General features: G+C 70.2%; 104 protein-coding genes (1 of these 104 cut by a window edge). 59 read left to right on the forward strand and 45 right to left on the reverse strand.

Going from position 1 to position 113,158, the window contains the following annotated elements; translation table 11 throughout:
- Positions 1-294 (forward strand): zinc ribbon domain-containing protein (locus ACFY1L_RS42985; protein ID WP_388837794.1); only part of this gene is annotated, 294 nt, incomplete at its 5' end.
- 13 nt (positions 295-307) lie between these two features.
- On the opposite strand, the gene ACFY1L_RS42990 is transcribed toward ACFY1L_RS42985, so the two are convergent.
- The 5 genes from ACFY1L_RS42990 to ACFY1L_RS43010 all read right to left on the reverse strand — a co-directional run bounded on the left by ACFY1L_RS42990 (position 308) and on the right by ACFY1L_RS43010 (position 4,762).
- Positions 308-1,060, reverse strand: a complete 753-nt coding sequence (locus ACFY1L_RS42990; RefSeq protein WP_388837796.1) for an amino acid ABC transporter ATP-binding protein — start codon at positions 1,058-1,060, stop codon at positions 308-310.
- Positions 1,057-1,974, reverse strand: a complete 918-nt coding sequence (locus ACFY1L_RS42995; protein WP_388837799.1) for an amino acid ABC transporter permease — start codon at positions 1,972-1,974, stop codon at positions 1,057-1,059. The genes ACFY1L_RS42990 and ACFY1L_RS42995 overlap by 4 nt, the downstream gene beginning before the upstream one ends.
- The gene (locus ACFY1L_RS43000) at positions 1,971-2,855 is read right to left on the reverse strand and encodes an ABC transporter substrate-binding protein (RefSeq protein WP_388837802.1); all 885 of its coding nucleotides are present in this window, start codon (positions 2,853-2,855) and stop codon (positions 1,971-1,973) included. Before ACFY1L_RS43000 ends, ACFY1L_RS42995 begins: the two co-directional genes overlap by 4 nt.
- A 508-nt stretch (positions 2,856-3,363) precedes the next feature.
- Positions 3,364-4,020, reverse strand: coding sequence for an MBL fold metallo-hydrolase (locus ACFY1L_RS43005; RefSeq protein ID WP_388837805.1), 657 nt, complete (start codon positions 4,018-4,020; stop codon positions 3,364-3,366).
- A gap of 55 nt (positions 4,021-4,075) precedes the next feature.
- A complete protein-coding gene (locus ACFY1L_RS43010) occupies positions 4,076-4,762 on the reverse strand; it encodes a maleylpyruvate isomerase family mycothiol-dependent enzyme (protein ID WP_388837808.1) in 687 nt (228 codons plus the stop codon).
- Between the two features lie 224 nt (positions 4,763-4,986).
- Here ACFY1L_RS43010 and uvrA point away from each other — a divergent pair, with 224 nt between their 5' ends.
- A complete protein-coding gene (gene uvrA / locus ACFY1L_RS43015; RefSeq protein WP_388837811.1) occupies positions 4,987-8,016 on the forward strand; it encodes an excinuclease ABC subunit UvrA in 3,030 nt (1,009 codons plus the stop codon).
- Positions 8,017-8,196: 180 nt separating this feature from the next.
- Here uvrA and ACFY1L_RS43020 read toward each other — a convergent pair whose 3' ends face one another.
- The 4 genes from ACFY1L_RS43020 to ACFY1L_RS43035 form a co-directional block, all read right to left on the reverse strand.
- On the reverse strand, positions 8,197-9,108 hold the full coding sequence (locus tag ACFY1L_RS43020) for a carbohydrate kinase (RefSeq protein ID WP_388837815.1): 912 nt from the start codon (positions 9,106-9,108) through the stop codon (positions 8,197-8,199).
- The gene (locus ACFY1L_RS43025; RefSeq protein ID WP_388837819.1) at positions 9,105-10,181 is read right to left on the reverse strand and encodes a LacI family DNA-binding transcriptional regulator; all 1,077 of its coding nucleotides are present in this window, start codon (positions 10,179-10,181) and stop codon (positions 9,105-9,107) included. The genes ACFY1L_RS43020 and ACFY1L_RS43025 overlap by 4 nt, the downstream gene beginning before the upstream one ends.
- A gap of 155 nt (positions 10,182-10,336) precedes the next feature.
- On the reverse strand, positions 10,337-11,293 hold the full coding sequence (locus ACFY1L_RS43030) for a hypothetical protein (protein ID WP_388837822.1): 957 nt from the start codon (positions 11,291-11,293) through the stop codon (positions 10,337-10,339).
- A 211-nt stretch (positions 11,294-11,504) separates the two neighbouring features.
- Entirely contained in the window at positions 11,505-11,876 is a 372-nt protein-coding gene (locus ACFY1L_RS43035; protein ID WP_388837825.1) for a response regulator, read from the reverse strand.
- A 214-nt stretch (positions 11,877-12,090) separates the two neighbouring features.
- On the opposite strand from ACFY1L_RS43035, the gene ACFY1L_RS43040 reads away from it, so the two are divergent.
- Genes ACFY1L_RS43040 through ACFY1L_RS43050 form a run of 3 tightly spaced genes read left to right on the forward strand, consistent with a single transcriptional unit; the run spans position 12,091 to position 16,397 of the window.
- Positions 12,091-13,467, forward strand: a complete 1,377-nt coding sequence (locus ACFY1L_RS43040; protein ID WP_388837828.1) for an ABC transporter substrate-binding protein — start codon at positions 12,091-12,093, stop codon at positions 13,465-13,467.
- Entirely contained in the window at positions 13,464-13,634 is a 171-nt protein-coding gene (locus ACFY1L_RS43045) for a hypothetical protein (RefSeq protein ID WP_388837831.1), read from the forward strand. Before ACFY1L_RS43040 ends, ACFY1L_RS43045 begins: the two co-directional genes overlap by 4 nt.
- Positions 13,635-13,643: 9 nt before the next feature.
- Entirely contained in the window at positions 13,644-16,397 is a 2,754-nt protein-coding gene (locus ACFY1L_RS43050; RefSeq protein ID WP_388837834.1) for a PAS domain S-box protein, read from the forward strand.
- A gap of 107 nt (positions 16,398-16,504) precedes the next feature.
- Here the strand turns inward: ACFY1L_RS43050 and ACFY1L_RS43055 are convergent, their stop codons facing one another.
- Positions 16,505-16,666, reverse strand: coding sequence for a hypothetical protein (locus ACFY1L_RS43055; protein ID WP_361277626.1), 162 nt, complete (start codon positions 16,664-16,666; stop codon positions 16,505-16,507).
- 213 nt (positions 16,667-16,879) lie between these two features.
- On the opposite strand from ACFY1L_RS43055, the gene ACFY1L_RS43060 reads away from it, so the two are divergent.
- The 13 genes from ACFY1L_RS43060 to pgi all read left to right on the forward strand — a co-directional run bounded on the left by ACFY1L_RS43060 (position 16,880) and on the right by pgi (position 33,170).
- A complete protein-coding gene (locus tag ACFY1L_RS43060; RefSeq protein ID WP_388837838.1) occupies positions 16,880-17,554 on the forward strand; it encodes a response regulator in 675 nt (224 codons plus the stop codon).
- A 53-nt stretch (positions 17,555-17,607) separates the two neighbouring features.
- On the forward strand, positions 17,608-19,668 hold the full coding sequence (gene uvrC / locus ACFY1L_RS43065) for an excinuclease ABC subunit UvrC (protein ID WP_388837841.1): 2,061 nt from the start codon (positions 17,608-17,610) through the stop codon (positions 19,666-19,668).
- Positions 19,665-20,633, forward strand: a complete 969-nt coding sequence (gene rapZ, locus ACFY1L_RS43070) for an RNase adapter RapZ (protein ID WP_388837844.1) — start codon at positions 19,665-19,667, stop codon at positions 20,631-20,633. Before uvrC ends, rapZ begins: the two co-directional genes overlap by 4 nt.
- Positions 20,630-21,697: a uridine diphosphate-N-acetylglucosamine-binding protein YvcK gene (gene yvcK / locus ACFY1L_RS43075; protein ID WP_388837846.1), complete on the forward strand. Its 1,068-nt coding sequence runs from the start codon at positions 20,630-20,632 to the stop codon at positions 21,695-21,697. Before rapZ ends, yvcK begins: the two co-directional genes overlap by 4 nt.
- On the forward strand, positions 21,688-22,677 hold the full coding sequence (gene whiA, locus ACFY1L_RS43080) for a DNA-binding protein WhiA (protein ID WP_031057649.1): 990 nt from the start codon (positions 21,688-21,690) through the stop codon (positions 22,675-22,677). The genes yvcK and whiA overlap by 10 nt, the downstream gene beginning before the upstream one ends.
- A gap of 166 nt (positions 22,678-22,843) precedes the next feature.
- Positions 22,844-25,798 (forward strand): M14 family zinc carboxypeptidase, encoded by a 2,955-nt coding sequence (locus ACFY1L_RS43085; protein ID WP_388837848.1) that lies wholly within the window; start codon positions 22,844-22,846, stop codon positions 25,796-25,798.
- 227 nt (positions 25,799-26,025) lie between these two features.
- The gene (gene gap / locus ACFY1L_RS43090; protein WP_361277620.1) at positions 26,026-27,033 is read left to right on the forward strand and encodes a type I glyceraldehyde-3-phosphate dehydrogenase; all 1,008 of its coding nucleotides are present in this window, start codon (positions 26,026-26,028) and stop codon (positions 27,031-27,033) included.
- A gap of 131 nt (positions 27,034-27,164) precedes the next feature.
- Positions 27,165-28,376 carry a phosphoglycerate kinase gene (locus ACFY1L_RS43095; RefSeq protein ID WP_388837852.1) on the forward strand — a complete coding sequence of 404 codons (1,212 nt, stop codon included), beginning with the start codon at positions 27,165-27,167 and terminating at the stop codon, positions 28,374-28,376.
- 6 nt (positions 28,377-28,382) lie between these two features.
- On the forward strand, positions 28,383-29,159 hold the full coding sequence (gene tpiA / locus ACFY1L_RS43100; RefSeq protein WP_388837855.1) for a triose-phosphate isomerase: 777 nt from the start codon (positions 28,383-28,385) through the stop codon (positions 29,157-29,159).
- Positions 29,160-29,260: 101 nt separating this feature from the next.
- Entirely contained in the window at positions 29,261-29,491 is a 231-nt protein-coding gene (secG, locus tag ACFY1L_RS43105; protein ID WP_356348840.1) for a preprotein translocase subunit SecG, read from the forward strand.
- Positions 29,492-29,702: 211 nt separating this feature from the next.
- Complete coding sequence (locus ACFY1L_RS43110) at positions 29,703-30,038, forward strand: RNA polymerase-binding protein RbpA (protein WP_003976875.1); 336 nt, start codon at positions 29,703-29,705, stop codon at positions 30,036-30,038.
- A 135-nt stretch (positions 30,039-30,173) separates the two neighbouring features.
- Positions 30,174-31,442: an MFS transporter gene (locus tag ACFY1L_RS43115; RefSeq protein WP_388837858.1), complete on the forward strand. Its 1,269-nt coding sequence runs from the start codon at positions 30,174-30,176 to the stop codon at positions 31,440-31,442.
- Between the two features lie 72 nt (positions 31,443-31,514).
- Positions 31,515-33,170 (forward strand): glucose-6-phosphate isomerase, encoded by a 1,656-nt coding sequence (gene pgi, locus ACFY1L_RS43120; RefSeq protein WP_388837861.1) that lies wholly within the window; start codon positions 31,515-31,517, stop codon positions 33,168-33,170.
- Positions 33,171-33,270: 100 nt separating this feature from the next.
- Here the strand turns inward: pgi and ACFY1L_RS43125 are convergent, their stop codons facing one another.
- From ACFY1L_RS43125 to ACFY1L_RS43135, 3 genes are read right to left on the reverse strand one after another with little or no spacing between them, the layout of a single operon-like run.
- On the reverse strand, positions 33,271-36,216 hold the full coding sequence (locus ACFY1L_RS43125) for an FtsX-like permease family protein (protein WP_388837864.1): 2,946 nt from the start codon (positions 36,214-36,216) through the stop codon (positions 33,271-33,273).
- Between the two features lie 36 nt (positions 36,217-36,252).
- Entirely contained in the window at positions 36,253-37,005 is a 753-nt protein-coding gene (locus ACFY1L_RS43130) for an ABC transporter ATP-binding protein (protein WP_388837867.1), read from the reverse strand.
- Positions 37,002-37,517 carry a PadR family transcriptional regulator gene (locus tag ACFY1L_RS43135; protein WP_388837870.1) on the reverse strand — a complete coding sequence of 172 codons (516 nt, stop codon included), beginning with the start codon at positions 37,515-37,517 and terminating at the stop codon, positions 37,002-37,004. Before ACFY1L_RS43135 ends, ACFY1L_RS43130 begins: the two co-directional genes overlap by 4 nt.
- Positions 37,518-37,641: 124 nt before the next feature.
- Here ACFY1L_RS43135 and ACFY1L_RS43140 point away from each other — a divergent pair, with 124 nt between their 5' ends.
- From ACFY1L_RS43140 to ACFY1L_RS43160, 5 genes are all read left to right on the forward strand, one after another.
- A complete protein-coding gene (locus tag ACFY1L_RS43140) occupies positions 37,642-38,913 on the forward strand; it encodes an ABC transporter substrate-binding protein (protein WP_388837873.1) in 1,272 nt (423 codons plus the stop codon).
- Between the two features lie 143 nt (positions 38,914-39,056).
- Positions 39,057-40,682, forward strand: coding sequence for a glycoside hydrolase family 13 protein (locus ACFY1L_RS43145; protein ID WP_388837876.1), 1,626 nt, complete (start codon positions 39,057-39,059; stop codon positions 40,680-40,682).
- Between the two features lie 59 nt (positions 40,683-40,741).
- Positions 40,742-42,070, forward strand: coding sequence for an ABC transporter substrate-binding protein (locus tag ACFY1L_RS43150; RefSeq protein ID WP_388837879.1), 1,329 nt, complete (start codon positions 40,742-40,744; stop codon positions 42,068-42,070).
- A gap of 6 nt (positions 42,071-42,076) precedes the next feature.
- Positions 42,077-43,438, forward strand: a complete 1,362-nt coding sequence (locus ACFY1L_RS43155) for an ABC transporter permease subunit (protein WP_388837882.1) — start codon at positions 42,077-42,079, stop codon at positions 43,436-43,438.
- Positions 43,435-44,274, forward strand: a complete 840-nt coding sequence (locus ACFY1L_RS43160) for a carbohydrate ABC transporter permease (RefSeq protein WP_388837885.1) — start codon at positions 43,435-43,437, stop codon at positions 44,272-44,274. Before ACFY1L_RS43155 ends, ACFY1L_RS43160 begins: the two co-directional genes overlap by 4 nt.
- Before the next feature lie 206 nt (positions 44,275-44,480).
- On the opposite strand, the gene pgl is transcribed toward ACFY1L_RS43160, so the two are convergent.
- Genes pgl through tkt form a run of 5 tightly spaced genes read right to left on the reverse strand, consistent with a single transcriptional unit; the run spans position 44,481 to position 51,123 of the window.
- Positions 44,481-45,263: a 6-phosphogluconolactonase gene (pgl, locus tag ACFY1L_RS43165; RefSeq protein ID WP_388837888.1), complete on the reverse strand. Its 783-nt coding sequence runs from the start codon at positions 45,261-45,263 to the stop codon at positions 44,481-44,483.
- Entirely contained in the window at positions 45,260-46,360 is a 1,101-nt protein-coding gene (opcA, locus tag ACFY1L_RS43170; RefSeq protein WP_388837891.1) for a glucose-6-phosphate dehydrogenase assembly protein OpcA, read from the reverse strand. The genes pgl and opcA overlap by 4 nt, the downstream gene beginning before the upstream one ends.
- On the reverse strand, positions 46,357-47,880 hold the full coding sequence (gene zwf, locus ACFY1L_RS43175) for a glucose-6-phosphate dehydrogenase (RefSeq protein WP_388837894.1): 1,524 nt from the start codon (positions 47,878-47,880) through the stop codon (positions 46,357-46,359). The genes opcA and zwf overlap by 4 nt, the downstream gene beginning before the upstream one ends.
- A 3-nt stretch (positions 47,881-47,883) precedes the next feature.
- Positions 47,884-49,002: a transaldolase gene (gene tal / locus ACFY1L_RS43180; RefSeq protein ID WP_388837896.1), complete on the reverse strand. Its 1,119-nt coding sequence runs from the start codon at positions 49,000-49,002 to the stop codon at positions 47,884-47,886.
- Positions 49,003-49,035: 33 nt separating this feature from the next.
- Positions 49,036-51,123: a transketolase gene (tkt, locus tag ACFY1L_RS43185; protein WP_388837899.1), complete on the reverse strand. Its 2,088-nt coding sequence runs from the start codon at positions 51,121-51,123 to the stop codon at positions 49,036-49,038.
- A gap of 344 nt (positions 51,124-51,467) precedes the next feature.
- Here tkt and ACFY1L_RS43190 point away from each other — a divergent pair, with 344 nt between their 5' ends.
- From ACFY1L_RS43190 to ACFY1L_RS43200, 3 genes are all read left to right on the forward strand, one after another.
- A complete protein-coding gene (locus ACFY1L_RS43190) occupies positions 51,468-52,421 on the forward strand; it encodes a heme o synthase (protein WP_388837902.1) in 954 nt (317 codons plus the stop codon).
- A gap of 94 nt (positions 52,422-52,515) precedes the next feature.
- Complete coding sequence (locus ACFY1L_RS43195) at positions 52,516-52,848, forward strand: hypothetical protein (RefSeq protein ID WP_388837905.1); 333 nt, start codon at positions 52,516-52,518, stop codon at positions 52,846-52,848.
- 101 nt (positions 52,849-52,949) lie between these two features.
- The gene (locus tag ACFY1L_RS43200; protein ID WP_388837908.1) at positions 52,950-54,056 is read left to right on the forward strand and encodes an amidohydrolase family protein; all 1,107 of its coding nucleotides are present in this window, start codon (positions 52,950-52,952) and stop codon (positions 54,054-54,056) included.
- 22 nt (positions 54,057-54,078) lie between these two features.
- Here ACFY1L_RS43200 and ACFY1L_RS43205 read toward each other — a convergent pair whose 3' ends face one another.
- Entirely contained in the window at positions 54,079-55,626 is a 1,548-nt protein-coding gene (locus tag ACFY1L_RS43205; RefSeq protein ID WP_388837911.1) for a hypothetical protein, read from the reverse strand.
- Between the two features lie 236 nt (positions 55,627-55,862).
- On the opposite strand from ACFY1L_RS43205, the gene ACFY1L_RS43210 reads away from it, so the two are divergent.
- Entirely contained in the window at positions 55,863-56,432 is a 570-nt protein-coding gene (locus ACFY1L_RS43210; protein WP_388837914.1) for a hypothetical protein, read from the forward strand.
- Between the two features lie 9 nt (positions 56,433-56,441).
- Positions 56,442-57,032, forward strand: coding sequence for a hypothetical protein (locus ACFY1L_RS43215; RefSeq protein ID WP_388837917.1), 591 nt, complete (start codon positions 56,442-56,444; stop codon positions 57,030-57,032).
- On the opposite strand, the gene ACFY1L_RS43220 is transcribed toward ACFY1L_RS43215, so the two are convergent.
- Both ACFY1L_RS43220 and ACFY1L_RS43225 read right to left on the reverse strand, forming a co-directional pair.
- Positions 57,009-58,022: a heme A synthase gene (locus tag ACFY1L_RS43220; RefSeq protein ID WP_388837920.1), complete on the reverse strand. Its 1,014-nt coding sequence runs from the start codon at positions 58,020-58,022 to the stop codon at positions 57,009-57,011. The genes ACFY1L_RS43215 and ACFY1L_RS43220 overlap by 24 nt on opposite strands.
- Before the next feature lie 102 nt (positions 58,023-58,124).
- On the reverse strand, positions 58,125-59,042 hold the full coding sequence (locus tag ACFY1L_RS43225) for a hypothetical protein (RefSeq protein ID WP_388837923.1): 918 nt from the start codon (positions 59,040-59,042) through the stop codon (positions 58,125-58,127).
- A gap of 147 nt (positions 59,043-59,189) precedes the next feature.
- Between ACFY1L_RS43225 and ACFY1L_RS43230 the strand changes: the two genes are divergently transcribed.
- Positions 59,190-62,540 (forward strand): BTAD domain-containing putative transcriptional regulator, encoded by a 3,351-nt coding sequence (locus tag ACFY1L_RS43230; RefSeq protein ID WP_388837926.1) that lies wholly within the window; start codon positions 59,190-59,192, stop codon positions 62,538-62,540.
- A 16-nt stretch (positions 62,541-62,556) separates the two neighbouring features.
- Here ACFY1L_RS43230 and ACFY1L_RS43235 read toward each other — a convergent pair whose 3' ends face one another.
- The 3 genes from ACFY1L_RS43235 to ACFY1L_RS43245 are packed head-to-tail and all read right to left on the reverse strand — an operon-like array spanning position 62,557 to position 65,104.
- The gene (locus ACFY1L_RS43235) at positions 62,557-63,273 is read right to left on the reverse strand and encodes an ABC transporter permease (RefSeq protein ID WP_388838464.1); all 717 of its coding nucleotides are present in this window, start codon (positions 63,271-63,273) and stop codon (positions 62,557-62,559) included.
- Positions 63,274-63,320: 47 nt separating this feature from the next.
- A complete protein-coding gene (locus ACFY1L_RS43240; protein WP_388837929.1) occupies positions 63,321-64,244 on the reverse strand; it encodes an ABC transporter ATP-binding protein in 924 nt (307 codons plus the stop codon).
- 11 nt (positions 64,245-64,255) lie between these two features.
- On the reverse strand, positions 64,256-65,104 hold the full coding sequence (locus ACFY1L_RS43245) for an aminoglycoside N(3)-acetyltransferase (RefSeq protein ID WP_388837932.1): 849 nt from the start codon (positions 65,102-65,104) through the stop codon (positions 64,256-64,258).
- A gap of 172 nt (positions 65,105-65,276) precedes the next feature.
- On the opposite strand from ACFY1L_RS43245, the gene ACFY1L_RS43250 reads away from it, so the two are divergent.
- The 8 genes from ACFY1L_RS43250 to ACFY1L_RS43285 all read left to right on the forward strand — a co-directional run bounded on the left by ACFY1L_RS43250 (position 65,277) and on the right by ACFY1L_RS43285 (position 71,853).
- A complete protein-coding gene (locus ACFY1L_RS43250) occupies positions 65,277-66,029 on the forward strand; it encodes a helix-turn-helix transcriptional regulator (RefSeq protein WP_388837935.1) in 753 nt (250 codons plus the stop codon).
- Positions 66,026-67,450, forward strand: a complete 1,425-nt coding sequence (gene sufB, locus ACFY1L_RS43255) for a Fe-S cluster assembly protein SufB (RefSeq protein WP_388837938.1) — start codon at positions 66,026-66,028, stop codon at positions 67,448-67,450. Before ACFY1L_RS43250 ends, sufB begins: the two co-directional genes overlap by 4 nt.
- Positions 67,451-67,511: 61 nt before the next feature.
- Positions 67,512-68,693, forward strand: a complete 1,182-nt coding sequence (sufD, locus tag ACFY1L_RS43260; protein WP_388837941.1) for a Fe-S cluster assembly protein SufD — start codon at positions 67,512-67,514, stop codon at positions 68,691-68,693.
- Positions 68,693-69,013 carry a non-heme iron oxygenase ferredoxin subunit gene (locus tag ACFY1L_RS43265; protein WP_388837943.1) on the forward strand — a complete coding sequence of 107 codons (321 nt, stop codon included), beginning with the start codon at positions 68,693-68,695 and terminating at the stop codon, positions 69,011-69,013. Before sufD ends, ACFY1L_RS43265 begins: the two co-directional genes overlap by 1 nt.
- 7 nt (positions 69,014-69,020) lie before the next feature.
- Entirely contained in the window at positions 69,021-69,785 is a 765-nt protein-coding gene (gene sufC / locus ACFY1L_RS43270) for a Fe-S cluster assembly ATPase SufC (RefSeq protein ID WP_388837946.1), read from the forward strand.
- Entirely contained in the window at positions 69,782-71,038 is a 1,257-nt protein-coding gene (locus ACFY1L_RS43275; RefSeq protein ID WP_388837949.1) for a cysteine desulfurase, read from the forward strand. Before sufC ends, ACFY1L_RS43275 begins: the two co-directional genes overlap by 4 nt.
- A gap of 18 nt (positions 71,039-71,056) precedes the next feature.
- Positions 71,057-71,524 carry a Fe-S cluster assembly sulfur transfer protein SufU gene (gene sufU / locus ACFY1L_RS43280; RefSeq protein WP_388837952.1) on the forward strand — a complete coding sequence of 156 codons (468 nt, stop codon included), beginning with the start codon at positions 71,057-71,059 and terminating at the stop codon, positions 71,522-71,524.
- Positions 71,521-71,853 carry a metal-sulfur cluster assembly factor gene (locus tag ACFY1L_RS43285; protein WP_388837955.1) on the forward strand — a complete coding sequence of 111 codons (333 nt, stop codon included), beginning with the start codon at positions 71,521-71,523 and terminating at the stop codon, positions 71,851-71,853. Before sufU ends, ACFY1L_RS43285 begins: the two co-directional genes overlap by 4 nt.
- Positions 71,854-71,918: 65 nt before the next feature.
- Here the strand turns inward: ACFY1L_RS43285 and ACFY1L_RS43290 are convergent, their stop codons facing one another.
- The 7 genes from ACFY1L_RS43290 to ACFY1L_RS43320 form a co-directional block, all read right to left on the reverse strand.
- Complete coding sequence (locus ACFY1L_RS43290) at positions 71,919-72,575, reverse strand: response regulator (RefSeq protein ID WP_388837958.1); 657 nt, start codon at positions 72,573-72,575, stop codon at positions 71,919-71,921.
- The gene (locus ACFY1L_RS43295) at positions 72,569-74,401 is read right to left on the reverse strand and encodes a sensor histidine kinase (RefSeq protein ID WP_388837961.1); all 1,833 of its coding nucleotides are present in this window, start codon (positions 74,399-74,401) and stop codon (positions 72,569-72,571) included. The genes ACFY1L_RS43290 and ACFY1L_RS43295 overlap by 7 nt, the downstream gene beginning before the upstream one ends.
- A 54-nt stretch (positions 74,402-74,455) precedes the next feature.
- A complete protein-coding gene (locus ACFY1L_RS43300) occupies positions 74,456-75,550 on the reverse strand; it encodes a TRAP transporter substrate-binding protein (protein WP_388837964.1) in 1,095 nt (364 codons plus the stop codon).
- Between the two features lie 4 nt (positions 75,551-75,554).
- Positions 75,555-76,130, reverse strand: coding sequence for a hypothetical protein (locus ACFY1L_RS43305; RefSeq protein ID WP_388837967.1), 576 nt, complete (start codon positions 76,128-76,130; stop codon positions 75,555-75,557).
- Between the two features lie 33 nt (positions 76,131-76,163).
- Positions 76,164-77,726: a GAF domain-containing sensor histidine kinase gene (locus ACFY1L_RS43310; RefSeq protein ID WP_388837970.1), complete on the reverse strand. Its 1,563-nt coding sequence runs from the start codon at positions 77,724-77,726 to the stop codon at positions 76,164-76,166.
- A 4-nt stretch (positions 77,727-77,730) separates the two neighbouring features.
- Complete coding sequence (locus ACFY1L_RS43315; RefSeq protein WP_388837973.1) at positions 77,731-78,102, reverse strand: response regulator transcription factor; 372 nt, start codon at positions 78,100-78,102, stop codon at positions 77,731-77,733.
- Between the two features lie 79 nt (positions 78,103-78,181).
- Positions 78,182-79,015, reverse strand: coding sequence for an AbfB domain-containing protein (locus ACFY1L_RS43320; protein WP_388837976.1), 834 nt, complete (start codon positions 79,013-79,015; stop codon positions 78,182-78,184).
- Positions 79,016-79,137: 122 nt separating this feature from the next.
- Here ACFY1L_RS43320 and ACFY1L_RS43325 point away from each other — a divergent pair, with 122 nt between their 5' ends.
- The 6 genes from ACFY1L_RS43325 (at position 79,138) to ACFY1L_RS43350 (ending at position 83,730) form a co-directional block, all read left to right on the forward strand.
- The gene (locus ACFY1L_RS43325) at positions 79,138-79,572 is read left to right on the forward strand and encodes a DMT family transporter (protein WP_388837979.1); all 435 of its coding nucleotides are present in this window, start codon (positions 79,138-79,140) and stop codon (positions 79,570-79,572) included.
- Positions 79,572-80,108 carry a TetR/AcrR family transcriptional regulator gene (locus ACFY1L_RS43330; RefSeq protein ID WP_388837982.1) on the forward strand — a complete coding sequence of 179 codons (537 nt, stop codon included), beginning with the start codon at positions 79,572-79,574 and terminating at the stop codon, positions 80,106-80,108. Before ACFY1L_RS43325 ends, ACFY1L_RS43330 begins: the two co-directional genes overlap by 1 nt.
- A 112-nt stretch (positions 80,109-80,220) precedes the next feature.
- Positions 80,221-80,826 carry an RNA polymerase sigma factor gene (locus ACFY1L_RS43335; protein WP_388837985.1) on the forward strand — a complete coding sequence of 202 codons (606 nt, stop codon included), beginning with the start codon at positions 80,221-80,223 and terminating at the stop codon, positions 80,824-80,826.
- Between the two features lie 2 nt (positions 80,827-80,828).
- Positions 80,829-81,830 (forward strand): CU044_5270 family protein, encoded by a 1,002-nt coding sequence (locus ACFY1L_RS43340; protein ID WP_388837988.1) that lies wholly within the window; start codon positions 80,829-80,831, stop codon positions 81,828-81,830.
- A 130-nt stretch (positions 81,831-81,960) separates the two neighbouring features.
- On the forward strand, positions 81,961-82,950 hold the full coding sequence (dapD, locus tag ACFY1L_RS43345) for a 2,3,4,5-tetrahydropyridine-2,6-dicarboxylate N-succinyltransferase (protein ID WP_388837991.1): 990 nt from the start codon (positions 81,961-81,963) through the stop codon (positions 82,948-82,950).
- 351 nt (positions 82,951-83,301) lie between these two features.
- Entirely contained in the window at positions 83,302-83,730 is a 429-nt protein-coding gene (locus tag ACFY1L_RS43350; protein WP_388837994.1) for a hypothetical protein, read from the forward strand.
- An 8-nt stretch (positions 83,731-83,738) separates the two neighbouring features.
- On the opposite strand, the gene ACFY1L_RS43355 is transcribed toward ACFY1L_RS43350, so the two are convergent.
- Complete coding sequence (locus tag ACFY1L_RS43355) at positions 83,739-84,242, reverse strand: hypothetical protein (RefSeq protein ID WP_388837997.1); 504 nt, start codon at positions 84,240-84,242, stop codon at positions 83,739-83,741.
- 142 nt (positions 84,243-84,384) lie between these two features.
- Between ACFY1L_RS43355 and ACFY1L_RS43360 the strand changes: the two genes are divergently transcribed.
- Together ACFY1L_RS43360 and ACFY1L_RS43365 are read left to right on the forward strand one after the other, a co-directional pair.
- Positions 84,385-84,939 carry a SigE family RNA polymerase sigma factor gene (locus ACFY1L_RS43360; protein WP_388838467.1) on the forward strand — a complete coding sequence of 185 codons (555 nt, stop codon included), beginning with the start codon at positions 84,385-84,387 and terminating at the stop codon, positions 84,937-84,939.
- On the forward strand, positions 84,936-86,174 hold the full coding sequence (locus ACFY1L_RS43365; protein WP_388838000.1) for a WD40 repeat domain-containing protein: 1,239 nt from the start codon (positions 84,936-84,938) through the stop codon (positions 86,172-86,174). Before ACFY1L_RS43360 ends, ACFY1L_RS43365 begins: the two co-directional genes overlap by 4 nt.
- Here the strand turns inward: ACFY1L_RS43365 and dapA are convergent, their stop codons facing one another.
- Positions 86,175-87,077, reverse strand: coding sequence for a 4-hydroxy-tetrahydrodipicolinate synthase (gene dapA, locus ACFY1L_RS43370; RefSeq protein ID WP_388838003.1), 903 nt, complete (start codon positions 87,075-87,077; stop codon positions 86,175-86,177).
- 172 nt (positions 87,078-87,249) lie between these two features.
- Between dapA and ACFY1L_RS43375 the strand changes: the two genes are divergently transcribed.
- From ACFY1L_RS43375 to ACFY1L_RS43405, 7 genes are all read left to right on the forward strand, one after another.
- Complete coding sequence (locus ACFY1L_RS43375) at positions 87,250-87,381, forward strand: hypothetical protein (RefSeq protein ID WP_388838006.1); 132 nt, start codon at positions 87,250-87,252, stop codon at positions 87,379-87,381.
- A complete protein-coding gene (locus tag ACFY1L_RS43380; protein WP_388838009.1) occupies positions 87,378-88,073 on the forward strand; it encodes a hypothetical protein in 696 nt (231 codons plus the stop codon). Before ACFY1L_RS43375 ends, ACFY1L_RS43380 begins: the two co-directional genes overlap by 4 nt.
- Positions 88,074-88,155: 82 nt before the next feature.
- Positions 88,156-88,575: a phage holin family protein gene (locus tag ACFY1L_RS43385; protein ID WP_388838011.1), complete on the forward strand. Its 420-nt coding sequence runs from the start codon at positions 88,156-88,158 to the stop codon at positions 88,573-88,575.
- The gene (locus ACFY1L_RS43390) at positions 88,572-89,102 is read left to right on the forward strand and encodes a DUF3618 domain-containing protein (protein WP_388838014.1); all 531 of its coding nucleotides are present in this window, start codon (positions 88,572-88,574) and stop codon (positions 89,100-89,102) included. Before ACFY1L_RS43385 ends, ACFY1L_RS43390 begins: the two co-directional genes overlap by 4 nt.
- A 163-nt stretch (positions 89,103-89,265) precedes the next feature.
- Entirely contained in the window at positions 89,266-89,955 is a 690-nt protein-coding gene (locus ACFY1L_RS43395; RefSeq protein WP_388838017.1) for an antibiotic biosynthesis monooxygenase, read from the forward strand.
- A gap of 68 nt (positions 89,956-90,023) precedes the next feature.
- The gene (locus tag ACFY1L_RS43400; RefSeq protein ID WP_388838020.1) at positions 90,024-90,641 is read left to right on the forward strand and encodes an ArsR/SmtB family transcription factor; all 618 of its coding nucleotides are present in this window, start codon (positions 90,024-90,026) and stop codon (positions 90,639-90,641) included.
- Between the two features lie 13 nt (positions 90,642-90,654).
- Positions 90,655-91,389: an SRPBCC domain-containing protein gene (locus ACFY1L_RS43405; protein WP_388838023.1), complete on the forward strand. Its 735-nt coding sequence runs from the start codon at positions 90,655-90,657 to the stop codon at positions 91,387-91,389.
- A 25-nt stretch (positions 91,390-91,414) separates the two neighbouring features.
- Here ACFY1L_RS43405 and ACFY1L_RS43410 read toward each other — a convergent pair whose 3' ends face one another.
- Positions 91,415-93,241, reverse strand: coding sequence for an endonuclease/exonuclease/phosphatase family protein (locus ACFY1L_RS43410; protein WP_388838026.1), 1,827 nt, complete (start codon positions 93,239-93,241; stop codon positions 91,415-91,417).
- 278 nt (positions 93,242-93,519) lie between these two features.
- On the opposite strand from ACFY1L_RS43410, the gene ACFY1L_RS43415 reads away from it, so the two are divergent.
- Positions 93,520-94,947 carry a hypothetical protein gene (locus ACFY1L_RS43415; protein ID WP_388838029.1) on the forward strand — a complete coding sequence of 476 codons (1,428 nt, stop codon included), beginning with the start codon at positions 93,520-93,522 and terminating at the stop codon, positions 94,945-94,947.
- A 63-nt stretch (positions 94,948-95,010) separates the two neighbouring features.
- Here the strand turns inward: ACFY1L_RS43415 and ACFY1L_RS43420 are convergent, their stop codons facing one another.
- The 3 genes from ACFY1L_RS43420 to ACFY1L_RS43430 form a co-directional block, all read right to left on the reverse strand.
- Positions 95,011-95,457 carry a hypothetical protein gene (locus ACFY1L_RS43420; RefSeq protein WP_388838032.1) on the reverse strand — a complete coding sequence of 149 codons (447 nt, stop codon included), beginning with the start codon at positions 95,455-95,457 and terminating at the stop codon, positions 95,011-95,013.
- Positions 95,458-95,495: 38 nt separating this feature from the next.
- On the reverse strand, positions 95,496-96,647 hold the full coding sequence (locus ACFY1L_RS43425) for a hypothetical protein (protein ID WP_388838035.1): 1,152 nt from the start codon (positions 96,645-96,647) through the stop codon (positions 95,496-95,498).
- 71 nt (positions 96,648-96,718) lie between these two features.
- The gene (locus ACFY1L_RS43430; RefSeq protein ID WP_388838038.1) at positions 96,719-96,958 is read right to left on the reverse strand and encodes a hypothetical protein; all 240 of its coding nucleotides are present in this window, start codon (positions 96,956-96,958) and stop codon (positions 96,719-96,721) included.
- A 312-nt stretch (positions 96,959-97,270) separates the two neighbouring features.
- Here ACFY1L_RS43430 and ACFY1L_RS43435 point away from each other — a divergent pair, with 312 nt between their 5' ends.
- The 4 genes from ACFY1L_RS43435 (at position 97,271) to ACFY1L_RS43450 (ending at position 102,560) form a co-directional block, all read left to right on the forward strand.
- Positions 97,271-98,716 (forward strand): alkaline phosphatase PhoX, encoded by a 1,446-nt coding sequence (locus ACFY1L_RS43435; RefSeq protein ID WP_388838041.1) that lies wholly within the window; start codon positions 97,271-97,273, stop codon positions 98,714-98,716.
- A 464-nt stretch (positions 98,717-99,180) separates the two neighbouring features.
- Complete coding sequence (locus tag ACFY1L_RS43440) at positions 99,181-100,770, forward strand: TROVE domain-containing protein (protein WP_388838044.1); 1,590 nt, start codon at positions 99,181-99,183, stop codon at positions 100,768-100,770.
- A gap of 96 nt (positions 100,771-100,866) precedes the next feature.
- Positions 100,867-101,520 (forward strand): GntR family transcriptional regulator, encoded by a 654-nt coding sequence (locus ACFY1L_RS43445; RefSeq protein ID WP_388838047.1) that lies wholly within the window; start codon positions 100,867-100,869, stop codon positions 101,518-101,520.
- A gap of 23 nt (positions 101,521-101,543) precedes the next feature.
- Positions 101,544-102,560, forward strand: a complete 1,017-nt coding sequence (locus ACFY1L_RS43450) for a 1-aminocyclopropane-1-carboxylate deaminase (RefSeq protein ID WP_388838050.1) — start codon at positions 101,544-101,546, stop codon at positions 102,558-102,560.
- On the opposite strand, the gene ACFY1L_RS43455 is transcribed toward ACFY1L_RS43450, so the two are convergent.
- Positions 102,557-104,014 carry an MFS transporter gene (locus tag ACFY1L_RS43455; protein ID WP_388838053.1) on the reverse strand — a complete coding sequence of 486 codons (1,458 nt, stop codon included), beginning with the start codon at positions 104,012-104,014 and terminating at the stop codon, positions 102,557-102,559. The two genes, ACFY1L_RS43450 and ACFY1L_RS43455, sit on opposite strands and share 4 nt — an antisense overlap.
- A 161-nt stretch (positions 104,015-104,175) precedes the next feature.
- On the opposite strand from ACFY1L_RS43455, the gene ACFY1L_RS43460 reads away from it, so the two are divergent.
- Positions 104,176-104,742 (forward strand): TetR/AcrR family transcriptional regulator, encoded by a 567-nt coding sequence (locus tag ACFY1L_RS43460; protein ID WP_388838056.1) that lies wholly within the window; start codon positions 104,176-104,178, stop codon positions 104,740-104,742.
- A gap of 8 nt (positions 104,743-104,750) precedes the next feature.
- On the opposite strand, the gene ACFY1L_RS43465 is transcribed toward ACFY1L_RS43460, so the two are convergent.
- The 7 genes from ACFY1L_RS43465 to ACFY1L_RS43495 all read right to left on the reverse strand — a co-directional run bounded on the left by ACFY1L_RS43465 (position 104,751) and on the right by ACFY1L_RS43495 (position 112,082).
- The gene (locus ACFY1L_RS43465; protein ID WP_388838470.1) at positions 104,751-105,968 is read right to left on the reverse strand and encodes a TerD family protein; all 1,218 of its coding nucleotides are present in this window, start codon (positions 105,966-105,968) and stop codon (positions 104,751-104,753) included.
- A 52-nt stretch (positions 105,969-106,020) separates the two neighbouring features.
- The gene (locus ACFY1L_RS43470; RefSeq protein ID WP_388838059.1) at positions 106,021-107,010 is read right to left on the reverse strand and encodes a zinc-dependent alcohol dehydrogenase family protein; all 990 of its coding nucleotides are present in this window, start codon (positions 107,008-107,010) and stop codon (positions 106,021-106,023) included.
- Positions 107,007-107,855, reverse strand: coding sequence for a carbohydrate ABC transporter permease (locus tag ACFY1L_RS43475; protein WP_388838062.1), 849 nt, complete (start codon positions 107,853-107,855; stop codon positions 107,007-107,009). The genes ACFY1L_RS43470 and ACFY1L_RS43475 overlap by 4 nt, the downstream gene beginning before the upstream one ends.
- Positions 107,852-108,790: a carbohydrate ABC transporter permease gene (locus ACFY1L_RS43480; RefSeq protein ID WP_388838065.1), complete on the reverse strand. Its 939-nt coding sequence runs from the start codon at positions 108,788-108,790 to the stop codon at positions 107,852-107,854. Before ACFY1L_RS43480 ends, ACFY1L_RS43475 begins: the two co-directional genes overlap by 4 nt.
- The gene (locus ACFY1L_RS43485; protein ID WP_388838068.1) at positions 108,787-110,160 is read right to left on the reverse strand and encodes an ABC transporter substrate-binding protein; all 1,374 of its coding nucleotides are present in this window, start codon (positions 110,158-110,160) and stop codon (positions 108,787-108,789) included. The genes ACFY1L_RS43480 and ACFY1L_RS43485 overlap by 4 nt, the downstream gene beginning before the upstream one ends.
- A gap of 76 nt (positions 110,161-110,236) precedes the next feature.
- Positions 110,237-111,016, reverse strand: a complete 780-nt coding sequence (locus ACFY1L_RS43490; RefSeq protein ID WP_388838071.1) for a DeoR/GlpR family DNA-binding transcription regulator — start codon at positions 111,014-111,016, stop codon at positions 110,237-110,239.
- Positions 111,017-111,272: 256 nt separating this feature from the next.
- Positions 111,273-112,082 (reverse strand): NAD-dependent epimerase/dehydratase family protein, encoded by an 810-nt coding sequence (locus ACFY1L_RS43495; protein ID WP_388838074.1) that lies wholly within the window; start codon positions 112,080-112,082, stop codon positions 111,273-111,275.
- Between the two features lie 228 nt (positions 112,083-112,310).
- Here ACFY1L_RS43495 and ACFY1L_RS43500 point away from each other — a divergent pair, with 228 nt between their 5' ends.
- Positions 112,311-113,158: the 5' portion of a 5-dehydro-4-deoxyglucarate dehydratase gene (locus ACFY1L_RS43500; protein ID WP_388838077.1), read on the forward strand. Its footprint extends 94 nt past the window's final position; 848 of the gene's 942 nt are visible here — the first part of the coding sequence; its start codon is at positions 112,311-112,313; its stop codon lies beyond the right edge, outside the window.

The following is a 113,158-nucleotide window of genomic DNA, read 5'->3' on the forward strand; positions in this document are numbered from 1 at the left end:
GACCGCGCTTTCCCGTCCTCTCAGGTCTGCTCGGCCTGTGGATTCCGGGACGGTCCCAAGCCCCTGCACGTCCGGGAGTGGACGTGCGGCGCATGCGGCACCGTGCAGGACCGCGACCACAACGCAGCCCGCAACGTCCTCTTCGAAGGACGCCGAATCGTCGCCGCCGGACGGGCGCAGACGCTAAACGCCTGTGGAGCGCCGGTAAGACGGGCACCCGTGCCCGCACAGCGCGGTGAAGCAGGAAGCCCCCGGAAGGGTCAGACGACCCAGGCCGGAATCCCTGGACTTTAGGCCAGGGAGCACGTCAAAGCCGTCCCGCCTCCACGATCCGTCGCAGGAAGCGCTGAGTGCGCTCCTGCTGCGGGTCGCCGAAGACCTGCTCCGCCGTGCCGCGCTCCAGGACCACGCCTCCGTCCAGAAAACAAACCTGGTCGGCGACATCCCTGGCGAAGCCCATCTCGTGCGTGGCCAGCACCATGGTCATGCCGTCGTCCTTGAGGTCGCGGACGACCGTGAGGACCTCGCCGACGAGCTCCGGGTCGAGCGCCGCGGTGACCTCGTCGAGCAGCAGCAGCCGGGGGCGTACGGCCAGAGCGCGCACGATCGCCACACGCTGCTGCTGACCGCCGCTCAGCCGGTCCGGGTACTCGCCCGCCTTCCCGCCGAGCCCGAGCCGCTCCAGGAGCTCCCTGGCACGGTCCTCGGCCTCCGCGCGGGCCACGCCGTGCACGCGCCGCGGGGCGAGGGTGATGTTGTCCAGGACGGTCATGTGCGGGAACAGGTTGTACGCCTGGAAGACCACGCCGATACGGCGCCGTACCGCGTCCTGGTCGGCGCGCGGATCGGTGATCTCCTCGCCGTCCAGCCAGATCGCGCCGTCGTCGATCTCCTCCAGGAGGTTCGCGCACCGCAGCAGCGTCGACTTGCCGGAACCGGACGCGCCGATCAGCGCGGTCACCGTGTGCGGCGCGACCTCCAGGTCGACGTCCCGCAGGACGACCGAGCCGCCGAAGGTCTTGCGTACGGACTCCATGCGCAGCACGGGCGCGTCGCTCATATCGATCCTCCCTGGGCCCGCCGGCGGTCCATCCGGGCCGTCACCCAGTCCGTGAAGCGGGTCATCGGGATGGTCAGCGCCACGAAGACCAGGCCCGCGACGATGTACGGCGTGTAGTTGAGGCTGCGGCCCACGATGATGTCCGCGGCCCGTACGGCGTCGATCGCGCCGCCGATCGACACGAGGCCGGTGTCCTTCTGCAGCGACACCAGGTCGTTGAGGAGAGGCGGCACCTGGCGTCGTACGGCCTGCGGCAGCACCACGTACCTGAGCGCCTGCCGGTTGGTGAGGCCGAGCGAGCGGGCCGCGGCACGCTGCGAGGGGTGGACGGACTCGATGCCGGCGCGGAACACCTCGGCCACGTACGCCGAGTACGTCAGCGTGAGCGCCGTACCGCCCAGGAGGACAGGGTCGACGGTGACGCCCTGCAGGCGCAGCGCCGGGACGCCGAGGACCACGATCATCAGGTTGATGATCAGCGGCAGTCCGCGGAAGAAGTCGGTGTACGCGGCGGCCAGCGCCCTGAGGGGGAAGAACACCGGGCCGCGCAAGGTGCGCGCGATGGCGATCAGCATGCCGAGGACCAGGACGGCGACGCCGCAGATCAGCAGCAGCCGTACGTTCAGCCACAGGCCTTCGAGGACCTTGGGGAACGCCTCGCGCGCGTACTGCCCGTTGAAGAACGTCTCCTTGGTGCGCGGCCAGCCCGGCGCGTTGACGACGATCAGGTAGAGGACGACGCCCGTGACGAGGGTCGAGAGCGCGGCGATCGCCGTCGCGCGACGGGCACGCGCGCGCTTGAAGGCCTCGCGCTCGATCCGCCGCTGCGACGGGACATAGCCGTCGCTCCCGCCGGTCATGTCCCCGTTGTCGTCCGCGCCGTCCTGGCCGGACTCCTCCTTGGTGACCGTCACTTGAGCACCGGGGCGTCGACGGCGTCGGAGAGCCACTGCTTCTCGATCTTCGCCAGGGTGCCGTCCTTGCGCAGAGCGTCCACGGCGTCCGTCACGCAGGAGGTGAGCGCGCTGCCCTTGTCGAGCACGAGCCCGAACTGCTCCGGTGTGCCGCCCTGGTTCTCGAACTGTCCGACGATCTTGGCGTCCGTCACCTCGGCCGCGGTGATGTAGAAGGCGGTCGGCAGGTCGACGACGATGGCGTCCACCTGGCCGTTCTTCAGCGCCGACTTGGCCTGGTCGTTCTTGGCGTAGACGGCGGCCTCCTGCTTCGGCTTCACCACGTCGTTGATGTAGTCGAGGCTGGTGGTGCCGACCTGGGCGCCCAGCTTGAGGTTCTTCAGGTCCGCGATGCCGGTCGCCTTCGCGGCCTTCGAGTCCTTCAGCGCGATGACGGCCTGGCGCACGTCGTAGTAGCCGGACGAGAAGTCCACGGCCTTCTTGCGCTCGGCGCTGATCGACACCTGGTTGATGTCGAAGTCGAAGGTCTTCACGCCGGGCGCGAAGGCCTTGTTGAACGGCACGCTCTGCCAGACGACGGCGCTCTTGTCGTAGCCGAGCTGCTTCGCCACGGCGTAGGCGACCGCCGACTCGAAGCCCTTGCCGTTGGCGGGCTTGTCGTCCTTGAACCACGGTTCGTACGCGGGCTCGTCGGTGGCGATGGTGAGCTTGCCGGAGGTCTTGGTGGCCAACTTGCCCTTGGAGCAGGTGGTGCCGGTCGACCCCGAGGCGTTGTCGCTCGCCTTCTCCTCGGGCTGCGGAGCGCAGCCGACCGCGGTGGCGAGCAGGGCTATGGTTGCCGCGGCGACGGCGCGGCGCAGTGCGCGAGGGGCGAGGTGCATGGCGGGAGATTGGCAGTCCCGCGTCCTGTTTGTCGAGGTCACGACCGCAATTGTCCGCATAGTGGGAACGCGTGTTGCAGTCCTGTGAACACTTCCCCCGGACGCCTCGCCCCACGCCGGGGCCGCCGGTCGAGGGCGGGGATCGAAAGACCGGCGGCCCGTACCGCCCAGGAGCCGTCATCCTGTGCGGGGCTGCCTCCAGTTGACTGCGCAACAACGTGCGCCGGGAGCGCGCGCATGGCTCCGGCGCGTGTGAATGCTTCACACGGGGCGCGTGCGCGAAGTCGGCGCCTGCGTGCGGGAGTTGCGCCGGGCGGGACGTACGTGATGTGACGCTTCTGCCGTTCCGTGCGCTGTAGGGCATGACTCCCATGGGTCACGGGCCCGTCCTCTCGAGGCGGCAAGCGGGCCGATGCATGCAGGGGCGGCAGGTCCTACGACCCGACCGCCCCTGTGTGCTGTCCGACCGGTCAGAGGGCTGCCCCGATGCCCGGACCGTCCGGCGTTCTCACCACCCGCGCGCGTGCCACTCCGGCAGATGCGGCCTTTCCGCGCCGAGGGTCGTGTCGTTGCCGTGCCCGGGGTAGACCCAGGTCTCGTCCGGGAGCACCTCGAAGATCTTGGTCTCGACGTCGTGGATGAGACTGGCGAACGCCTTCGGATCCTTACGGGTGTTGCCGACGCCACCGGGGAAGAGGCAGTCCCCCGTGAACACATGGGGATGCCCGTGCGGGTCGTCGTAGACGAGGGCGATCGAACCCGGCGTGTGCCCGACCAGATGGCGCGCGGTGAGCTCCACACGCCCCACCCGGACGGTGTCGCCGTCATCGACGAGGACGTCGGTCGGCACGGGGATGCCGGTGGCGTCCTCCCGGCCCGCGTAGGTGCGGGCGCCGGTGGCCGTGACGACCTGGGCGAGCGCCTGCCAGTGGTCGCCGTGCTGATGCGTGGTGACGACGGACGCGATGCCGTCGTCACCGATCATGCCGAGCAGGGTGTCCGCGTCGTTCGCCGCGTCGATCAGCAACTGCTCGTCCGTGGCCCGGCAGCGCAGCAGATAGGCGTTGTTGTCCATCGGGCCGACCGCGATCTTGGTGATCATGAGGTCCTTGAGCTCGTGCACGTCCGCCGGGCCGCCGACCGTCACCTGTCCGCTGTACGTCATGGCGGTCAGCCTATAGCGGGGGAGTGCACCCGGTCCCCCGCCACAGGCCGCGCGGTCACAACGGGGGAAGCGCCGGCAGCGAGCCGGCCTCCACGCTCAGCCCGGAGCCGTCCCGGCGCCCGGCGAGCCAGCCGAGCAGTTCCGGCGCCGAGCCCGTGACGGCGCTCTCCGGCTCCGTCGTCTGCCGGCCCGTCCGCCACGCGCGCGTACTGTCCGTCAGGCGGGTCGGAGGCACGTCGGGGTGTCCCGAGAAGCGGGCGGCGAGGAAGTCGATCTCCCGCTCCGTGAACTCCGCCGGCAGGTCCTCCAGCTCGTACCCGATGCCGAGGTCCACGTGATGCAGCTCCACCTCGCCCCACCGCCGGAACGGCACTCTCGATGCCGAGTCTTTGACCCCGTTGCGCAGCTCCACCGTGCGCGACCAGTCCGCCGGTGCGGTCCCGGTCGCCTGGAAGCGGGCCGCGCTGTCGCGCAGATCGGCGAGCTGGACGTCGAGGGGGCGCGGCGCGTCCCGTTCGATGTCGCTGTCGCGTGCCTCCCCGGAGACGTACATGGGGCGCCCTTCGAGGACGTTCACCAGAGCGTCCGCGTTGCGGGCGAGGTGGGCGAGGATGTGGCCGCGGGTCCAGCCTGGGAGCCGTGACGGCTCGGCGACCGCGGCGTTGTCCAGTTTGGCGGCTGCGGTGAGCAGCCGGTCGGTCGCGTCACGTACAGACGCCAGGTCATGACCGTGATCAATCATGGTGCTGACCCTAGCCTCGCCACACCTTTGGGTGAAGGTGGTGAAGCAGTGCCGTAAATCGAATGCGCGTGCTATATGGTCGGTTGTGGCGTCGGGCATGCTGGAGGGCCGGGGATTGTTATGCAACCCGGGAATCCGACCGGCGTTGTCAGTGGCTCCCCCTAGTCTGAGAAAGCACGGGGGCCTCGCCCCTGTCACTTCTCTCAAGAAAGGTGCGGACCGGCGTGGCCGACCGTCTCATCGTCCGTGGCGCGCGCGAGCACAACCTCAAGAATGTCTCGCTCGACCTGCCGCGCGACTCGCTCATCGTCTTCACGGGCCTGTCGGGGTCGGGCAAGTCCTCGCTGGCCTTCGACACCATCTTCGCCGAGGGACAGCGCCGTTACGTGGAGTCGCTGTCGTCGTACGCCCGGCAGTTCCTCGGTCAGATGGACAAGCCGGATGTCGACTTCATCGAGGGTCTGTCCCCGGCCGTCTCCATCGACCAGAAGTCGACCTCGCGCAACCCGCGCTCGACGGTCGGCACCATCACCGAGGTCTACGACTACCTGCGTCTGCTCTTCGCGCGTATCGGCAAGCCGCACTGCCCCGAGTGCGGCCGCCCCATTGCGCGCCAGTCGCCGCAGGCCATCGTCGACAAGGTCCTGGAGCTGCCGGAGGGGAGCCGCTTCCAGGTGCTGTCGCCGCTGGTGCGCGAGCGCAAGGGAGAGTTCGTCGACCTCTTCGCCGACCTCCAGACCAAGGGCTACTCCCGCGCGCGTGTGGACGGCGAGACCATCCAGCTGTCCAGCCCGCCCACGCTGAAGAAGCAGGAGAAGCACACCATCGAGGTGGTCGTCGACCGCCTCACGGTGAAGGACTCCGCCAAGCGCCGCCTCACCGACTCCGTGGAGACCGCGCTCGGCCTGTCCGGCGGCATGGTCGTGCTCGACTTCGTCGACCTCCCCGAGGACGACCCCGAGCGCGAGCGCATGTACTCGGAGCACCTGTACTGCGCGTACGACGACCTGTCCTTCGAGGAGCTCGAGCCCCGCTCCTTCTCCTTCAACTCGCCCTTCGGCGCCTGCCCCGACTGCACCGGTATCGGTACGCGCATGGAGGTCGACCCCGAGCTGATCGTCCCGGACGAGGACAAGTCCCTCGACGAGGGCGCCATCCACCCCTGGTCGCACGGGCACACCAAGGACTACTTCGGCCGTCTGATCGGCGCCCTCGCGGACGCGCTGGGATTCAGGACCGACATCCCCTTCGCCGGTCTGCCCCAGCGCGCCAAGAAGGCCCTGCTGTACGGGCACAAGACGCAGATCGAGGTCCGTTACCGCAACCGGTACGGCCGCGAGCGCGTGTACACCACGCCCTTCGAAGGCGCCGTCCCCTTCGTGAAGCGCCGGCACAGCGAGTCCGAGAGCGACGCCAGCCGTGAGCGCTTCGAGGGCTACATGCGCGAGGTGCCCTGCCCCACCTGTCAGGGCACGCGCCTGAAGCCGATCGTCCTCGCGGTCACGATCATGGGGAAGTCGATCGCCGAGGTCTCCGGCATGTCCATCAGCGACTGCGCGGACTTCCTGGGCGAGCTGAAGCTCAACGCCCGCGACAAGAAGATCGCCGAGCGGGTTCTGAAGGAGGTCAACGAGCGGCTGCGCTTCCTGGTCGACGTCGGCCTGGACTACCTCTCGCTGAACCGCGCGGCCGGCACGCTTTCCGGCGGCGAGGCCCAGCGCATCCGCCTGGCCACCCAGATCGGCTCCGGGCTCGTGGGCGTCCTGTACGTCCTCGACGAGCCGTCCATCGGCCTGCATCAGCGGGACAACCACCGGCTGATCGAGACCCTGGTCCGGCTGCGCGACATGGGCAACACGCTCATCGTCGTCGAGCACGACGAGGACACCATCAAGGTTGCCGACTGGATCGTCGACATCGGCCCCGGTGCGGGCGAGCACGGCGGCAAGGTCGTGCACAGCGGCTCTCTCAAGGAGTTGCTCACCAACGCCGAGTCCATGACCGGTCAGTACCTGGCCGGCAAGAAGTCGATCCCGCTGCCCGACATCCGCCGCCCGCAGGACCCGACCCGTCGGCTCACCGTGCACGGCGCCCGCGAGAACAACCTCCAGGACATCGACGTCTCGTTCCCGCTGGGCGTGTTCACCGCGGTCACCGGCGTGTCCGGCTCCGGCAAGTCGACGCTGGTCAACGACATCCTGTACACGCACCTGGCCCGCGAGCTCAACGGCGCGAGGAGCGTACCGGGACGGCACACGCGCGTGGACGGCGACGACCTCGTCGACAAGGTCGTACACGTCGACCAGTCGCCCATCGGCCGCACCCCGCGGTCGAACCCGGCGACGTACACCGGCGTCTTCGACCACGTCCGCAAGCTGTTCGCCGAGACCACCGAGGCGAAGGTGCGCGGCTACCAGCCGGGCCGCTTCTCCTTCAACGTCAAGGGCGGCCGCTGCGAGAACTGCGCGGGCGACGGCACGATCAAGATCGAGATGAACTTCCTCCCGGACGTGTACGTCCCGTGCGAGGTCTGCCACGGCGCCCGGTACAACCGGGAGACCCTGGAGGTCCATTACAAGGGCAAGTCCATCGCCGAGGTCCTGAACATGCCCATCGAAGAGGCGATGAACTTCTTCGAGGCCGTCCCGGCGATCAACCGTCACCTCAAGACGCTGAACGACGTCGGTCTCGGCTACGTCCGCCTCGGCCAGTCCGCGACCACCCTGTCCGGTGGTGAGGCGCAGCGCGTGAAGCTCGCCAGCGAGCTGCAGAAGCGCTCCACCGGCCGTACGGTCTACGTCCTGGACGAGCCGACCACCGGTCTGCACTTCGAGGACATCAGCAAGCTGCTGAAGGTCCTCTCCGGCCTGGTCGACAAGGGCAACACGGTCATCGTCATCGAGCACAACCTCGACGTGATCAAGACCGCCGACTGGGTCGTCGACATGGGTCCCGAGGGCGGCGCCGGCGGTGGACTCGTCGTCGCCGAGGGCACGCCCGAGGAGGTCGCCGGGATCCCGGCCAGCCACACCGGCAAGTTCCTGCGGGAGATTCTCGGGGCCGACCGGATCAGCGACGCGTCCTCGGTGCCGGCCCCGCGCAAGACGGCAGCCAAGAAGACGGTCGCGGCCAAGTCGACGGCGAAGAAGACCACGACGGCCAGGACCGCCAACAACACGGCCACGAAGAAGGCGGCCGGGGCCACGAAGAAGGCAGCTCCCGCGAAGAAGACGACGCGGGCCCGCAAGGCCTGAGGCGCGCGAGGAGCGAGCCTCGACAAATCCGGAAAAGAGCGGCGCCCCGCGGGAACTCCCCGCGGGGCGCTGCTCGTTGCAGGATCAGCCGCTCGATCCCTGCGGCTGCGACGAACCTTGACTCCTGAACAGTGGAATCAGCGGAATCAGCGGCAAGAGCGAAGGAAGGCCGAACGCCCTTTACCAGTCCCCGAGTTCGGAGGCGTACGGCGGCTCTGCACCCGCTCGGGAACATGTGATCGCGGCTGCCCGCGCCGCGAGTCGCAGCAGCTTTGTCCAGCCGTCGGCGCCCAGTCCCAGGAGCGCCTCGGCGGACAGGGCGTCCTGGGCGGCCAGACCATGCAGGAGAGCCGCGTTCACCGTGTCACCGGCGCCGATCGTGTCGACGACGGCGATCTTCTCGCCCGGCACGGGGTACACGGCTCCGTCCCGGGTGAAGGCGGTGAGCCCGTCACCGCCATGAGTGATCACGACCGCCGCGGGCCCGGCCGCCAGCCACTCGCGCGGGGTGCCGCCCAGCCAGTGGGCGTCCTCCTCGGAGAGCTTGAGCAGCGACACCGAGGGCAGCCAACTCTTGAAGCGGGCCCGGTAGGCGTCCGCGTCGGGAATCAGTCCCGCCCGGATGTTGGGGTCGAGCGCGGTGAAGACGCCCTGTGCGGCCGCCGTCCGCATCAGAGACTCGTAGGCGGTCGCGCCGGGTTCCAGGACGAGCGAGCAGGTGCCGAAGGAAATGGCGCGGGTTTCGGCGGGGAGGTCCTCCGGAGCCGTGAACAGCCGGTCGGCGGTGCCGTCGACGTAGAAGGAGTAGGCGGCCGAGCCGTTCCCGTCGATCGTGGCGACCGCGAGCGTGGTCGGCTCCGCGCCGCGCTGCACGGCCGAGACGTCCACGCCCGCTTCCCGGAGCCCGTCGAGCAGGGCTTCGCCGAAGGCGTCGTACGACGTCCGGGAGCAGAAGGCCGTGGGGGAGCCCAGGCGGCCGAGGGCCACGGCCGTGTTGTAAGGGCCGCCGCCGAGCGCCGGCTTCAGGCCCGCGAGGGCACCCGTGCCCTGCGGTACCAGATCGATCAGAGCCTCACCGGCGACGACGATCACGAGATGGTTCCTTTCTCGAACTGCGCGGGCTGTTCGGGGTGTTCGGGCCGTGCCGACCCCTCCGGGCAGCCGCACGAGGTGCGGTGGACGAAGGTGCAGGGGAGCCGCAGGGTGCGGGTGGGGCGGTCCGGGGAGGCGAGGCGTTCCAGGAGGACCCGGACCGCCTGGGCGCCGATCTCCTTGCTGGGCTGGGCGACGGCGGTGAGCCGGGGCGAGAACAGGTCCGCCCAGGCGAAGTCGTCGAAGCAGCACAGGGCGATGTCGTCGGGCACGGCCAGGCCGCGGTCGCGCAGGGCCCGCAGGGCGCCGATGGTCATCGCGTTGTTGGCGGTCACGAGCGCGGTGGGCGGATCGGCCAGGGAGAGGAGGGCGGCGGTGGCCCGCTCGGCGCCGGCGGACTCGGAGTCGCCGTGCACCACGAGGTGTTCGTCGTACGGGAGTCCGGAGGCGGCCAGGCCCCGGCGGTAGCCGGTGGTGCGTTCGCGAGTGGTGCTGAGGCCGGGCAGGCCGGCGACGAGGGCGATCCGGCGGTGGCCGAGGTCGGCGAGATGGGTGACGAGGTCGGCGGTCGGTTCGGCGCTCTCGGCGCAGACCTGGTCGTAGCGCGGTGTGCCCTCGGCGCGGGTGTCGACGAGCCGGTCGAGGAAGACGGTCGGTACGTCGTGGCGGCCGAGGTAGGCGACGAGTTCGCGGGGGTTCGCGGAGGGGGCGACGATCATGCCGTCGACCCGGCGTTCGTGCAGCAGTTGGACGACCTTGCGCTCGTGCTCCGGGTCGTCGTGCGGATCGGCGATGAGCAGGCTGTAGCCGTGTTCCAGAGCGCCGGCCTCGACGCCCTGGAGGATCTCCGTGAAGTACGGGTTGCTGATCGCCGACACCGCGAGGCCGATGGACCGGGTGCGCGCGGTCACCAGGGAGCGGGCGAGGGTGTTCGGGGTGTAGCCGAGCCGGTCGATGGCGTCCAGGACCGCCTGGCGGGTGTGCGGGAGGACGGGTCGGGTGCCGTTCAGGACGTGCGAGACGGTCGCCACGGACACCCCGGCGCTCCGAGCGACGTCGGCCATGGTGGCCATTGCATTCCCCTTCCCGAGCCGCGCCCCTCTCGCCGACGGCGCGGGTCCTTCCGGCCGGGACGGTATCCCATTCGGCGGCCCACGTAAACGCTTGCGCAAGCGTTTACGTGGGCCGGGGGAGTGCGCCTCCCAGTAGTCCTAGGTGCGCCTGCTCCTCACTCCCAGTCCCACCCGATCCCCACAATGCCCGTCCGCACCCGGGGCTCCACGAGGTGGACGGAGCGGTGGTGGCCGCTGAGGGGGAGTTCCTGGCGGCCGCTGCGGGGGGCCGCCGGCGAGTGCTGGGCGAAGCGGTGGCAGCGTGTCGGCAGGGCCTGTTCGTCGAAGTGGACCTGCAGCGCGTACTGGCCGCCGGCCGGCCCGAATCCGCGGACGTACTCGCGGGAGACACCGGCCGTGCCGTCCTCGACGCCGTAGCGGAAGAGGAAGGTGTCCCCGGCCCGCAGACGGGTGTCGAAGAGGAACTCGGCGACGAGGACGCCGGTGTCGTGGTGCACGCGCACGCGTCCCGCGCGGCAGTTCTCCAGTGCGTGCACCCGCATGCGCTCCGGCGCGCACCCCGGGTCGCCGTGGTGCACGGCCACGAAGCGGTCGACGCCGTCCTTGTGGGCGCGCACGATGTGGTGCGACTCGCGCTCCGCCAGTTCGCGGCGCGGCCCGATCCGTATCCGCTCGTGGTGCCCGAGGGTGTGCAGCCCGCCGTCCAGGGGTGAGCCCAGCTCGGCCAGCAGCTGTTCCAGGACGTCCGAGGCCGCCACGAGGGAGCGGTAGGAGCGGCCCGCGGGGCGCTGCGCGGCGGTGCGTTCGTCGGTCTCGGCGAGCAGCCGGATCAGGGACTCCTCCGGCAGCTGGAGGATCTCCTCAAGCGCCCGTACGGCCCGCAGGGACTCGGGCCGCTGCGGGCGGCGGGCACCCTGCTGCCAGTAACTCAGGCTCGTCACGCCGACCTTGACCCCGTGGCGTGACAGATGGTGCTGCACGCGCTGCAGCGGCAGCCCGCGGGCGGCGATCGCGGCGCGCAGCGCGACGTGGAAGGGGCCGCCACGCAGGGCCGAGTCCAGTTCCGCGGTGGCGACGGCGGCGAGGTCCGCGGGCTGTGTGGCGTGCGGCATGCAGGGGCCTTTCTGTGAAAGCTCGCTACGGCTGGTCGGGCCGGGTTCACGCTGTCTGTCGGGGCCACCCCGTCGGCGTCGGGGCGTCTTCACATCCGTACGCCGTCGTTCACGGCCCCGAGTTCCCCCGCATTGAAGCGTGTTGACCAAGTCCCGACAACACCTGATGCCCAACAGCGGCGTACTCCTGGCCGAGACGCGGTCGGTGGGCTCAGGTCGGCGCGGTGGTCCCCTCGTTGCCCAGTACGTCGCGAATGGCCCGTGCGGACAGCGTGGACTTGGGCACGAAACCGCGCGCGGGGCTGGCCGCGACGAGCTCCTGGAAGTCCTCCTGGGAGTGGGTCGAGACGATGATCACCGCAGGTACCCGTTCCGCCAGCAGCCGGGCCAGGTCGAGTCCGCTCTCGCCGTCCAGGTCGAGATCCACCAGGGCGACGTCCGGGGCCAGCTCCGCAGCCCGTTCGAGCGCCTCCGCACCCGTCGTGGCGACACCGACCACAACCACTCCGTCCCGCTCCAGCAGGGTGCGTGCGGCCTCCAGGAACCGGACGCTGTCATCGACGAGAAGACAGCGCATGGACATGCTGACAGCGTGCCAACCCGTGCGGGATTGCGCTTTCCGGCTAGCCGGAAAGTGTCGACGAGCGGAGCTTGTGGAGATCCGGAACGTGCTGAAGTCCTGTGCCGCCTCGGGCCGTTGCGGCGGTTCGTGCTCACGCAGCGCAGCGACGCGTCACCAGGGGTAGCATGATGCCGCCCTGGGGAGGCCGTGTCGTCCGGTCGAGTGGGGGTGCGCGATGAAGACGCCGCACATGTGCGCCACGAGCCGTCGGGTGCGTCGTGCCGTGGGATCGGGGGCGCTGGGAGTCGCTCTCCTGCTGGCGGGATGCGTCGGCGGCGACGGAGACGGCAAGGCGAAGCCCGCGCGTGGCGACACCACGTGCGACGGCAGAATCGAGGGCACCCAGAGCATCACGGTGTGGTTCCACGCGGGACAGAGCGGCGAGCTCAGCACGCTGCGCAGCCAGGTCGCGGAGTTCAACAAGACCCAGAAGCAGGTGCGGGTCGAGCTGGTCACCCTGCCGGAACAGCGCCCGTACACCGAGCTCGTGCTCTCCGCGGCGGCCAGCGGTGACCTGCCGGACCTGCTCGACTTCGACGGCCCGTACCTCTACAGCTACGCCTGGTCCGGCAAGCTCCGGCCGATCGACTCCTGCGTGCCCGGGAAGGTCCGGGACGATCTGCTCCCCTCGATCCGCCGGCAGGGCACGTACGCCGGGCGGCTGTGGGGCGTCGGCACCTTCGACTCCGGCCTCGGTCTGTACGTACGGCCGTCGGTGCTCGAGAAGGCCGGAGTGCGCATACCGAAGGGGGTCGAGGACGCCTGGACCGCGAGCGAGCTGACCGGCATCCTGCGCAAGCTCCGCAGGGAGGGCTACCGGGCGCCGCTCGACCTGAACTACTTCGACTCGTCGCACCCCGACGAGTGGGACACCTACGCCTTCGCCCCCGCCGTGTGGTCGGCGGGCGGCGACCTCATCGACCCCGAGACGTTCCGCACGGCGGACGGCTTCCTCAACGGCCCGGAGTCCGTGCGGGCGCTCACCACCCTTCAGGACTGGATCAAGGAAGGTTTCGTCGACCGGAACAAGGACCACGAGGCGTTCACCAAGGGCCGCACTCCCATCTCCTGGATGGGCCACTGGAGATATCCCGAGTTCAGCAAGGCACATCCCGGCGACGTCACGCTCGTGCCGCTGCCGGACTTCGGCAAGGGCTCCGCGACCGGGATGGGTTCCTGGCAGTGGGGCATCCCGGCGGGCTCCGCCGACGGCGATGCAGTCTGGCGGTTCATCGAGTTCCTGCTGCGGCCGAAGCAGGTCCACCGCATGACCGAGGCCAACGGCGCGATCCCGGCGACGATCAGCGCGGTGAAGCTCTCGCCGCAGTACGGCGCGAGCGGTGCCGAGCGGCTGTTCATCGAGCAGCTGCGGGACGGTACGGCGCGGCCCCGGCCGCAGACGCCCGCATACCCGGCGATCACCGGTGCCTTCGCACGCGCCTTCGCGAAGATCATCACCCAGGCCCCGGTCAAGAAGACGCTGGACCAGGCGGTCGCGGCCATCGACAAGGACCTCGCCGCGCACGACGGGTACCCGCAGAGCGGACCATGAGCCGCGCCCCCGGTGGCCGGTCGCGGCCCGCAGGAGCGTGGACGGCCACCGAGTCGACCGGCATCCTGAAGACACTGTGCAAGCCCGGCTGCCGGAAGCCGCGCGATCTCCACACGTACCGCAAGGCTGACGGAGTGCTCGACGTGCACCCGCCGGCCGGATTCTGAGGAACGGTCATGCGCCGCCCGCTCGTGAGAAGACCCGGACCCGCCCGGGCCACGAGACGTGCCCCGCTCCTGGCCCGGCTGAGCGTCGGCCGCAAGCTGATGCTCCTCGTGCTGCTGCCGGTCGCCGGACTGCTGGTCTTCACCGCCTTCAGCGGTGCGGCCGAGTGGCGGGAGGCCCGGACCCTGCACGACTTCCACGCCGCGACCCGGGTCTCGTTCGCCACCACCGACGTCTCCGACGCTGTCGCACGGGAGCGCATCGCCGCCGTACAGGCCCGGCTGCGTCCCGGCCCGGTGACCCTGGCCGAGCGGTCGAAGGCCGAGGCGCTCACCGGCCGCGCACTGCGGCGGGCCGCCGAACGGGCCGCGTCCTGGTCCGGCACAGATGTCGCCGGCCGGCTCGACTCCGTGCGGCGCCGGCTGCGCGAGGTGCGCGTCGAGACGGACACCGGCTCGCTCGGCATTCCGACTCTGACACAGCTCTACCAGGGCATCGAGGACACCCTGCTCGACACCGTCGCCGGCCTCGAATCGGGGCGCCCCACCCGCGCCTCGGGCCGCGCGGCCGACGCGCACATCGCGATACTGGCGGCCATCGAGGCCGCCGAACGGGAGCGGGTGGAGCTGGCCGTTCTGCTCGACAAGCCCCCAGCCAAGTGGCCCACCGCCGCCGGGCGCTGGGCCGCCCTGGAGGAGGCCCAGCTGAGGGAGTTCCGGCAGAACACCTCGGGCGCGCTGCGGGCCCAGCTGAACACTGCACAGTTCCAGGCCCCCGGCCGGGCCGTCCGCCAGGTCCGCGCCCTGCTCGAGGGAGCACCCGGAACCGAGGGCGCCACCTGGCCCACGTACGACCGCTGGCTGGCCGACTCCAAGGCCCGCATCGACTCCCTGCGCGGCATCCAGGACCAGTCCGCACGCGACCTCGCCGATGCGGCCGGCCACGATCTGGACACCGCCTACGCGCGCGTGGAGCGCGATCTCGCCGCCTCCCTGGCCGTACTGGTCGTCGTCACCGTCCTTGCCCTCGCCCTGCGGCGCTCGATCACCCGTCCCCTCAGCGAGGTCTCCGAGGGCGCCCGGGCCCTGTCGTCCGGCGATCTCTCGTACGACATCCAGTACTCGGGGCGCGATGAGCTCGGCGTCGTCGCCGACACCTTCCGCGAGCTCCATGTGACCACCGAGCGGCTCGCCGCCGAGATCCGCGCCATGAACACGGCGGTCGACGACAACCGGCTCGAACACCGGGCCGACGTCGCCTCGTTCAGCGGCACCTGGGCCCAGCTGCTGCGGGGGATGAACGGCACCATGGCGTCCTTCGCGGCGGCGCACGGGCGGCGCAGGAAGGCCGAGCGGGAGCTGGAGAGCGTCTTCGACCTCTCCCTCGACCTGTTGTGCATCAGCGGACTCGACGGCTACTTCAAGCGCGTCAACCCGGCCTTCGAACGAACCCTCGGGTACGCGGGCGAAACGCTTCTGTCCCGGCCGTTCATCGAGTTCGTCCACGAGCAGGACCGGGACAACACGCGCGCGGCCCTCTCCCGGCTGGCCGAAGGCGTCGAGTTGGCCCAGTTCGAGAACCGCTATGTGCGCGCCGACGGCACCGAGCGCTGGCTCCAGTGGAGCGCCCGGCCCGTCCCCGAGGAGGGGCTCATCTACGCCGCCGCCCGCGACGTCACCGAGAGCCGGCGTGCCGCCCGCGAACAGGCCGCGCTGCGCCGTGTCGCCACCCTGGTGGCTCGCGGTGCCCCGCCCCACGACGTGTTCACGAAGGTGGCACGGGAGGTGGGAGCCCTGCTGAACACGAGCGCGGCCGTCCTGCGCCACGAGCCCGACGGCAGTCGCAGGACCCTCGGGACCGCGCACGAGATGCCGGGCGAGGCCGAGAGGATCACGCGTGAGGAACGCCGTGGGGCGGCGCGCGAGGCCATCGACGAGGTGTCCCGGACGAGGCGCGGAGCCCGCGTCGGCCGGGCCGTCGCCGCGCCGATCGTCGTCGACGACCGGCTGTGGGGCTTCGTCGTCGCGGCCTCCCCGTTGAAGTCGCTGCCGGAGGGGACCGAGTCGCGCCTGGCCGACTTCACCGAACTCATCGCCACCGCCATCGCCAACGCCGACAGCCGGGACCAGCTCACCGCGTCACGCGCGCGCGTGGTGGCCGCGGGCGACGCCACACGGCGCCGTATCGAACGGGATCTGCACGACGGGGTCCAGCAGCGGCTCGTCTCGCTCCAGCTGGATCTCAGGCTGGCCCAGGCCACGTTGGAGGAGCAGCCCGAGGATCTCCCCGAGCAGCTGGAGCACATCGCCAAGGGGCTGGACGACACCTTCGAGGACCTGCTGCAGGTCGCGCGCGGCATCCACCCGGCGATCCTCTCCAAGGGCGGCCTGGGACCCGCGCTGCGGGCGCTCGCCCGCCGGTCGTCCCTGCCCGTGGAGCTGGATCTGCGGCTGCCTCCGGGCCGGCTCGCGGAGCAGACGGAGGTCGCCGTCTACTACGTCGCCTCCGAATGCCTCACCAACGCCGCCAAGTACGCGCGTGCCGAGGTCGTACAGGTGGAGGCCCGCACCCACGACAACCTTCTGGAGCTGACCATCCGGGACGACGGTGTCGGCGGCGCCGAGCCCGGGCGCGGTTCGGGCCTCATCGGGCTCATCGACCGGGTCGAGGCGATCGGCGGCAAGCTGGAGGTCGCCAGCCCGCCGGGAGAGGGCACGACCGTGCACGTACGGCTGCCGCTGGGCGGGCCCCCGAAAGGTTTGTGACCGCCCGAGGCGCACGCAGGGGAGTTGTCCAGGCGGGGGAGTCCTGAACAGGTGACGTCGCGTACGCTCCGGGCGGTCCTGTCGGACGGAGAGGCGTCCGTCCGGCTCTAGGGGCGGCCCGTGCCGCCCTCCTGTGCAAGTCGCAGGCGCTTGGCGCGCACGATGTCGGCGTCCCTCGGGTCGAGGGCGTCGCTCCACGCGTGCGTGTCGTCGGTGTACCGGCGGGCACGGACCGACCGCCGCTGCTTCTCGATCCGCGTCCGGCGCATGTACCGCAGCCCTTCGACCCGGGACCCGCCTGCTTCGGTCTCTCGCCCGAACCGGCCGGTCCACCTGCATCTGCACTGGTAAGAGAATCGCCCGCGAACGTCTTCATGTCGTCACGGCAAGCCCCCAATTCCGCTTCCGGCTAGCCGTAACCCCATGGGTCGGGCAGGCTGTGGGAGCGCGCACCGATCGGTCGGGCAAGGGGAGCCGGGGCCATGGACGATGCATCGCAGCAGCCCGAGCGGGGACGGGTCGTCCTCGCCGACGACGACGTGCTGCTCCGGGAGGGGCTGGCCAGCCTGTGCGAACGGGTCGGATACGCCGTGGTGGGGCAGGCGGGTGAGGCTGCAGGCCTGCTGGAACTGGTCGGCGCCGAGCGCCCCGACCTGGCGATCGTCGACATAAGAATGCCGCCGGAGCACTCCACCGAGGGCCTCAAGGCAGCGCGCACGATCCGCGAGCGGTACCCCGACACCGGCATCCTCGTCCTGTCGGCGTTCGTCGAGGTCGAGGAGGCCCTGGAGCTGCTGGCGAGCGGCCGCAAGATCGGTTACCTGCTCAAGAGCCGGGTCACGGTCGTCGACGAGTTCATCGAGGCCCTGGAGCGCATCCACCGGGGCGGTTCGGTCGTCGACCCCTCCCTGGTGCAGGAACTGTTCTCCGCCCACCGCCGCGACGACCCCCTGTCCCACCTCAGCACCCGGGAGCGCGAGGTCCTGGCCCTCATGGCCGAGGGCCGCTCCAACGCCGGCATCGGCCGCCGCCTGTGGGTCACCGAAGGCACCGTCGAGAAACACGTCCGCAGCATCCTGGGCAAACTCAGCCTCACGGAGGACACGGACGACCACCGCCGGGTGCTGGCCGTGCTGACCTTTCTGGAGTCGCGTTAGGCGTTGTCCACAGGCCCGTCGAACTGTCAGCCCTCGCCAGTAGGGTGTGAGACATGGCCGATCCCTCCAGCTACCGCCCCAGGCCGGGTGAGATCCCGGACTCTCCGGGGGTGTACAGGTTCCGTGACGAGCACCGCCGGGTGATCTACGTCGGAAAGGCGAAGAGCCTGCGCCAGCGCCTGGCGAGCTACTTCCAGGACCTGGCAGGCCTCCACCCCCGCACCCGCACCATGGTCACCACGGCCGCGTCCGTGGAGTGGACCGTGGTGTCCACGGAGGTCGAGGCCCTGCAGCTGGAGTACTCCTGGATCAAGGAGTTCGACCCCAGGTTCAACGTCAAGTACCGCGACGACAAGAGCTATCCGTACCTCGCGGTGACCATGAACGAGGAGTTCCCGCGCGTCCAGGTGATGCGCGGTCAAAAGCGCAAGGGCGTGCGCTACTTCGGGCCGTACGGGCACGCGTGGGCGATCCGGGACACCGTCGATCTGCTGCTGCGCGTCTTCCCCGTACGCACCTGCTCGGCCGGCGTCTTCAAGAACGCCGCCCGCACCGGCCGCCCCTGCCTGCTCGGCTACATCGGCAAGTGCTCCGCCCCCTGCGTCGGCCGCGTCTCCGCCGAGGAGCACGGCGAACTGGCCGAGGAGTTCTGCGACTTCATGGCCGGCCGTACGGGGACGTACATCCGCCGTCTGGAGAAGCAGATGGCGGAAGCGGCCGAGGAGATGGAGTACGAGCGGGCGGCCCGCCTGCGCGACGACATCGAGGCCTTGAAGAAGGCCATGGAGAAGAACGCGGTCGTGCTCGCCGACGCGACCGACGCCGACCTGATCGCGGTCGCCGAGGACGAGTTGGAGGCGGCCGTCCAGATCTTCCACGTGCGCGGCGGACGCGTGCGCGGCCAGCGCGGCTGGGTCACCGACAAGGTCGAGGAGATCACCACCGGCGCCCTCGTCGAGCACGCCCTGCAGCAGCTCTACGGCGAGGAGAAGGGCGACTCCGTCCCCAAGGAGGTGCTCGTCCCGGCCCTGCCCGACCCCGTCGAGCCCGTCCAGGAGTGGCTCGCCGAGCGCCGCGGCTCCAACGTCTCCCTGCGCATCCCGCAGCGCGGCGACAAGAAGGCCCTGATGGAGACGGTGGAGCGCAACGCCCAGCAGGCGCTCGTGCTGCACAAGACCAAGCGCGCCTCCGACCTCACCACACGCTCGCGTGCCCTGGAGGAGATCGCCGAGGCCCTCGACCTCGACAGCGCCCCCCTCAGGATCGAGTGCTACGACATCTCGCACCTCCAGGGCGACGACGTCGTGGCCTCCATGGTCGTCTTCGAGGACGGCCTGCAGCGCAAGAGCGAGTACCGCCGCTTCCAGATCAAGGGCTTCGAGGGGCAGGACGACGTCCGCTCCATGCACGAGGTGATCACCCGCCGCTTCCGGCGCTATCTCGCCGAGAAGGAGAAGACCGGCGAGTGGGTGGACGACGGCCACGAGGACGGCCTCGCCGGTGACCTCGACAACGGCCTCAAGGACGAGGACGGCCGCCCCAAGAAGTTCGCCTACCCGCCCCAGCTCGTCGTCGTCGACGGCGGACAGCCGCAGGTCGCGGCGGCCAAGAAGGCTCTGGACGAGCTCGGCATCGACGACGTCGCCGTGTGTGGTCTCGCCAAGCGCCTGGAGGAGGTGTGGCTGCCGGAGGACGACGACCCGGTGGTCCTGCCCCGCACCAGCGAGGGCCTCTACCTGCTGCAGCGCGTCCGCGACGAGGCCCACCGCTTCGCGATCACCTACCAGCGCACCAAGCGGGCCAAGCGCTTCCGCGCCAGCCCCCTGGACGACGTGCCCGGCCTGGGAGACACGCGCAGGCAGGCACTTCTTAAACACTTCGGTTCGTTGAAGAAACTTCGGTCCGCCACCATCGACCAGATCTGCGAGGTCCCCGGCATAGGCCGCAAGACGGCCGAGACGATCGCCGTGGCCCTCGCCCAGGCGGCCCCGGCCGCACCGGCCGTCAACACGGCGACTGGAGAGATCATGGAGGAGGAACCCGGCACCATGGGTTCCAGTGGGGAGCCCGTGACGACGGGCGCCCCGGACGAACGACGGGGGCAGGAGACATGAATGTGAACAAGCACGACGGGCAAGACGCGCAACAGGGCCAAGCCGGAGACGGAGCACAGGTGAGTACGGGCACGACCAACGAGGCGACCGGAGTCCCGGAGGCCGCGATCCCCGAGCTGGTGATCATCTCCGGCATGTCCGGGGCAGGCCGCTCGACGGCCGCCAAGTGTCTGGAGGACCTCGGCTGGTTCGTCGTCGACAACCTGCCGCCGGCGCTGATCCCCACCATGGTGGAGCTCGGGGCCCGCTCGCAGGGCAACGTGGCCAGGATCGCGGTCGTCGTCGACGTCCGCGGCCGCCGCTTCTTCGACAACCTCCGTGAGTCCCTCGCCGATCTGGAGGCCAAGCACGTCACCCGGCGGATCGTCTTCCTGGAGTCCTCCGACGAGGCCCTGGTGCGCCGCTTCGAGTCGGTGCGCCGCCCGCACCCCCTCCAGGGCGACGGCCGCATCGTCGACGGCATCGCCGCCGAGCGCGAGCTGCTGCGCGAGCTGCGCGGCGACGCCGACCTGGTGATCGACACCTCCAGCCTCAACGTGCACGAGCTGCGCGCCAAGATGGACGCCCAGTTCGCCGGCGAGGAGGAGCCCGAGCTGCGGGCCACCGTCATGTCCTTCGGCTTCAAGTACGGCCTCCCGGTCGACGCCGACCTGGTCGCGGACATGCGCTTCTTGCCCAACCCGCACTGGGTCCCGGAGCTGCGCCCCTTCACCGGCCTCAACGAGGAGGTGTCGGCGTACGTCTTCAACCAGCCCGGTGCCAAGGAGTTCCTCGACCGCTACGCCGAGCTGCTGAGGCTCATCGCGGCCGGTTACCGCCGCGAGGGCAAGCGGTACGTGACCATCGCGATCGGCTGTACGGGCGGCAAGCACCGTTCGGTGGCCACCTCGGAGAAGCTCGCCGCGCGCCTCGCGGCCGAGGGTGTGGAGACGGTGGTCGTGCACCGGGACATGGGACGCGAATGACGGAACGTTCTCTGCGGCTGAGCAGGTTGCGCCGTGCGGTGCCCGAGGGACGCGCGAGCAAGCCCGTCGAGGCCCGCGGCGCCCGGCCGCGCCGCCGCGGCGCCCAGCCCAAGGTGGTCGCCCTCGGCGGCGGCATGGGCCTGTCCGCCTCGCTCGCCGCGCTGCGCCGGATCACCGGCGACCTCACCGCCGTCGTCACCGTGGCCGACGACGGCGGCTCCAGCGGCCGCCTCCGTGACGAGCTGGGCGTGCTCCCGCCCGGCGACCTGCGCAAGGCGCTGGCCGCGCTGTGCGGCGACGACGACTGGGGCCAGACCTGGGCCCGCGTCATCCAGCACCGCTTCCAGTCCAAGGGCGACCTGCACGAACACGCGGTCGGCAACCTCCTGATCGTCGCCCTCTGGGAGCAGCTCGGCGACCACGTCCAGGCCCTCGACCTGGTCGGCAAGCTCCTCGGCGCGCACGGGCGCGTACTGCCCATGTCCGCCGTACCCCTGGAGCTGCAGGCCCTCGTCAAGGGGCACCAGCCGGACCGGCCGGAAGACATCGACACCGTGCGCGGCCAGGCGAACGTGGCCCTCACCCCCGGTGAAGTGCAGTCCGTGCATCTCGTGCCGCACGACCCGCCCGCTGTCCCCGAGGCCGTCGAGGCGGTCCTGGACGCGGACTGGGTGGTGCTCGGCCCCGGCTCCTGGTTCTCCTCCGTCATCCCGCACCTGCTCGTGCCGGAACTGCTGGACGCCCTCACCGAGACGAAGGCGCGCCGGGTACTCTCGCTGAACCTCGCCCCGCAGCCCGGGGAAACCGAAGGTTTCTCCCCGCAGCGTCATTTGGAGGTTTTGGGACGACACGCCCCTAAACTCGCCCTGGACGTGGTGCTGGCCGACGAGGCCGCCGTGCCCGACCGCGACGTGCTCACCGAGGCCGCCAAGCGGCTCGGTGCGGCGGTCGAGCTGGCGCCGGTGGCCCGGAGGGACGGAACTCCGCGGCACGACCCGGAGCTGCTGGCCGCCGCGTACGACCGTATTTTTCGGATGCATGGAAGGATCGGCCCATGGCGATGACGGCAGCGGTGAAGGACGAGATCTCCCGGCTCCCCGTCACCCGGACCTGCTGCAGGAAGGCGGAGGTCTCCGCCATTCTGCGGTTCGCCGGCGGCCTCCATCTGGTCAGCGGGCGCATCGTGATCGAGGCGGAGCTGGACACGGCGATGGCGGCGCGCCGCCTGAAGCGGGACATCCTGGAAATCTTCGGCCACAGCTCGGAGCTGATCGTGATGGCACCCGGCGGGCTGCGCCGGGGATCGCGTTACGTGGTGCGGGTGGTCGCGGGCGGTGACCAGCTGGCCCGGCAGACCGGCCTGGTGGACGGCCGCGGCCGCCCGATCCGCGGCCTGCCCCCGCAGGTGGTCTCCGGCGCGACCTGTGACGCGGAGGCGGCCTGGCGCGGCGCCTTCCTGGCACACGGCTCGCTCACCGAACCCGGCCGCTCCTCCTCCCTGGAGGTGACCTGCCCGGGCCCCGAGGCCGCGCTCGCCCTGGTCGGCGCCGCCCGCCGGCTGTCGATCGCGGCGAAGGCACGCGAGGTGCGCGGTGTGGATCGCGTGGTCGTCCGCGACGGCGACGCGATCGGCGCCCTGCTCACCCGCCTCGGCGCGCACGAGTCGGTGCTCGCCTGGGAGGAGCGCCGGATGCGCCGCGAGGTGCGCGCGACGGCGAACCGTCTCGCCAACTTCGACGACGCCAACCTGCGCCGCTCCGCGCGCGCGGCGGTCGCCGCCGGTGCCCGTGTCCAGCGCGCGCTGGAGATCCTCGCCGACGACGTGCCCGAGCACCTCGCGGCCGCCGGGCGCCTGCGCATGGAGCACAAGCAGGCCTCGCTTGAGGAGCTGGGCGCGCTCGCCGACCCGCCGCTGACCAAGGACGCCGTCGCCGGCCGTATCCGCCGTCTGCTGGCGATGGCCGACAAGCGCGCCTCCGACCTCGGCATCCCGGGCACGGAGTCCAGCATCACCGAGGAGATGGCCGACAACCTGGTCGGCTGACTCGCGGCGGCCCGCTCGCGAAGATCGCTCAACACGCCGGTGCCGACGCCCACTTGGGCGTCGGCACCGGCGTTTGTCTGTCCTTGAGGCGCCCTTGACTCGATCATGAAGTGTCATGAGCCTGGCAACAGTTCGCTGCTGTGGCGAACCACTGCTAGGGGGGTTCATGAGACATAGAGCGAGATCGATCCTCGCTGTCGGCGCGCTCCTGATCGGCGGAGCGAGCCTCGCACCCATCGCCCAGGCGCAGAACGGTAGTTCGCAGGGGACCGACACCGACGAGGTCAAGGTCTTCCGCGCCGATGTCACCGCCAAGCAGGTACCCCTGCTGCTGGCGGCCGGACAGGACGGCCACGAACTCGGTGAGACGGTGCCCGCGAAGGGCAAGGCAACCGTCGAGGTCTACCTCACCGACCAGCAGGCCAAGTCGCTTGAGAAGCAGGGCGTCGACCTTACCGAGCACACGCTTTCGGCCAAGGCCGAGAAGCGCGTCGACGCCGCCGCCGAGGGCGTGTTCCGCCCGTACGGCACAAGCGGCGGCCTGAAGCAGGAGATCGTCCGGACCGGGCAGGAGAACCCCGGCCTCACCAAGGTCGTCTCCATCGGCAAGACGATCAACGGCCAGGACATCCTCGCGCTCAAACTGACCAAGGGTGCGAAGAAGTCCAAGGACGGCTCCAAGCCCTCCGTCCTCTACATGTCCAACCAGCACGCGCGTGAGTGGATCACGCCGGAGATGACCCGGCGTCTGATGCACTACTACCTGGACAACTACAAGACGGACAAGCGCATCAAGAAGATCGTCGACTCCACCGAGCTGTGGTTCGTGATCTCCGCCAACCCCGACGGCTACGACTACACGTTCCAGAACTCCGACACCCGCCTGTGGCGCAAGAACCTGCGGGACGTCAACGGCGACGGTGTCATCTCCACCGGCGACGGCGTCGACCTCAACCGCAACTTCGCCTACAAGTGGGGATACGACGACGAGGGTTCGTCCCCCAACCCCACCAGCCAGACCTACCGCGGAGCGAGCCCCGGCTCGGAGCCCGAGACCAAGGCGATCGACGCCTTCGAGAAGCGCATCGGCTTCTCGTACGGCATCAACTACCACTCCGCCGCCGAACTCCTCCTCTACGGCGTCGGCTGGCAGGTGGCCACTCCGACGCCCGACGACGTGATCTACAAGGCCCTCGCCGGTACGCCCGACAACTCGGCGATCCCCGGCTACCGCCCGCAGGTCTCCTCGGAGCTGTACACCACCAACGGCGAGGCGGACGGCCACGCGGGGAACGTCAACGGCATGTCGATGTTCACCCCCGAGATGTCGACCTGCGAGACCGCCTCGGACATCGACCCGAACGACCAGTGGAAGGCGGCCGACTGCCAGTCCGTGTTCAACTTCCCGGACGACGAGAAGCTGATCCAGCAGGAGTTCACGAAGAACATCCCGTTCGCGCTCTCGGTCGCCGAGACCGCCGCGCATCCCGACACGCCGTCCTCGTCGCTCGGCCTGAGCGCGGCCGACTTCACCCCGGCCAAGTTCGCCACGTCGTACTCCCGCGGCGCCGACCAGCAGGTCTCCGTCGTCGTACGCAAGTCCGTGCGGGACAAGGAGCTCAAGTACCGCGTCAACGGCGGCCGTACGCAGGACATGGCGCTCAGGGCCTGGAAGGGCGGCGAGACCTACGGCGGTGACGACAACATCCACTTCGACGAGTACCGGGCCAAGGTCCAGGACGGCGACCCGGGCGACAAGGTCGAGGTGTGGTTCACCGGTAGGACCAGGAGCGGCAAGAAGGTCTCCAGCGAGCACTTCACGTACACCGTCGCCCAGCGGGCCAAGGCCGACACGCTCGTCGTCGCCGAGGAGGGCGCGGCCGCCACACAGGCGCAGACGTACGTGGACGCGCTGAAGGCCAACGGCCGCAAGGCGATCGTCTGGGACGTGGCCACCCAGGGCGCGCCCGACGCGCTCGGCGTGCTGAAGCATTTCAGGACGGTCGTCCACTACACCGGCGCGGGCGTCCCCGGCAACGCCACCCAGCTCCAGCTGCGCGCCTATCTCAACGAGGGCGGCAAGCTGATCGAGGCGGGCGAGCAGGCCGGCGGCTTCGTCGACCTCGGCGGCGGCACCCTTTCGAACGACTTCAGCCAGTACTACCTGGGCGCCTATTCGCGTACGTCGACCCCCGGGGCCACCGGCTTCACCGGCTCCGGCAAGCTCGACGGCTTCAGCGGGGCCCTCGGCGCGGCGCCCGGCAACCCGCTCGACAGGGCGGGCACCTACGGCGTCACCTCCGAGGAACTGCCCGTCGACAAGTACCCGCAGTTCGCGAGCGCGGGCGCGGGCCAGTTCGCCGGCACCGTCAACCCGTACGGGCCGTACGCGGGTTCCTACATGGCGGCCGCCGTCCACACCGACGACGCGTACAAGCGCCTGACCCGCACCGTCGACCTCAGCGGTGTCGCCGCGGCCGACAGGCCCACCCTGCGCACCCAGCTGCTCTGGGACACCGAGCCCGGCTACGACAACGCCGTCGTCGAGGTCCACACCGTGGGCGCCGACGACTGGACCACGCTCCCCGAGGCGGGCGGCGCGACCAGCACCGCCGTCCCCGCGGAGTGCGGAGCCGGCTTCTACGTCGGCGAGCACCCCTGGCTGAAGCACTACCTGACGCTGTCCGGCAACGACTGCACCGCGAGCGGCACGTCCGGTTCCTGGAACGCCCTGACCGGCGCCTCCAACGGCTGGCAGCAGGTGAACTTCGACCTGAGCGCCTACGCGGGCAAGTCGATCGAGGTCTCGATCAGCTACGTCACCGACCCCGGCACCGGCGGCCACGGCGTCCTCGCCGACGACGCCTCGCTCGTCGTCGGCGGCACGGCGACCCAGACCGAGGGCTTCGAGACGTCGCTCGGCGCCTGGAGCGTGCCCGGCCCGCCCGCGGGCAGCCCGGCAGCGCTCAAGGACTGGGCGCGCACCGGAGCGCTGTTCAGGACGTACGGCGCCGTCACCACCGACCGGACTGTGCTGCTGGGCTTCGGCCTGGAGCACGTCACCGCTGCCGCGGACCGCAATTCCCTCGTCAAGAAGGCACTCACGGCCCTGGAAGGGTGAACTACCTGGTCAACGATGACTAGCTCACCCTAGTCAAAACGAGTGATCCGGCCTTCCGGCCCGGGCGGTCCGTCCCCTACTGGCGGGTACGGACCGCCTGCCCGTGTATGCGGCATCTCGATGTCACTCCGGGGCCCTCAGGGAGGTAGGGTCGGGGGTGGTCGGGGACATCCCAAACAGAGCTCGCCGGCACCGCATGGCCGGCGTACCAACGAGGAGATCGGTTCGTGACGATCCGCGTAGGCATCAACGGCTTCGGTCGTATCGGTCGCAACTACTTCCGCGCACTGCTGGAGCAGGGTGCTGACATCGAGATCGTGGCTGTCAACGACCTGGGTGACACCGCGACCACCGCCCACCTGCTGAAGTACGACACCATCCTGGGCCGCCTCAAGGCCGAGGTCTCGCACACCGCAGACACGATCACCGTCGACGGCAAGACCATCAAGGTCCTGTCCGAGCGCAACCCCGCCGACATCCCGTGGGGCGAGCTGGGCGTCGACATCGTCGTCGAGTCGACCGGCATCTTCACGAAGAAGGCCGACGCCGAGAAGCACATCGCGGGCGGCGCCAAGAAGGTCCTCATCTCGGCTCCGGCCAAGGACGAGGACATCACCATCGTGATGGGCGTCAACGAGAACAAGTACGACGCGGCCAAGCACCACGTCATCTCCAACGCCTCCTGCACCACCAACTGTGTGGCGCCGATGGCCAAGGTTCTCGACGAGAACTTCGGCATCGTCAAGGGCCTGATGACCACGGTCCACGCCTACACGAACGACCAGCGCATCCTGGACTTCCCGCACTCCGACCTGCGCCGCGCCCGCGCCGCCGCGGAGAACATCATCCCGACCACGACCGGTGCCGCCAAGGCCACCGCCCTGGTCCTGCCCCAGCTCAAGGGCAAGCTCGACGGCATCGCGATGCGCGTCCCGGTCCCCACCGGTTCGGCGACCGACCTGGTCGTGGAGCTGGAGCGCGAGGTCACCAAGGACGAGGTCAACGCCGCGTTCAAGAAGGCTTCCGAGGGTGAGCTCCAGGGCTACCTGGCGTACACCGAGGACCCGATCGTCTCCTCGGACATCGTCAGCGACCCGGCCTCCTGCACCTTCGACTCCTCCCTGACCATGGTCCAGGAGGGCAAGTCGGTGAAGATCCTCGGCTGGTACGACAACGAGTGGGGCTACTCCAACCGCCTCGTCGACCTCACGGTCTTCGTGGGCAACCAGCTCTGATCTGATCCACAGAGCAGGCACCCAGATGTGAACGCAGGGCTCGGGCAGCGCAGGGACGCGCCGCCCGGGCCCTGACTCACGTACGCAGCAGCCCTCGTACGATCAGAGCAGCCCTCACCAGGAGTCCTCACATGAAGACGATCGACGAACTTCTCGCCGAAGGCGTGGACGGCAAGCGGGTCTTCGTCCGCGCCGACCTCAACGTGCCGCTCGCCGACGGCCTCATCACCGACGACGGCCGCATCCGCGCCGTACTGCCGACCATCAAGGCCCTTGCCGAGGCGGGCGCCAAGGTGGTCGTCGCCTCGCACCTGGGCCGCCCCAAGGGTGCCCCGGACCCCGCCTTCTCGCTGCTGCCTGCCGCCGAGCGCCTCGGTGAACTCCTCGGCGCCCCGGTCGCGTTCGCCCAGGACACCGTCGGCCCGGCCGCCCACGACGCCGTGAACGGCCTCCAGCCCGGCCAGGTCGCGGTCATCGAGAACCTGCGCTTCAACGCGGGCGAGACCTCCAAGGACGACACCGAGCGCGGCGAGTTCGCCGACCAGCTCGCGGCCCTCGCGGACGTCTACGTGGGCGACGGCTTCGGCGCGGTGCACCGCAAGCACGCCTCGGTCTTCGACCTTCCGGCGCGTCTGCCGCACGCCGCCGGCTACCTCATCGCAGGCGAGGTCGCCGTACTGAAGAAGCTCACCGAGGACGTGCAGCGCCCGTACGTCGTCGCGCTCGGCGGTGCCAAGGTCTCCGACAAGCTCGCCGTCATCGACCAGCTGCTGGGCAAGGCCGACCGCCTGCTCATCGGCGGCGGCATGGCCTACACCTTCCTCAAGGCCAAGGGCTACGAGATCGGCACGTCCCTCCTGCAGGAGGACCAGATCCCGGCGGTCCTGGAGTACATCGAGCGCGCCGAGAAGACCGGCGTCGAGCTGGTGCTGCCCGTCGACGTGGTGGCCGCTCCGGCGTTCCCGGACCTGAAGACCAAGGCGCCGACGAACCCCGTCACCGTCGCCGCGGACGCCGTACCCGCCGACCAGATGGGCCTGGACATCGGTCCGGAGTCCCGCAAACTGTACGCCTCGAAGATCACCGACGCCGCCACCGTCTTCTGGAACGGCCCGATGGGCGTCTTCGAGCACCCCGATTTCGCCGAGGGCACCAAGGCGGTCGCCCAGGCCCTCCTCGACTCCCCGGCCTTCACGGTCGTCGGCGGCGGCGACTCCGCCGCGGCCGTGCGCCTCCTGGGCTTCGACGAGAACGCATTCGGCCACATCTCGACCGGTGGCGGCGCCTCCCTCGAATACCTCGAGGGCAAGACGCTCCCCGGCCTCGCCGCACTGGAGGACTGACCCCTTATGAGCACGCGCACGCCGATCATGGCGGGCAACTGGAAGATGAACCTCAACCACCTCGAGGCCATCGCGCACGTCCAGAAGCTCGCGTTCGCCCTGGCCGACAAGGACTACGAGGCCGTCGAGGTCGCCGTCCTGCCGCCCTTCACCGACCTGCGCTCCGTGCAGACCCTGGTCGACGGCGACAAACTCAAGATCAAGTACGGCGCCCAGGACCTCTCGGCGCACGACTCCGGCGCCTACACCGGCGAGATCTCCGGTGCGATGCTGGCCAAGCTGAAGTGCACGTACGTGGCCATCGGCCACTCCGAGCGCCGTCAGTACCACAACGAGACCGACGAGCTGGTCAACGCCAAGGTCAAGGCCGCCTACAAGCACGGCCTGACCCCGATCCTGTGCGTCGGCGAGGAGCTCGAGGTCCGCGAGGCGGGCAACCACGTCACGCACACGCTCGCCCAGGTCGAGGGCGGCCTGAAGGACCTCCCGGCCGAGCAGGCCGAGACCGTCGTGATCGCCTACGAGCCCGTATGGGCCATCGGCACCGGCAAGGTCTGCGGCGCCGAGGACGCCCAGGAGGTCTGCGCCGCCATCCGCGGCAAGATCGCCGAGCTGTACACCCAGGAGCTGGCCGACCGGGTCCGCATCCAGTACGGCGGCTCCGTCAAGGCCGGCAACGTCGCCGAGATCATGGCGCAGGCCGACATCGACGGTGCGCTCGTGGGCGGTGCGTCGCTCGATGCCGACGAGTTCGTCAAGATCGTGCGCTTCCGCGACCAGTGAGTATGCGGTAGCGGCGATACGTCGTACCCTTGCGGGGGCATAGCCATGGCGCTATGCCCCCGTCGTTATCCGAATCCGAGGAAGTTGGTCCAGCCGTGGTTTTGGGGTTCTCGATCGCCCTGATCGTCTTCAGCCTGCTGATGATGCTGCTGGTGCTGATGCACAAGGGGAAGGGCGGCGGCCTGTCCGACATGTTCGGTGGCGGCATGCAGTCGTCCGTCGGCGGCTCCTCGGTCGCCGAGCGCAACCTCGACCGCATCACCATTGTGGTGGGTCTGCTGTGGTTCGCGTGCATTGTCGTACTCGGCATCATCATGAAGACGAACAGCTGAGCAGCTACGCACACAGCACGTACATTCCGCACGTAAGGCCCCATGTTCGGTACGCGCAGCTGAGCGCGGCCTATCATGGGGCTTGCGTCTAGGTGTGGGGGCTGTAACTCCAATCACTGGACGCGCGTTGGGCCTTACGTAGACTGAGGCGCTCGCAGCGAAGCGAAACGCCGACTCGCTTTGCGGCACCATCACGCAGGGAGTTACGACCGTGGCAAGTGGCAACGCGATCCGAGGAAGCCGGGTCGGGGCGGGGCCGATGGGCGAGGCCGAGCGCGGCGAGTCCGCGCCGCGTCTGCGCATCTCCTTCTGGTGCTCCAACGGGCACGAGACGCAGCCCAGCTTCGCCAGCGACGCGCAGGTGCCCGAAACCTGGGACTGCCCGCGCTGTGGCTTCCCGGCCGGTCAGGACCGGGACAACCCGCCGGACCCGCCGCGCACCGAGCCCTACAAGACGCACCTCGCGTATGTGCGGGAGCGGCGCAGCGACGCGGACGGCGAGGCGATCCTCGCCGAGGCGCTCGCCAAACTGCGGGGCGAAATCTAGGAGTTGGGATCCGGCCGGGCACCGAGGGGTGCCTGGCCGGACTTGTTCGTGAACCGGCCGCCGCTTGTCGCTCCGCGGCCGATTGTCAGTGCTGCCCTCTACGGTTTGTGCATCGGCGAATCGTGAGGGGGAGCAGTGACGACGGTCGACTCTGCGGGCGTGCTTGCGCCCGCGTGGCGCGGGGGGTTCGGGCGGCTGTGGAGTGCCGCTGTGGTGTCCCGGTTCGGGGATGCGCTGCGGGGTGCGGCGCTGCCGCTGCTCGCCGCCTCGCTGACGGACCGGCCCCTGCTCATCGCGTCCGTGACCGCCTGCGGCTACCTGCCCTGGATCGTCTTCGGGCTGCTCGGCGGCGCCGTCGCGGACCGGGTGGACCAGCGACGTGCCATGTGGACGGTCGATGCGGTACGAGGGCTGCTCGTCGCCGCATTCGCGGTGGCCGTCGCACTCGGTCACGCGTCGATAGCGCTGCTCATCGGGCTCGCCTTCGTCCTGACCACCCTTCAGACACTCTTCGACAACGCCTCCACGGCCCTGTTGCCCGCGCTCGTGGACCGCGAGGCGCTCGGCAGTGCCAACGCCAGGCTCATGACCGGACAGAAGATCGCGGGCGGCCTGCTCGGGGCGCCCGTGGTGCCACTGCTGATCGCCGCGGGAGCAGCCGTTCCCTTCGTGGCCGACGCGGCGACCTTCCTGGTGGCGGCCGCGCTGGTCGCCACGCTACGGACCGAGGCGCCCGACCAAGGGACCAGACCGGCGGGCAGCACTCTGCGGCGGGAGATCGCGGAGGGGCTGCGCACCCTGTGGCGCGACCGGGCCCTGCGCGGACTGTGCACGGCGACCGCCCTGTGCAACATCGGCATGGGCGCCCTGATCGCGACGCTGGTGATCCTGGTGACCGGCTGGCTGGACGCGGGCACCGCCGGATACGCGGCGGCGTCCACCGCGTACACCGTCGGCGGCCTGGCCGGGGGAGCGGTGAACCGGCGGATCACCGTGCGGCTCGGTCCGATGCGGGCCGTGCTGCTGGCCGGCCTCGTGCAGATCGGCGCCCTCGTCGTCATGGGCTCCGTACGCAGCCTGACCGCGATGATGGCGGCCCTCGCCGTCTTCGGCTTCATGGGCATGGTGTGGAACGTCAACACGACGACCCTCATGCAGCACCGCACCCCCGCCGACATGCTGGGCCGGGTCAGCTCCGCCTTCCGCACCCTGGCCGTCGCCGGAGCGCCGCTCGGCGCCCTGCTCGGCGGCGCCGTCGCCACCGCCTGGGGCCTGAACACGCCCGCGCTGCTCACCGCCGCCTTCTTCGTCCTGTCGGTGCTCGCACTGATACCTGCGCGCAAGCGGGACGTACCTGTTGTTGCACCGCACGACGACGCCACGACAGGTCACGTCACGCGCTGATCAACTAGGTTGGAACGGCAGCGGGGCAAGGTACGCAGCAGGGACCGGCAGGAAAGAAGGCTGAAGTCGGAAATGAACGCAGACGGCCGTACCAGGCTCAACCAGACGCCCGAGTGGACCGCGCTGGCCAAGCACCGTGAGGAGCTCGGCGAGGCGGGCCTGCGGGAGCTGTTCGCCGCCGACCCGGGCCGCGGCTCCGGGTACACGCTCCAGGTCGGCGACCTGTACGTCGACTACTCCAAGCACCTCGTCACCGACGAGACCCTGCGGCTGCTGCGCGAGCTGGCCGCAGCCACCGATGTGTTCGGCCTGCGGGACGCCATGTTCCGCGGCGAGAAGATCAACACGACCGAGAACCGGGCCGTGCTGCACACCGCGCTGCGGGCCTCGCGCGACGCGGTCGTCGAGGTCGACGGGGAGAACGTCGTCCCCGGTGTGCACGCGGTGCTCGACAAGATGGCCGACTTCGCCGACCGGGTCCGCTCCGGCGCCTGGACCGGCCACACCGGCAAGCGCATCAAGAACGTCGTCAACATCGGTATCGGCGGCTCCGACCTGGGCCCGGCGATGGCGTACGAGGTCCTGCGCAGCTACACCGACCGCGATCTCACCGTCCGCTTCGTGTCGAACGTCGACGGCGCCGACCTGCACGAGGCGACCCGTGACCTGGACGCGGCGGAGACGCTGTTCATCATCGCCTCCAAGACGTTCACCACGATCGAGACGATCACGAACGCGACCTCGGCGCGCGAGTGGCTGCTCGGCGAGCTGAAGGCCGGTCAGGAGGCCGTGGCCAAGCACTTCGTGGCCCTCTCGACCAACGCCGAGAAGGTCGCCGACTTCGGCATCGACACGGTCAACATGTTCGAGTTCTGGGACTGGGTCGGCGGACGGTACTCGTACGACTCGGCGATCGGTCTGTCGCTGATGATCGCCATCGGTCCGGACCGCTTCCGGGAGATGCTGGACGGGTTCCGGCTCGTCGACGAGCACTTCCGCACGGCTCCCGCCGAGTCCAACGTGCCTTTGCTGCTTGGCCTGTTGGGGATCTGGTACGGCAACTTCCACGACGCGCAGTCGCATGCGGTGCTGCCCTACAGCCACTACCTGTCCAAGTTCACGGCGTATCTGCAGCAGCTGGACATGGAGTCCAACGGTAAGTACGTCGGCCGGGACGGGCGGGAGGTCGACTGGGAGACCGGGCCGGTGGTGTGGGGTACGCCGGGCACCAACGGGCAGCACGCGTACTACCAACTCATCCACCAGGGCACGAAGTTGATCCCGGCGGACTTCATCGGGTTCGCGGAGCCGGTCGCCGAGCTGAGTGACGGGCTGAAGGCGCAGCACGATCTGTTGATGGCGAACTTCTTCGCCCAGACACAGGCGTTGGCCTTCGGCAAGACGCCGGACGAGGTGCGGGCGGAGGGGGTGTCGGAGGAGCTGGTGGCGCACAAGACGTTCAAGGGCAACCATCCGACGACGACGATTCTCGCGCGGGAGCTGACGCCGTCCGTGCTCGGCCAGTTGGTGGCGCTGTACGAGCACAAGGTGTTCGTGCAGGGCGCGGTGTGGAACATCGACTCCTTCGACCAGTGGGGTGTCGAGCTCGGCAAGGTGCTGGCCAAGCGGGTCGAGCCCGCGCTCACCGAGGGCGCGGAGGTGGCGGGGCTGGACGCCTCCAGCAAGGCCCTGGTCGCCAAGTACCGGGAGTTGCGCGGGCGGAAGTAACGCCGCCGCCACTGGTGCGGGGAGCGGGCGGAGAGTCGGGGCCCGCTTCCCGTAGCTCCCCGGCGAACCGTCAAGCTCTCCGGGAACCCGGTCCGTCCGCTCAGGCCACCGCGCTCAGCGTGTCCGCGAGGCGGCGTCGGGTCGCGCGTGCTGCCGGGAGGGCGGCCAGCGCTGCCGCTCCCAGTACCGCTGCCGTGCCGAACAGCACCAGGAGTACCGGGGACGGGCTCTGGGCGATGCCCGCGCCGATGCCGCTCGATCTGCCCTGGGCGTTGATCAGCCAGTGGGCGAGGGGGGTGCCCAGGGCGGTACCGGCGAGGACGGCGACCAGGGCGGTGCAGCCCGTGGCCGTGACGGTGATCGCGGTGATCTGGCGTGGGGTCAGACCGATGGCCTTGAGGGCGATCAGGTCGCGTTCCCCCTCGCGGACGGTGCCGCCGATCGCGGTGAGCAGCTCGATGAGCCCGATCAGGGCCAGGACGACGATCAGGCCGAGGACCACTGCGCGCAGGGGCGAGAGCCCGTCGGCCGGATTGGTCACGGCGTGCACGTCCAGGTGTCCGTGTCCGGCTGTGGTCAGGTGGTCGGCGACGGTGTGCGGGTCGGCGCCGGGGCGCAGTCGGAGCTGGTAGAGGGTGGGGGTCAGGCCCGGGTCGTTCTCGCGGAGGGTGTCGAGGGAGGTGGAGATGACCCGGCCGGCGTTCTCCGGTTCGATGCTGCGGCCCACGATGTGCAGGATCTGCGGCTGGTCGCCGACGGTTATCCGTACCCAGTCGCCGACATGCGCGTCCAGCAGGTCGAGGAGGCCCTGCCCGGCCACGGCCTCGTCGCTGCCGCGCGCGGGGCGCCCATCGGCCAGGGTGAAGGGGTAGGGGTCCTGGTGGGTGCCCAGGCCGCGCAGCGCGATCGTGGCCGTCTGGCCGGGGACGAGGGCGGCCACCTCGACGCCCGGGTAGGCGGCGGCGACCTGCGGATCGCGGGCCAGCAGGGCGCGGGTGTCCCGGTCGCTCAGGCCGGCGTCCGCGTGGACGCTGAGCGCGGCGGGCAGCCCGATCTGCTCGGGCCTGCTGTGGAAGCGGTCGATGGTGGTCCAGGCACTCATCGCCACGACGATCAGCAACAGCGGCAGCGCCAGCCGGGCCGCCGTGGCCAGGGACCGCAGCTGCCGGGTGAAAGCGGTGTGCCACCCCAGCACGAGCGCGGGCGGCAGCCCCATCCCGAGCGCCCGCCGGGCGGCGCCGGAGAGCCGCCCACCGCCCGGGACGACGGGGCCCAGCCCGACGGAACGGCTTGCGGCGGTGGTGGTCAGCTCGCCGGCGAGGGCGGTGGGGTTTGGTACGGATGCACGGTGTGCGGAGGTGGAGAGCGGTTCGGCGGAGGGAGCGGAGGTGTCCGGGCCGGGCGTGGTGCTCGCGGGGTTGGCGGGCGGTTCGCCGACGGGAGCGGTGGGGCGAAGGCTGAGTGTCCGCCGTAGCAAGCCGGACTGACGTCCGCCGGAGGGGGCTGCAGGGTGGGGTCCGGAGCCGCCGTGCGTCGAGCCGGAGAGCGGTTCGGCGGAGGGAGCGGAGGTGTCCGGGCCGGGCGTGGTGCTCGCGGGGGCGGTGGGCGGTTCGCCGACGGGAGCGGTGGGGCGAAGGCTGAGTGTCCGCCGTAGCAAGCCGGAGAGACGTCCACCGGGGGGAGCCGCAGGGCGGGGTCCGGAGCCGCCGTGCGTTGGACCGGAGAGCGGTTCGCCGGAGGGAGTGGTGGTGCGCAACCCGGGCCCGGAGGCTTCGGCATCCGACGACGCCGCGCCCGCCGCAGTCGTCGCGCGGAGTTCGGACGGAGCGGCGGCTTGCGGCCTCTCCGCAGACCGCACCCCGGGTGCAGACGGCGCCCCCACCGCAGACCGCACCCCAGGCGCCCGCCGCGATCCGCGCCCAGCAGCCACCGGCCGCACCGTCGGAACCGGAGGTATCCGCCCCGCCCGCCAAGCCGCCAGGCCCGTCGTCGCGCCGATGAACAGGACCGCGCCCACCGGGATGGCGACGAGGGTCACCGTGTTGCCGGGCAGGCCCTGCCAGACGCTGAGGGCGTCTCCGAGGCGGCCGGGGAAGTGGCTGCCCAGGGCCTGGGTGAGCGTTGCGGCGGTCGCGGCGCCGAGGACCGCGTAGGCGATGTGCTGAAGCAGGAACACGCGGACGACCTGGCCCGGGGTGAAGCCGATGGCCTTGAGGACCGAGATGTCGCGCAGGTGGCCGCGGATGCGGGTGGCGATGGCGCCGTGGACGGCGAGGCCGGCGGCCACCAGGGCGCCCAGTCCGAACAGGCCCAGTACCTGGCCGAGGAGCCGGTTGTCGCCCTGTGCCTCGGCGCGTGCCTGCTGCCAGGTGGAGACCTCGCCGATGGCTCCGGCGCCCAGGACGGTGACGGCGCGCTGGACGGCGTAGTCCGTGTCGTCGGGGTCGGTCAGGCGCAGGCCGATGACCTTGCCGGTGGGGTGGGACACGGCGGAGGGGAGGGCCCAGACCAGGCCCGGCTGCTCGCTCGGGCGGTAGCGGGGCTCGGCGCTGTCGGCCACTCCCACAACGGTCACGATCCGCTTCGAACCCGGCACGGTGAGCCGGTCGCCCGGTTCGGCGAGCAGCGCGCGGGCGAGGCGGGTCTCCAGGACGACCCCGTCGGGTGTCGCTGGGTCCAGCCAGCGGCCGGAGGTGAGCTGCGGCCGGCCGACGGTGAGGTGCTCGGGTGTGGCACGGAGCTCGACGGAGGCGCGCGTGCCGCGGGAGGCGAGCGTGGTGGACGCGACGGCGTAGGGACCGGCGACGGACTCGACGCCGTCGAGACCCGCCAGCTTCCGCACCTTCGCCGACTCGCTCGTGTGCAGCACCACGTGCGCCCCGCGCTCCTGTGTGAAGACGCGCTGCCAGGGGTTGGTGGCGTAGCCGAACAGGGCCGTGGCCAGCAGCAGCGACACCACGATCCCGGCGGTGGCGAGGACGAGGAACAGCGCCTCGCCCCGGTGCGTCCGCAGATCGGAGTGCGCCCAGCGCAACGTGGCTCGCACGGGGATCAGCCCTTCCGGCGGTCGTAGAGCCGCATCTCAGTCCTTGAGCTCCAGCACCCCGGATATCCCGCCCCTGCGGGACACCGGAGCGCCGTCCAGCTCCGCGTCGTCGGCTATCCGGCCGTCGAAGAAGCAGATCACCCGGTCCGCGGCGCTGGCCAGCCGGGCGTCATGGGTGACCAGCACGATCGTCTGACCACGCTGGTGGAAGCGGGACAGCAGCCGCATCACCTCGCGGGTGCCCTTGCTGTCCAGGCTGCCCGCGGGTTCGTCGGCCAGCAGCAGCGGGGGGTGGTTGACCAGGGCGCGGGCCAGGGCGACCCGCTGCTGTTCACCGCCGGACAGTTCGCCCGGCAGGCTGCGGTCCTTGCCGTCGAGCCCCAGCTCGGCCAGCAGCTCAACGCGCTCGGCGCGCGCCTGCTTCGGCGGCACCCCGGCCAGCAGCGCCGGCAGCTCCACGTTGTCGGCGACCGACAGATTCGACACGAGGTTGAAGAACTGGAAGACGATCCCGATCCGCTTCCTGCGCTCCACGGCCCAGCGCGCCTCGCTCCACGCGTCCGTGCGCTCGCCGTCCAGCCGGATGCTGCCGCCGTCCGGCCGCTGCAGCCCGCCCAGCAGGTGCAGCAGGGTCGACTTGCCGGCCCCGGACGGACCGGTGACGGCCACGAACTCGCCCTGCCGGACGCAGAGATCGACTCCGCGCACGGCATGGGCCGGTGCGCCCTCGCCGTAGTGCGTCTTGACCAGGCCCTCGGCGTGCAGCACGGGAGCGGGACTGTCGCTCACTCCAGCTCCTCCAGCTCTTCCTGACACCGTTCCAGCCAGTCGAGGTCGGCCTGCAGGTGCAGCATCGCGCCCTCGATCAGCAGGTGCGCGATGCGGTTGTCGCGGTCTTCGGCGGCGGCCAGCTTCGACAGCTGCCGCATGGTGTTGAGGTACTGACGCCGCTGCTTGTTGATCAGGGCGATCTGCTCGGCGAGACCGGTCTGTGGGGCGAGCGCCAGCTTCATGAAGAACTCGTCCCGTACCCGCGGCTCGTCCTCGGGCTCCTCGAACCAGGCGCGCAGCGCCTCCCGCCCGGATTCGGTGAGGTGGTAGACCTTTTTGTTGGGCCGGTTCGACTGCTCCACGTCCTCGCCCTCGATCAGCCCTTGCTTCTCGAGGCGGCCGAGGGTTACGTAGATCTGGCCGACATTCGGCTGAGGGTACGCGGAGCCCAGCAGTTGCTCAAGGTCCTGCTTGAGCTCGTAGCCGTGGGCCGGACCGCGTGCCAGGAGTGCCAGGAGGGGCAGGCGCACTCGTGCTGTCCTCCTGTCTGGTCAATGTGCTCCGGGCCCTAGTATCGCGCATACCTAACAGGTATACATGGCCTCTGTCCCCGGGCAAGGGTGCCCGTGGTGCCGGTTGTACAGGGAGGAACCTATGCGGTGGATACACGCCGCCGGTAGGGGCCTTCTCGTTCTCGTCGTGGTCATGACCGGATACGCCGCCTCCGGCGCCCGCGCCGACGAGGGGACGACGGACGGCCGCGGGCCGCTGACGCTCGCCACCGCCGGAGACCTCACCGGCTATCTCGGCCCCCTCCTGGAGGGCTGGAACCGCACCCATCCCGGCGAGAAGGTCACCCTCGTCGAGCTGCCGGACTCCGCCGACGAGACCCACGCGCAGATGGTCACCGACCTGCGCGGCGGCGACCGCAGCCGGTTCGACGTCCTCAACATCGACGTCAACTGGACCTCGGAGTTCGCGGCGGCGGGCTGGATACGGCCACTGCCCCGCGACCGCTTCCCGCTGAAGACCTTCCTGAAGCCGGTCGTCAAGACGGCGACCTACGACGGGCATCTGTACGCCGTCCCGTACGTCACCAACGCGGGCCTGCTCCTCTACCGCAAGGACATCCTCGCCAAGGAGGGCGTCCCGCCGCCGCGCACCTGGGCCGAGCTGGAGCGGGACGCGAAGACCATCGCGCCCAAGTACGGACTCGACGGCTACGCGGGCCAGTTCCTGCCCTACGAGGGCCTCACCGTCAACGCGGCCGAGGCCGTCTACTCGGCGGGCGGCAGCATCCTCGGCGACGAGGGCGCCCGCGTCACCGTGAACTCGGCGGCGGCCCGCGAGGGCATCGGGTTCCTCGCCCGGGGTGTACGCGAGGGTTGGATCCCGAAGAAAGCGCTGACGTACAAGGAGGAGGAGTCCAAGGATTCCTTCAGGGACGGGCATCTGCTGTTCCTGCGCAACTGGCCCTACGCGTACGTCGTCGCGTCCGCCAAGGGCTCCCCGGTCGCCGGCAAGATCGGCGCCGTACCGCTGCCCGGACCGTACGGCCCGGGCAAGAGCGTCCTCGGCGGCTCCAACCTGGCCGTCAACACACACGCCCGGCATCCCGACTCCGCGGCGCGCCTGCTCGCGTACCTCACCAGCGAGCCCGTCCAGCGCCAGGTCCTCACACGCGGCGCGCTGCCGCCCGTGCGCGCCGCGCTGTACCAAGACCCCGAGCTGATACGGCGGTTCCCGTATCTGCCGACGCTGCGCGAGAGCATCCGCACCGCCCAGCCGCGTCCCAAGAGCCCGCGTTACGACCAGGTCAGCCTGGTGGTGCAGGCGGTCGTGCAGGACGCGATGACCGGGCACGAGACGCCCGCGGTGGCAGTGGAACGGCTGGCGCGGGAGCTTGCAGCGATCTCCAATCGCTAGTCGATTAGTTACTTGTTAGGTAACGCAGAAGTCTCATCTGGCTTCAGAATGCTCAAGTATGTCCGCTTTTGGTAGGTCAACTCGGCAGTAGCTTCCGTTCCTTTCATTGACACCCTCACGACACGCCTACCTAACATGCATACATGTTGAGTAAGTACCGCTGGTGGCGAGACGCGGTGATCTACCAGGTGTACGTCCGCAGCTTTCTGGACAGCACCGGGGACGGCGTCGGGGACCTGGCCGGCGTCCGGGCCGGACTGCCGTATCTGAAGAAGCTGGGCGTGGACGGGATCTGGCTGAGCCCCTTCTACCCCTCGCCGCAACACGACCACGGCTACGACGTGGCCGACTACTGCGATGTCGACCCCCTCTTCGGCGACCTCGCCGAGTTCGACCTGCTGATGGGGGCCGCCCGGCGGCTCGGCGTCAAGGTGCTGCTCGACGTGGTGCCCAACCACTGCTCCAGCGAGCACCCGTGGTTCCAGGAGGCTCTCGCCTCGGCGCCCGGCAGCGCGGCCCGTGCCCGCTTCCACTTCGCCGACGGCCGCGGTCCCGACGGCTCGGAGCCGCCCAACAACTGGTTCTCCATGTTCGGCGGCCCGGCCTGGAGCCGGGTGACCGAGGCGGACGGGCGGCCCGGCCAGTGGTATCTGCACATGTTCGCCCCCGAGCAGCCCGACTGGAACTGGCGCAACCCCGAGATCGGCACCGAGTTCGACCGGGTGCTGCGCTTCTGGCTCGACCGGGGTGTCGACGGCTTCCGCATCGACGTGGCCGCGGGCCTCTTCAAGCACCCCGACCTGCCCGACTCGGACGACCCCGAGGCCGACGCCCGCACCCGCGACTCGGTCAACCCGCTCGCCTGGAACCAGCCCGAGGTGCACGACGTGTGGCGGCACTGGCGGACGGTGTGCGAGGAGTACACGCAGCGGGACGGCCGCGAGCGGCTGCTGGTCGGCGAGGTGTCGGTGCCGACCGCGCGGGATCACGCGAAGTATGTGCGTGCTGACGAGCTCCACCAGGCGTTCTTCTTCGACCTGTTGAGTGCCCCCTGGAGCGCCGACGCCTTCCGCAAGGTCATCTCCGAGGCGATGGAGGACATAGCCGGTACGGGATCGACGGTCACCTGGGTCCTCAACAACCACGACCAGGTCCGCACCGTCACCCGCTACGGCGAGCCCACCACCGACAGCAGCGGGCTCGGCGCCGCCCGCGCCCGTGCCGCCGCGCTGCTGATGCTGGCGCTGCCCGGAGCCGCGTACATCTACCAGGGCGAGGAGCTGGGCCTGCCCGAGGTCGTCGACCTGCCGGACGACGTGCTCACCGACCCGATCTTCCGCCGCACGGGCAGCCGGGCCCGTATCCGCGACGGCTGCCGCGTGCCGCTGCCGTGGTCCGGACAGGCCTCACCCTTCGGCTTCACCTCCGGTGCCGAGAGCGCGCGGCCATGGCTGCCGCAGCCCTCCTACTTCGCCGAGTACGCCACCGACCGCGCCCTCGCCGACACCCGCTCCTTCTGGCACCTGTACCGCGACGGCCTCCAACTCCGGGCCGCCCTGCCCCAGTTGGGCGAGGGCGCACTGCGCTGGCTGGACACCCCGCCCGGCGTCCTCGGCTTCGTCCGCGGCGACGGCCTCGTCTGCGCCGTCAACTTCGGTACGGCGCCCACGCCCGCGCCGGTCTCCGGCACACCCCTGCTGTCCAGCGGTCCGTGCACGGCCGGGGTGCTGCCCGGCTCGACGGCCGCCTGGTGGATCAACGATCTCTGATCACCGTCAATCACCCCTGATTGTTCGTCAGTTTCCCACCCTTTGAAGGGACATCAACGATGATGCGACGACGCACGACCATGCTCGCGAGCTGCACCGCCCTTGCCCTGGCTCTCGGCGCGACCGCCTGCGGAGGCGGCGGACCGGTCTCCGCGGGCGGCGGCGACAAGGCGCTCGGCGGGCAGACGGTCACCGTGGCCGGTGTCTGGACCGGCAGCGAGCAGAAGAACTTCCAGAAGGTGCTGGACGCGTTCAGCGCGAAGACCGGCGCCAAGACGCAGTTCATCTCCACCGGGGACAACGTCTCCACGGTCGTCGGCAGCAAGATCGAGGGCGGCAACGCGCCCGACGTGGTGATGGTCCCGCAGGTCGGCGTGTTGCAGCAGTTCGCCAAGAAGGGCTGGCTCAAGCCGCTGTCCGCCACCACCGACAAGTCCGTCGACGCGGCTTACGCACCCGTCTGGAAGAAGTACGGCAGCGTCGACGGCACCCTCTACGGCCTCTACTTCAAGGCCGCCCACAAGTCGACGGTCTGGTACAGCCCCGACGCCCTCGACCAGGCAGGCGTCAAGCCGCCGAAGACGTACGACGCGATGCTGAAGGCCGGGCACACCGTCTCCGACTCCGGGCTCGCCGCGTTCTCGATCGCGGGCGAGGACGGCTGGACCCTCACCGACTGGTTCGAGAACATCTACCTCTCGCAGGCGGGTCCGGAGAAGTACGACGCCCTGGCCGCCCACAAGTTGAAGTGGACGGACGCGAGCGTCGTCAAGGCACTCGGCACGCTCGGCAAGCTGTTCAAGGACAAGCAGCTGATCGCGGGCGGGCAGAAGGAGGCCCTCAACACCGACTTCCCGGGCTCGGTGGAGAAGGTGTTCGGACCCAAGCCCGAGGCCGGCATGGTCTACGAGGGCGACTTCGTCGCCGGGGTCGCGCACGACCAGTTCGGCAAGACCATCGGCACGGACGCGAACTTCTTCCCCTTCCCCGCGGTCGACGGCGGCAAGGCCCCGGTGGTCAGCGGCGGCGACGCGGCCGTCGTCCTCAAGGACGGCAAGAACTCCAAGGCCGGCATGAAGCTCCTGGAGTACCTGGCGACCCCGGAGGCGGCGGCCGTGTGGGCGAAGGCGGGCGGCTTCCTGTCCCCCAACAAGGAGCTCGACCTCTCCTCGTACAGCGACGACGTCACCCGCGCCACCGCCAAGTCCCTTGTCTCGGCCGGGGATTCGGTCCGCTTCGACATGTCCGACCAGGCGCCTGCGGCCTTCGGCGGCACGAAGGGCGCGGGCGAGTGGAAGCTGCTGCAGGACTTCCTGCGCGACCCGTCGGACCCGAAGGGGACCGCGGCGCAGCTGGAGGCCGCGGCGGCCAAGGCCTACAAGGGCTGACGCGCCATGACCGCGACCCTGGTGAAAGAGACAAGTCCGCCTGCGACCGGGCTCGTCGAGCGCGCCCGGCGCTCGCGGCGGCGGGCACGGATCATCGCCGTGCTGTTCGCCTTCCCGGCGCTGCTCCTGCTGGGCGCGCTCGTCGTCTACCCCGTGCTGTTCTCCGTCGGGCGCAGCTTCTTCGACGCGTCCGGCACCCGTTTCGTCGGCGGCGAGAACTACACCGAGATGTTCCGGGACCCGGCGACCCTCAAGGCCGTACGGAACACGGCCATCTGGGTCGTGGTCGCCCCGGCGCTGCTGACCGGTCTGGGCCTGATCCTCGCCGTACTCGTCGAGAAGGTCCGCTGGGCCACCGCCTTCAAGCTGCTGCTGTTCATGCCGATGGCGGTCTCCTTCCTGGCCGCGGGCATCATCTTCCGGCTCGCCTACGACCAGGACCCGAACAAGGGCGTGCTCAACGCCGCCGTGGTCGGGGTGCACGACGCCTTCAAGGGCACGTCGGAGTATCCGACCGCGCGGGCCCGGCAGGGTCAGGGGCTGACGGCGGTGCCGGACGGCTCGTACCGGACGACCGGGCGCGTGTCGCCGGGTGACGCGGTGACGCTCGGGCTGGTGGGCGTGCCGCCGAAGGATCTGCCCAAGGGCGCCGAGCCCGCGTACCCGGCCGCGGGCCGGAAGGCGGCGTCCGACGAGCTGCGCGGTGTCGTCTACCTGGACTTCACGCCCGGCGGGGGAGGGAAGCAGGGCAAGGTCGACCCGCGGGAGAGCGGGCTGCCGGAGATGAAGGTCGAGGCGGTGGGGGACGACGGGAAGACGGTCGCCAGCACGTCGACGGCGTCCGACGGTTCGTTCCGCTTCACGGGCCTCAACTCCGGCTCGTACACGGTGGAGTTGCCCGCGTCGAACTTCGCGCAGCCGTACCAGGGCGTCTCCTGGCTCGGGCCCGCGCTGGTCACGCCGGCGATCATCGGGGCGTATCTGTGGATCTGGACCGGGTTCGCGATGGTGCTGATCGGCGCCGGGCTCGCGGCCCTGCCCCGGGACGCGCTGGAGGCGGCGCGGATGGACGGCGCGAACGAGTGGCAGATCTTCCGGCGGATCACCGTGCCGTTGCTGGCACCGGTGCTGACGGTCGTCTTCGTCACCCTCGTCATCAACGTGATGAAGGTCTTCGACCTCGTCTACATCATCGCGCCCGGGCCGGTGCAGGAGGACGCGACGGTGCTCGCGACGCAGATGTGGCTGGTGTCCTTCGGCGGCGGCAACAACCAGGGGCTGGGGAGCGCGCTGGGTGTGCTGCTTCTGCTGCTGGTCGTGCCGGCCATGGTCTTCAACGTCCGTCGTTTCCGAAGGAGTCAGCGATGAACGCGGTACGGCGCGCTCTGAGCAACGGTCTGGTGCAGGCGTTCCTGGTGCTGATCGGCCTGGTGTGGCTGACGCCGCTCGCGGGGTTGTTCCTGTCCTCGCTGCGGTCCACGCAGGACTCGGCGAGCAGCGGCTGGTGGACGGCGCTCAGCAGCCCGGGCCAGTTGTCCTTCGACAACTACTCGGCGCTGCTGAAGAACTCCGGGATGACGCAGGCCTTCTGGAACACGGTGCTGATCTCGGTCCCGGCGACCGTACTGGTCGTGGTCCTCGCGGCGCTCGCCGGATACGCCTTCGCCTGGCTGGACTTCCCCGGGCGGGAGGCCGTCTTCCTGGTCGTGGTGGCCCTGTTGGTGGTGCCGGTGCAGATCGGTCTGCTGCCGGTCGCCAAACTCTTCGGGGAACTGGGGCTGTTCGGCACGATTCCGGGAGTCGTGCTCTTCCACGTGGCGTACGGGCTGCCGTTCGCGGTGTTCCTGCTCAGGAACTACTTCGCCGAGATGCCGAAGGAGATGCTGGAGGCGGCACGCATGGACGGCGGCAGCGAGTGGCGGATCTTCACACGGCTGGTGCTGCCCGTGGGGCGGCCCGCGATCGCCTCGCTGGCCATCTTCCAGTTCCTGTGGGTGTGGAACGACATGCTCGTCGCGCTGTTGTTCGCGGACAGTTCGTCGCAGCCGCTGACGGTTGAACTCCAGTCGCAGATCAGGCAGTTCGGCAGCAACATCGACGTACTGGCGCCAGGGGCGTTCGTGTCGCTGGTGGTGCCGGTCGTGGTGTTCTTCGCGTTTCAACGGCACTTTGTGCAGGGGGTGATGGCGGGTTCGGTGAAGTGAGGGTGGCGAGGGTTTTCGCCCCCGCCACCCTTACCCGTCCCATCCTCAGGGGCTCCGCCCCTTCGACCCCGCCAGGGGACGCCGCCCCCTGGACCCCCGATCGGGCCTGAACGGGCCTCGTCCTCAAACGCCGGACGGAGCCCCCTGGAGGAGGGGACGGTAAGGGCGGCGGGGGTGCAAACCCTCCGCCGCCACTCAGCCGGAGTTCAGGGCGAAGCCGGCGGATACAGCGAGCGTGGCAGCTGCGAGGCCGCCGCCGCGTCCAGGAGCCACAGGGTGCGGGAGCGGCCCTGGGCGCCCGCTGCCGGGGCCTGGACCTCGCCCGCGCCGGACAGGGCGATGGCCGCCGCCTGCGCCTTGTCCTCGCCGGCCGCCAGGAGCCAGACCTCACGGGCCGCGCGGATCGCCGGCAGGGTCAGCGTGACCCGGGTCGGCGGCGGCTTCGGGGCGCCGTGGACGCCCACCACCGTGCGCTCCGTCTCCCGTACCGCCGGGAGCTCCGGGAACAGCGAGGCCACGTGCGTGTCCGGGCCGACGCCCAGCATCAGGACGTCGAAGGTGGGCACCGCACCGTGGTTCTCGGGACCGGCCGCACGGGCCAGTTCCTGCGCGTAACCCTCCGCCGCCGCGTCCACGTCCGCGCCGTACACCCCGTCCGAGGCCGGCATGGCGTGCACACGCTTCGGGTCCAGCGGCACGGCGTCGAGCAGGGCCTCGCGGGCCTGCGTGACATTGCGGTCCGGGTCGCCCTCGGGCAGGAAGCGCTCGTCTCCCCACCACAGGTCGAGCCGGCCCCAGTCGATCGCGTCCCGCGCCGGAGCGGCGGCCAGGGCGGCCAGCAGACCGTTGCCGTTGCGGCCGCCCGTGAGGACCACGGACGCATAGCCCCGGGAGGCCTGCGCGTCCACGATCTTGGTGATGAGACGGGCCGCGGCGGCCTGCGCCATCAGTTCCTTGTCGCGGTGCACGACCAGCTGCGGAGTGCTCACTTCGCCGCCGCCTTCTGCTCGGCGTCCTTCACCGGTGCCTCCGCCGCCGCTTCCGGTGCGGCAGTTTCAGCAGCGGCTTCGCTCGCCTCTCCTTTGGGAGCGGGTTCCGCGCTTTTGGACGGCGGCTCCTCGACGGCAGCCGCCGGTTCCTCGAACGAAAGCGCAGGCAGCGAAGGGTTCAGCCGCTCCACCCCGAACCGCAGCGCCGAGGCATACGTGTCGTCCGGGTCCAGCCGCCGCAGCTCCTCCGCGATCAGCTCGGCCGTCTCACGCCGCTTCAGCGCCACCGCACGGTCCGGCTGGCCCTGGATGGAGAGCGTGGCCAGCGAGCCGTCCGCGCGGTCCAGGACTATCTGGCCGGTGTCGGTGGCCATGCGGACGGCCGTGAGCCCCGGCCCGTTCGACAGGGACCGCTTCACCGGTACGTCCAGCCGGTCCGCGAGCCACATCGCCAGCAGCTCGCAGCTCGGGTTGAACTCCTCGCCCTCCACCTCGACGGCCTCCACCTTGCAGGTGATCTGGTCGAGGGCGGCGGCCAGCATCGACCGCCAGGGCGTGATCCGGGTCCAGGACAGGTCGGTGTCGCCGGGGGTGTAGGTGTCGGCGCGCGCCGTCAGCTCCCGTACCGGCTGCTCGGCGGCGTACGTGTCCGTCACCCGGCGCTGGGCCAGCGCGCCCAGCGGGTCGCTCGCCGGGTCGAGGGGCGCGTTCACCGGCCACCAGACCACCACGGGGGCGTCCGGCAGCAGCAGAGGCAGCACGACGGACTGCGCATGATCGACGATCTCGCCGTACAGCCGCAGGATCACCGTCTCGCCGGAGCCCGCGTCCGCGCCCACCCGGACCTCGGCGTCCAGGCGGGACTGCGTACGGTCGCGGGGCGAGCGCGAGACGCGCTTGATGACGACCAGGGTGCGTGAGGGATGCTCGTGCGAGGCGTCGTTCGCGGCCTTCAGGGCGTCGTACGCGTTCTCCTCGTCCGTCACGATGACCAGCGTGAGCACCATGCCGACGGCCGGCGTGCCGATGGCCCGGCGGCCCTGCACAAGCGCCTTGTTGATCTTGCTGGCCGTGGTGTCCGTGAGGTCTATCTTCATGGCCGGCGCCAGCTCCGTCCGTCTCGCTCGAGCATTTCGTCCGCCTCGACGGGCCCCCAGGTGCCGGACTGGTACTGGGCGGGCTTGCCGTTCGTGTCCCAGTACTCCTCGATCGGGTCGAGGATCTGCCAGGACAGCTCGACCTCCTCGGTGCGCGGGAAGAGGTTGGAGTCGCCGAGCAGGACGTCCAGGATCAGGCGCTCGTACGCCTCCGGGGAGGACTCGGTGAAGGACTCGCCGTACGCGAAGTCCATCGAGACGTCCCGGATCTCCATCGACGTGCCCGGCACCTTCGAGCCGAAGCGGACCGTCACGCCCTCGTCCGGCTGGACGCGGATGACGATCGCGTTCTTGCCGAGCTCCTCCGTCGCCGTGTGGTCGAAGGGGGAGTGTGGCGCCCGCTGGAAGACGACCGCGATCTCGGTGACCCGGCGGCCGAGGCGCTTGCCGGTCCTCAGATAGAAGGGGACGCCCGCCCAACGGCGGTTGTCCACCTCCAACTTGATGGCCGCGTAGGTGTCGGTCTTCGAGTTGGCGTCGATGCCCTCCTCCTGGAGGTACCCGACCGCCTTCTCACCGCCCTGCCAGCCCGCCCCGTACTGCCCGCGCACGGTGTCCCGGCCCAGGTCCTTCGGCAGCCGTACCGCGCCGAGCACCTTGGTCTTCTCGGCGGCCAGCGCGTCCGCGTCGAAGGAGGCCGGCTCCTCCATGGCCGTGAGAGCCATGAGCTGGAGGAGGTGGTTCTGGATGACGTCGCGGGCGGCGCCGATGCCGTCGTAGTAGCCGGCCCGGCCGCCGATGCCGATGTCCTCGGCCATGGTGATCTGCACATGGTCCACGAAGGACCGGTTCCAGATCGGCTCGAACATCGTGTTGGCGAAGCGCAGCGCCAGGATGTTCTGGACGGTCTCCTTGCCCAGGTAGTGGTCGATGCGGAAGACCTGGTCCGGGGCGAAGACCTCGTGGACGACCTTGTTGAGCTCCTCGGCCGACTTCAGGTCGTGCCCGAACGGCTTCTCGATGACCGCGCGGCGCCACGAGCCGGAGGTCTGGTCGGCCAGACCGTGCTTCTTCAGCTGCTGGATGACCACGGGGAAGGAGCGCGGCGGCACCGACAGGTAGAAGGCGAAGTTGCCGCCCGTGCCCTGTGCCTTGTCGAGCTCCTCGATGGTGGAGCGCAGCCGCTCGAACGCGTCGTCGTCGTCGAAGGTGCCCTGGACGAAGCGCATCCCCTGGATGAGCTGCTGCCAGACCTCCTCGCGGAACGGCGTACGGGCGTGCGCCTTGACGGCGTCGTGGACCTCGGCCGCGAAGTCCTCGTTGGCCCACTCGCGGCGCGCGAAGCCCACCAGCGAGAAGCCCGGCGGCAGCAGACCCCGGTTCGCGAGGTCGTACACGGCGGGCATGAGCTTCTTTCGTGACAAATCGCCCGTGACGCCGAAGATGACCAGGCCCGACGGCCCCGCGATACGCGGGAGCCGTCGGTCGGCGGGGTCACGCAGCGGATTGCTGCTCGACAAAGATCAACCCTCCGAGGGGGCGAGGCGCTCCAGCTCCGCCTCGGTCGACTTGAGCAGGTCGTTCCAGGACGCCTCGAACTTCTCGACGCCCTCGTCCTCCAGGAGCTGCACCACGTCGTCGTACGAGATCCCGATCTTCTCGACGGCGTCGAGGTCGGCGCGGGCCTGCTCGTACGTGCCGGCGACGGCGTTGCCGGTGATCGAGCCGTGCTCCTCGGTGGCCTGCAGGGTGGCCTCCGGCATGGTGTTCACCGTGTTCGGCGCCACCAGGTCGTCGACGTAGAGGGTCGGCTTGTACGCCGGGTCCTTCACGCCGGTGGAGGCCCACAGCGGACGCTGCTTGCGGGCGCCCGCGTTCTCCAGCTTGCCCCAGCGGTCGGAGGAGAAGACCTCCTCGTACGCCTGGTAGGCGAGGCGCGCGTTGGCGACGGCGGACTTGCCGCGCAGCGCCTTGGCCTCGTCGGTGCCGAGCGCGTCGATCCGCTTGTCGATCTCGGTGTCCACGCGGGACACGAAGAAGGACGCGACGGAACGGATCAGCGAGATGTCGAGGCCGCGCTCCTTGGCCTTCTCCAGGCCGGAGAGGTAGGCGTCCATGACCTCGCGGTAGCGCTCCAGCGAGAAGATCAGCGTGACGTTGACGCTGATGCCGAGGCCGATGACCTCGGTGATCGCCGGTAGACCCGCCTTGGTGGCCGGGATCTTGATGAGCGTGTTCGGGCGGTCGACCAGCCAGGCGAGCTGCTTGGCCTCGGCGATCGTCGCCCTGGTGTTGTGGGCGAGGCGCGGGTCGACCTCGATCGACACGCGGCCGTCCTGGCCGTCGGTGGCGTCGAAGACCGGCCGCAGGATGTCGGCGGCGTCGCGGACGTCCGCCGTCGTGATCATGCGTACGGCCTCATCGACGGTGACCTTGCGGGCGGCGAGGTCGGCGAGCTGCTGCTCGTAACCGTCACCGGACGAGATCGCCTTCTGGAAGATCGTCGGGTTGGTGGTGACGCCCACGACGTGCTGCTGGTCGATCAGCTCGGCGAGGTTGCCGGACGTGATCCGCTTGCGGGACAGGTCGTCCAGCCAGATCGCGACGCCTTCCTCGGAGAGGCGCTTGAGTGCGTCTGTCATGGAATTACATCTCCTACGTGTCGTATGTCAGCGTCAGCGCTGGGCGTCGGCGATGGATTCCCGCGCCTTGGCGGCCACGTTCTCGGCAGTGAACCCGAACTCGCGGAAGAGCACCTTGCCGTCGGCCGAAGCACCGAAGTGCTCCAGGGAAACGATGCGACCGGCGTCCCCGACGTACTTGTGCCAGGTGAGACCGATCCCGGCCTCGACCGCGACCCGCGCCTTCACGTTCGGCGGCAGAACGCTGTCCCGGTACCCCTGGTCCTGCTCCTCGAACCACTCCACGGACGGCATGGACACGACCCGCGTCGGCACCCCGTCCGCCTGCAGCTGCTCGCGCGCCTCGACGGCCACGTGCACCTCGGAACCGGTGGCGATCAGGATGACCTGGGCGTCACCACCCTCGGCCTCGAACAGGACGTAACCGCCCTTTGCCGCCTCGTCGTTGGCCTCGTACGTCGGCACACCCTGGCGGGTCAGAGCGAGGCCGTGCGGGGCGCCCTTGCCGAACTCCTTGGTGTACCGCTTGAGGATCTCGCGCCAGGCGATCGCGGTCTCGTTGGCGTCGGCCGGGCGGACCACGTTCAGGCCCGGGATCGCGCGCAGCGAGGCCAGGTGCTCGACCGGCTGGTGCGTCGGGCCGTCCTCGCCGAGACCGATGGAGTCGTGCGTCCACACGTACGTCACCGGCAGGTGCATCAGCGCCGACAGACGCACGGCGTTGCGCATGTAGTCGGAGAAGACCAGGAACGTACCGCCGTAGATACGGGTGTGGCCGTGCAGCGCGATGCCGTTCATCTCCGCGGCCATGGAGTGCTCGCGGATGCCGTAGTGGATCGTGCGGCCGTACGGGTTCGCCTCCGGCAGCGGGTTGTCCGCCGGCAGGAACGAACTGGTCTTGTCGATGGTCGTGTTGTTCGAGCCGGCCAGGTCGGCGGAGCCGCCCCACAGCTCGGGGACGATCGCGCCGAGCGCCTGCAGCACCTTGCCGGAGGCGGCACGCGTGGCGACGCCCTTGCCGGGCTCGAAGACGGGGAGCTTGTCCTCCCAGCCGGCGGGCAGCTCACCGGCGTTGATGCGGTCGAACTCGGCGGCGCGCTCGGGGTTGTTCTGGCGCCACAGCTGGAACGACTTCTCCCACTCGGCCTTCGCCTCGCGGCCCCGCTCCAGCGCCTGCCGGGTGTGCTTGATGACGTCGTCGGAGACCTCGAAGCTCTGCTCCGGGTCGAAGCCGAGGACGCGCTTGGTGGCGGCCACCTCGTCGTCGCCGAGCGCCGAGCCGTGGGCGGCCTCGGTGTTCTGCGCGTTCGGGGCGGGCCAGGCGATGATCGAGCGCATCGCGATGAAGGACGGCTTGTCCGTCACCTGCTTCGCGGCCTCGATCGCGTTGTAGACGGCGTGCGGGTCGATGTCGCCGTCCGGCTTCGGGGCGACGCGCTGCACGTGCCAGCCGTACGCCTCGTAGCGCTTGACGGTGTCCTCGGAGACGGCCGTCTCGGTGTCGCCCTCGATCGAGATGTGGTTGTCGTCCCACAGCAGGATCAGGTTGCCGAGCTGCTGGTGGCCGGCCAGCGAGGACGCCTCGGCGGAGATGCCCTCCTGGAGGCAGCCGTCACCGGCGATCGCGAAGACGAAGTGGTCGAAGGGCGACTCGCCCTGCGGGGCCTCGGGGTCGAAGAGGCCGCGCTCGTAGCGGGCGGCCATCGCCATGCCCACCGCGTTGGCGACACCCTGGCCGAGCGGGCCGGTCGTCGTCTCGACGCCCTTGGTGTGGCCGTACTCCGGGTGGCCGGGGGTCTTCGAGCCCCAGGTGCGGAAGGCCTTCAGGTCGTCCAGCTCCAGGCCGAAGCCGGCCAGGTAGAGCTGCGTGTACAGGGTCAGGGACGAGTGGCCGGCGGACAGCACGAAGCGGTCGCGGGCGACCCACTCCGGGTCGGCCGGGTCGTGCCGCATCACCTTCTGGAAGAGGGTGTAGGCGGCGGGCGCCAGGCTCATCGCCGTACCCGGATGGCCGTTGCCGACCTTCTGTACGGCGTCGGCGGCCAGGACGCGGGCGGTGTCCACGGCCCGCTGGTCCAACTCGGTCCACTCGAGGTCTGTGGTGGTCGGCTTGGTGCTCACCCTGAGTCAGGGCTCCTCTCCACATGTCACGCATGTCGAATGCCGGCGCACTGGACGCCCACCGGCCGCTGTCGAGCCTACCCCCGTGAGAACGTGCAATTTTTCGAGTCATTCCAGACTGCCGGGCCCACGGGGGATCCGCCTCCCGACTGGGCAGATCGCATTCGGCAACTGAATACGCAGCCGCTCACATGACTGCTCAATCGAGCTTCAGTACGACCCCTTCCAACACGACACCACCCCCGCGAAGGTCGGGGTATGGGCAACGTCTACAGTGGCGTGGTACGCGCGGGCCTTTACCGGTACTTCACACGGGTGGGGCCTGCTGGGATGTCTCTGTAGGGGTGTGCGTGACGGCCGTCGAATCCCGTCCAGCCGGGGTGCTGGGGGAGAGCAGGAGCTCGAGTCACCGGCCGTTCGGGGCCCGTGTCAAGGCGTTCGTGGCGCTCACCAAGCCGCGGATCATCGAGCTGCTGCTCATCACCACCGTTCCGGTGATGTTCCTCGCCCAGCAGGGCGTGCCGGACCTGACCCTGGTGCTGCTCACCTGCGTCGGCGGCTACCTCTCGGCGGGCGGCGCCAACGCGCTGAACATGTACATCGACCGCGACATCGACGCCCTCATGGACCGCACCTCGCAGCGCCCGCTGGTCACCGGCATGGTCAGCCCGCGCGAGTGCCTCGCCTTCGGCATCACCCTCGCGGTCGTCTCGACGCTGCTGTTCGGCCTCACCGTCAACTGGCTGAGCGCCTGGCTCTCCCTCGGCGCACTCCTCTTCTACGTCGTCGTCTACACGATGATCCTCAAGCGCCGTACCTCGCAGAACATCGTGTGGGGCGGCATCGCCGGCTGCCTTCCGGTACTGATCGGCTGGTCGTCCGTCACGAACTCCATGTCCTGGGCGCCGGTCATCCTCTTCCTCGTCATGTTCTTCTGGACGCCGCCGCACTACTGGCCGCTGTCGATGAAGGTCAAGGACGACTACGCGCGCGTGGGCGTGCCGATGCTGCCGGTCGTCGCCTCCAACAAGGTGGTCGCCAAGCAGATCGTCATCTACAGCTGGGTGATGGTCGCGGTCTCGCTCCTGCTCACCCCCCTCGGCTACACGGGCTGGTTCTACACGCTCGTGGCGCTGCTGGCCGGCGGCTTCTGGCTGTGGGAGGCGCACGGGCTGCAGAACCGCGCCAAGGCGGAGGTGACGGGCGCGAAGCTCAAGGAGATGCGCCTGTTCCACTGGTCGATCACCTATGTGTCGATCCTGTTCGTCGCGGTCGCGGTGGATCCGTTCCTCCGCTAGTCCATCTCTGTACGTCGCTTCGGGCGGGGTGCGTGGTCAAGGCCACGCACCCCGCCCGTCGCCGTTTGATCTACCCGTCGGTAGCATCCTGGCCATGGCAGACACGCAGCAGGTAGACCCCAAGGCCGAGCGCAAGGTGGCGAAGCTCGCCAAGCAGATCGGTGCCTTCTCCAAGGCGCACGGCGGGGCCGAGGGCCAGGTGGCCTACATCGGCGAGCGCGGCGCGCGCATCGTCCTCGTCGGCGAGGACGGCGGCTGGGGCGACCTGGTGGCGCCGTCGTACGAGATCGCCGAGAAGGCCGTGGAGAAGTCCGGCATCACCGTTCACGAGGCGTTCGACGGCGGGTTCGCGGCCAAGGTGAAGACCGGGCCGTACGAGTGGACGCGCATGGCGGGCATCCAGCTGGGCGGTCCCAGCAACGGCTGACAACCGTCGGCGGTTCACACCGGGTGTGTGAGACCAACACCTAGCGCCCGGTTCACCCGTTAGGACCTGTACGAGTGCAGGGTCCGACACGGGGAGTCCGGATGATCGAAACGCCGTCCCTCGTGGACCAGTACTGCCACGGCGTACTGCGGACGGAGCTGGGCCTCGGCACCTTCGAGGCCCAGCTGGCCCGCACGGAGGGGCCGCCCGCGGCGGGCACGACCCTCTTCGACACCCAGACCGGTTTCGCCGTACGACGCTGGTGCCCCCCGCTGCTCGGCCTGGAACCGCACTGTCCCCCCGCCCGCTATCTCGCCCGCCGTCGTGAACTGGGCGTACTGGAGTCGGGCCGCAGGCTGCTGCGCGGCAGCGGTATCACGACATACCTGGTCGACACGGGGCTGCCCGGCGATCTGACCGGCCCCTCGGAGATGGCCGCGGCGGGCGCCGCCGAGGCCCGGGAGATCGTGCGCCTGGAGCTGCTGGCCGAACAGGTCGCCGACACCTCCGGCACCGTCGAGTCCTTTCTCGCCAACCTCGCCGAGTCGGTGCACGGAGCCGCCGCGAACGCCGTGGCCTTCACCTCCGTCGCGGGCGTACGGCACGGACTGGCGCTCGCACCCGAACCGCCCGGGCCGGGCGAGGTGCGGGGCGCGGCGGGCCGGTGGCTGGCGGATCGCCGGGTGGGCGGCGAACTGACCGACCCCGTGTTGCTACGGCACCTGCTGTGGATCGCGGTCGCCTCCGGCCTACCGCTGCAACTCCACGCGGGGCTCGGCGAACCGGGCCTGCGCATCGACCGCACGGACCCGGTGCTGCTCACCGACTTCGTCAGGGCGACGGCGGGCCTCGGCACGGACGTGGTCCTGCTGCACGGCTACCCGTATCACCGCCACGCCGCCCATCTCGCCGGCGTCTTCCCGCACGTCTACGCCGACTCCGGCGCAGCCCTGGTCCGCACCGGCGCCCGCGCCGCGACCGTCCTCGCCGAGCTCCTGGAACTGGCCCCCTTCGGCAAGCTCCTCTTCTCCAGCGGGGCCCACGGCCTGCCCGAACTGCACGTGGTGGGGGCACGGCTGTTCCGGGAGGCCCTCGGCCGGGTGCTGGGCGGCTGGGTGGCCGAGGGCGCGTGGTCGCTGGGGGATGCGCAGCGGGTGGCGGGGATGGTGGCGGCGGGCAATGCACGGAGGGTGTACGGGCTCGGGTGAGTCGCACGGCACCTCGGGCCGGCTACCCGGCCTCGCCCCAGTCCGGCTCGTCGTCCACGTCCGTGTAGACCGGCTCCACCTCCGACCAGCCCGGTCGCAGGGTGGGCAGGGGCAGCGGTGTGCCGTCCTCGGTGGTCTCCGGAGTGTCGTTCCGGTAGTGCACGCGGGACACGTCCACGGCGCTGTCGGCGCGGCAGAACTGGGTGTCGTAGTCGGCGTACGTGGTCGCCTTGTGCGAGCGCGGTCCGACCACGACGCAGTTGAAGCCGTCCCCCGGTTCGACGTGGTCCGGTGTCTCCATCTCCGCGCCGACCGCCAGGCTGTTGGACAGGACGACCCAGGCGCCGAACTCCTCGATGCACCGCTGTGCCGCCTGGCGCTCCCACTGGGGCCGCGCCCGCAGGATGGGGGCGGCGAACAGCGGGACGAGGATGTGGGAGACACCCAGGGCCTGGAGTTGGGCCGCCCAGCGGACCGACTGCTTGATGTCCTCGCAGATGAAGACGGCGAGACGGCCCAGCGAGCTCTCCAGCACGGTGATCTCCGTGCCCCGGTTGATGTCCTCGCGGGCGAGTCCCTGGTGCGGTCGACCGGGCAGCCGCCACTGGTCGGCCAGATCGGTGGTGACGGTGAAGCCCGCCATCTTGTCCTGGCGCAGGATCACCTCGCGGGTACGGCAGTCGATCAGGACCGCCCGGTTCGGGGGCGGGCTGGTGTCGGTGAGCGGACCGGTGCCCACCAGAAGCCACCGCAGGCCGCTGTCCTGGGGCAGCTCCCTGAGCACGTTCTTCCAGTCCCTGAGCAGCGGAGCGGACACCGTGCTCTCGGGCAGCACGCCGATCTCTGCGTCCGATTCCCAGAGATTGCGGACCGCCTTGCCGATGCGGCCGCCGAGATCCTCCGAGGGCGTGATCCGATATCGGCGGCCTGGACCTTTCTTCTCCCATTCGAACTTCAGATCGGTATACCTTTCCAGCATGGGAACGGCACCGATGGAAATCGATTCCTCGCCCTTGAATCCCGGATCATTCAGGGCGGGTATCCGGGTGAGCCGGATTCGTCGGCAGTCGTCCGGAGTGACTCGGTGGACGTCGAAGAAATCCGTCTTGTTCTCCCACTCCGCCATCACCTTTCCCGGCCGTGCGCAGCGCGGCAGGAGCAGTCCCGTCGTCCTGCGGGGTGTGTTGAGACGGTTGTGGCGGATGTAGCGGACCCTGAGCCAGTCCATGGTCGGGTCGTTGAAGCGCGTGTTGAACGGGTTGGCCGCGGCCAGGGCCCGGTCCAGGCCGACCAGGGCGGTGAACATGCCCAGGTGGCCGTGGTTGTCGACCTCGCGGACGATGTCGCCCGCCAGCTTCTCGGTGACGCGGCCGGTTCGCAGCACCTGCCTGCAGATGTGGTCGGCCTTTTCGCGAACGGTCGAATCCCGCAACCAATCGATCGCTTCGTCGGCACAGAAGCGCTCTTCCGGAAGCAGATCGTAAAGAATCACGAAGAGGTCGGCCGGATCGGCTGTTAATTCAACCCCGTTGATCGAATGTGTGGCGGCGCGCGGCATTTCTTCGTTCATGGTTCATCCCCCCGATGCGTGAGCGCGTAACCAGATGTTAACGGCGGTCATCGAATATGCGCATTGAGTGTGCCGACGTACATGTAACAAATGGGACTCGGTGATCTCCTGCGGGATTTCCCGGCGATCTTTCGAGGTCCCGGAAAGAATCATGGCCCATCACTTGACACTCACTTGACACCGGCGCATGGTGGGAGGGACCAAGAAGCCGAGGAGCGGAGATCGGGGGAGACGTCATGAACGAGTGGGAGAGCGGCCGGCACGACAGGGTGACCGAGGTACGGAATCTGATCGACGAGATGCAGATGGACTCCGGGATGACGGAGGGGTGCTTCAGCTCCCTGGGCATGCTCATCACCGACGCGTCCCTGGCCGCCGACGAGCCGGCCCTGCGCGCGGCCCACGACGGGTTGCGGCGGTTGTACGGGCATCTCGGACCGCAGGAGGAGAACTCCGACCCCAAGGCCGCCGGACAGCGCGGCCGGCTGCTGGGTCAGATCGACATCACGTTCTGGGCGCTGCGCCGGCTGCCGTCGGGGCTGCAGCTGAACCTCGACCCGCACGGGCATGCCGCCCGCTTCCTGACGGCGATCGCACGTGAGCCCGGCTTGAGCAACGAACAGCTCGCCGAGCGGCTCCAGGTGGACATCACGGAGATCAGCCGGGTCGGCCGCAAGCTTCTGTCATCAGGCGTGGCGTGGAAGGGCAAGCAGTGGCGGCACAACGTCTGGAGCATCACGCCACGCGGTGTCACCTGCCTGGAGCAGGCCGGTCTGATGGAGCCCCAGGGTTCGGTCACGGACTAGGGGACCGTCGTGGCGCAGGGGGAGCCGCATCCGCGGGACCCGGTTCTGGCGACACCGAGGGACGTCGTCGTCCTCATCGCCGTGCTGCTGGTCCTCACCGTCACGCTCGGCACCGTGCTGGTGCAGGCCTGGCCGCCGCCCGCCGCGGTGAACGGTGCGGCCCCGCATGCCGACCGGATCCGGATCCTGTTCTGGGTGCCCGGGCTGCTGCGCGACACCCGGCTCTTCCTGGTCGTGGCGTGCGCCGGCGGTCTGGGTGCGCTGATCCACGTGCTCCGCTCGGTCTACGAGTACGTCGGCGACCGGAAGCTGCGACGCAGCTGGATCACGATGTACCTCCTGGAGCCGTTCGTGGGGGCGGTCCTGGCACTCGTCGTGTACTGCGTCCTGCGCGGTGGGCTGACGACGAGCATGGCCTCGTCCAGCGACATCAATCCGTACGGTGTGACCGCCGTGGCCGCGCTGGTCGGGATGTTCTCCCGGCAGACGGTGGACAAGCTGCATGCCGTGTTCAACACACTGCTGACGCCACCGCAGGACAGTCCCGACGAGGGGCTGGGGCGGGCCGGAACCTCCTCAGACTCCTGCCCCGACCGATGAGCCGGCCTGTGCGGGCCCCGGAATCCCGAGGTCGGCACCGGGCCGCTCCCGCAGCGCCAGCAGCACCCTGAGCACCCAGATCCACACCAGGCCCGAGCCCAGCATGTGCAGGCCGACCAGGGCTTCGGGGAGGTTGGTGAAGTACTGGACGTAGCCGATGACACCCTGCGAGAGCAGGACCAGGAAGAGTTCCCGGGTGCGGTGCAGGGGCGCCGCGGGGGCGTCGACCGCCTTGAGGACGAACCACAGCGCGAAGGTCAAAGTGACCACGATCCAGGCCAGTACGGCGTGCAGCTTGCTGATCGTCTCCCAGTCCAGCGGCATGCGCTCGACCTCGCTGGAGTCGCCCGCGTGCGGACCGGCGCCGGTCACCACCGTGCCGACCACGATCAGCAGCACCGAGGCGGCGACCAGGAACCACACCATCTGCTGCACGGGCTTGCCGACCAGCGGCCGGGGCGCCCCGTCGCCCTCGCGGGTGCGCTGCCACATCACGGTGGCGACCGCGATCAGGGCCGAGGCGAGCAGGAAGTGCGCGGCGACCGTGTAGGGGTTGAGCCCGACCAGCACCACGATGCCGCCGAGCACCGCATTGCCCATGACCAGCCAGAACTGCGCCCAGCCCAGACGGGTCAGGCTGCGCCGGTACGGCTTCTCGGAGCGCGCGGCGACGATCGCCCAGCCGATGGCCGCGCACAGCACGTACGTCAGCATGCGGTTGCCGAACTCGATGGCGCTGTGGAAGTTCATCGCACCCGTGGGGGCGAGCGAGGTGGCGGTGCACTTCGGCCAGGTCGGGCAGCCGAGCCCGGAACCGGTCAGCCGCACCGCACCGCCGGTGACCACGATCACCACCGACATGACGAGCGCGGAAAGAGCCGACCGCTGAACCGTCCGGGGCTCCGGGGTCCAGCGTCCGGCGATGAAGGCGAGCGGGTTGCGCACGGCCGCCAGGGCATCGGCGCGGGTCACGTTTGGCACGGGGTCCATCGTAGGGGGCCGCTTGTGCACGTATTCACGAGGGGGCGACGAGGGGTGCGGGGTGCCGTGATCGACACCCCGCTTGCTTCCTCCGGGCCCCGTGCCGGAGGCTCAGCGGACGCAGATCACCTGTGCCTTGAAGGCCCAGGTGGCAGGCGTTCCTGGGGCCAATTCGGACACGGTCACTCGTCCTTCGGCCGGAACGGGCGGTATCCGCGTCGGGCGCAACTCAACTGGGACGAGCCGGTTGAGAGTGGCGGAGCCCCCGAAGAGTCGTAGACCCGTGCCGTACGCCCGGCTGCCCAGCGGGCACTTGGCGGCGGCCGTCTGCGACTGGGCCGCACCGGCGACGAACTTCCGCTCGCTCTCGTGGAACGACTGCTCGAGCGGCTTGGCGCACACCGCGTGGGCCGCGAGCGACCACGACAGTGACGTGGGCTTGCTCTCACCGGCCCGGGCGGAGGCCGAGTGATCGGAGCGGACGGTCACGGCGTTGATGCCGGTCCTGTGGTTCCCGTCCTTGAGCCGTGCGCCGAGACCGATGAGCTGTGTGTCGTCAGGGCAGTCGACCCGCACGGACTTGCGGCCGGCGGAGTCCGAGAAGGAGTCGACTCGCTGGTATGTCAGCCTCGCGGGCTTGTCGGCGCACACCGCGTACGCCCGTATATACCACCTGGCCGGAGTGCCGGGGTGGACTTCCTCTGCCTTCGCGGACCACTTGTGCCCCGAGGCGGCGTGGCCCGGATACGAGCCGCGCAGCAGCACCTTCTGCCCGCCGCCCACGATGCTCGCGCCACCCGCCAGGACCACCTTGCCGCTCGGACACCGGGCGCTGACGGAACGCGCGGAGTCGGAGCTGAGCGGGCTGCTCTTCTCGACGAGGGTGTAGCCCGGCACGGCCGTCGGCTCGTCCAGCAGCCGGTTGGCCGCGGCAGGCGTCGACATGAGGGTCTGGCCGCCGAGGGCCGCGGAGAGGGCCAGCACGGTGCCCCAGAGCACCGGATGACGTGAACCAGATGTACGGATCATGATGAATCTCCTGGAATTCGGCCGCAATGCCTCTTCGGCGAGCGGCTGTTACGTGAACTGGGTCACACTTCACCGCGTCGCGGCGCTAGGCTCCTCGGCAGGCGCTTGGAACGCCTTGGCACCGGCTTGGAACGAGGGCGATGTGCCATGTCAGCCACGGAATTCGGCTTGCTCGGCCCGTTACGGGTGCTGCGTTCCGGTTCCGCGCTGCCGCTGGGCGGACCACGGCAGCGCGCGGTGCTGGCCCTGCTGCTGATCGAGGCGGACAAGACGGTCCCGCTGGACCGGTTGGTCGACGAGGTGTGGGGCGACGACCCGCCCGACGGGGCCGTCACCTCGCTGCAGACGTACGTCTTCCATCTGCGCCGGACCCTGGAGCCGGACCGGGCCCGAGGCTCTCCTGCCGAGATGCTGGTGACCCAGGGCCGCGGCTACCTGTTGCGGGTCGACCCCGCGACGACGGACGCGGGGCGCTTCGAGGAATCGGTCCGCAAGGGGCGCGCGGAGCTGGACGCGGGCCGGTATGCCGAGGCGGGCAGGACTCTGCGGGCGGCGCTCGGGCTCTGGCGCGGGGCGGTGCTGGAGGACCTGGGCGACTACGGGTTCGTACGACGTGAGGCTGCGCGCCTGGAGGACGTACGGCTGTCCGCGCTCGAGGCGCGCATCGACGCGGACCTGGCACTGGGACGGCACGCGGCCGTCGTGGGCGAGCTGGAGCAGCTGGTCGCCGCCCATCCGTTGCGGGAGCGGCTGTGTGCGCAGTTGATGCTCGCGTTGTACCGGTGCGGTCGGCAGGCCGAGGCACTCGCTGGCTATCGGCGGTTACGGGACCGTCTGGCGGACGAACTGGGCCTGGATCCGGACGAGTCGGTGCAGCAGGTGCATCAGGCGGTCCTGGCCCATGACCCGGCCGTCGCCGTACCGCAACGGAGGGCGGTCCCGGTCACGGCGCGGCGGCGTCGAATCCCGGCCCCGGTCGTGTCCTTCGCTGCGATCGCCGCACTGTGCGTGGGGCTCATTTCCGGCGCGAGTGCGCCCCGCTCCGTCCCCGTCCCGCTGGATGCCAACACCGTTGGCGCCGTGACCGGTGGCGGTGGTCCGCCCGTGCAGGTCGGCCAGAGTCCCGACGGGCTGGCCTGGGGCGCGGGCTCGGTGTGGGCGGCGAACAGCGGGGACGACTCGGTCAGCCGTATCGATCCGCAGACGCGCGCCGTGCAGCTGATCCCGGTCGGATCCGGTCCCGTCGCCATCGCCGTGAGCGGTGACGACGTCTGGGTCGCCAACAGCGGTGACCGCACGGTCTCGCGGATCAACGCCTCTGTCGACCGGGTCGTCGACACGGTCGAGGTCGGCAACCTGCCCTCGGCCGTGGCTGTCGGCCCCGCTGGGGTGTGGGTCGCGCTCAGCGGCGACAACGCGATCCGGCGGATCGATCCCGAGTCGGGACGGGTCGGCCCGAAAGTTGCGGTGGGCAGGGCGCCCACCGGCATCGGCGTGGGGAAGCACGCGGTCTGGGTGGCCAACAGCCTGGACGACACGGTGACTCCGGTCGATGCCGCCACGGGTCAGGCCCGCGGGCCGATCCCGGTGGGCACGGGGCCGCGGAGCGTCTCCGTCACCGAGGACGCGGTCTGGGTGGCCAACGGGGGGTCGCTGACGGTCTCCCGCATCGACACGCACACCGGCATCGTCACCTCCCAGGAAGTGGGCGACGGCCCCCGCACAGTCGCCGCCGGACCGGAGGGCGTCTGGGTGAGCAACGAGTACGACGCCACCGTGGTCCGGCTCGATCTCCGTACGGCGCGGCCGGTGCGCACGGTTCACACGGGCAGTTCGCCGCGAGGGCTGGCGCTGGCCGGAGAGACGGTGTGGGCCGGAGCCCGGGCCTTCGCGTCGCCGGCTCATCGCGGGGGCACCTTGACCGTGCTGGGCTTCGGCGGCGCCGCCGCATTCGGTATCGATCCGGCGAACGTGTACAGCGCCGAGGCGACCCTGGCACTCAGCGTGGTCTACGACCATCTCGTCGGCTGGCGCCAGGTGCCCGGAGGCTCGGAACTCACGCTCGTCCCGGACCTGGCGACCGAGATTCCACGGGCGGCCGACGGCGGGCGCACGTACACCTTCACGGTGCGGCGGGGGATCCGCTACTCCGACGGCAGGGTCGTCAGGCCCGCGGACTTCCGTCGTGGTGTGGAGCGGGCGCTTACCGTAGGCGAGGGAAATCCTGTGTACTTCACGGGGATCATCGGTGGGGCCGCGTGCCTGGCCCACCCAGAACGCTGCGACCTCTCACGCGGGATCACGACCGACGACGCGAAGTCCACCGTCACCTTCCGTCTCACCGCGCCGGACCCGGACTTCCTGAGCAGGCTCGCCCTATTCGTTTCGCCGACGCCATCGGGCATCTCTGACAAGAACGTCGGCAACCGCCCCGTGCCTTCGACCGGCCCGTACCGGGTCGCCGAGTACCGCAAGGGGAAGCAGCTCACCCTCGCACGGAATCGGTACTTCCGGCAGTGGTCCCACGTGGCCCAACCGGCTGGCTACCCCGACGTCATCCGCTGGCGGACGGTCGCGACGACCGAGAAACAGATAGCGGAGGTCAACGCTGGCCGGGCGGACCTCGCGATGTACCTCAACACCCATCCCCGACAGCCCGACTTCCGACGACTCGCCGTGCAGTACCCCAGCCGGCTCCGCACGGACCCGTGGTTCTTCATGGCCTACGAAACCCTCAACACGCGGGTGCCCCCCTTCGACGACAAGCGGGTCCGTCAGGCCCTCTCCTACGCCGTCGATCGCAACAGACTGGTGACCCTGATGGGCGGGTCCGAGATCGCGTCCCTCACCTGCCAGTCCCTGCCACCGGGGTATCCCGGCTACCGCCCCTACTGCCCGTACACGCGCTCTCCGAGCCCTGACGGCCGGTGGTCAGGACCCGACCTCGACCGGGCCAGGAAACTGATCGAGGCGTCGGGCACCGCGGGCATGGAGGTGGGCGTGTGGACCTGGACCGTGGAGTCGTCCCACCGCGTCGCCAAGTACTTCGTGGAGCTTCTGGGCGAGCTCGGTTACCGCCCCACCCTGCACGTCCTCCCCAGGGACAACCGCTACTGGAACACCGTGGCGGACTCACGAACACGGGCGCAGTTGATGTTCCAGGGGTGGTTGCCCGACTACCCGTCAGCCTCGACCTACTTCACGCTCAACCTCACGTGCGACGGTTTCCGTCTCGCCGACGGCAGCAGCACGATGAACCTCGCGGAGTACTGTTCCCCGACACTGGACCGGCTCGTGGCGTCCGCCCAGGCCGCCGAGGACTCCGACCCCGCCCGGGCCCTTCGGCTTTGGACGCAGGTCGACCGGAAGGTCATAGACGAGGCCGTGTGGATCCCCGTGGCCAACGTCAAGCAGGTGGCCTTCATCTCCACCCGCCTCGGCAACTACCAGACCGCGCTGGGCTTCGGGCCACTCGTCTCTCAGATGTGGGTCCGCTGAGCCGGCTTGGCGGGGCTCACTCCCAGCGGAAGAACTTCCCCGCAACCGCCAGCCCCACGACCGCCCAAACCCCCAGAACCCCCAGGTCCCCCCACGGCATCCCCGCCCCGTGCTGCAGCACGTCCCGCAACCCGTCCGACAGGGCAGAAATCGGCAGCAGCCCCAGCACGTCCTGCGCGCCCTGCGGGAACTTGTCCATCGGGACGATCACGCCGCCGCCCACGAGGAGCAGCAGGAAGACCAGGTTGGCGGCGGCCAGGGTCGCCTCCGCCTTCAACGTGCCCGCCATGAGGAGGCCGAGGCCGGAGAAGGCCGCCGTGCCCAGGATCAGCAACAGCAGGACCGCTGCCGGGTTTCCGTGCGGGGACCAGCCCAGTGCGAAGGCGATCACCGTCAGGAGGACGACCTGGAGGACCTCCGTGACCAGCACCGACGCCGTCTTCGCCGTCATCAGGCCCCAGCGGGGCAGCGGTGAGGAGGCGAGGCGTTTGAGGACGCCGTAGCGGCGTTCGAAGCCCGTGGCGATCGCCTGGCCCGTGAAGGCCGTGGACATGACCGCGAGGGCGAGGATGCCCGGCGCCAGGAAGTCCACCGCCTCGCCCGCGCCCGTGTCGACGATGTCCACCGAGCTGAACAGGACCAGCAACAACGTCGGGATCACGACGGTCAGCAGGAGCTGTTCGCCGTTGCGCAGGAGCATCTTCGTCTCGAGGGCGGCCTGCGCCGCGATCATGCGGGGGAGGGGGGCCGCACCCGGCCGCGGTGCATAGGTGCCGGTGGTCACGAGCGCAGCTCCTTGCCGGTGAGCTCGAGGAATACGTCTTCGAGGGTGTGCCGTTCGACCGAGATCCGGTCCGGCATCACCCCGTGCTGCGCGCACCAGGACGCCACGGTCGCGAGCAGCTGCGGGTCGACCTTGCCGACGACCCGGTACGAGCCCGGCGTCAGCTCCGCGGCCGTGCAGTCGGCGGGCAGGGCCTTGAGCAGCGACCCCACGTCGAGACCCGGACGGCCCGTGAAGCGGAGCGTGTTCTCGGCGCCGCCGCGGCACAGCTCCTCCGGGTGGCCCTGGGCGATGACCCGGCCCGCGTCGATGATCGCGACGTCGTCGGCGAGCTGCTCGGCCTCGTCCATGTGGTGCGTGGTCAGGATGACCGAGACGCCGTCGGCGCGCAGGTCGCGCACCAGGTCCCAGGTGGCGTGCCGGGCCTGCGGGTCGAGGCCGGCGGTCGGCTCGTCCAGGAAGACCAGCTCGGGGCGGCCCACCACCGCCATGGCCAGGGCCAGGCGCTGCTGCTGGCCGCCGGAGAGCCGGCGGTACGTCGTCCGGCCGCAGGAGCCGAGGCCCAGCCGCTCCATGAGCGCGTCCACGTCCAGCGGGTTCGCGTGCAGTTTCGCCACGTGCCGCAGCATCTCGTCCGCCCGCGCACCCGAGTAGACGCCGCCGGACTGCAGCATCACGCCGATGCGCGGATGCAGCCCGCGGGCCTCGCGCACCGGGTCGAGCCCCAGCACGCGCACCGTCCCGGAGTCGGGCTTCCGGTACCCCTCGCACGTCTCGACCGTGGTCGTCTTGCCCGCGCCGTTCGGACCGAGTACGGCGGTCACGCCGGCCTTGGCCACCAGGTCGAGGCCGTTCACCGCGGTTTTCGTGCCGTACCGCTTCACCAGGGCCTGAACCTGGAGCACGGGCTCACTTCGCATGGGTCCAGAGTCTAGGTACGCCGTCCGCGCCCCGGAGCGGCGGGTGCAGGATCTCCACCAGCAGGTAGTTCCTCCTCCCGGGAGCGGTGCAGCGCCAGCCACCGCTCGGCGTACGCCACCGCGTCCGCCACCGGGAACAGCCGTACGTCGGCCGCCCCCACCGTGCCCCGTACGACCGGGCGGTCCCGCTCGAAGTCGTACCCGAGCTCGTCGAACCGCTCCGAGGTGATCGACACCTCGGTCACCACCTCCCAGCCCGCCTGGCCGGGGCGGCCCACCTTCACCAGCGGCGACGGTATGCGGTACTCGGCCAGGTGGAAGCTGGTGCAGCTGCCATATCCGGCCCCGAGCAGGAGCACCCGGGCGCCGAGGGCCTCGAGCCGCGCCAGCGGACTGCGCTCGCCGAGCCGGCAGTCCGGCGCGTGGCCGTCGACGATCTCCGCCGCGCGCGGGCCGAGTGCCGCGAACGAGGTCTGGGGGTGGGCGCTGCGCAGGGCGCCCGGCCACCGCCGTACCGTTTCCGGGATCACGCCGACCCCGCGCGAGGGTGTGACCAGGGGGTCGTAGGCGGGCATGGTGGCCCGTATTCGCTCCCACCACTCCTCGGGCACCGGAGGGTTCCCCCACAGCGCAGGGTCCGAGAGGTCGCCGGTCTGGGTCGGGACGACCAGCGTGCCCTTTTGGCCGAGCGCGTCGAGAAGTCCCTGGACGACCGCGACGGGGCCTCCGCAGACCCAGCCGAGGCTGGAGAGCGAGGAGTGCACGAGGAGGGTCTCGCCGGTCTCGACGCCCAGTGTGCGCAATTGTGCGGCGACCGTGTCGCGGGTGACAAGAGGGCCGGTCGGAGGGGGTGTCGACATGGTTGGGGAGTGTTCCGGAAGGGGTCCCGAGGCGCCACCGAATTGGCTCGTCTTTGATCGATCAAAGATCGTTTTCGCAGGTCAGATTAGGTGAACCTAAGTGACGTAGGGCACCGTCGATCGATCCGGACGCGGCTTGCCCGGTCCTGAGGAATTACGCAACAATGGCGTTGTGAAAAACGTCGGCGAGGCTCTGGAGACCCCCACGGGGGCGCACCAGGAAGAGCACGCGACCGGGGAGCGCTCCACGCGCAACCGGGTCGCGCGGTCCATCCTGGACCACGGGCCGTCGACCGTCACCGAGCTGGCCGGACGGCTGGGGCTCACCCCCGCGGCCGTACGGCGGCATCTGGACGCGCTGGTCGCCGACGACGTCGTGGAGGCGCGGGAGCAGCGGGTGTACGGCGCGCGGACGCGCGGCCGTCCCGCCAAGGTGTTCGTCCTGACCGACTGCGGCCGCGACGCCTTCGACCAGTCCTACGACAAGCTCGCCGCGGACGCTCTGCGCTGGATCTCGGAGCGCTTCGGCGGGGACGAGGCGGTCGTCGCCTTCGCGCGCGCGAGGATCGCCGAGCAGGCCGCCGCCTACCGCGCGGCGATCGAGGCCGCCGCCCCCGAGGAGCGCACCGAAGCCCTGGCCAAGGCCCTGAGCGCGGACGGGTACGCTGCTACGGCGCGCAGCGCCCCCCTCCCGCAAAAAGGCGAGCAGCTCTGCCAGCACCACTGCCCGGTGGCCCATGTCGCGGAGAAGTTCCCGCAGCTGTGCGAGGCGGAGACCGAGATCTTCTCCCAGCTGCTCGGCACGCACGTCCAGCGACTGGCGACCATCGCGCACGGCGACGGCGTCTGCACGACGTTCATCCCAAAGATTTCCCAAGCCACCCATAACGCAACTGCAAGCACCGCCGGGAGGAACCCAGCATGACGCTCCCCATCGAGGAGACTGCCCACCCTGAGCTCGAGGGTCTGGGCAATTACGAATACGGCTGGGCCGACTCCGACGTGGCCGGTGCCTCTGCCAAGCGAGGCATCAACGAGGACGTCGTCCGGGACATCTCCGCGAAGAAGAACGAGCCGGAGTGGATGACCAAGCTCCGTCTCAAGGGCCTGCGCCTGTTCGAGAAGAAGCCCATGCCGAACTGGGGCTCGGACCTCTCGGGCATCGACTTCGACAACATCAAGTACTTCGTGCGCTCCACGGAGAAGCAGGCGGAGTCCTGGGAGGACCTGCCCGAGGACATCAAGAACACGTACGACAAGCTCGGCATCCCGGAGGCGGAGAAGCAGCGCCTCGTCGCCGGTGTCGCGGCCCAGTACGAGTCCGAGGTCGTCTACCACCAGATCCGCGAGGACCTGGAGGAGCAGGGTGTCATCTTCCTGGACACCGACACCGCGCTGAAGGAGCACCCGGAGCTCTTCAAGGAGTACTTCGGCACGGTCATCCCGGTCGGCGACAACAAGTTCGCGTCGCTGAACACCGCGGTGTGGTCCGGCGGTTCCTTCATCTACGTGCCGAAGGGCGTGCACGTCGAGATCCCGCTGCAGGCCTACTTCCGTATCAACACGGAGAACATGGGCCAGTTCGAGCGGACCCTGATCATCGTCGACGAGGGCGCCTACGTGCACTACGTCGAGGGTTGTACGGCCCCGATCTACAAGTCGGACTCCCTGCACAGCGCGGTCGTCGAGATCATCGTCAAGAAGAACGCCCGCTGCCGCTACACGACCATTCAGAACTGGTCGAACAACGTCTACAACCTGGTCACCAAGCGCGCCGTCGCCTACGAGGGCGCCACCATGGAGTGGATCGACGGCAACATCGGCTCCAAGGTGACGATGAAGTACCCGGCCGTCTACCTGATGGGCGAGCACGCCAAGGGCGAGACCCTCTCCATCGCCTTCGCGGGCGAGGGGCAGCACCAGGACGCCGGCTCCAAGATGGTCCACATGGCGCCGAACACGTCCTCCAACATCGTGTCGAAGTCCGTGGCGCGCGGCGGCGGCCGTACGTCCTACCGCGGTCTCGTCGAGATCGGCGAGGGCGCCCACGGCTCCAAGTCGAACGTGCTGTGCGACGCGCTGCTCGTCGACACCATCTCCCGCTCCGACACGTACCCCTACGTGGACGTCCGTGAGGACGACGTGTCCATGGGCCACGAGGCGACCGTCTCCAAGGTCTCCGAGGACCAGCTCTTCTACCTGATGAGCCGTGGCCTCAGCGAGTTCGAGGCGATGGCCATGATCGTGCGCGGCTTCGTCGAGCCCATCGCGAAGGAGCTGCCCATGGAGTACGCCCTCGAGCTCAACCGGCTGATCGAGCTGCAGATGGAAGGCGCGGTCGGTTAAGACCCACCTCCCGAAGCAGTAGCCAGATTTCTTGACGTAGGAAGAGAGCAGACCGACAGCCATGGCTGAGGCTCAGAACATCCCGGTGGGGTCCACCACCGCCGGCCAGATCGCGGTGGCCGCCGAGTCGACCGTCGCCACGCGCATGAGCGCGCCCCCGTCCTTCGACGTGGCGGACTTCCCGGTCCCGCACGGCCGCGAGGAGGAGTGGCGGTTCACCCCGCTGGAGCGCCTGCGCGGGCTGCACGACGGCACCGCCGTCGCGACCGGCGAGGGCGTGAAGGTCGCCGTCGAGGCCCCCGAGGGCGTCACCGTCGAACTCGTGGACCGTGACGACCCGCGCCTCGGCAAGGCCGGCACCCCGGTGGACCGCGTCGCCGCCCAGGCGTACTCGGCGTTCGAGAAGGCCGGCGTGGTCACCGTCCCCAAGGAGACGGTGCTCACCGAGCCGATCCGCATCGCCGTGCACGGCGAGGGCGGAGTCGCCTACGGCCACCAGGTCGTGGAGCTCGGAGCCTTCGCCGAGGCCGTCGTCGTCATCGACCACACCGGTGACGCGGTGCTCGCCGCCAACGTCGACTACATCCTGGGCGACGGCGCCAAGCTGACCGTCGTCTCCGTCCAGGACTGGGACGACAAGGCCGTGCACGTCGGTCAGCACAACGCGCTGATCGGCCGGGACGCCACCTTCAAGTCGTTCGTGGTCACCTTCGGCGGCGACCTCGTACGCCTGCACCCGCGCGTCGCCTACGCCGGGACCGGCGGCGAGGCCGAGCTGTTCGGTCTGTACTTCACGGATGCGGGCCAGCACCAGGAGCACCGCCTCCTGGTCGACCACAACACCCCGCACTGCAAGTCGAACGTCGCCTACAAGGGCGCGCTCCAGGGCGAGGCCGCCCACGCGGTGTGGATCGGCGACGTCCTCATCGAGGCCAAGGCCGAGGGCACCGACACGTACGAGATGAACCGGAACCTCGTCCTGACGGACGGCGCCCGGGTCGACTCCGTGCCGAACCTCGAGATCGAGACCGGCGAGATCGTCGGCGCCGGCCACGCCTCGGCGACCGGCCGCTTCGACGACGAGCAGCTCTTCTACCTGATGGCCCGCGGCATCCCCGCCGACGAGGCCCGGCGCCTGGTGGTCCGCGGCTTCTTCGCCGAGCTGGTCCAGCAGATCGGCGTCGACGACATTCAGGAGCGCCTGCTCGTGAAGATCGACGAGGAGCTGGAGGCGTCGGTCTGATGTCGGCTTTCGTACGCGCCTGCGGGCTGAGCGAGCTGGAGGAGGACACCCCCAAGCGGGTGGAACTCGACGGCACGCCGGTCTCGGTCGTCCGTACCGAGGGCGAGGTCTTCGCGATCCACGACATCTGCTCGCACGCGAACGTCTCGCTCTCCGAGGGCGAGGTGGAGGACTGCCAGATCGAGTGCTGGCTGCACGGCTCCAGCTTCGACCTCCGCACCGGCAAGCCGTCCGGCCTGCCCGCGACGCGCCCCGTCCCCGTATACCCCGTAAAGATCGAAGGGGACGACGTGCTCGTCTCCCTCACCCAGGAGTCCTGAGGCACCCATGGCAACGCTTGAAATCCGAGACCTGCACGTCACCGTCGAGGCCGACAACGCCACGAAGGAGATCCTCAAGGGTGTCGACCTGACCGTGAAGCAGGGCGAGACGCACGCCATCATGGGCCCCAACGGCTCCGGCAAGTCGACGCTCGCCTACTCGCTCGCGGGTCACCCGAAGTACACGATCACCGGTGGCACCGTCACCCTCGACGGCGAGGACGTCCTGGAGATGTCCGTCGACGAGCGCGCCCGCGCGGGCCTGTTCCTGGCGATGCAGTACCCGGTCGAGGTCCCGGGTGTCTCCGTGTCGAACTTCCTGCGCACCTCCGCCACCGCCATCCGCGGCGAGGCCCCCAAGCTGCGCACCTGGGTGAAGGAGGTCAAGGAGACCATGGAGCGTCTCAACATGGACCCCTCCTTCGCCGAGCGCAACGTCAACGAGGGCTTCTCCGGCGGTGAGAAGAAGCGCCACGAGATCCTCCAGCTCGAGCTGCTCAAGCCGAAGGTCGCGATCCTGGACGAGACGGACTCCGGTCTGGACGTCGACGCGCTCCGCATCGTCTCCGAGGGCGTCAACCGCGTCCGTGAGACGGGCGAGGTCGGCACCCTGCTGATCACGCACTACACGCGCATCCTGCGCTACATCAAGCCCGACTACGTCCACGTCTTCTCCGGCGGTCGCATCGTCGAGTCCGGCGGCGCCGAGCTCGCCGACAAGCTGGAGGACGAGGGCTACGAGGCATACACGAAGGGTGGCGCATCCGCGTGACACAGCTGCCGGGCCTCCTCGACACAGAGGCGATCCGCAAGGACTTCCCCATCCTGGACCGGCAGGTCCACGACGGCCGGAAGCTCGTGTACCTGGACAACGCGGCGACCTCGCAGAAGCCGCGCCAGGTGCTCGACGCCCTGAACGAGTACTACGAGCGCTACAACGCCAACGTCCACCGCGGTGTGCATGTGCTCGCCGAGGAGGCCACGGCGCTGTACGAGGGCGCGCGCGACAAGGTCGCGTCGTTCATCAACGCGCCGAGCCGCGACGAGGTGATCTTCACCAAGAACGCCTCCGAGTCGCTCAACCTCGTGGCGAACATGCTGGGTTGGGCCGACGAGCCCTACCGCGTGGACCACGAGACCGAGATCGTCATCACGGAGATGGAGCACCACTCCAACATCGTGCCGTGGCAGCTGCTCTCGCAGCGCACGGGCGCGAAGCTGAAGTGGTTCGGCCTGACCGACGACGGCCGCCTCGACCTCTCCAACATCGACGAGATCATCACCGAGAAGACGAAGATCGTCTCCTTCGTGCTGGTGTCGAACATCCTCGGCACGGTCAACCCCGTCGAGGCGATCGTGCGCCGCGCGCAGGAGGTCGGCGCGCTGGTGTGCATCGACGCCTCGCAGGCAGCCCCCCACATGCCGCTGGACGTGCAGTCGCTGCAGGCCGACTTCGTGGCCTTCACCGGCCACAAGATGTGCGGCCCGACCGGCATCGGCGTCCTCTGGGGCCGTCAGGAGCTGCTCGAGGACCTGCCCCCCTTCCTGGGCGGCGGCGAGATGATCGAGACGGTGTCGATGCACTCGTCGACGTACGCTCCCGCGCCGCACAAGTTCGAGGCGGGCACGCCTCCGATCGCGCAGGCGGTGGGCCTGGGCGCGGCGATCGACTACCTGTCCGCGATCGGCATGGACAAGATCCTCGCCCACGAGCACGCGCTCACCGAGTACGCGGTGAAGCGGCTCGGCGAGGTCCCGGACCTCAGGATCATCGGCCCGACCACGGCCGAGGACCGGGGCGCCGCGATCTCCTTCACGCTCGGCGACATACACCCGCACGACGTGGGCCAGGTCCTCGACGAGCAGGGCATCGCGGTCCGCGTCGGCCACCACTGCGCGCGGCCGGTCTGCCTGCGTTACGGAATTCCTGCGACCACGCGAGCGTCGTTGTATCTGTACTCCACGCCGGCCGAGATCGACGCACTGGTCGAGGGGCTGGAGCACGTACGGAACTTCTTCGGCTGAAGGGCGTGAGCTGAGACCGTGAAGCTGGACTCGATGTACCAGGAAGTCATCCTGGACCACTACAAGCACCCGCACGGGCGTGGTCTTCGGGATGGCGACGCCGAGGTGCACCACGTCAACCCGACGTGCGGCGACGAGATCACCCTCCGCGTGAAGTACGACGGCACGAAGATCGAGGACGTCTCCTACGAGGGCCAGGGCTGCTCGATCAGCCAGGCCTCGGCGTCCGTACTGAACGAACTGCTGGTCGGCAAGGACGTCGCCGAGGCGCAGAAGATCCAGGAGACCTTCCTGGAGCTGATGCAGTCCAAGGGCCGGATCGAGCCGGACGACGCGATGGAGGAGGTGCTGGAGGACGCGGTCGCGTTCGCCGGCGTCTCCAAGTACCCGGCCCGGGTCAAGTGCGCCCTCCTCAGCTGGATGGCGTGGAAGGACGCGACGGCCCAGGCGCTGGGCGGAGCCGACGCCGAAAGGAACACGGCATGAGCGAGACCATCGAGATCAAGCCCGCCTCGGAGGAGGAAGTCCGCGAGGCGCTGTACGACGTCGTCGACCCCGAACTCGGCATCGACGTCGTCAACCTGGGCCTGATCTACGGCATCCACATCGACGACGCGAACATCGCGACGATCGACATGACCCTGACCTCGGCGGCCTGCCCGCTGACGGACGTCATCGAGGACCAGGCCAAGTCCGCCACGGACGGCCTCGTCAACGAGCTGCGCATCAACTGGGTGTGGATGCCGCCGTGGGGGCCGGACAAGATCACGGATGACGGGCGGGAGCAGCTTCGGGCGCTGGGGTTCAACGTCTGATCCGACGACTGCGCGTGCGAAACGGCCATACCTTTTCGGTATGGCCGTTTCGCTGCATCACGTCGTCATCGGAGATACGCCAGTACGGCCAGGACGCGACGGTGGTCGTCGGGGGAGTCGAGCAGGCCCAGTTTGCCGAAGATGGAGCGGACGTGGCCTTCGAGGGTCTTGGGGCTCATGTGGAGGCGGTCGCAGATACCGCGGTTGGAGCGGCCCTCGGCCATGAGGTGGAGCACCTCGCCTTCCCGTTCCGTGAGTTTCGGCAGGGCGGAGCGGGGGCGGGGGCGGCCCAGCAGACGGGTGACGATCGCCGGGTCGACCACGCACTCGCCGTCGGCGATCCGGTGCAGCGCATCCACCAGCACGATGACATCCAGGATGCGGTCCTTGAGGAGATAGCCGGCGCCCCCCGGGTGCTGCTCCAACAGCCTTACGGCATAGGTCGATTCGAGGTGGTGGGAGAGGAGAAGTACGCCGACGCCCGGGTGCCGCTCGGCCAACTCCCTTGCGGCGACCAGGCCTTCGTCCGTATGGGTCGGCGGCATCCGGATGTCCACGACGGTGACGTCCGGACGGTTGGCGGCCACGGCGGTGAGCAGCTCGGGCACGGTGCCTGCCTTGCCGACGACCTCCAGGCCGGACTCGGTGAGCAGCCGCTCCAACCCCTCGCGCAGCAGCACTTCGTCGTCGGCGAGCACGACCCGGAGCGGTGTCTTCAGCATGGGATCTCCACCCGGATCTCGGTGTGCGGGGGTTTGCCGGGCGTGACGGTGCCGTCGAGGGCGCCGACCCGGTCGGCGATACGGACGAGGTCGAGGCCGTGGGTGCCGGTGAGGGTGAGCAGGAGGTGGTCGCCGGTGAGCCGGGCGCCGACGGTGGTGGCATGGTGCGCCACCGCTTCGGCGAGCGTGAAGTAGGCGGCGGCTTCGGCGGCCTGTCCGACCCGGCGCTCGGGCAGGGCGGTGACCTCGACCGGTGCCTGCGTCTCCTCCAGGAGGGCACCCACGGCTGCGGACAGGCCCTCCTCTGCGAGTACGGCGGGGAAGAGGCCGTGGGCCAGGACGCGCAACTCCTCTGTCGCCGCGCGCAGTTCGCGTTCCGCCCGCTCTGCCGCGGGGGACGTCTTCGCGGGGCCGTTTCGGGCCATCCGCAGGGTCAACGCCAGGGTGAGCAGGCGCTGTTGGGCGCCGTCGTGCAGGTCCCGTTCGAGGCGCCGGCGTTCGGTGTCTCCGGCTGCGACGATTCTTGCCTGCGAGGCCCGTAGGTCGCGCATCCGTGCCGCCAGTTCGGCGTGGAGCCGTTCGTTGTCCAGGGCCAGGCGGGAGATGCGGGCGATCTCGGGGGAGTCGGTGAGGGTGTCGGGGCGGTGGCCGAGGAGGGCGAGGGTGCGGGTGCCGCGGACCACGGCGGTGACGGCTTCGGCTTCGCCTTCGGCCATGGTGTTCCCACCCGCACCACCCGTGCGACCTTCGCTGTCGGGGGCGGGTGACCCCGGTGGGGCGTTCTCGCCGTCGGCGGCCGCGGGTGGAGTCGTGGGAGGGGCGGTTCCCGCCGGTGCCTTCCCTCGGCCTTGTCCCACCTCGGCCGGATGACCTTCAGCGTCTACCAGGCGGCCGTCCGCCAGGGGATACGCCAGCGTCAGACTCGGATCACCCAACACCCGTGACAGCGCACTGCGGAGGCCGCCCGGGGCAGGGGCCGCGGCCAGTTCGACGACCAGGTCGGCCAGGGCGCCGCGGACCCGGCGGCGGTGGAACCACGGCCAGGCCGCGGCTGTCGCGATCAGCAGCAGGGCCGCCTCCTGGGCCAGCCAGAGCCGCCGGTCCGTCGGGTCGTTGCTCAGCATGTGTCGGGGCATGCCGTGGACGAAGTCGGCGGCGACCAGGGCCGCGTACACGGCGCCTGCCGCCCACATCGGTGCCGCCACCCGGCGCAGCGCGGGGGAGGCGCCGACGGCCCGTCCGGCCAGCAGGGCGATCAGGACGCAGGGCCAGACCGCGCCGACCGTCATGCCGATCCGGCCCAGCGCGTCCAGCAGTTCCGGGTGCGCCGCGATCAGCAGGCCGTTGCCGGGGCACTCGGTACAACCCGCGCCCCAGGGGTCGTACACGAGGGACTGGAAAAGGCCCAGGAACAGCAGTGAGTTGGCGTACGCGAGTGCGAGCAGTGCGCGTGCCGCCCAGGAACCTGTTCTGCCGGACGGGTGGGCCAGTACGGCGTGGGCCACCAGGGGAGGGCCGGTCGCGTACAGGACGAGGCCGACCGTGAACGTGGGTGTCGATGCGATGCCCGGGTTCGCCCACTCGGTGAGGAAGGAGCCCGCACCCGCGGCCGCCAGCAGCACTCCGCTCCGGTTGTCGGGGCGGCGCAGCCAGGTCACCAGGCCTGCCGTCAACAGGGTCCAGCCCACGGCGAGTTCGAGCCCAACGAGCCGTGGTGTGTCCGCGAAGGCCTGGCTCGGGCGGGCCCGGACCAGCGCGACGGTGGCCGGTCCCAGTGCGAGACCGGCCACCCAGAGCGGGAGGCGCACGGTGGCTGCCCGTTTCATGGCTGAATGGTGACAGTCGGGAGGGTTTCCGGCCAGAGTCACTGAGAGCCGGAGTCACTGAGTCGAGGAGACTCCGGACGTCCCCTTGCAGGAGGCGGCGGGCTCGGCCGGTATGCCCTTCACCAGTGCGGTGATGTCGTCCAGGTTCGCCTTGGTCTTCGGGTCGCGGCCGAGTTGGTCGTACACCGGCTGAACCGCCTTGCGCAGAGCGGTGAGTTGGGCCGGGCTCGCCTTGGCGAACTTCTGGCCGCGACGGCAGAGGTTGCCCAGTGACTCCCGGTCCATATTGCGCAGGGTCTCGCTGGCGCCGGGCACGGCCTGCTGTGCCGCCTTCCGCAGGACGGCCCGCTGGTCCTCGCTCAGCCGCTGGAAGGCCTTGGTGCCGGCGACCAGGGCGACCGGGCGCGGCCACAGTACGACGTTGGCCGTCGCGATCATCCCGTTCTCGTCGTACCGGTTTCCGTCGACCGAGCTGAGCTGCTGTTCGTACCCTCCGAAGGCGTCCACGTCGCCGCCGGCCGCGAACCACTCCGGTTTCGCACCGAGGGCGCGGAGGGTGGAGTCCGCGACCTTGGACTCCTGGACGCCGAAGGTGCGGCCCTTGTAGTCGGCGGGACCGAGCAGCGCGGTGCGTGCGCCGAAGGGCCGGCGCAGTGTGCCGGGCAGCAGGCCGAGGCCGGTCAGTCCGTCGCCGTCGAGCTCCCGGACCATGCGCCGCGCCACCGGGGAGCCGAGCACCTTTTCCTCGGCGGCGTGGCTCGTGATCAGCAACGGTGCCGTCAGCGCACCGAGGGAGCGCGCGTCGGTGATGTCGAAGACCCGGCTGCCGAGCGCGGCAAGGTCGACGTCGCCCCTCTTCACGTCCAGCAGGAGCTGTTCCTCGAAGTCCGGCCCCTCCTCGTGGTGGGCGTCCGTCTCCACGCGGATGCGGAGCGAGCCGTGGGACAGGGCCTGCACCTGCGTCAGGAAGGCGTTGAATTCCTGGGTCGTGCCCATGGGCGTGGCCAAAGTCAGGGTGGCCGGTTTCGCCGCGCTGTTGCCCCCGGCCTTGTCGGCGGCCGCGGAGCCGGAGCAGCCGGTGGCGGCGAGGAGGGTCAGGCCGAGGAGGGCGGCCAGGGAGCCGCTCACCGTCGCGCGTCGTGCGTGCATGACGTCACGCTCCCTTCCCGGTGGTCGCCCAGTCCTTCGGTGGTGGGCAGTTGCGGCTGAAGTACTTGTCGGACGGTGTCGCGCTTATCCGGTGCATGGGCTTGGCGCGGAAGTTCTCGGGCGACACCGCGTTCTTGCCGCGATACAGCGTGAGGGTGTCCCGGTACGCGCTCATGGTGAAGGTGAACAGCTCACCGGGCTTGTTGTAGGCGTTGCGGGGCGCCTTGGTGAAGCCGCCGTCGAGGATCTCCCAGTCGAACTCCCGCCCGTGGAAGCGGACTTCGCCGTATGCCCAGGTGCAGGCGTACTGGTTCTCCTGGGTGAAGGCGAGGCGGTCGCCCTTGAAGACGTAGACCCACTTTCCGTAGTTCTCCGGGACGTCCTCGTCCGGTGCGCCCGCCTTGAGCAGGTCGGCGTGTGTCGTCGTCACCGTGTACACCCCGCTCGGCCGGACGGACGGAACCCCCGACCGTCCGTCCGGCTTCCCTGCGGCCTGTCTCTTCCCCTCGTCGGAACAGCCGACCGACGCGAGCAGCATCAGTCCGGTGACCAGCACCCCCGTCGTCCTGATTGCTGTCATGCCGCCGCCCCCTTTTGCCTCGTCCCCCGCGGGCTATGCGCCGTCGGCCGGCTGTCTCGACCTGCTTCGACGGTACGGTTCGGACTTGTCCCGTGCATCCGGGCCAACCCCCGGATTCTCCACCCCCGGCCCCAGGGCTGTCCCTTGGGGAATCTGTGCGAATACGTGTGTGCCCCGCCCCGGTGTGCTCTCCACCCGCAGCGTTCCGCCGAGGGCCTCCGCCCGGTCGGCAAGGCCGCGCAGCCCCGAGCCCTGGTCGGATCGTGCCCCGCCCGCGCCGTCGTCCCGTACGTGGATCTCGACCTCGCCGTCGGGCCGTACCGCCACCCGGACGGTCGCCCGGGTGGCCCGCGCGTGCTTCACCGCGTTGGCCAGCGCCTCGCAGCAGATGAAGTAGGCGGCCGCCTCCACCCCCGGCTGGAACCGGGCCCGGGGCACGTCCAAGGTCACCGGCAGCGGACACTGTGCCGTCTGCTCGGCGAGCGCTGCGGCCAGCCCCTCCCGGACCAGGGCCGCGGGATGGATACCGCGCGCGAACTCCCGCAGTTCGGCACGGGCCGCCCGCAACGACTCCCGTACGGGCCCGGCCCAGTCGCCGGTGCCCTCCAGCACCTCGGCGACCCGGTCGAGGCGGCGCAGTACGCCCTCGTCCAACTGCCGTTCCAGGAGGCGGCGTTCCGTGTCGGCGGCCTCCACGAGCCGGCGCCGCGACGACTCCAGGTCGGCCAGCCGGCCCCGGACCTCCGCCTGCAGCCGCGCGTTGCTGACGGCGAGCCGGGCCACCGAGGCGACGGCCGACAGCAGGGCCCGGTCGTGGGGCATCGAGCCGTCGTGCACCAGCACCGCGAGCGGTCTGCCGTCTTCGGCGAGCGGGGTCACCACGAGATCCGAGTCCGCGGGCGGCAGGTGCAGCGGACGCCCCGACTCGTCGACGTACCCGCGCAGTTCGGGGACCCAGTAGCCGAGCGCCAGCCGGGGATCGCCGAGGACCGGGGCCAGCCGTGCGCGCAGCGGACCGCCACCGTCCGACTCGCCCAGGTCGACCACGAGCCGGGTGAGTGCGGCCCGGGCCGACCCGAGCAGCCGTACGCCGACGCAGAGCCCGGCGCCGACGACGGCGACGGCCGCCTCGTACGTCCGCAGCACCGCGAGGTCGTCCGCCGCACCCGTCCGGCGCGCCACCACCCCCCACCCGACCGCGCCCGCCAGCACCACCGCCGCGCCGAAACCGAGTGTCCGCGCCCGGCGTTCCCGGGCCGGGACCGCCCCGGCGCGCAGCCGCAGCGCCGAACCGGCCGCCACCACGACGGCCTGTGCCGCGGCCGCCGTGTCGATCCGGGTGAGGGGATAGAGGGCGGTGCAGCAGGCGATCGCCGCGGCGGCCCACAGGTGGGTGATCCGGCGCGGTCGGCTTCCGGGAAACGTCAGCACCAGGAAGAACAGCACGCCGCGGTGGAGGAAGACCGCCCAGCTCGCGAGATCACCGAGGAACCAGGCGGCACCGCAGGCGACGAGCAGGCCTCCGGTCCACCGCCGGCCGCACGCCAGGCCGCTGCCGAGCAGTACGCAGCCGGTGAACACGTCCCACCCGTCCACGGCCTCACCGCCCCGCGTCCAGCAGCGCCCGCAAGGCGTCCCCGGAGAGTTCGGCCTTGGTCAGGAACCCCCGGGCCGGGCAGGTGCGCAGCCGCTCGCGGTAGCCGCTGCGTGCCCGGCTGGAGACGAGCACGATGTCGGCGGCCGGGCCCTCGCACTCCAGCGCGGCCAGCATCTCCGCCGCCGCGAATCCGTCCGGTCCCGGCAACTGCACGTCCAGCAGCACCACTTGGGGCCGGAGCCGGGCGCAGGCGAGCAGCGCGCTCATGGCGTCCCCGGCCTCGCCGACGACACCGAACCCCTCCGCCTCCAGTACCGCTCGCGCGGCGGCCCGGAACGGCGGGTGGTCATCGACGATGAGCACCGTCCGCCGCATGAGCGCATGGTGACACGGCCCGCGATCCCGGCACACCCGGGCAGACCCTGGGAGTACGGGCCGGCGCGGGTGCGCGCGCTCAGGCCAGCCCGTCCACCAGACGGAACGCCGAGTCCGCCAGATACAGCGAGCTGTTCTGGAAGGTGTCCAGCTTCAGCTGGAAGTTCTGGTGGCGCAGGAAGCGCCCCGGGTAGTTCACCGACTCCAGCATCACCGCGCCCGAGTACGACGACGTCCGGGGACAGAAGGTGGCGTCCTGCTTGAAGAGGGACGAGCCGTCGTTGCGGTCGGCGAGGAGGATGAAGTTGCGGTGGCGGAGGTACTTGCCGTCGTGGGTGGCGAAGGAGTAACAGGAGCTGTTCGCCAGGCCCTTGACCACCTTGAAGGTGGAGTCCTCGCGGGACTCCGAGCCGCGGACCGGGTCGAGCTTCACATAGCCGCCGCTCACATGCCAGTAGCGGTCGGGGTAGTTGACCGAGCGGACGGATCGCCAGGTGCTCGTCGGCTTGGGGTGGCTCGACGAACTGCCGTGAGGGCTCGGTGACTTCGTGCTCTCCGCGGGGGCCGACTCGGAGCCCTGGGGTCCGGGTGCGGACGACTTGGTGGGCTGTGCGGACGACAGGCCGCTCTTGCCGGACGGTGCCGTGGTGCCGGTCATGGACGGGGTGGCGAAGGAGATCAGGCCCGGGACCGTCGCGGAGCTGGTGGACGACGGGTCGCCGGACGCCCGTGACCGATCGTCAGTTCCGTTGTCCATCACGGTTATCGCCGTCACGCACGCGACGACCGTGGCCAGGGCCAGCACGCCGGCCAGCCAGAGTCTGCGGGTTCCGGGTGCCCGGGAGGTGTCGGGGGCCCAGCCGTTCTCCCAGGGTTGCGGGTTCCGGGGCGGCTCGGGGGTGGTTTCTGGCATGCGCTGTTCCTCCAGCGGCGCCCGAGGCGGCGGCCGGGGGTGAGGTGAGGGTGAGGTGAGTGAGCGGTGAAACCCTAGTGGAGCCGCGGGGTCACGGGGAGTCGTTTCAGCGAGCGATTTCCGTGAAAGTTGAACCTCCTCATGCGGAATCCGGGACTTCACATCTCGCGGCGTCGGGAGGTGTGTGCCGACGCCGCTGTGTACGGTCGTACGCATCGTTGTGTACGCTAGTACACATGGGATTCCTGATGCTCCTCGCGGCCATCGCCGCCGAGGTGGGCGGCACCACCGCCATGAAGTTCAGTCACGGCTTCAGCCGGCTGTGGCCGTCCGTGCTGACGGTCGTCGGCTACGGCATCTCCTTCGCGCTGCTCGCCCAGACCCTCAAGACCATGTCGGTCGGCACGGCCTACGCGATCTGGTCCGGCCTCGGCACCGCGGCCATCGTGGTGATCGGGATGCTGTACCTCGGCGAGGGGATGACCGTCCCCAAGGCCGTCGGAATCGCGCTGATCATCGTCGGGGTCGTCGTGCTCAACCTCGGAGGCGCGCACTGATGGCCCGGCGCTACGACCCCGACCGGCGCCAGCGGATCATCGACGCGGCGATCCGCGTGGTGGGGGAGAAGGGCCTGGCCGGACTGAGCCACCGCTCGGTCGCCGCCGAGGCGGACGTGCCGCTCGGTTCGACGACGTACCACTTCAGGACCCTCGACGAGCTGATGGTCGCCGCGCTGCGGCAGGCGAACGAGGGCTTCGCCAAGGTGGTCGTCTCGCGCGGCGGCCTGGAGGATGCCGGCGCCGACCTGGCCACCGAACTCGCGGGCCTGATGGGCGAATGGCTCGCGGGCGACCGCACCGGCGTCGAGCTGGAGTGCGAGCTCTACCTGGCCGCACTGCGCCGCCCCGCCCTGCGCCCGATAGCCGCCGAGTGGGCCGCGGACCTCGCCGACCGCCTCGCCCGCCGCACCGACCCGCTCACGGCGCGGGCGCTGGTCGCGCTGCTGGACGGGATCTGCCTGCAGGTGCTGCTCACCGGGATCCCGTACGACGAGGAGTACGCGCGGGAGGTGCTGGCGCGGGTGATTCCCTGATCCCGACGGTGTGATTGCCTCTTGCCGTTTCTTGCGGGAAACCGTGAACTCTCCCGCGCCCAGCGGGGAACAGGGGGTGACACGCACGCACCGACGAACCAGGGGGAGCCTTGTGAGCGGACCACCGCCGTCCACGACACGGACGGAGGACGACGCGCAGATCGTCGCCCAGTCACTGGAGCAGCCGGAGCTGTTCGCCCTGCTCTACGACCGGTACGCGCCCGACATCCACCGCTACGCCGCCCGGCGTCTCGGTGACTCCGCGGCCGACGACATCGCGGCGGACACCTTCCTGGTCGCGTTTCGCATCCGCTCCCGCTACGACCTCACGCGTCCCAACGCCCGTCCCTGGCTGTACGGCATCGCGGGCAACCTCATCGGCAAGCAGCGCCGCGCCGAGGTGCGCGCGCTCAGGGCGCTCGCCCGCACCGGGCACGACCCGGTCGCCGCCTCCTGGGGCGAGTCCTGGGTCGAGGACACCGACAGCCGGATCGCCGCGCAGGGCCCCCTTGCCGGTGCCCTCGCGGCGCTGAGCACGGGCGACCGGCACGTCCTGCTGCTCGTCGCCTGGGCCGAACTCACCTACCAGGAGGTCGCCGAGGCGCTCGACATCCCGGTCGGCACGGTCCGCTCCCGGCTCAACCGGGCGCGGCGCAAGGTCCGTACGGCGCTGGGCGCCGATCCCGCATTCGTGAGCGACGCGACGGAGGTGGCGTAGCGATGGACGAGATGACCAAGGTGCGCGAGCTGCGTGCCGGCGCGCCCGTGCCCGACCGGGCACGGCTCGCGCCGGGGCGCGCGCGGCTGATCGAGGCGGCGTGGTCCGGAGAGCGCCGCCGGGCGCTGTGGCAGCGGCGGGAGTTCGTGATCGTCGGGGTGGTGGCCGCGGTGACCGCCGTCGCCGTGACGGTCTCCCTGCTGGTGGGCGGGGGCGGCTCCGGGCGGAAGGTGCAGCCCGCGGTCCCGCCCGGCGTGACACTCAAGGGCGTGAGCGCGGCCGAGTTCCTGCGGCGGGCGGCCGATGTGCTCGACACGGAGCCGGACGGCGCCGTACCCACGGCCAAGCAGTGGATCTACACCAAGAGCATGCAGGAACCGCTGGACAAGCGAGCCCAGGAGGCCACGGGCCCGATGAAGCTGCTGCTGGGTCCGCGGGAGAGCTGGCTCAGGTTCGACGGCAGCGCGATGGCCGACCAGCAGCTGGACGCCAAGGGGGAGCACCTCAAGCTCCACATCACCAAGATGCACCTGGAGAACGGAGGGGAGGGCGACGACCGTTCGCCGCGCGAGCTTTACCGGGTGCTGGCCGCGCTGCCGGCCGACGGCGAGCGGACGCTGAAGGTGCTCCGGGAGAAGAACGCCATCGCCGACGGCAAGGGTGACTCCCAGGCGCGCAACGACTACTTCGAGATCAGCGTCCTGCTCGACGCCGACGTCATGCCGTCCAAGGGGCTGGCCTCCCTCTACCGCGCCCTCGCGACCCTGCCGGGCGGGCAGCTCACCGACCATCTGGTCGAGACCGCTGCCGGGCGCCGGGTGATCGCGCTGTCCTACGCCCGGCAGGACAACCCGAAGAGCGGGGAGACCATGCGGGACCAGTGGCTGATCGATCCGCAGACGTACCGGATCGTCGGCATGCGCCTGGTCACGGGCGACAAGGTCGACGGCGGCAGCTCGCTCGTCGCGAGGGCCGTGGTCGACGAGGCGGGCGACCGCGGCTGACACCCCCGAACCCGGGCGGCCCGCACCACGAGGGGAGTGCGGGCCGCCCGTGCATCCGGTGCCGCCCGGTACCTGAGACGCCCGCCCCGCTGGTTGGCCTGCGCAGGGCCCGGCCGGTTAGGTTGCCCTCATGACCGACACGACTGCTCCTCGCACCACCGGCGCCGTGGCCGCCGGCCTCGCCACGATCGCCGCCGACGGCACTGTTCTCGACACCTGGTTCCCCGCGCCCGCGCTCGGCGAAGAGCCCGGCCCGGCCGGCACCGAGCGGCTGTCCGCCGAGAAGGCCGTGGAGCTGCTCGGCGAGGGTGCCGCGAAGGCGATCGGTCCGGACGCGCGCCGGGGTGTCGAGGTGGTCGCGGTCCGCACGGTCATCGCCTCGCTCGACGAGAAGCCGATCGACACGCACGACGCCTACCTGCGGCTCCACCTGCTCTCGCACCGCCTGGTCAAGCCGCACGGCCAGAGCCTCGACGGCATCTTCGGCCTCCTGCCCAACGTCGCCTGGACCTCGCTCGGCCCGGTCGCCGTCGACGAGATCGAGAAGGTGCGGCTCAATGCCCGCGCCGAGGGCCTGCACCTCCAGGTCACCTCGGTCGACAAGTTCCCGCGCATGACGGACTACGTCGCCCCCAAGGGCGTCCGCATCGCCGACGCCGACCGGGTGCGGCTCGGTGCGCACCTCGCCGCGGGCACCACCGTGATGCACGAGGGCTTCGTCAACTTCAACGCCGGCACGCTCGGCACGTCGATGGTCGAGGGCCGTATCTCCGCGGGTGTCGTGATCGGCGACGGCTCCGACATCGGTGGCGGCGCCTCCACCATGGGCACGCTGTCCGGCGGCGGCAACGTCCGCATCACCATCGGCGAGCGCTGCCTGGTCGGCGCCGAGGCGGGCGTCGGCATCGCGCTCGGCGACGAGTGCGTCGTGGAGGCCGGGCTGTACGTCACCGCGGGCACCCGCGTGACCATGCCCGACGGGCAGATCGTCAAGGCCCGCGAGCTGTCCGGCGCCTCCAACATCCTCTTCCGCCGCAACTCGGTCACCGGCACGGTCGAGGCCCGCCCGAACAACGCGGTCTGGGGCGGCCTGAACGAGATCCTGCACAGCCACAACTGATCAACAGCGGCCGTCACCGCCGAACTTGCACTCCCAAGAGGGGGGCGTAACGTCGCTTATGCCCCCCTTGCGGCATTTCCCGGGCCATTCCCGGGACGCCTCCGTGACTCCGAGGCGCTGCCGGCGGGAGGTGGCGGACTTGATCGGGAACGGCGTCGCGGGGCCGGGGACGGACACCCGCAAGGGCACGACGAGGCTTCTTGCGTCTCGCCGCCTCGGCATGCCCCGGCAGCGCGGCCCTCCGCAGGACGAAGTGCAGCCAAGGGCGGGGTTTCACACGGCCGTTCGCCGGCCGACGCCTTCGGGCACATCTCCCACTTCGTATACCGCGCGCGAAAGAGGCGATTCTCCATGCGACGCGCGGCACTGCTCCTGCTCCCCGCTGCGACGGCCATGACAGCTGTGTCGTTGCTCGCGGTACCCGCCTACGCGGGCAGCCCGCACTTCATCAATTCGGCCACCTCCGTGAGCCGGTCCGACAGCACCCTGACCGTCAGCGGCAAGGAGGCCGGACTCGGCGACGAATCGCAGGTCCACATCGTCCTGAGCGCCACCGCTCTGTGCATCAACGGCGGTGGCAACCACCCGAAGGCCGTGAACAAGGCCTCCGTCAGCTCCGCGGCGGACTTCCCGGTGCAGAACGGCAAGGCTGACTTCAGCCTGTCGGCGACGGCCACCTTCCAGCCCTCGTGCAGCCCGCCGATGACCGTGAAGTTCACCGACATCTCGCTCACCGACACCACGAACGGCATCTCCCTCAAGATCCCCGGCACCTTCTGAGTGCCCGCTCACGCCTGGACCGCGGCGGCGAAGTCCGCGAGCGCCGCGAAGTCCGCCGCGCGCAGGCCCAGGCGTGGGCTGACGTGGTGCAGCAGTGCAGGGCTCGGGTGGACGGCAGTCACGTACTCCTCGTCCGCCGGGCTCTGTTCGTCGTCCACCCAGGCGAAGGGGCGGCCCCCGGCGTACGCCACGATGGCCTCCGTCTTCCAGTGCACCCCGTCGGGCCGGAACGCGAACAGGCCCGCGCCGAAGTCGACGTACGGCAGCTCGGGCAGGCCGACCGTGGGGGCGATCCAGCGGTTGGCGGCGTCCATCCAGGTCGTGGCCCAGCACAGGTCGTAGTCGAGGGAGAGCAGGGCGGGGCCGTGGGCGGGGTTCAGCCAGACGGGCAGGGCCCTGCCCGGGTGGAGGGCCACCAGGATGGTCGTGTAACCCTCGGGGCGTCCCTCCGGCTGTGCCGCCCACGGGTTGAGGGGGCCGTCGACGTCGAGGAAGAGCAAGGGGCGGCTCACGGGGACAACGTACGGCAGCGGGGGTGTGCGTGGTCGCGGGAAATTCTTTCCCGGGGGCACGCATAGCCACGGGCGGCCGCACGCGTCACAAGGGGCAGAGGGGGCGGACACCGGGTCCGCCCGGGGGAAAGCGATGGTGACGATGGATGGCGAAGCGCAGGACAGCTTCCGGGAGTTCGTGGAGCACCGGTCGTCCGCGCTGCTCAAGACGGCGGTGCTGCTGAGCGGCGGCGACCGGCACACCGCCGAGGACCTGCTGCAGAACGCGCTCATCAAGGCGGCCGGCCGCTGGCACCGTATCGACGAGCCCGAGGCGTACGTACGGCAGATCCTCTACCGGCAGCAGATCAGCCGCTGGCGGCTGAAGTGGCCCAGACGCGAACTGAGCGTCGCCGAACCGCCGGAGGCCGGTGCGGGACCGGACAGTTCGTCCGACGCCGAGCTGCGCCTGGTGATGCGCGGTGCACTGGCCAGGCTCACCGCCCGACAGCGCACCGTGCTGGTGCTGCGCTACTTCGAGGACCTGCCGGAGGCCGACGTGGCCCGGATCCTCGGCTGCTCCGTCGGCACAGTACGGTCCACCACCCACCGCTCGCTCGCCCGGCTGCGCGCCCTGGCGCCCGAACTGGCCGCTCTCGACCCGGCCGAGCGCCCGCAGCCGTCCCGTGACTACTCACCCGTGGAGGTACGCCCGTGAACGTCGAGGAACTGGTGCGCGACTCCCTGCGGGACCTCGCCGCCGAGCAGCCGTCGACGGGACCGTCCTTCGCCGACCGGGTGCTGGCCGTCCGCCGGCGCCGCCGCACCCGCAGGTTCGCCTCCGTCGCCGCCGCCACGGCCGCCGTGGTCGCCGTGGCCGTCGGGGTGCCGCTGCTGGACTCCGGGAAGGACGACGTGCGTCCCTCGGGCGTCCTGCCGCAGGACGGGATCAACGCCCACGCCGACCAGTCGCCGCCGCGCGACATGATCGGGGCCGGACAGTCGGTGCTCGCCGCGTACTGGACGGGCAGGACCGTGCCGCAGACGAAGAAGCAGGGGACCTTCGTACGGACGTACCGGCTGCTCGATCCCAGGACCGGCACGTACAAGAAGGACACCCGCTGGTCCTACGTCGCCGTGGCACCCGGCCTCAGGACCGCAGCCGTGCTGGAGCAGAACCTGCCCGCCCACCGGATCGGTCTGCTCGACCTCGCGACGGGCAAGGTCGAGCGATGGATCCAGCTCGAGCACGGGATCGGTGGGCTCGCGTTCTCGTACGACGGGCGCAGGCTCGTCGCGACGACGTACGACGAGAACCCCGATCTGCGGATCAAGGAGAAGGGGACCGACGAGGACGGCAAGGAAATGTGGATCTGGGCGTCCAAGTACGGCGACTCGCGCCGGTCCGGCTTCTACACCCTCGACGTGGCCTCCGGCGAGAGCTCCTGGAGCGCGGTCGCACCCGTCCGCGACATCAACGCCCGCCAGGACTTCTCGTTCAGCCGGGCCGGCGACCTCGTGTACGCGCAGTTCATCGGCGGCAAGGACGGCCTGCAGCAGTTCTACGACCTCAAGGGCAACAAGGTCGCAGCGCCCGCGAACGAGAAGTACCTGCGCTCGGACGTCGACGCGCGGCTCTCCCCGAACGGCAGGCTCGCCGCCCTCGGCCTGACGAAGGAGGTCAACGGCCACCCCGGGAAGTCGTACTCCTCGATCCGCGATCCCCGTACGGGCAAGGAGATCACCAAGGTCCGCGGAGCCCATCTGCTCGCCTGGGCCGACGACAAGCGGCTCATCGCCTGGGAGCGGGTCACGAGCCTGGACGAGACGTACCGGCCCCGGCTCGTGCTGGTCACGATCGGCAGCGACAAGGTCGTACCGCTGAGCGGAGTCAGTGACCAGCAGGGCTTCTACGGAGGGCTGGAGTGGGAGCCCGTCTTCGCCCGGCGCTGATCAGCCGGCCGTCAACTCCTCGTACGCCGCCAGCAGCCCGTCGACCGCCTCGCGGCCGGCGGGCCGCAGCGGGGCGCGGACCGGGCCCGCGGGCAGGCCGAGTTCGCCCAGGAGCGCCTTGGCGGTGACGGTGCCGGGGAGACCTGCGGCCATCATCAACTCGATGAGCGGGGTGGCGCGTTGCTGGAGGCGGGCGGACACGGGGGTGTCGCCCGCCTCGAACGCGTCCAGCACCGCGCGGAGTCGGTCCGGGACGACGTTCGCGACCGTGCTGATGTATCCGGCGCCGCCCACCGCGTACAGGGCAAGGTTGTGCTCGTCGCAGCCCGCGTAGTACGCCAACTCCGTGCGGGCGAGCACCTTTTGGGCGCCGAGGAAGTCGTACGAACAGTCCTTGACCGCGACGATCCGGGGGTGCTCGGCGAGCCGGAGCATCGTCTCCGGCTCGATACGGGTGCCGGTGCGGCCCGGGATGTCGTACAGCACGACCGGCAGTCCCGAGGCGTCCGCGACCGTCCGGAAGTGCTCCTCCAAGGCGTCCTGCGGGGGCCTGCTGTAGTACGGGCTGACCACCAACACGCCGTCCGCGCCCGCCTTTTCGGCCTCCAGCGCGAGCTCCACGGTGTGCCGTGTGTCGAAGGTCCCGACACCGGTCACGATCGACGCCCGGCCGCCCACCGCCGCCCGCACCGCCTCGACCAGCGCCGCCTTCTCGGCGTCCGTGGTGGTCGGCGACTCGCCCGTCGTACCGGAGAGCACCAGGCCGTCGCAGCCCTGCGACACCAGATGGTCGGCGAGCCGCTGCGCACCGTCGAGATCGAGCGCACCCTCCTCGGTGAAGGGCGTGATCATCGCGCAGAGGGCGCGACCGAACGGGGGAGTGGAGCGAGCGGCTGTCGTCATGTCCGTAGTCTCGGCGCGCGCAACGTGAAGCTCCACTTAATTCTTCTACGCGATATCGATAAGGTTTGCTGCGAAGTTGCATCCGGAGCGCTGATCAGGCCCTATGTCCAATTCGGCCCTTCATGGGTCACCATGGCCGTGACGGTCATCGGCATCAGCCCATGGAGGCGTCATGAAGCTCGGCAAGGCACTGGCCACCGGGGTCGCGGAGGAGCAGCCGCGGGCCCATGAGGAAGAGCTCGAACTCCCCGAGGAGATCACCGAGGAGCTGAAGGCCCCCGAAGAGGTTCCGGCGGCCCGATGAGACTGCGGCTTCCGGAGGAACGCCCGACGGAGCCGCCGACCGGATACAAGATCGCCCACCCGGTGCTGTCCCAGGACGGCACCCGGGCCGGGTTCACCGGTGTGTCGCTCGGCGGCGCGCTGCCGTACGGCGTCCTGGCCGACGCGTCCTGCGTCTACGGGCTGCGCCACAAGGCACCGCATCGCCGCTGCGACTGCGGCTTCCACTGCGTGCACGACCGTGCGGCGGCCGAGGCGCTGCTGTGTACGGCCGAGCACCGGGCGGCCGTCCTTCTCGAGATCACGGTGCTCGGCCGCTACCTCCGCTTCGAGCGTGGTTTCCGCTACGCCCGCCAGCGCGTCCGTACGGCCACCGTCGGACCCTGCGCGTGCGGCGCGGTCGCCGTGGCCCTGGCGGACGCGGGCTGGGGCCGGCCCGGCTGGCGGGCACTCGCCCCGTCCTGCGCGGGCTGTGTCCGCGGCCGTACGTCCGTCTCGCTCGCCGCGTTCGCGCGGCTGGCCGGCGAGGGGCTGCGGGTGGTGGCGGGCAGCCGCGCGAACGCGGCGCCGGTCGCCGACCTCGGCGGCTCCGGCGAGCTCGGGGTGCCCGAACTCGTCGCCGAGGCCGCCCTGTTGCAGGCACGCCTCGACTGGTTCCAGACCCAGCTCGGCCGGTTCGGCGAGCAGGGCCCGGGCGGCGCCCCGCAGGGATAGCGCAGGCCGGCCGGGGTACCCGGAGTGTTCCGGACTCGAGGAAGGACTCGAGGAACGCGAGAACACGAGAGGAGGCGACACCGTGACCGGGACCATGCAACCCGGGCCGGTGCGCGAGGAGCACCATTCGGTGGGCGAACTCGTCGGACGGGCCACCGAACAGCTCTCCCGGCTCGTACGACAGGAAGTGGCCCTCGCCAAGGAGGAACTGGCGGCCAAGGGCCGACGCGCCGGACGCGGCGGCGGGCTGCTGGGCGCCGCGGGCGCGTTCGCCTACGCGGGTCTGCTCGCGCTGTCCGGCACGGCGGTCGCCGCCCTCTCGTTGACGCTGTCCGTCTGGGCCGCGGCGCTCATCGTGACGGCCGTGCTGTTCGCGATCGCGGGCCTGCTCGCCGCGACCGGCCGCGCCCAGCTGCGCCGCGCCGCACCGCCCACGCCCGAGGAGACCCTCGGCAGCGTCAGGGCCGACGTCGAGGAGATCAGGGAAAGGGCGCACCGATGACGGACAGGACTTCGCCGGAGGGCACGGGCGCCAAGGGGCCCGACGAGCTGCGGCGGCAGATCGAGCAGACCCGCAGTCAACTCGGCGACACAGTGGAGGAGTTGGCGGGCATGGTGGACGTGAAGGGCCGCGCGATGGCCCGGGCGGCCGACCTCAGGGACAAGGCGGGCGCGATGACCGTGCAGCTGCGCAGCACCGCCGCGCAGGCCCGGCACACCGTGCAGGACAGGGCCACGCAGGCCGGCCACAAGGTCCACGACCGGGCGCTGCAGGCAGGGCACACGGTTCAGGACCGGGCGACGAAGGCCGGCCACACCGCCCACGACCGGGCGCTCCAGGCGGGCCACACCGCCCAGGGCAGGGCCACGGAGACGGGACACACGCTGGAGCACCGGGCGGAGCACGACATGCCGTGGCCCGCCCGCCCCGTCGTCAAGGCGGCGGTACGGCATCCGCGGCCGGCGCTCGTCATCGGCGCGGCGGTGGTGGTGGTCGTGGTGGTGGCGTGGAGGTACCCCAAGAAGTGACGGCGCACGCGGAGGGGGTGACGGGCTGCAGCCCGCCACCCCCTCCGGCCGGTCGACTCGGGTCTCCCGAACGCCCGTACCGAGTCCCGGACTTGACCTGAATCTTGGTTGAGGTTGAAGGGTGAGCGGTACAGGCATTCGCCGACGGCCGCAGGAGACCCGTATGACCCGCCGTACCGACACTCATCCCGACCTTGCCGACCCCCGTATCGGTGCCCCCATGTTCAGCATCTGGCGCGTGGGCACCCCGTTCCGCCAGCGACAGACCGTCGAGGCCATCGCCGCCGCCTGGGAGAAGCGGTCCTGGCCTTCTGCCGATCTGCTCGGCTACCACGTCTACACCGGCGACGACGCCACCAGCCTGCTGCACTATTCGCAGTGGACCAGCGAGCAGGCCTACGAGTCCTTCGTCAAAGCGCATCGCCAGGAGCGCGTCGACGAGATCGACACCGCCGTACCCGGCATCGAGCGCGTCGGCCTGCGCCGGTACCGCCACTACCGCAGCGAGGGCGGCGGGCGTGTTCCTGGTTGCATCGTGATCGTCGACGTCGAGTTCGAGGGCCCCGACCCCGACCGGCAGCGTGCCTGGGTCGACGCGGTATTCGAGGCCCTGGAGACCCACCCGAACCCGCATCCCGGCGGTATCGCCGCCCACTTCCACCTGAGCACCGACGGGTCCCGGGTTCTCAACTACGCCGAGTGGGAGAGCGCCCAGGCGCACATCGAGGCTCTCAAGCCCGGCGTCGGCATCGGGGCGCCCACCCCTCAGTTCGAGCGCGTCCAGACCTGGCCGGGTCTGAAGAGCAGCACGGTCAGCCGGTACGAGCACGCACTCGGCCTCGTGCCGGAGTGAGCCCGGCGCCTCTCACCGAAAAGTTCAGCCTCCTGGACAAGAAAAGTTTTCGGTGAGACGGTGGACGCATGCTGGACGTGACCGTGATCGAGGACCCCGAGGCCGCCGCCGTCTCCCTGGACCCCATAAGGGCCCGCCTGCTCGCCGAGCTGGCCGCCGGACCCGCGTCGGCGGCGATGCTGGCCGGCAAGGTCGGGCTGCCCCGGCAGAAGGTGAACTACCACCTGAAGGCGCTGGAGCGGCACGGCCTGGTCGAACTGGCCGGGGAGCGCCGCAAGGGCAATGTCACCGAGCGGCTGATGCAGGCGACCGCCGCGTCGTACGTCATCTCGCCGCTCGCGCTCGCCGCCGTGCAGCCGGACCCGGACCGCTTCCGGGACCAGCTGTCCGCGCGCTGGATGCTCGCCCTCGGGGCCCGGCTGGTGCGCGACGTCGGCTCGCTGATCACCGGCGCGACGAAGGCCCGCAAACGGCTGGCGACGTATGCGCTGGACGGCGAGGTGCGGTTCGCCTCGGCGGCCGAACGGGCCGCGTTCGTCCAGGAGTTGACGGCCGGTGTGAGCGCGCTGATCCGCAAGTACGACGCGCCCGGCGCCGAGGGCGGCCGGGACCACCGGATCGTCGTCGCCGTACACCCCACGGTCAAGGACCAGCAGCCGCCCGCGCAGGAAATCGAGCAGCAGTAACCAGGAGCCCACCATGTCCAAGGAATTCGAGATCGCCCGCGAGTTCGAGGTCGACGCCACTCCCGAGGAGGTGTGGGAGGCGATCACCACCGGTACCGGAGGCTATCTGTGGCCGATGGAGCCGCCCGAGCCGAAGGTCGGCGGCAAGGGGCCCTTCGGGTCCAAGGTCACCGCCTGGGACCCGCCGCACCGCTACACCAACCGCGTCGAGGACGTCGAGGGGATCTCCGAGCAGACCCTCAACCAGCTCGACTACACCATCGAGCCGCGGGACGAGGGCCGGCGGGCCTGGGTGCGGTACGTGCACAGCGGGATCTTCGTCGACGACTGGGACAACCAGTACGACGGCGCCGCCCGGCACACCGACTTCTATCTGCACACCCTGCGGGAGTACCTGACCCACTTCGCGCCCCGGCCGGCCGCCTTCGCCACCTTCGACGGACCCGAGGCCTCGAAGGCCGCCGACGCCCTCGCCGCCGTAGGACGGGCGCTCGGTGTGGGGGAGGACGTGGCCGCCGGGACGCGCGTGACGGTCCACGGGCCCGACGAGTTCGACGCCGTGGTCGACTTCCGCAACCCGTACTTCATCGGGCTGCGCACGGACCGGGGCCTCACCCGCGTCTTCGGGCGCAACCACTGGGGCCACCCGGTCGGCATCTCCCTGCACGACTTCACGCCGGGCGCCGACATCAAGGAGTGCGAGGCCGCCTGGCAGGGCTGGCTGAACGGCGTGTTCAACCAGCCCTGATCCAGCCGGAGTTGCAGCCTGTCGCCTACGGCCGGAACCGCAGCACCTGCGGGTCGTGGTCGCTGATCTGGTCGTTGAACTCCGAGTTGATGTGCACGGAGTCGTAGTCGAAGTCGCAGCCGCGGCGGATCGACGGGGAGATCAGGATCTGGTCCAGGACCTGCTGGTTGCCCTGGTAGTCGTAGGTGTAACGCTCGCTCTTCGGCAGCGACTTGATCGCCGACCACAGCTCGCCGTCACCCTCGAGGATCTTCGTGGTGTCGGAGAAGTCGAAGTCGTTCATGTCGCCGAGCGTGATGACGTCCGCGTTCTTCTGGACGTCGAGGATGCTCTTGACGAACGCGTTGACCAGCGTCGCCTGGGCGTGGCGCTGGGTCTCCGAGCTGCGCACCGGGGGCTGGTACTGCGAGGTCAACCCCTGGTCGCCGCCCTTGGAGTTGAGGTGGTTGGCGATCACGAAGACGGTCCTGCCGCGGAAGACGAACTCGCCGGCCAGCGGCTTGCGGCTGGACTTCCAGGCGTCGTCGGCCGGGTCGACACGGCCGGGGGAGACCGTCAGCTGTGCCTTGCCGTGCACCTTGGTGACGCCCACCGCGGTGGTGGAGTCGCCGCCCGCGCGGTCGGTGAAGGAGACCCGCTCCGGGTTGAAGAGGAACACCTGGCGGATGTTGCCGCCGGGCTCGCCGCCGTCCTGGTCGTTGACCGGGTTGATCGAGCGCCAGTCGTACTTCGGGCCGCCCGCCGCGACGATCGCGTCGATCAGCTTGTTCACCGTCTCGCTCGCGTCGACCGTGCCGTCGTCCTTGGCACCGTTGTTGTCCTGGATCTCCTCCAGGGACACGATGTCGGGCGACTGCAGGTTGTTCACGATCGCGGAGGCGTGCGCCGCGAAGGTGGCGTCGGACGGGTCGAGGTTCTCGACGTTGTACGTCGCGACCGCCAGCTCGCCTCGCGACTGCTTCTTCGTCGTCTCGCGCTCCAGGCCGCCGCTCTTCAGCGTGCCGAGCCGGCCGGCGACCAGCGTGTAACCGCCGAACTGGTTGTAGTCCAGCGGACCGGCGGTCGAGCCGGTGAGTGTGTCGCCGACGTTCGCCTTCGGGAAGTCCGCGGTCGAGCCCAGCGACTGGATCTGCAGACGCCCGGTGTTCTGCGCGTCGTAGGAGCCGTACAGCGTGCCGCCGCGGTGGGTGCGGTGCTCGTACGGCTTCACCGTGACCCACAGCTCGCTGTACGGGTCGGTGGCCGTCACCACGCGGGTGTCGGCGACCTGGACGTTCATGCCCTCCAGGGACTCGTAGTAGTCCAGGGCGTACTTCGACGGCTGCAGCGTCAGGCCGTTGATCGAGTTGCTCGCGGCCGTGTCGCCCGCCGGGGTGTACTCGCCCGGCACCGACTTCGCGTCGATCACCGTGGCGGCCGGGACCGCGTTGCCGCTGGAGACGACGGCGACCGTCGGCTTGGTGATCTCGGTCAGCGACTGGTTGCCCGTCGAGGTGCCGCCGGGGACGTACTCCGAGACCGTGCCGGTGACCGTGACGGAGTCACCGACGGCGACCTTCGGCGTGGAGCTGGTGAAGACGAAGACGCCCTCACTGGTGGCCGGATTGTCGTCCGGGGTCGGATCCTGGATCCAGAAACCTCTGGAGGAGCCGTAGGTGCGCACGCCGGTGACGATTCCGGCCACGTCGGTGACCTTCTGGCCGGCGTACGGCGAGATGCGCGTGGTGCCCTGGATGTCGTGGATGCGGACGGTGTCCGCGTGCGCGGGAGAGGTGAGGACGATGGCCGACGCCGCGGAACAGACGGCGGCGACGGTGAGCGCGGCGAGACGCGCGGACTTCTTGCTCGGCAACGGAATCCCTCCGGGGACGTGCGTGGGCGCCGGGACGAGGGTGGTGCGTGGGACGGTCGGAGGCCGCGACCGGTGGGGCGGTGGCGACGCGCGTAGAAATTACAGTGAACAGATGTCCAGCAGATTTCTACGCGCGTCAATCTCCTGCCTGGTCAGGCCAGTTGTCAAGGTTTCGGCCATGTACAGCCGTCGTCCGGGAGATGAACCGGGCGGCATGGGTGGAAATCCGTCTAGGCTGAGCGGCTGAGTGGTACGACACGCCCGAGGAGAACCATCCGATGTCAGACAGCTCCCCCCTGCCGCCGGTGCGACTGCATCCCGAAGCGGAGCTGGCGCGGGACGCGCTGTCCACGCCGTTGCTCTCCCGGGCGGCTCGGCTGGCCCGCTGGGCCGGCCCGGACACACGCGTCGACGCCGGGGGCGGGCTGGTGGACGAGCAGCTGCCGGAAGCCGCCGAGGTGCTCGGGCTCGACGGGGAGGACGCCGCGGCCTACGCGAGCGAGGCCTGGCGGGTCGCCCTGGACACCGGGCTCGTCGAGATCGTCGACGAGGACGAGGGCACCGTCACGACCGGGGAGGACCTGGCCCTGCTCACGGCCGGCTCCCCGCACGACGTACTGGCCGTGTGGCAGGGCGCGTTGGAGACGGTGCTCGCCGACGCGAGCGTGCCCGACCTGGAGAGCCTGCAGGACGCGCTCGGCGAGACCGGCGAGGTCGACTTCTCCCAGCTGGAGTGGGACCCGGAGGGGGAGGCCGAGTTCCTCGACGGCGTCCTGCGCAACCTGTACCTGCTGACGGTCAGCGAGGACGGGCCCGGCGACTCGCCGGTGCCGCTGCCCGCGCTCGCCGCCTCGATGATCGTGCCCTCCGACATGGGCGAGCCCACCAACGACGTCCTGGAGCAGGTCTCCGACGCGATGATGCGGCTCGACGACCAGTTCCGGCTGCTCGCGCCGGTCGGGCTGGTCGAGTACCAGCCCGTCGACGAGGCGCTGATGGCCGACGCCGACGAGGAACCCGCGGCACCCGTGGACGACGTCGACGTCGCCCGCTACGGCATGGTGCGGATGACGCCGCTAGGCCTGTACGGGCTGCGGGCGCGGCTGCTGGAGGTCGGTCTCGCGGCGCCCGCGGTCGGCGACCTCGCGGACAAGGGCGCCGACGCGCTCCTCGACGGCACGGCGGCCTTCGGACAGTCGGCGGCGCAGGCCGAGACCGAACAGTGGCTGGCCCGCCGCGAACCCCTCGCGGCGGCACGGGAGTTGCTCGCTGCGGCACGCGGCGCGGACGCCGGTGCGCCGCTGCGGCGGCTGCGCTGCCAGCTGGCGCTGTCACTCGTCGGCACGGAGGCCGAACCGGCCCTGCGGGACGTCCTCGACGACCCCGAGCTGGGCGGGCTCGCCCGGGTCTGGCTGACCGAGCGGGGAGCGACGGACGTACCCGCACCGTCGGAATCGATGATCTTCTGGCTCACCATCGACACAATCGCCGCGCAGCTGGCCGCCGAGGGCAACTCCGAGGAACTCCGAGCGCTGGTACAGGGGTTGGCCGCCCAGCACGGCGGCTTCTTCGCGACGGCCTGGCGGGTCGACCACCCGGCCACGGCGGACGTGCTGGAGGCGATGGGAAGGCTGCACCCGGACAAGCGGATCGCGAAGGAAGCACGGAAGGCCGCCTTCAAGGCGCGTTCCCAGCACGGGGATTGAGGCGGGCTCCCAGAACGTTGCGGCGGGCCAGGGGTGCCCATGCCCGCCGCAACGCGACACTGCTCAGCAGTGATAGATCGTCGTGTGCTTGAACGACGACGTCGCACCGTTGAAGCCGTACGTCCCCCGGTAGGCCGGCGGGTTCTGGAACTCGCCGACGATGGTGATCGTGTTGGCACACGTGCCGCTGCCCGTCCGCTTCGCGTCCAGGCGGAACGTGTCACCCACGAAGCCGCCCGTGATGTCCCACGGAGCACCGCAGATGCCGGAGGTGATCTGGCCTCCCGTCACCACGTACGGATGGGTGTTGGGGTTGAACTTCACCTCGATGCCGAAGGTGACCGCCCCGTTGTGCAGCTCCAGCTTGGCGGATGTGGACACTGCCTCGGTGGACACGTCCTGCTGGGTGGCGAACGCCTCGTCCCGGGTCTTGACCTCGGCGCCCTGCGGGTTGTGGAACCGATGCTCGGCGGCCGACGTGCCCTTCTGCTTTCGTGCCTGTGTGGTCATGGAGAAATGCCTCCTCCTGTACGGAGATTGAGTGACCGTCAGGCCAGCTGCTCGGCGACCTCGACGCGCAGCAGCGCGCGGACGTTCTCGAAGTGGTTGGCGATCGTCACCACGGAGGACCCGGCGAACAGCAGCCCCAGGGCGACGTTGTCGAGCGAGGTGACCAGGGAGCCCGAGTCGCCGCCCGCCGAGATGTTCGTCGTGAGGATCTGGTCCTTGAAGCGGGCCGTGCCCGCCGTGCCGTAGTTGACGTCGATCGTCGCGTCGACCGCCATGATCCGGCCGAAGCTGATGTTGGTCGTCCGGCCGGTCTTCTTCACCAGGTCCCCGACCGCGACATTCGCCTTGCGCCGCCAGGCGCGCGGCGCGCCGCTGAAGTACTGCTCCCGAGTGGCGTCCTGGAACTCCACCGTGCCGAGCGCGCAGTCCACCACGTTGTTGTGCCGTTCCAGCGGGATCTGCGGGGCGAACTGGATCGTGATGAAACGGTCCAGGGTCGCGATCCGGTCCGCCGGGTCCGAGCCGCCGTCGAAGACGCCGGGCTGCACGATCGGGCTGCCCAGCTGCGCCCGGTTGGAGTCGGCGAGCACGTGGTTGTTGGACAGGACGTAGAACTTCGCCGGGGTGCCCAGGCCGGGTCCCGGCGGGTCGACCGTCGCGCCCGGCAGGAAGTCGTACACCACGCTGCCCAACGTGCCCGCTGTCACGCGTACGTTGCCGATCGAGAACCCCGAAGGGCACGGCCGCATACGGCGTTTGAGGATCTGCGGCTCGAACGCCGCCGGTCCGCTGAGCTCTTCGAGCAGCGGCTGCGACAGGCGCGCCAACTGCTCCTGGACGCTGCCGTCGGCGCCGTAGGACGCCTCGCGCTGCGCCCCGGACTGCCGTTGCTGCTGCCGCTGTGCGGCCACATGACCGACCGCCACCACGTCGGTGGGCGTCCCGTCGTCCATCTGGAGCGGCACCACGTCCCGCTCCGGCAGCATCGACTCGGGCACCTTCTGCGTCACGAACACCAACACGGCTTCCTGGCCGGTCGGTTCGCCGCCGCTCCACTTCACCCCGTGGCCGAAGCCCACCACGTTCGCCAGCGGCTGCTCACGCCGCAGGAAGTCGGACAGTGCCTGCTGGCGGGAGCTGTCGCTCAGTTGACCACCAGTCGGTCCTCGCATCAGTTCGGGCTGGCTCACGCCAGACCACCTCTTCTGTTTTCGGCTCAGGGTTCCTACGGGCCGCGGCGCGGTGACTCAGCGCTCAGGGCTCACAAGTCGCCGTCCTGAGCGCTCACTTCACCGATCGCGAGCACGCGCACCGGTACGCCGTCGAGCTCGTCCGGAACCACGTCTTCTGGAAGGAGCCGGTCACGGGGCACTTTCCGGGTGACGAAGACGATGATCACGTCCTGTCCCGAGTGCTCGTCCCTCCCGGTGCCGACTCCGCTCACATTGGCCAACTTCATCAGCCGGCCTTCGTGGAGGCGACGTACCCGCTGTGCGTCCATCGGGCTCGCCTCCCCTTCGGGTGGTGTGCAGTTCCTGTCTATGGCCGGGGGCAGGCCGAGTCAAGGCAATCTGAAATGAATCACGAACTTCGACCCCATCCATGCCTGTTGACCATGTTTACGAAGAATCCTCCGACCAATTTCCCGGACCTGAGGGACTTTTGATGCTGCTGGGCGAGTGCATACGGATTCATGGAAGAGAGCCCGGTGAAGTCGCCCGGTGTTCAACTCCCGTTCAGGCATGGGCGGGACGGTGGCGCCGACCCGAGGTCCGCCACCCTCCACGGCACACCCACCGTCACAGGAGACACCATGTCGCTCACCCGCAGGGACTTCGCCAGAAAATCCGCGATCACCGGTGCCGGTGTCGCACTGGCGGGCAGCGTCGGCGCCCTCGCCACCGCCCCGAACGCCCTTGCGTCCACGGACACCGACAGCGCGGGCGAGGAGTCGGCGGCCGCCCATGGCGGCGTCGGCTACGGACCGCTCCTGCCCGACCCGGACGGCATCCTCGCCCTCCCGGCCGGCTTCAAGTACCGGATCATCACCTACAGCGGCAGGACCAAGCTGGAGTCGGGCGAGTTCACCCCGTCCAACCACGACGGGACCTCCACCTTCGACGGCCCCCGCGGCGCGACCCTCCTGGTCAACAACCACGAACTCAAGGGCCCGCGTTCGGCCTGGCAGTATCCCGTCCCGCTCACCGACGGCCTCGTCTACGACCCCGCCGCGTCCGGCGGCTGCACCGTCGTCGAGGTGCGCCGCGACCATGTCGCCGAGTGGGTCGGCATCGCCGGCACCTCCACCAACTGCGCGGGCGGCAACACCCCTTGGGGCACCTGGCTCACCTGCGAGGAGACCGAGGACAAGGCCGGCCAGAACGGCATGACCAAGGACCACGGCTACGTCTTCGAGGTCGACCCGTCCGACCGCCGTGCCAACCAGAACCCCAAGCCCATCAAGGCGCTGGGCCGTTACGCCCACGAGGCCGTCGTCATCGACCCCAAGCGCGGCCACGCCTACCTCACCGAGGACGCCGCCACACCCAACGGCCTCCTGTACCGCTGGACCCCGCCCGAGGACTACTGCCACGGCCGCGGCAAGTTCCGCACCCTCGCCGACGACGCCGGCGTCCTCCAAGCCTTCAAGTGCTTCGACTCCGGCGGCAAGTTCGTCGACGACCTCTCCCGCGCCACGAAGATCGGCACGGTGTACGGCGTCGACTGGGTCGACGTCCCCGACCGTGACGCCAGGACCACGTCCGTCCGCAAGCAGTTCACCGACGGCCAGGTCACCCGCGCCCGCAAGCTCGAGGGCATGTGGTGGGGCGACGGCGGCACGTACATCGTCTCCTCGTACGCCCGCACCGAGAGCCCCGTCCAGCACGACGGAGCCGTCTGGTTCTACGACCCCAAGCGCCGCACCCTGACCCTGAAGGTCCTGCTCGGCGTCAACCCCGACCCGTCCAAGGACGGCGCCTTCGACGGCCCCGACAACATCACCGTCTCCCCGTACGGCGGCCTGGTCATCGCTGAGGACGGCGAGGGCGTCCAGCACCTGTTCGGCGCGACCGACAGCGGCCGCACCTACCCGATCGCCCGCAACGAACTCAACATCGGCACCGAAGAGGCCCCGGAATACAGCGAGTTCACCGGCGTCACCTTCTCGCCCGACGGCAGGACCCTGTTCGCGAACATCCAGACGCCGGGGATCATGCTGGCGATCACCGGGCCCTGGAAGCGCCAGAAGCGCGGTTGATGCACTGACGGGAATTTAATTCGCTCGCTCGACTCGCGGCCATCCTCCTAAAGTTGTGCATGTCCAGGTGCGAAGGCAGGACCTACTTCCACTCTTAATGGGGAGGCCGCGGGTTCGAATCCCGCCACCGGTTCCACGAGCCGGTGTAGCTCAGAGGCAGAGCACCTACGTCGGTTCCGCCGACCTCGATCTCTGGACACCACAACTTCATTGCACCTCCCGGTGCGAATCATTTGATCTCGGGGAGGCGCAGCTCAAGGTGGGTGCCCGGTGCGCAGGCAGCGGATACTTCGGGAGCTGGTGGGGAAACTCGTGCGGGTTCGAATCCCGTCATCGGCTCAGGGTCGGTGTGGCGGAATGGAAGACGCGCCAGTTATAAGCGACCGCCGTCGACTTCGACCTCGGACACCCTCCTTTTGCTGTGCCTCCCTCCGAAACCGAAGCAGAATTCGGGGGAATTCACCATGGCGCGATTCAACTCCAAGGCCGCTCGGGCGCAGCCCACTTCGCGGGTCACCTCCACGGGCCGCGTCCTGCGCAGCTACGAGGGCGGCAAGGGCAGCGAGCGCGACGCGCGCTCCGAGCTTTTTCTGCTCGCGGTCGCCAACTTCGTGTCGCAGCAGACCTTTTACGAGTCCGGCGTCGACCGCGACGACCGCTTCGCGCGCCTCGTCCGCAAGCTCGCCGTCGAGGACCCGGCCTGGACTGCCGGCCTGCTCGGCTGGCTGCGCGGCGAGGGGAACCTTCGTACGGCCTCGATCGTCGGAGCCGCCGAGTACGTGAAGGCGCGCCTCGACACGGGCGCCACCGACGGCCCGTCGAACCGCCAGGTCGTGGCCTCCGTGCTGCAGCGTCCGGACGAGCCGGGCGAGCTGCTCGCGTACTGGACCGCGACGTACGGTCGCGCCGTGCCCAAGCCGGTCAAGCGGGGCGTCGCCGACGCCGTACGACGGCTCTACCACGGCAAGTCGCTGCTGAAGTACGACACCGCGTCCAAGGGTTACCGCTTCGGCGACATCCTCAACCTGGTGCACGCGGCGCCGGACCCGGACAAGCCGTGGCAGGGCGAGCTGTTCCAGTACGCCCTCGACCGCCGGCACAACCCGGACACCGCGGTGCCGCCCGCGTCCAGCCGGGTGCTCACCGCGCACCGCGAGCTGATGGCGCTGCCGGTGGCCGAGCGGCGCGCGGTGGTGACGTCGGCGGGCGGCGCCGAGCGACTCGCGGCTGCCGGGATGACCTGGGAGGCGCTGGCCGGGTGGCTGCAGGGCCCGATGGACAAGGCGGCCTGGGAGGCCGTGATTCCGTCGATGGGTGCCATGGCTCTCGTACGGAACCTGCGGAACTTCGACCAGGCCGGGGTCTCCGACGAGGTCGCGGCCCAGGTCGCGGCCAGGATCAGTGACCCGGCGGAGGTCGCGCGTTCGCGGCAGTTCCCCTTCCGGTACCTCGCCGCGTACCAGCACGCGCCCTCGCTGCGCTGGTCGTACCCGCTGGAGCAGGCGCTCGGCCACTCGCTGGCCAACGTGCCCGCGCTGCCGGGCCGGACGCTGGTCCTCGTCGACCGTTCGGGCTCGATGTGGTCGCCGCTGTCCGACCGCTCGCAGCTCAACCGGGCCGACGCGGCGGCGATCTTCGGCACGGCGCTCGCGCTGCGGGCGAAGCAGGCCGATCTCGTCGAGTTCGGCACCACGAGCCGGCGGCTGTCCTTCCGCAAGGGCGAGTCGGTGCTGAAGATCCTCGGCCGCTTCGGCGACCTGGGCGGCACCGACACCACCTCGGCGGTCCGCGCGCACTACCGGGGACAGGACCGGGTGCTGATCGTCACCGACGAGCAGTACGCCTTCAGCCACTACGGCGACCCGACCGAGCAGGTCCCGGCGAACGTGCCGGTGTACACCTGGAACCTCGCCGGCTACCGCGCGGGCCACGGCCCGTCGGGCAAGGCGAACCGGCACACCTTCGGGGGCCTGGGCGACGCGGCGTTCCGTATGGTCCCGCTGCTCGAGGCCGCCCGGGACGCCGACTGGCCCTGGGCTGCCCGGGCAGCCTGAGCGGCCGAATCGTGGCCCGCACTTCTACGGGGGGTGCGGGCCACACCCTTGCCCGCCCCTTGTCCGCGAGGCCATTGATATCTAACATTTCAGTTCGTGGAGGCCATACAACCCGTCCGGCGCACCCTCCTCAGGGACCGCGCCTACGAAGCCATCCGGGACGCCATCGTCGCCGGGGAGATCGAGCCCGGTGCGGTGGTGCGGGACGCCGAGTTCGCCGAGCGGCTCGGGCTGTCCCGGGCGCCCGTGCGGGAGGCCTTCTCACGGCTGGTGGACGAGGGGCTGCTGGAGAGCAAGCCGCAGAGCTACACCCGGGTGACCCCGGTCGTCACCGCCGATGTGCGGGACGCCGCCGCCGTGGTCGGCGCCATGCACGAACTGGCCACGCGGGTCGCCGTGCCCCGCCTCTTCGCCGCCGACGTCCAGGCGATGCGCACCGCCAACGAACGGTTCGCCGCGGCCGTCGGCGCGGGCGACGTCGACGGGGCCCTGAGTGCCGACGACGACCTGCACGACGTCCTGGTCCGGGTCGCCGGCAACCACGCGGCCACCGCCACCATCGCCCGCTACACCCCGCTCATCCGCCGGCTTGAGCGCCGCCGCTTCGGCGAGAGCAGCTGCCGTTCGGCCGGGCTGCACGAGCAGCTGATCGAGGCCTGCGCGGCCGGTGAGACGGACACCGCGGTCCGCGTCACCGCGGAGATCTGGCGGAGCCTCGCGGACCTCGTAGACCTGACCGACGGCGACTGATCCGGATCACCCCGGGAGGACCCATGTCCCTTTCCTCGTACGACCGTTACCCCCTCCTCTTCGGCCCCTCGCCGGTGCACCCGCTGGAGCGCCTGACCGCGCACCTCGGCGGTGCCTCGCTCTGGGCCAAGCGGGAGGACTGCAACTCCGGGATCGCGTACGGCGGGAACAAGACCCGCAAGCTGGAGTACCTGGTCGCCGACGCGCTCGCCAAGGGCTGCGACACGCTCGTGTCGATCGGCGGCGTCCAGTCCAACCACACCCGTCAGGTCGCGGCCTGCGCCGCCCGTGCCGGGCTCAAGTGCGTGCTGATCCAGGAGAGTTGGGTGGAGTGGCCCGACTCCGTGTACGACAAGGTGGGCAATATCCTGCTCAGCCGCCTCGCCGGGGCCGACGTACGGCTGGTGAGGGCCGGGTTCGGGATCGGGTTCAAGGAGAGCTGGGAGCAGGCGCTCCGTGAGGTCGAGGAGTCGGGCGGGAAGCCGTACGCCATCCCGGCCGGCGCGTCCGACCACCCGCTCGGCGGCCTCGGGTTCGCCGGGTGGGCGTACGAAGTGGCCGAGCAGGAGCGGGAGTCGGGGGTCTTCTTCGACACCGTCGTCGTCTGTTCGGTGACCGGGTCGACCCAGGCGGGGATGGTCGCGGGCTTCGCGGCGATCGAGGAGGCCGGCGGGCGGCCGCGGCGCGTGCTTGGCATCGACGCCTCGGCCAAGCCCGCCGCCACCCGCGAGCAGATCGCCCGGATCGCGCAGAACACCGGGCAACTCATCGGGGTGAAGCGGGAGTTGACCGAGGCGGACGTCGAACTGGACGAGCGCTACCACGCGGGCGTCTACGGCATCCCCGACGAGACCACACTCGCGGCGATGCGGCTGGCCGCCCGCACCGAGGGGATGGTCACCGACCCCGTGTACGAGGGGAAGTCGATGGCCGGGATGATCGACCTGGTCGAGCGCGGCGAGATCGGCGCCGACTCGACCGTGCTCTACGCCCACCTGGGCGGCCAGCCCGCGCTCAACGCGTACAGCGCGCTGTTCTAATCGGTGTGCGTCGGGCCGTCCTGGACGGCTTGCCTGTGCGGCCCGGTGATCACGAACGCGGACACCAGCAGGGCGGTCAGGCCGATCAGGGCGCCGACGCCGAACGCGCGCGCCGCCCCGTGGACGAGGATCTCGGACGGGGTGCCGGAGGCGTGCCGGGTCGCCGTGCCGAAGACCGTGACCAGGACCGACAGTCCGACCGTGCCGCCCAGCCACTGCAGGGTCTGCAGCAGGCCGGAGGCGGCGCCGGCCTCGTGCGGTTCGATACGGGCGAGGATCGTCGCGTTGAGCGGCATGAAGCTCAGGCCCACGCCGATGCCCATCAGCAGCAACGGGCCGAGCAGACCGGCCGCGTAGCCGTCGCCGGGTTGAAGCCGCCACAGCCAGGCGGCCGCGGTGACGAGCAGGGCCATGCCGGTGAGCAGGACAGGCTTGGCGCCGGCCCTGGCGAGCAGCCGCGGCACGAAGCGGACGGTCGTGAACAGCACCAGGGTCATCGGCAGGAAGGCGAAACCGGCGCGCAACGGGCTGTAGTCCAGCACCTGTTGGCTGATCAGCGTGAGGAAGTAGAACGCCCCGAACATGCCCGCGGGCAGCAGCAGGACGCCCGCGTAGCCGCCCGCGCGGTTGCGGTCGGAGAAGAGCCGGAGCGGCAGGATCGGCTGGGCGGCGCGGGACTCGACGAGCGTGAAGCCGGCGAGCAGTGCGGCGGCCGTACTGAATCCGAGCAGGGCCTGGGTGTCGCTCCAGCCTTCCTCCGAGACCCGGATGAACGCGTACACGAGCGAGGACATCCCTGCCGTGCCCGTCAGTGCTCCTGCCGCGTCGAACCTGCCCGCGTGGCGCGGGGTTTCGGTGACGAAGCGGGGCAGGGCGAGGGCCACCCCGATGCCGATCGGGACGTTGATCAGCAGGGCCCAGCGCCAGGACGCCCAGGAGGTGAGCATGCCGCCGATGACCAGGCCGATGGAGGCGCCGATGCCGGCCATGGAGGTGTAGATGCCGAGGGCGTGGTGGCGGCGGGGTCCCTCCGGGAAGTTGGTGGTGATCAGGGCGAGGGTGCTGGGCGCGGTGAGGGCGGCGCCGACGCCCTGCAGCGCGCGGGCCGCGAGCAGCCAGGCGCTGTCGGTGGCGAGTCCGCCGAGCAGGGAGGAGCCGGCGAAGAGCAGGACGCCGGTGGTCAGGGTGCGGCGGCGGCCGACGATGTCGCCGACGCGTCCGCCGAGCAGCAGCAGACCGCCGAAGGCGAGGGTGTAGGCGTTGAGGACCCAGGACAGGCCGGTGCGGCTGAAGCCGAGGTCCTGCTGTATGTCGGGCAGTGCGACGTTGACGACGGTGGAGTCGACGCCGACCATCAGGTAGGCGGTGACGATGACGATGAGGACGGTGCCGAGCCTGGCGGACTGCTGTGGTGCGGGGAGCGTTTCGGTGGTGGTGCCGGACGGGCTGGACATGGAGTTCTCCCGTTTCGATGTCCCCGGTCGGATGTACGCGGGCAGCGCGAAGCAACGGAGTGTGGGCAGGCGGGAATTGCCGGCGGAGATAACCGGGGACTGTCTCCGTTTAACTCTCGCTAAGATACGGAGAGGGTCCCCGGTTCGCAAGGAGTATCTGGATGACGCAGGTGAGGCCCATGCGCGCGGACGCTCGGCGCAACTACGAGCGGTTGCTCAAGGTGGCGGCGGAGGCCTTCGCCGAGCATGGGGAGAAGGCGTCCCTCGACGACATCGCCAAGCGGGCGGGGGTCGGGTCGGGCACGCTGTACCGGCACTTCCCGACGCGGCAGGCGCTGCTTGAGGCGGTGTACGTCGACACCATCGAGGCGCTCGCGCACCGCGGCGACGAGATCGCCAGGGAGCTGCCGCCGGGCGAGGCGCTGGCGGAGTGGCTCTACGAGGTGTGCATCGGCACGATCCAGGTCCGCGGCCTGAAGTCGCTGCTGGGCTCGGCCGTGACGGACGGCAGCAATCTCGCCCTCACGGCGTGCGCGACGCATATGAAGGGGGCTGCGCAGCGGCTGGTGGAGGCTGCGCAGCGGGACGGGGCCCTACGCAAGGATGTCGAGCCGATCGATGTGCTTCGGCTGGCCCACGGGGTGTCGTCGGCCTCGGAACTGGCGAGCGGCGGGACGCAGCACCTCCGTCGGTATCTGTCGCTGCTGACGGAGGGGCTGCGGGCGTAGCGCGCCGGTCAGAGAGCCTGGGCCGCCGGCTTCACCATGTTCCGGACGGTGCGGGCCTTCACGAACTCGCCCATCGCCGTCATCTCCCACTCGCCGGAGAACTGGCGGATCAGCTTGGCCATCATCACGCCGGTCTGGGCTTCGGCGTTGGTCAGGTCGAAGCGGACGAGTTCCTCGCCGGTCGCCGCGTCCAGGAGGCGGCAGTAGGCCTTGGCCACCTCGGTGAACTTCTGGCCGGAGAAGGAGTTCACGGTGAAGACGAGGCCGGTGGCCTCCTGGGGGATGCGGCCGAGGTCGACCACGATGACCTCGTCGTCCCCGCCGCCCTCACCGGTGAGGTTGTCGCCGGAGTGCTTGATCGCGCCGTTCAGGATGGACAGCTTGCCGAAGTAGCAGCTGTCGATGTGGTTGCGCTGCGGGCCGTAGGCGATGACCGACGCGTCGAGGTCGATGTCCTTGCCGCGGAACGCCGGCTCCCAGCCGAGGCCCATCTTGACCTGGGAGAGCAGCGGGCGGCCGCCCTTGACGAGGGAGACCGTCTGGTTCTTCTGGAGGCTGACCCGGCCCTTGTCGAGATTGATCTTCCCGGTGCCGGGAGCGGCGGGGGCCGCGGCGGCGGGCGGGGCCGGGGGAGGCGGCGGGGTGGTGGACAGGGACGGGGCCGGCGGGGCCACCGGGGGCTGCATCGTGGGCGTCGGCGGGGCGACCGGCTGGGGCGCCGCGGCCGGGGCCGGCTCCTCCACCGTGACGCCGAAGTCGGTGGCGATGCCCGCCAGCCCGTTGGCGTACCCCTGGCCGACCGCCCGGGCCTTCCACTGGCCGTTGCGCAGATAGATCTCGACGATCACCAGCGCCGTCTCCGAGCCGAGCTGCGGGGGCGTGAACGTGGCCAGGACGGCGTTGTCGTCCGCGCTGCGGATCGTGGCCGTCGGTTCGATGCCCTGGAAGGTCTGGCCCGCGGCGTCCGGGCTCGCGGTGACGACGATCTTCTCGATGCCGGGCGGGACGGCGGCGGTGTCGACGATGATCGCGTCGGGCGCCGTACCGCCGCCGGAGCGGTACGTCACGCCCGGTCCGCTCGGCTGGTTGTAGAAGATGAAGTCGTCGTCGGAGCGCACCTTGCCGTCGCCGGTGAGCAGCAGGCCCGACACGTCGAGCCGCACGGGGGCGGCGACGTCCACCGCCACCCGCGAGGCGGAGAGAGGGATGTTCGAGCCAGGGGTCATAGCTGTCATGCCGGGTCAACGAACGAGGTGGCTTTACCGTTCCCTTAAACTTCTACGGCACCACGACGATCTTCCGCCCCACTCCCGCCGCGAACTGGTCCAGCGCCGCCGGGTACTGCTCCAGCGGGATGCGGTCGCTGATGAAGATCTCCGGGTCCAGCACACCGTTCGCGAACAGCTCCGCCGCCCGCTCGAAGCTGTGGAGCACCGCCATGGAGCCGGTGATGGTGATCTCCTGGTTGTAGATGCGGTACGGGTCGATGGTCACGCGCGTCGCATAGTCGGCGACCCCGAACTGCAGGAACGTACCCGCCTTCGCCACCCGCTCCAGGCCGTCCTGGATCGCCGCCGCGTTCCCCGTCGCGTCCACCACGACGTCCCAGCCCTGCGGCCGCTCCAGTTCGTCCGCGTTCGCCGCCGACGCCGAGACGCCCAGCCGTACGGCCGTCTCCAGGCGGGCCGGGTTCAGGTCCACCACGTCCACGCTCGCCGCGCCGGTCCGCTTGGCGAGCTCCAGCATCATCAGGCCCATCGTCCCCGAGCCGTAGATCAGGACATGTGCGCCCAGCCGGGACTGCAGGACGTCGTAGCCGCGGACGGCGCAGGACAGCGGCTCCACGAGGGCCGCGTCCTGGGTGCGGACGTGCTCGGGCAGCTTCACGCAGTTCGCCACCGGGGCGACCGCGAACTGCGCCGCGCCTCCCGCCGTCGTGACCCCGATCGCGGCCCACCGCTCGCAGAGGTTGTTGTGGCCCGTACGGCAGTACCGGCACTCGTAGCAGTACAGCGACGGGTCGACCGCCACCCGGTCGCCGACCGCGACCTCCGTGACCTGGGTGCCGACGCCGACCACCTCGCCGGCGAACTCGTGCCCGGGCACGATCGGCAGCTTGGGTGCGAACTCGCCCTGGAGGATGTGCAGATCGGTGCCGCAGAGGCCGCACGCGGCGACCTCGACGACGACCTCGCGGGGTCCGGGCGTCGGGTCCGGGACCTCTGCGACGACGGCGCGGCCCACGGACTCGATGACGGCGGCCTTCATTTGACGGCTCCCAGTGACAGGCCCTGGACCAGCTTGTCCTGGGCGGCGAACCCCGCGGCGAGCACCGGCAGGGAGATGACGAGCGACGCGGCGCACACCTTCGCCAGGAACAGGCCCTGGCTGGTGATGAAGCCGGTCAGGAAGACGGGGGCGGTCTCCGCGACCACGCCCGTCAGGACTCGGGCGAAGAGGAGTTCGTTCCAGCTGAAGATGAAGCAGATCAGGGCGGTTGCGGCGATGCCGGGCAGGGCGATCGGGGCCACCACGCGCGCGAGGATCGTCGGCAGGCGTGCCCCGTCGATCTGCGCCGCCTCGATCACCGCCACCGGGACCTCGGCCAGGAACGACTGCATCATCCACACCGCGATCGGCAGGTTCATGGAGGTGTAGAGGATGACCAGCAGCCAGATGTTGTCGAGCATGTCCGTGTTCTTGGCGAACAGGTAGATCGGCAGCAGGCCCGCGACCACCGGCAGCATCTTGGTCGACAGGAAGAAGAACAGGACGTCCGTCCACTTCTTCACCGGGCGGATCGAGAGCGCGTACGCCGCCGGGAGGGCGAGCAGCAGCACCAGGGCCGTCGAAGCCACGGACGCCACCGTCGAGTTGATCAGGGACGGCCAGGGGCTCGCGCCGCCGCCCGTGCCGAAGAACTCGCGGTAGCCGTCCAGCGTGAGGGCGGCCCCGAAGGACGGCGGGTTGGTGGCCGCGTCCGCCTCGGAGTGGAAGGACGTCAGCGCCATCCAGGCGATGGGCAGGAAGAAGACGATCCCGACCAGCCAGGCCACCAGGCCCAGCCCGACTCCCTTGCGGCGGGGGCTCGTTCGTACGGCGACCGTGCTCATGCGCGGGACACCTCCTCGCGGAACAGGGACGACACCACGCGCAGGGCGAAGGTCGCGATGATGATCGAGCCGATGACCACCAGGACGCCCGCGGCCGAGGCGAGGCCGTTCTCGTGGGCCTGGTAGAAGCTCTGGTAGACGGTGTAGGGGAGGTTGGCGGTGCCCAGGCCGCCGGACGTGATCGTGAAGACCGCGTCGAAGTTCTGGACGATGTAGATCGATCCCAGCAGGGCGCCGAGTTCGAGGTAGCGGCGCAGGTGCGGGAGCGTCAGATGGCGGAAGATCTGCCAGTCGTTGGCGCCGTCGACCCGCGCGGCCTCCAACTGCTCGTTGTCACGGCTCTGCAGGCCCGCCAGCAGGATCAGCATCATGAACGGCGTCCACTGCCAGATCAGCGATGCCTCCACCGCGAGCAGCGGGTTGTTGGAGATCCAGTCCGGCTGCGGACCGCCCACGTAGTGCAACAGCCCGTTCAGCAGGCCGTATTCGGGGTTGAACAGCACGTGCTTCCAGAGCAGGGCCGCCGCCACCGGGACCACCAGGAACGGCGCGATCAGCAGCGTGCGGACCACGCCCCGGCCGCGGAACTTCCGGTCCAGGAGCAGGGCGAGCGCCAGGCCCAGGATCAGGCTGAGCAGGACCACCGTGGCCGTCAGCAGGACCGTCGTCCACACCGAGTGGCGCAGGTCCGCGTCGGTCAGGACCTCCTTGTAGTTGTCGAGGCCGGTGAAGTGACGGGCGTTCGGATACAGGGCGTTCCAGTCGAAGAACGAGATCACCAGCGTGGCCACGAACGGGAGCTGGGTCACCACGATCATGAAGACCAGGGCGGGCAGCAGCGGGGCACGGGTGGCCCAGGCCTTCAGCCGGGCGGAGGGCCGGCGGGTGCTGCGTACGGAAGTTGCGACGGTCGGAGCCGTTGTCGTGGCGGTCATCGTCCCTCGTACTCCTTCGAGATCTTCTCGGCGAGCTGCTGGGACTTCTTCAGCGCCGAGTCGACGGACTGGCGTCCGGCGATGGCGGCACTGATCTCCTGGGAGACCTTGGTGCCGAGATCGGTGAACTCGGGGATGCCGACGAACTGGATGCCGGGCGCGGGGCGCGGCTGCACCCCCGGGTCGTTGGGCTTGGCGCCCTCGATGGCCTCCTTGGTCATCTCCTGGAAGGCCGCCGCCGACTTGCGGTAGTCGGCGTTCTCGTACGTCGACGCGCGCTTGCCCGCGGGCACGTTGGGCCAGCCGCTGGTCTCGCCGACCAGCTGCTCGTACTGCTTGCTGGACGCCCAGGAGACGAACTTCCAGGCCTTGTCCGGGTTGCGGGAGGCCTTCTGGATGCCCCAGGCCCAGGTGTAGAGCCAGCCGGAGGAGTCCGTCTTCTCGACGGGAGCGGGGGCGTAGCCGAGCTTGCCCTTGACCGGGGAGTTCGACGCCTCCAGGGAACCGGCGGCCGACGTGGCGTCGTACCACATGGCGACCTTGCCCTGGGTCATGTTGTTCAGGCACTCGGCGAAGCCGGACTGTGCGGCGCCGGACTCACCGTGCTTGCGCACCAGGTCGACGTAGAACTTCGTCGCCTTCTCGAAGGCGGGGGAGTCGAGTCGGGCCTTCCAGTCCTTGGTGAACCAGGTGCCGCCGAAGGTGTTCACGACGGTGGTGAGCGGTGCCATGACCTCGCCCCAGCCCGGCAGGCCGCGCAGACAGATGCCACGCATCCCGGACTTGGCCCCGTCGACCTCGGCGGCCAGCTTCGCCACCTGGTCCCAGGTGGGGTGGGCCGGCATCGTCAGGCCCTTCTCGGCGAACACGTCCTTGCGGTACATCAGGAAGGACGACTCACCGTAGAAGGGCTGGCCGTAGAGCTTGCCGTCGTCGGCGGTCAGGGACTGCCGCATCGGCCTCAGCACGTCCTGCTCGTCGTACGACGGGTCCTTGGCGACGTACGAGTTCATCTCGTGCAGCCAGCTGTTCTTGGCGTAGATGGGGATCTCGTAGTTGCTGAGCGTCGCCACGTCGTACTGGCCCGCCTGGTTGGCGAAGTCCTGGCTGATCTTGTCGCGGACGTCGTTCTCCGGCAGGACGGTGAAGTTCACCTTGATGCCGGTCTCCTTGGTGAAGTGCGCCTTGGTGAGTTTCTGCAGCTCCACCATCTGCGGGTTGTTGACCATCAGGACGTTGACGGAGTTGCCGCCGGAACCGCCCCCGCCCGCCCCGACCCAACAGCCGGAGAGCAGCGGGGCGAGCAGCGTCCCTGCGGCGGCCATGGCGAGCGTGGCTCGCGTCGGCCGTCGTCGGCTCTGGGTTCGCATGGATCGCTCCTGAACATATGGGGAGATAAAGGGCGCGACTTGGCGTGGAAGTGCCCTGGAAGGGGTGCGTCGGGTTTCAGACTCGGATGACCTGCGGCCCGAGCAGCGAGTAGCGGTGGGCCTCGGCCGACGGGAGCAGGGTGCTGGTCACGATCGTCTCCAGTGCGCCGATCTCCGCGAACCGGCAGAAGCTGACCGCCCCGAACTTGGTGTGCACGCCGGCGAAGACGGTGCGGCGCGCGGCCCGGATGGCCTGTGCCTTGACCTCGCTCACGGCCGGGTCGGGGGTGGTCAGGCCGTGCTCGCGGGAGATGCCGTTGGCGCCGATGAAGGCGAGGTCGAGGACGAAACCGGCCAGCATCTTGGTCGTCCAGTGGTCGACGGTGGCCAGCGTGCCGGAGCGGACCCGGCCGCCGAGCAGCAGCACGGAGATGCCGTCGGCCTCCGCGAGCGCGCCCGCGACCGGCAGGGACGCGGTGACCACGGTCAGCGGCCGGTCCCTGGGCAGTGCCTCGGCGATGAGCTGCGGAGTGAAGCCCTCGTCGACGAAGACCGTCTCGGCGTCCCCGAGCAGCTCGGCCGCGGCGGCCGCGATCCGGCGCTTCTCGGGTACGTGGCTGGTGGCGCGGAATTCCAGCGTCGTCTCGAAGCCGGCGCTCTCCACGGGGTAGGCGCCGCCGTGGGTGCGGCGGATCAGTCCGTGGTCCTCCAGGGCGCGCAGATCCCGTCGTACGGTCTCCTTGGCCACGCCCAGCTCGGTGGCGAGCGCGGTGACGTCGACCGAGCCGGTGGCGCGCGCGGCCCGCACGATCTCGCGCTGGCGCTCTTCCGCCGTCTTCGCGGTGTTCGCCGTCATCGCCGTCACCTGCTTCCCTGCTGTGGTGCCCGTTCGGGCCCGGTGAGGCCCATGCAGGAAGTTCTACAACCGGTCTCCGGCACTGACCAGGCCTGTTGCAGGACCGATGCTGCCCGTATGCGCCCGTTTGCGGAGCGGAGTGCCCGCCTCGGACCTGCGCGGCTGCGGAACGGGGCGTGAGATCGGGCACGGGTGATGCCCGAATACGTCGGCGGGCGGGCCCGTTCGGTGCCCGCCCGCCGTGAAATCCAGCCGATCAGTACGGCCAGATCGGCGGGTCGCTCACGAAGTGGCCGCCCAGGTAGGCGTGCGCGATGTTGTCCGGTTCCAGCTCGCCCTGCTCGGCGATCAGCTTCTCCGCGTACGGCTCGGAGTCGTCCTGCGGGTCGTAGCCGAGCGCCCGCGCCGTCGACAGGTCCCACCACAGCCGGGTGTTCGCGGAGGAGCCGTAGACGACGGTGTGGCCGACGCTCTCGGCGGTCAGGGCCGCGTGGAAGAGGCGGGCGCCGTCGGGCGGGCTCATCCAGACCGACAGCATCCGCACGCTGGTCGGCTCCGGGAAGCAGGAGCCGATGCGGACCGACACGGTCTCCAGGCCGTACTTGTCCCAGTACAGCTGGGCGAGGTCCTCGCCGAAGGACTTGGACAGACCGTAGAAGGTGTCCGGGCGGCGCGGGGTGTCGATGGGGATCAGGGGATCGTCGCCCTGCGGGCGCGGGGTGAAGCCCACCGCGTGGTTGGAGGACGCGAAGACGATCCGCTGCACGCCCTCCTCGCGGGCGGCCTCGTACAGGTTGTACGTGCCCTCGATGTTCGCCTTGAGGATCTTCTCGAAGGGGGCTTCCAGGGAGATGCCGGCGAGGTGGATGATCGCCTCGACGCCCCGCACGGCCTCGCGCACGGCCTTCTTGTCGGCGAGATCGGCGGTGACCGCGTCCGGGTCGCCCTCGATCGGGCGCAGGTCGAGGAGGCGCAGCTCGTAGCCGAAGGCCGGGAGCAGGTTCCGCATCAGGGTGCCGAGCCCGCCGGCGGCGCCGGTGAGCAGAACGGTGCGGGGGGCTGGCATCCTCGGTTCTCCTTCGGTCAACGGCCGCATGTATGCACGATATTCACATCCGTGGACACGCTAGGGATTGCCGACCTACCCCGTCAAGTGTGCCGCGAAGCCGGGAAATCCGCTCTTGGGATGCCCGATTGTCTGCTTGACCGGCCATGAAGGGCTTCATAGGGTGGATGCGTTCAGAAATATAGACGCCAATCAGAAGAACGTACGCGCCTGCCTCAGGGAGAGCCCGTGACGCCAGCCCCCCTCGCCGCTCGACTCAGCATCCCCAGCGGGCCGCTGTTCTTCCCGGTCACCGCCTACGGCCCGGACGGCTCGGTCGACCTCGACGCCTTCCGTGCGCATGTGCGCCGCGGGGTCGAGGCCGGGGCCGCCGCGGTCTTCGCGTGCTGCGGCACCGGCGAGTTCCACGCGCTCACCCCCGAGGAGTTCGAGGCCTGCGTACGGGCGGCCGTCGAGGAGACGGACGGCCGGGTGCCGGTCGTCGCCGGCGCCGGGTACGGCACCGCACTCGCCGTGCGGTACGCGCGCGTGGCCGAAGCCGCCGGGGCGGACGGACTGCTCGCCATGCCGCCGTACCTCGTGGTCGCCGGGCAGGAGGGGCTGCTGCGGCACTACCGGGAGGTGGCCGCCGCGACCGGGCTGCCGGTGATCGTCTACCAGCGCGACAACGCCGTGTTCACCCCGCAGAGCGTCGTCGAACTGGCCCGCACGGACGGGATCATCGGCTTCAAGGACGGCCTCGGCGACCTCGACCTCATGCAGCGCATCGTCAGCGCCGTGCGCACCGAGGTCCCCGGTGACTTCCTCTACTTCAACGGCCTGCCGACCGCCGAGCAGACCCAACTCGCCTACCGCGCCGTCGGAGTCCCGCTCTACTCCTCCGCCGTGTTCTGCTTCGCCCCGGAGATCGCGCTCGCCTTCCACCGGGCGCTGGAGACGGGCGACGACACGACGGTGCACCGTCTCCTCGACGGTTTCTACCGCCCGTTCGTCGAACTGCGGGCCCAGGGCCGCGGGTACGCCGTGTCCCTGGTCAAGGCAGGTGTACGACTGCGCGGGCTGGACGTGGGGGAGGT

Source organism: Streptomyces sp. NPDC001663 (genome assembly GCF_042893105.1).
GTDB lineage: Bacteria > Actinomycetota > Actinomycetes > Streptomycetales > Streptomycetaceae > Streptomyces.

What these genes read in the sequence shown, in the direction of transcription:
- ACFY1L_RS43360 (WP_388838467.1), top strand. Translation starts at nt 84,385, where the DNA reads ATGGATGGCGAAGCGCAGGACAGCTTCCGGGAGTTCGTGGAGCACCGG.
- sufC (WP_388837946.1), top strand. Translation starts at nt 69,021, where the DNA reads ATGGCAACGCTTGAAATCCGAGACCTGCACGTCACCGTCGAGGCCGAC.
- dapD (WP_388837991.1), top strand. Translation starts at nt 81,961, where the DNA reads ATGACCGACACGACTGCTCCTCGCACCACCGGCGCCGTGGCCGCCGGC.
- ACFY1L_RS43000 (WP_388837802.1), bottom strand. Translation starts at nt 2,855, where the DNA reads ATGCACCTCGCCCCTCGCGCACTGCGCCGCGCCGTCGCCGCGGCAACC.
- rapZ (WP_388837844.1), top strand. Translation starts at nt 19,665, where the DNA reads ATGAATGTGAACAAGCACGACGGGCAAGACGCGCAACAGGGCCAAGCC.
- ACFY1L_RS43470 (WP_388838059.1), bottom strand. Translation starts at nt 107,010, where the DNA reads ATGAAGGCCGCCGTCATCGAGTCCGTGGGCCGCGCCGTCGTCGCAGAG.
- ACFY1L_RS43025 (WP_388837819.1), bottom strand. Translation starts at nt 10,181, where the DNA reads ATGGCCACCATGGCCGACGTCGCTCGGAGCGCCGGGGTGTCCGTGGCG.
- tal (WP_388837896.1), bottom strand. Translation starts at nt 49,002, where the DNA reads ATGACAGACGCACTCAAGCGCCTCTCCGAGGAAGGCGTCGCGATCTGG.
- tpiA (WP_388837855.1), top strand. Translation starts at nt 28,383, where the DNA reads ATGAGCACGCGCACGCCGATCATGGCGGGCAACTGGAAGATGAACCTC.
- ACFY1L_RS43295 (WP_388837961.1), bottom strand. Translation starts at nt 74,401, where the DNA reads ATGAAACGGGCAGCCACCGTGCGCCTCCCGCTCTGGGTGGCCGGTCTC.
- ACFY1L_RS43205 (WP_388837911.1), bottom strand. Translation starts at nt 55,626, where the DNA reads ATGAACGAAGAAATGCCGCGCGCCGCCACACATTCGATCAACGGGGTT.
- ACFY1L_RS43465 (WP_388838470.1), bottom strand. Translation starts at nt 105,968, where the DNA reads ATGACCCCTGGCTCGAACATCCCTCTCTCCGCCTCGCGGGTGGCGGTG.
- ACFY1L_RS43230 (WP_388837926.1), top strand. Translation starts at nt 59,190, where the DNA reads ATGTCAGCCACGGAATTCGGCTTGCTCGGCCCGTTACGGGTGCTGCGT.
- ACFY1L_RS43340 (WP_388837988.1), top strand. Translation starts at nt 80,829, where the DNA reads ATGGACGAGATGACCAAGGTGCGCGAGCTGCGTGCCGGCGCGCCCGTG.
- whiA (WP_031057649.1), top strand. Translation starts at nt 21,688, where the DNA reads ATGGCGATGACGGCAGCGGTGAAGGACGAGATCTCCCGGCTCCCCGTC.
- ACFY1L_RS43455 (WP_388838053.1), bottom strand. Translation starts at nt 104,014, where the DNA reads ATGTCCAGCCCGTCCGGCACCACCACCGAAACGCTCCCCGCACCACAG.
- ACFY1L_RS43085 (WP_388837848.1), top strand. Translation starts at nt 22,844, where the DNA reads ATGAGACATAGAGCGAGATCGATCCTCGCTGTCGGCGCGCTCCTGATC.
- ACFY1L_RS43210 (WP_388837914.1), top strand. Translation starts at nt 55,863, where the DNA reads ATGAACGAGTGGGAGAGCGGCCGGCACGACAGGGTGACCGAGGTACGG.
- ACFY1L_RS43290 (WP_388837958.1), bottom strand. Translation starts at nt 72,575, where the DNA reads ATGCTGAAGACACCGCTCCGGGTCGTGCTCGCCGACGACGAAGTGCTG.
- opcA (WP_388837891.1), bottom strand. Translation starts at nt 46,360, where the DNA reads ATGAAGATAGACCTCACGGACACCACGGCCAGCAAGATCAACAAGGCG.
- ACFY1L_RS43320 (WP_388837976.1), bottom strand. Translation starts at nt 79,015, where the DNA reads ATGCCAGAAACCACCCCCGAGCCGCCCCGGAACCCGCAACCCTGGGAG.
- ACFY1L_RS43495 (WP_388838074.1), bottom strand. Translation starts at nt 112,082, where the DNA reads ATGCCAGCCCCCCGCACCGTTCTGCTCACCGGCGCCGCCGGCGGGCTC.
- uvrC (WP_388837841.1), top strand. Translation starts at nt 17,608, where the DNA reads ATGGCCGATCCCTCCAGCTACCGCCCCAGGCCGGGTGAGATCCCGGAC.
- ACFY1L_RS43150 (WP_388837879.1), top strand. Translation starts at nt 40,742, where the DNA reads ATGATGCGACGACGCACGACCATGCTCGCGAGCTGCACCGCCCTTGCC.
- ACFY1L_RS43195 (WP_388837905.1), top strand. Translation starts at nt 52,516, where the DNA reads ATGGCAGACACGCAGCAGGTAGACCCCAAGGCCGAGCGCAAGGTGGCG.
- yvcK (WP_388837846.1), top strand. Translation starts at nt 20,630, where the DNA reads ATGACGGAACGTTCTCTGCGGCTGAGCAGGTTGCGCCGTGCGGTGCCC.
- ACFY1L_RS43035 (WP_388837825.1), bottom strand. Translation starts at nt 11,876, where the DNA reads ATGTCCATGCGCTGTCTTCTCGTCGATGACAGCGTCCGGTTCCTGGAG.
- dapA (WP_388838003.1), bottom strand. Translation starts at nt 87,077, where the DNA reads ATGACGACAGCCGCTCGCTCCACTCCCCCGTTCGGTCGCGCCCTCTGC.
- ACFY1L_RS43485 (WP_388838068.1), bottom strand. Translation starts at nt 110,160, where the DNA reads ATGCGAACCCAGAGCCGACGACGGCCGACGCGAGCCACGCTCGCCATG.
- ACFY1L_RS43415 (WP_388838029.1), top strand. Translation starts at nt 93,520, where the DNA reads ATGTCAGACAGCTCCCCCCTGCCGCCGGTGCGACTGCATCCCGAAGCG.
- sufB (WP_388837938.1), top strand. Translation starts at nt 66,026, where the DNA reads ATGACGCTCCCCATCGAGGAGACTGCCCACCCTGAGCTCGAGGGTCTG.
- ACFY1L_RS43235 (WP_388838464.1), bottom strand. Translation starts at nt 63,273, where the DNA reads ATGATCGCGGCGCAGGCCGCCCTCGAGACGAAGATGCTCCTGCGCAAC.
- ACFY1L_RS43475 (WP_388838062.1), bottom strand. Translation starts at nt 107,855, where the DNA reads ATGAGCACGGTCGCCGTACGAACGAGCCCCCGCCGCAAGGGAGTCGGG.
- ACFY1L_RS43095 (WP_388837852.1), top strand. Translation starts at nt 27,165, where the DNA reads ATGAAGACGATCGACGAACTTCTCGCCGAAGGCGTGGACGGCAAGCGG.
- sufD (WP_388837941.1), top strand. Translation starts at nt 67,512, where the DNA reads ATGGCTGAGGCTCAGAACATCCCGGTGGGGTCCACCACCGCCGGCCAG.
- ACFY1L_RS43285 (WP_388837955.1), top strand. Translation starts at nt 71,521, where the DNA reads ATGAGCGAGACCATCGAGATCAAGCCCGCCTCGGAGGAGGAAGTCCGC.
- ACFY1L_RS43420 (WP_388838032.1), bottom strand. Translation starts at nt 95,457, where the DNA reads ATGACCACACAGGCACGAAAGCAGAAGGGCACGTCGGCCGCCGAGCAT.
- ACFY1L_RS43220 (WP_388837920.1), bottom strand. Translation starts at nt 58,022, where the DNA reads ATGGACCCCGTGCCAAACGTGACCCGCGCCGATGCCCTGGCGGCCGTG.
- ACFY1L_RS43460 (WP_388838056.1), top strand. Translation starts at nt 104,176, where the DNA reads ATGACGCAGGTGAGGCCCATGCGCGCGGACGCTCGGCGCAACTACGAG.
- ACFY1L_RS43030 (WP_388837822.1), bottom strand. Translation starts at nt 11,293, where the DNA reads ATGCCGCACGCCACACAGCCCGCGGACCTCGCCGCCGTCGCCACCGCG.
- ACFY1L_RS43405 (WP_388838023.1), top strand. Translation starts at nt 90,655, where the DNA reads ATGTCCAAGGAATTCGAGATCGCCCGCGAGTTCGAGGTCGACGCCACT.
- ACFY1L_RS43155 (WP_388837882.1), top strand. Translation starts at nt 42,077, where the DNA reads ATGACCGCGACCCTGGTGAAAGAGACAAGTCCGCCTGCGACCGGGCTC.
- ACFY1L_RS43010 (WP_388837808.1), bottom strand. Translation starts at nt 4,762, where the DNA reads ATGATTGATCACGGTCATGACCTGGCGTCTGTACGTGACGCGACCGAC.
- ACFY1L_RS43005 (WP_388837805.1), bottom strand. Translation starts at nt 4,020, where the DNA reads ATGACGTACAGCGGACAGGTGACGGTCGGCGGCCCGGCGGACGTGCAC.
- ACFY1L_RS43045 (WP_388837831.1), top strand. Translation starts at nt 13,464, where the DNA reads ATGAGCCGCGCCCCCGGTGGCCGGTCGCGGCCCGCAGGAGCGTGGACG.
- ACFY1L_RS43480 (WP_388838065.1), bottom strand. Translation starts at nt 108,790, where the DNA reads ATGACCGCCACGACAACGGCTCCGACCGTCGCAACTTCCGTACGCAGC.
- ACFY1L_RS43490 (WP_388838071.1), bottom strand. Translation starts at nt 111,016, where the DNA reads ATGACGGCGAACACCGCGAAGACGGCGGAAGAGCGCCAGCGCGAGATC.
- ACFY1L_RS43200 (WP_388837908.1), top strand. Translation starts at nt 52,950, where the DNA reads ATGATCGAAACGCCGTCCCTCGTGGACCAGTACTGCCACGGCGTACTG.
- ACFY1L_RS43450 (WP_388838050.1), top strand. Translation starts at nt 101,544, where the DNA reads ATGTCCCTTTCCTCGTACGACCGTTACCCCCTCCTCTTCGGCCCCTCG.
- ACFY1L_RS43380 (WP_388838009.1), top strand. Translation starts at nt 87,378, where the DNA reads ATGAGACTGCGGCTTCCGGAGGAACGCCCGACGGAGCCGCCGACCGGA.
- ACFY1L_RS43330 (WP_388837982.1), top strand. Translation starts at nt 79,572, where the DNA reads ATGGCCCGGCGCTACGACCCCGACCGGCGCCAGCGGATCATCGACGCG.
- ACFY1L_RS43245 (WP_388837932.1), bottom strand. Translation starts at nt 65,104, where the DNA reads ATGTCGACACCCCCTCCGACCGGCCCTCTTGTCACCCGCGACACGGTC.
- ACFY1L_RS43055 (WP_361277626.1), bottom strand. Translation starts at nt 16,666, where the DNA reads ATGCGCCGGACGCGGATCGAGAAGCAGCGGCGGTCGGTCCGTGCCCGC.
- ACFY1L_RS43040 (WP_388837828.1), top strand. Translation starts at nt 12,091, where the DNA reads ATGAAGACGCCGCACATGTGCGCCACGAGCCGTCGGGTGCGTCGTGCC.
- ACFY1L_RS43265 (WP_388837943.1), top strand. Translation starts at nt 68,693, where the DNA reads ATGTCGGCTTTCGTACGCGCCTGCGGGCTGAGCGAGCTGGAGGAGGAC.
- ACFY1L_RS43375 (WP_388838006.1), top strand. Translation starts at nt 87,250, where the DNA reads ATGAAGCTCGGCAAGGCACTGGCCACCGGGGTCGCGGAGGAGCAGCCG.
- ACFY1L_RS43225 (WP_388837923.1), bottom strand. Translation starts at nt 59,042, where the DNA reads ATGATCCGTACATCTGGTTCACGTCATCCGGTGCTCTGGGGCACCGTG.
- ACFY1L_RS43300 (WP_388837964.1), bottom strand. Translation starts at nt 75,550, where the DNA reads ATGCACGCACGACGCGCGACGGTGAGCGGCTCCCTGGCCGCCCTCCTC.
- ACFY1L_RS43440 (WP_388838044.1), top strand. Translation starts at nt 99,181, where the DNA reads ATGGCGCGATTCAACTCCAAGGCCGCTCGGGCGCAGCCCACTTCGCGG.
- ACFY1L_RS43435 (WP_388838041.1), top strand. Translation starts at nt 97,271, where the DNA reads ATGTCGCTCACCCGCAGGGACTTCGCCAGAAAATCCGCGATCACCGGT.
- ACFY1L_RS42990 (WP_388837796.1), bottom strand. Translation starts at nt 1,060, where the DNA reads ATGAGCGACGCGCCCGTGCTGCGCATGGAGTCCGTACGCAAGACCTTC.
- ACFY1L_RS43350 (WP_388837994.1), top strand. Translation starts at nt 83,302, where the DNA reads ATGCGACGCGCGGCACTGCTCCTGCTCCCCGCTGCGACGGCCATGACA.
- ACFY1L_RS43315 (WP_388837973.1), bottom strand. Translation starts at nt 78,102, where the DNA reads ATGCGGCGGACGGTGCTCATCGTCGATGACCACCCGCCGTTCCGGGCC.
- ACFY1L_RS43430 (WP_388838038.1), bottom strand. Translation starts at nt 96,958, where the DNA reads ATGGACGCACAGCGGGTACGTCGCCTCCACGAAGGCCGGCTGATGAAG.
- ACFY1L_RS43140 (WP_388837873.1), top strand. Translation starts at nt 37,642, where the DNA reads ATGCGGTGGATACACGCCGCCGGTAGGGGCCTTCTCGTTCTCGTCGTG.
- ACFY1L_RS43400 (WP_388838020.1), top strand. Translation starts at nt 90,024, where the DNA reads ATGCTGGACGTGACCGTGATCGAGGACCCCGAGGCCGCCGCCGTCTCC.
- ACFY1L_RS43050 (WP_388837834.1), top strand. Translation starts at nt 13,644, where the DNA reads ATGCGCCGCCCGCTCGTGAGAAGACCCGGACCCGCCCGGGCCACGAGA.
- ACFY1L_RS43390 (WP_388838014.1), top strand. Translation starts at nt 88,572, where the DNA reads ATGACGGACAGGACTTCGCCGGAGGGCACGGGCGCCAAGGGGCCCGAC.
- ACFY1L_RS43145 (WP_388837876.1), top strand. Translation starts at nt 39,057, where the DNA reads ATGTTGAGTAAGTACCGCTGGTGGCGAGACGCGGTGATCTACCAGGTG.
- ACFY1L_RS43160 (WP_388837885.1), top strand. Translation starts at nt 43,435, where the DNA reads ATGAACGCGGTACGGCGCGCTCTGAGCAACGGTCTGGTGCAGGCGTTC.
- ACFY1L_RS43240 (WP_388837929.1), bottom strand. Translation starts at nt 64,244, where the DNA reads ATGCGAAGTGAGCCCGTGCTCCAGGTTCAGGCCCTGGTGAAGCGGTAC.
- ACFY1L_RS43305 (WP_388837967.1), bottom strand. Translation starts at nt 76,130, where the DNA reads ATGACAGCAATCAGGACGACGGGGGTGCTGGTCACCGGACTGATGCTG.
- ACFY1L_RS43060 (WP_388837838.1), top strand. Translation starts at nt 16,880, where the DNA reads ATGGACGATGCATCGCAGCAGCCCGAGCGGGGACGGGTCGTCCTCGCC.
- pgi (WP_388837861.1), top strand. Translation starts at nt 31,515, where the DNA reads ATGAACGCAGACGGCCGTACCAGGCTCAACCAGACGCCCGAGTGGACC.
- ACFY1L_RS43395 (WP_388838017.1), top strand. Translation starts at nt 89,266, where the DNA reads ATGACCCGCCGTACCGACACTCATCCCGACCTTGCCGACCCCCGTATC.